The 114,392-nt window shown below is 66.3% G+C and carries 103 protein-coding genes, 2 pseudogenes and 1 riboswitch (2 of these 106 running past the window's edge); of the genes and pseudogenes, 55 read left to right on the top strand and 50 right to left on the bottom strand.

All coding sequences use genetic code 11. From position 1 onward, the window contains the following. The 7 genes from ACPXCG_RS12270 to ACPXCG_RS12240 form a co-directional block, all read right to left on the bottom strand. A protein-coding gene (locus ACPXCG_RS12270) for a tyrosine-type recombinase/integrase (protein ID WP_425792254.1) crosses the window boundary here: on the bottom strand, positions 1-1,369 show its 5' portion. Its footprint begins 11 nt before the window's first position; 1,369 of the gene's 1,380 nt are visible here — the first part of the coding sequence; it begins with the start codon at positions 1,367-1,369; its stop codon lies beyond the left edge, outside the window. 1 nt (position 1,370) lies between these two features. After that, positions 1,371-2,174 carry a recombinase family protein gene (locus ACPXCG_RS12265; RefSeq protein WP_425792253.1) on the bottom strand — a complete coding sequence of 268 codons (804 nt, stop codon included), beginning with the start codon at positions 2,172-2,174 and terminating at the stop codon, positions 1,371-1,373. Between the two features lie 619 nt (positions 2,175-2,793). Next, positions 2,794-5,241: an AAA family ATPase gene (locus ACPXCG_RS12260; RefSeq protein ID WP_425792252.1), complete on the bottom strand. Its 2,448-nt coding sequence runs from the start codon at positions 5,239-5,241 to the stop codon at positions 2,794-2,796. Between the two features lie 130 nt (positions 5,242-5,371). Beyond that, positions 5,372-6,280 (bottom strand): hypothetical protein, encoded by a 909-nt coding sequence (locus ACPXCG_RS12255; protein ID WP_425792251.1) that lies wholly within the window; start codon positions 6,278-6,280, stop codon positions 5,372-5,374. After that, positions 6,277-6,546 (bottom strand): hypothetical protein, encoded by a 270-nt coding sequence (locus ACPXCG_RS12250; protein WP_425792250.1) that lies wholly within the window; start codon positions 6,544-6,546, stop codon positions 6,277-6,279. Before ACPXCG_RS12250 ends, ACPXCG_RS12255 begins: the two co-directional genes overlap by 4 nt. A gap of 722 nt (positions 6,547-7,268) precedes the next feature. Next, on the bottom strand, positions 7,269-8,438 hold the full coding sequence (locus ACPXCG_RS12245) for a hypothetical protein (protein ID WP_425792249.1): 1,170 nt from the start codon (positions 8,436-8,438) through the stop codon (positions 7,269-7,271). A gap of 250 nt (positions 8,439-8,688) precedes the next feature. After that, entirely contained in the window at positions 8,689-8,940 is a 252-nt protein-coding gene (locus tag ACPXCG_RS12240; RefSeq protein ID WP_425792248.1) for a helix-turn-helix domain-containing protein, read from the bottom strand. Between the two features lie 128 nt (positions 8,941-9,068). Here ACPXCG_RS12240 and ACPXCG_RS12235 point away from each other — a divergent pair, with 128 nt between their 5' ends. From ACPXCG_RS12235 to ACPXCG_RS12215, 5 genes and pseudogenes are all read left to right on the top strand, one after another. Next, positions 9,069-9,542, top strand: a complete 474-nt coding sequence (locus tag ACPXCG_RS12235) for a hypothetical protein (RefSeq protein WP_425792247.1) — start codon at positions 9,069-9,071, stop codon at positions 9,540-9,542. Between the two features lie 527 nt (positions 9,543-10,069). Continuing rightward, complete coding sequence (locus ACPXCG_RS12230) at positions 10,070-10,354, top strand: DUF2249 domain-containing protein (protein WP_425792246.1); 285 nt, start codon at positions 10,070-10,072, stop codon at positions 10,352-10,354. Continuing rightward, positions 10,351-10,701: a ferredoxin gene (gene fdxA / locus ACPXCG_RS12225; protein ID WP_425792245.1), complete on the top strand. Its 351-nt coding sequence runs from the start codon at positions 10,351-10,353 to the stop codon at positions 10,699-10,701. The genes ACPXCG_RS12230 and fdxA overlap by 4 nt, the downstream gene beginning before the upstream one ends. Positions 10,702-10,706: 5 nt before the next feature. Beyond that, a pseudogene (locus ACPXCG_RS12220) lies at positions 10,707-10,835 on the top strand (helix-turn-helix domain-containing protein); the annotation flags it as partial. Positions 10,836-10,907: 72 nt separating this feature from the next. Next, complete coding sequence (locus ACPXCG_RS12215) at positions 10,908-11,303, top strand: hypothetical protein (RefSeq protein ID WP_425792853.1); 396 nt, start codon at positions 10,908-10,910, stop codon at positions 11,301-11,303. A 54-nt stretch (positions 11,304-11,357) separates the two neighbouring features. Here ACPXCG_RS12215 and ACPXCG_RS12210 read toward each other — a convergent pair whose 3' ends face one another. Beyond that, positions 11,358-11,807 carry a hypothetical protein gene (locus tag ACPXCG_RS12210; RefSeq protein WP_425792244.1) on the bottom strand — a complete coding sequence of 150 codons (450 nt, stop codon included), beginning with the start codon at positions 11,805-11,807 and terminating at the stop codon, positions 11,358-11,360. Positions 11,808-11,992: 185 nt separating this feature from the next. On the opposite strand from ACPXCG_RS12210, the gene ACPXCG_RS12205 reads away from it, so the two are divergent. Together ACPXCG_RS12205 and ACPXCG_RS12200 are read left to right on the top strand one after the other, a co-directional pair. Further along, positions 11,993-12,517 (top strand): DoxX family protein, encoded by a 525-nt coding sequence (locus ACPXCG_RS12205; RefSeq protein ID WP_425792243.1) that lies wholly within the window; start codon positions 11,993-11,995, stop codon positions 12,515-12,517. 79 nt (positions 12,518-12,596) lie between these two features. Then, positions 12,597-13,766 (top strand): alpha-hydroxy-acid oxidizing protein, encoded by a 1,170-nt coding sequence (locus ACPXCG_RS12200; protein WP_425792242.1) that lies wholly within the window; start codon positions 12,597-12,599, stop codon positions 13,764-13,766. Positions 13,767-13,788: 22 nt separating this feature from the next. Here the strand turns inward: ACPXCG_RS12200 and ACPXCG_RS12195 are convergent, their stop codons facing one another. Then, positions 13,789-14,340, bottom strand: a complete 552-nt coding sequence (locus ACPXCG_RS12195) for a dihydrofolate reductase family protein (RefSeq protein ID WP_425792241.1) — start codon at positions 14,338-14,340, stop codon at positions 13,789-13,791. A gap of 242 nt (positions 14,341-14,582) precedes the next feature. On the opposite strand from ACPXCG_RS12195, the gene ACPXCG_RS12190 reads away from it, so the two are divergent. From ACPXCG_RS12190 to ACPXCG_RS12180, 3 genes are read left to right on the top strand one after another with little or no spacing between them, the layout of a single operon-like run. Beyond that, the gene (locus ACPXCG_RS12190; RefSeq protein WP_425792240.1) at positions 14,583-15,041 is read left to right on the top strand and encodes a hypothetical protein; all 459 of its coding nucleotides are present in this window, start codon (positions 14,583-14,585) and stop codon (positions 15,039-15,041) included. Next, positions 14,956-15,735: a DUF222 domain-containing protein gene (locus tag ACPXCG_RS12185; protein WP_425792239.1), complete on the top strand. Its 780-nt coding sequence runs from the start codon at positions 14,956-14,958 to the stop codon at positions 15,733-15,735. Before ACPXCG_RS12190 ends, ACPXCG_RS12185 begins: the two co-directional genes overlap by 86 nt. Next, on the top strand, positions 15,708-16,166 hold the full coding sequence (locus tag ACPXCG_RS12180) for a hypothetical protein (RefSeq protein WP_425792238.1): 459 nt from the start codon (positions 15,708-15,710) through the stop codon (positions 16,164-16,166). Before ACPXCG_RS12185 ends, ACPXCG_RS12180 begins: the two co-directional genes overlap by 28 nt. Positions 16,167-16,183: 17 nt before the next feature. Here the strand turns inward: ACPXCG_RS12180 and ppk2 are convergent, their stop codons facing one another. Next, complete coding sequence (gene ppk2, locus ACPXCG_RS12175; RefSeq protein WP_425792237.1) at positions 16,184-17,053, bottom strand: polyphosphate kinase 2; 870 nt, start codon at positions 17,051-17,053, stop codon at positions 16,184-16,186. Between the two features lie 331 nt (positions 17,054-17,384). Next, on the bottom strand, positions 17,385-17,630 hold the full coding sequence (locus ACPXCG_RS12170; RefSeq protein WP_425792236.1) for a three-helix bundle dimerization domain-containing protein: 246 nt from the start codon (positions 17,628-17,630) through the stop codon (positions 17,385-17,387). Positions 17,631-17,892: 262 nt separating this feature from the next. Between ACPXCG_RS12170 and ACPXCG_RS12165 the strand changes: the two genes are divergently transcribed. The 6 genes and pseudogenes from ACPXCG_RS12165 (at position 17,893) to ACPXCG_RS12140 (ending at position 24,636) form a co-directional block, all read left to right on the top strand. After that, a complete protein-coding gene (locus ACPXCG_RS12165) occupies positions 17,893-18,411 on the top strand; it encodes a MarR family winged helix-turn-helix transcriptional regulator (protein ID WP_425792235.1) in 519 nt (172 codons plus the stop codon). Next, complete coding sequence (locus ACPXCG_RS12160) at positions 18,411-19,247, top strand: MSCRAMM family protein (RefSeq protein ID WP_425792234.1); 837 nt, start codon at positions 18,411-18,413, stop codon at positions 19,245-19,247. The genes ACPXCG_RS12165 and ACPXCG_RS12160 overlap by 1 nt, the downstream gene beginning before the upstream one ends. Then, positions 19,244-20,065, top strand: a complete 822-nt coding sequence (locus tag ACPXCG_RS12155; protein WP_425792233.1) for a YceI family protein — start codon at positions 19,244-19,246, stop codon at positions 20,063-20,065. The genes ACPXCG_RS12160 and ACPXCG_RS12155 overlap by 4 nt, the downstream gene beginning before the upstream one ends. 14 nt (positions 20,066-20,079) lie before the next feature. After that, positions 20,080-22,728: an MFS transporter gene (locus ACPXCG_RS12150; protein WP_425792232.1), complete on the top strand. Its 2,649-nt coding sequence runs from the start codon at positions 20,080-20,082 to the stop codon at positions 22,726-22,728. 142 nt (positions 22,729-22,870) lie between these two features. Beyond that, positions 22,871-23,011 (top strand): annotated as a pseudogene (locus tag ACPXCG_RS12145) (NAD(P)-dependent alcohol dehydrogenase); the annotation flags it as partial. A gap of 23 nt (positions 23,012-23,034) precedes the next feature. Next, a complete protein-coding gene (locus ACPXCG_RS12140; protein ID WP_425792231.1) occupies positions 23,035-24,636 on the top strand; it encodes an FMN-binding glutamate synthase family protein in 1,602 nt (533 codons plus the stop codon). Between the two features lie 5 nt (positions 24,637-24,641). On the opposite strand, the gene ACPXCG_RS12135 is transcribed toward ACPXCG_RS12140, so the two are convergent. Beyond that, a complete protein-coding gene (locus ACPXCG_RS12135; protein ID WP_425792230.1) occupies positions 24,642-25,112 on the bottom strand; it encodes a nuclear transport factor 2 family protein in 471 nt (156 codons plus the stop codon). A 217-nt stretch (positions 25,113-25,329) separates the two neighbouring features. Between ACPXCG_RS12135 and ACPXCG_RS12130 the strand changes: the two genes are divergently transcribed. From ACPXCG_RS12130 to ACPXCG_RS12095, 8 genes are all read left to right on the top strand, one after another. After that, positions 25,330-26,466 carry a DNA adenine methylase gene (locus ACPXCG_RS12130; RefSeq protein ID WP_425792229.1) on the top strand — a complete coding sequence of 379 codons (1,137 nt, stop codon included), beginning with the start codon at positions 25,330-25,332 and terminating at the stop codon, positions 26,464-26,466. Between the two features lie 27 nt (positions 26,467-26,493). After that, entirely contained in the window at positions 26,494-27,375 is an 882-nt protein-coding gene (locus ACPXCG_RS12125; protein WP_425792808.1) for an LLM class flavin-dependent oxidoreductase, read from the top strand. Between the two features lie 192 nt (positions 27,376-27,567). Continuing rightward, positions 27,568-28,764: an NAD-dependent epimerase/dehydratase family protein gene (locus tag ACPXCG_RS12120; RefSeq protein WP_425792228.1), complete on the top strand. Its 1,197-nt coding sequence runs from the start codon at positions 27,568-27,570 to the stop codon at positions 28,762-28,764. Beyond that, on the top strand, positions 28,761-30,653 hold the full coding sequence (locus ACPXCG_RS12115; RefSeq protein ID WP_425792227.1) for a hypothetical protein: 1,893 nt from the start codon (positions 28,761-28,763) through the stop codon (positions 30,651-30,653). Before ACPXCG_RS12120 ends, ACPXCG_RS12115 begins: the two co-directional genes overlap by 4 nt. Continuing rightward, a complete protein-coding gene (locus ACPXCG_RS12110; RefSeq protein ID WP_425792226.1) occupies positions 30,650-32,515 on the top strand; it encodes a glycosyltransferase in 1,866 nt (621 codons plus the stop codon). Before ACPXCG_RS12115 ends, ACPXCG_RS12110 begins: the two co-directional genes overlap by 4 nt. 103 nt (positions 32,516-32,618) lie before the next feature. Beyond that, positions 32,619-33,620, top strand: a complete 1,002-nt coding sequence (locus tag ACPXCG_RS12105; RefSeq protein WP_425792225.1) for a TIGR00341 family protein — start codon at positions 32,619-32,621, stop codon at positions 33,618-33,620. Between the two features lie 97 nt (positions 33,621-33,717). After that, a complete protein-coding gene (locus tag ACPXCG_RS12100) occupies positions 33,718-35,607 on the top strand; it encodes an alkyl/aryl-sulfatase (RefSeq protein WP_425792224.1) in 1,890 nt (629 codons plus the stop codon). 227 nt (positions 35,608-35,834) lie between these two features. After that, a complete protein-coding gene (locus ACPXCG_RS12095) occupies positions 35,835-36,626 on the top strand; it encodes an SDR family NAD(P)-dependent oxidoreductase (protein WP_425792223.1) in 792 nt (263 codons plus the stop codon). Here ACPXCG_RS12095 and ACPXCG_RS12090 read toward each other — a convergent pair. Beyond that, complete coding sequence (locus tag ACPXCG_RS12090; protein ID WP_425792222.1) at positions 36,611-37,915, bottom strand: PucR family transcriptional regulator; 1,305 nt, start codon at positions 37,913-37,915, stop codon at positions 36,611-36,613. The two genes, ACPXCG_RS12095 and ACPXCG_RS12090, sit on opposite strands and share 16 nt — an antisense overlap. Positions 37,916-38,119: 204 nt before the next feature. Between ACPXCG_RS12090 and ACPXCG_RS12085 the strand changes: the two genes are divergently transcribed. From ACPXCG_RS12085 to ACPXCG_RS12065, 5 genes are all read left to right on the top strand, one after another. After that, positions 38,120-38,890: an SDR family NAD(P)-dependent oxidoreductase gene (locus ACPXCG_RS12085; RefSeq protein WP_425792221.1), complete on the top strand. Its 771-nt coding sequence runs from the start codon at positions 38,120-38,122 to the stop codon at positions 38,888-38,890. A gap of 10 nt (positions 38,891-38,900) precedes the next feature. Next, entirely contained in the window at positions 38,901-40,379 is a 1,479-nt protein-coding gene (locus tag ACPXCG_RS12080) for a class I adenylate-forming enzyme family protein (RefSeq protein WP_425792220.1), read from the top strand. Position 40,380: 1 nt separating this feature from the next. After that, entirely contained in the window at positions 40,381-42,237 is a 1,857-nt protein-coding gene (locus tag ACPXCG_RS12075) for a DUF3556 domain-containing protein (RefSeq protein WP_425792219.1), read from the top strand. Beyond that, entirely contained in the window at positions 42,234-43,661 is a 1,428-nt protein-coding gene (locus tag ACPXCG_RS12070) for a phytoene desaturase family protein (protein ID WP_425792218.1), read from the top strand. The genes ACPXCG_RS12075 and ACPXCG_RS12070 overlap by 4 nt, the downstream gene beginning before the upstream one ends. Before the next feature lie 68 nt (positions 43,662-43,729). Continuing rightward, the gene (locus tag ACPXCG_RS12065) at positions 43,730-45,100 is read left to right on the top strand and encodes a DUF1254 domain-containing protein (protein ID WP_425792217.1); all 1,371 of its coding nucleotides are present in this window, start codon (positions 43,730-43,732) and stop codon (positions 45,098-45,100) included. Between the two features lie 45 nt (positions 45,101-45,145). On the opposite strand, the gene ACPXCG_RS12060 is transcribed toward ACPXCG_RS12065, so the two are convergent. After that, positions 45,146-46,105, bottom strand: a complete 960-nt coding sequence (locus tag ACPXCG_RS12060; protein ID WP_425792216.1) for a hypothetical protein — start codon at positions 46,103-46,105, stop codon at positions 45,146-45,148. 150 nt (positions 46,106-46,255) lie between these two features. After that, positions 46,256-46,909, bottom strand: a complete 654-nt coding sequence (locus ACPXCG_RS12055) for a GAP family protein (RefSeq protein ID WP_425792215.1) — start codon at positions 46,907-46,909, stop codon at positions 46,256-46,258. Positions 46,910-47,062: 153 nt separating this feature from the next. Here ACPXCG_RS12055 and ACPXCG_RS12050 point away from each other — a divergent pair, with 153 nt between their 5' ends. Together ACPXCG_RS12050 and ACPXCG_RS12045 are read left to right on the top strand one after the other, a co-directional pair. Further along, the gene (locus tag ACPXCG_RS12050; RefSeq protein ID WP_425792214.1) at positions 47,063-48,751 is read left to right on the top strand and encodes a SulP family inorganic anion transporter; all 1,689 of its coding nucleotides are present in this window, start codon (positions 47,063-47,065) and stop codon (positions 48,749-48,751) included. 45 nt (positions 48,752-48,796) lie between these two features. Next, positions 48,797-50,206 (top strand): amidohydrolase family protein, encoded by a 1,410-nt coding sequence (locus ACPXCG_RS12045; protein WP_425792213.1) that lies wholly within the window; start codon positions 48,797-48,799, stop codon positions 50,204-50,206. 91 nt (positions 50,207-50,297) lie between these two features. Here the strand turns inward: ACPXCG_RS12045 and ACPXCG_RS12040 are convergent, their stop codons facing one another. Next, positions 50,298-51,395, bottom strand: coding sequence for a carboxylate--amine ligase (locus ACPXCG_RS12040; protein ID WP_425792807.1), 1,098 nt, complete (start codon positions 51,393-51,395; stop codon positions 50,298-50,300). A 234-nt stretch (positions 51,396-51,629) separates the two neighbouring features. On the opposite strand from ACPXCG_RS12040, the gene ACPXCG_RS12035 reads away from it, so the two are divergent. After that, the gene (locus ACPXCG_RS12035; protein ID WP_425792212.1) at positions 51,630-52,703 is read left to right on the top strand and encodes an EamA/RhaT family transporter; all 1,074 of its coding nucleotides are present in this window, start codon (positions 51,630-51,632) and stop codon (positions 52,701-52,703) included. Between the two features lie 12 nt (positions 52,704-52,715). On the opposite strand, the gene ACPXCG_RS12030 is transcribed toward ACPXCG_RS12035, so the two are convergent. After that, positions 52,716-53,600: an SCO6745 family protein gene (locus ACPXCG_RS12030; RefSeq protein WP_425792211.1), complete on the bottom strand. Its 885-nt coding sequence runs from the start codon at positions 53,598-53,600 to the stop codon at positions 52,716-52,718. Between the two features lie 81 nt (positions 53,601-53,681). On the opposite strand from ACPXCG_RS12030, the gene ACPXCG_RS12025 reads away from it, so the two are divergent. Then, positions 53,682-54,134 (top strand): nuclear transport factor 2 family protein, encoded by a 453-nt coding sequence (locus ACPXCG_RS12025; protein ID WP_425792210.1) that lies wholly within the window; start codon positions 53,682-53,684, stop codon positions 54,132-54,134. Next, positions 54,134-54,856 carry a phosphoribosyltransferase gene (locus tag ACPXCG_RS12020; RefSeq protein ID WP_425792209.1) on the top strand — a complete coding sequence of 241 codons (723 nt, stop codon included), beginning with the start codon at positions 54,134-54,136 and terminating at the stop codon, positions 54,854-54,856. The genes ACPXCG_RS12025 and ACPXCG_RS12020 overlap by 1 nt, the downstream gene beginning before the upstream one ends. Here the strand turns inward: ACPXCG_RS12020 and ACPXCG_RS12015 are convergent. From ACPXCG_RS12015 to ACPXCG_RS11990, 6 genes are all read right to left on the bottom strand, one after another. Continuing rightward, a complete protein-coding gene (locus tag ACPXCG_RS12015) occupies positions 54,849-56,240 on the bottom strand; it encodes a wax ester/triacylglycerol synthase domain-containing protein (protein ID WP_425792806.1) in 1,392 nt (463 codons plus the stop codon). The genes ACPXCG_RS12020 and ACPXCG_RS12015 overlap by 8 nt on opposite strands. 41 nt (positions 56,241-56,281) lie before the next feature. Continuing rightward, a complete protein-coding gene (locus ACPXCG_RS12010; RefSeq protein ID WP_425792208.1) occupies positions 56,282-57,766 on the bottom strand; it encodes an HAD-IB family hydrolase in 1,485 nt (494 codons plus the stop codon). Continuing rightward, complete coding sequence (locus tag ACPXCG_RS12005; RefSeq protein ID WP_425792207.1) at positions 57,763-60,012, bottom strand: glycerol-3-phosphate 1-O-acyltransferase; 2,250 nt, start codon at positions 60,010-60,012, stop codon at positions 57,763-57,765. The genes ACPXCG_RS12010 and ACPXCG_RS12005 overlap by 4 nt, the downstream gene beginning before the upstream one ends. A gap of 113 nt (positions 60,013-60,125) precedes the next feature. After that, the gene (locus ACPXCG_RS12000; RefSeq protein WP_425792206.1) at positions 60,126-62,741 is read right to left on the bottom strand and encodes a LuxR C-terminal-related transcriptional regulator; all 2,616 of its coding nucleotides are present in this window, start codon (positions 62,739-62,741) and stop codon (positions 60,126-60,128) included. Positions 62,742-62,790: 49 nt separating this feature from the next. Next, positions 62,791-63,543 (bottom strand): ABC transporter permease, encoded by a 753-nt coding sequence (locus ACPXCG_RS11995; protein WP_425792205.1) that lies wholly within the window; start codon positions 63,541-63,543, stop codon positions 62,791-62,793. Further along, a complete protein-coding gene (locus tag ACPXCG_RS11990; RefSeq protein WP_425792204.1) occupies positions 63,540-64,502 on the bottom strand; it encodes an ABC transporter ATP-binding protein in 963 nt (320 codons plus the stop codon). The genes ACPXCG_RS11995 and ACPXCG_RS11990 overlap by 4 nt, the downstream gene beginning before the upstream one ends. Positions 64,503-64,571: 69 nt before the next feature. Here ACPXCG_RS11990 and ACPXCG_RS11985 point away from each other — a divergent pair, with 69 nt between their 5' ends. Further along, on the top strand, positions 64,572-64,862 hold the full coding sequence (locus tag ACPXCG_RS11985; RefSeq protein ID WP_425792203.1) for a DUF1330 domain-containing protein: 291 nt from the start codon (positions 64,572-64,574) through the stop codon (positions 64,860-64,862). A gap of 154 nt (positions 64,863-65,016) precedes the next feature. Here the strand turns inward: ACPXCG_RS11985 and ACPXCG_RS11980 are convergent, their stop codons facing one another. The 3 genes from ACPXCG_RS11980 to thiO form a co-directional block, all read right to left on the bottom strand. Continuing rightward, complete coding sequence (locus ACPXCG_RS11980; protein ID WP_425792202.1) at positions 65,017-65,799, bottom strand: thiazole synthase; 783 nt, start codon at positions 65,797-65,799, stop codon at positions 65,017-65,019. Next, positions 65,792-65,989 carry a sulfur carrier protein ThiS gene (thiS, locus tag ACPXCG_RS11975; protein ID WP_425792201.1) on the bottom strand — a complete coding sequence of 66 codons (198 nt, stop codon included), beginning with the start codon at positions 65,987-65,989 and terminating at the stop codon, positions 65,792-65,794. Before thiS ends, ACPXCG_RS11980 begins: the two co-directional genes overlap by 8 nt. Then, positions 65,986-67,104, bottom strand: coding sequence for a glycine oxidase ThiO (gene thiO, locus ACPXCG_RS11970; protein ID WP_425792200.1), 1,119 nt, complete (start codon positions 67,102-67,104; stop codon positions 65,986-65,988). The genes thiS and thiO overlap by 4 nt, the downstream gene beginning before the upstream one ends. Then, positions 67,089-67,203, bottom strand: a riboswitch (TPP riboswitch). Its footprint overlaps the gene before it by 16 nt. 19 nt (positions 67,204-67,222) lie before the next feature. On the opposite strand from thiO, the gene thiE reads away from it, so the two are divergent. After that, positions 67,223-67,903, top strand: coding sequence for a thiamine phosphate synthase (gene thiE / locus ACPXCG_RS11965; protein ID WP_425792199.1), 681 nt, complete (start codon positions 67,223-67,225; stop codon positions 67,901-67,903). Here thiE and ACPXCG_RS11960 read toward each other — a convergent pair. Then, positions 67,893-68,165 carry a hypothetical protein gene (locus ACPXCG_RS11960; RefSeq protein ID WP_425792198.1) on the bottom strand — a complete coding sequence of 91 codons (273 nt, stop codon included), beginning with the start codon at positions 68,163-68,165 and terminating at the stop codon, positions 67,893-67,895. The two genes, thiE and ACPXCG_RS11960, sit on opposite strands and share 11 nt — an antisense overlap. Before the next feature lie 242 nt (positions 68,166-68,407). On the opposite strand from ACPXCG_RS11960, the gene ACPXCG_RS11955 reads away from it, so the two are divergent. Next, positions 68,408-68,815, top strand: coding sequence for a hypothetical protein (locus ACPXCG_RS11955; RefSeq protein ID WP_425792197.1), 408 nt, complete (start codon positions 68,408-68,410; stop codon positions 68,813-68,815). On the opposite strand, the gene ACPXCG_RS11950 is transcribed toward ACPXCG_RS11955, so the two are convergent. Beyond that, on the bottom strand, positions 68,790-69,272 hold the full coding sequence (locus tag ACPXCG_RS11950; protein WP_164310488.1) for an NUDIX hydrolase: 483 nt from the start codon (positions 69,270-69,272) through the stop codon (positions 68,790-68,792). The two genes, ACPXCG_RS11955 and ACPXCG_RS11950, sit on opposite strands and share 26 nt — an antisense overlap. Before the next feature lie 347 nt (positions 69,273-69,619). Between ACPXCG_RS11950 and ACPXCG_RS11945 the strand changes: the two genes are divergently transcribed. The 3 genes from ACPXCG_RS11945 (at position 69,620) to ACPXCG_RS11935 (ending at position 74,641) form a co-directional block, all read left to right on the top strand. Further along, positions 69,620-71,065 carry a hypothetical protein gene (locus ACPXCG_RS11945; RefSeq protein ID WP_425792196.1) on the top strand — a complete coding sequence of 482 codons (1,446 nt, stop codon included), beginning with the start codon at positions 69,620-69,622 and terminating at the stop codon, positions 71,063-71,065. A 71-nt stretch (positions 71,066-71,136) separates the two neighbouring features. Beyond that, positions 71,137-72,093, top strand: a complete 957-nt coding sequence (locus tag ACPXCG_RS11940) for a glutamate ABC transporter substrate-binding protein (RefSeq protein ID WP_425792805.1) — start codon at positions 71,137-71,139, stop codon at positions 72,091-72,093. Between the two features lie 19 nt (positions 72,094-72,112). After that, on the top strand, positions 72,113-74,641 hold the full coding sequence (locus ACPXCG_RS11935; RefSeq protein WP_425792195.1) for a tetratricopeptide repeat protein: 2,529 nt from the start codon (positions 72,113-72,115) through the stop codon (positions 74,639-74,641). 20 nt (positions 74,642-74,661) lie between these two features. Here the strand turns inward: ACPXCG_RS11935 and ACPXCG_RS11930 are convergent, their stop codons facing one another. From ACPXCG_RS11930 to fgd, 6 genes are all read right to left on the bottom strand, one after another. Further along, on the bottom strand, positions 74,662-75,873 hold the full coding sequence (locus tag ACPXCG_RS11930; protein ID WP_425792194.1) for an acetate kinase: 1,212 nt from the start codon (positions 75,871-75,873) through the stop codon (positions 74,662-74,664). Continuing rightward, positions 75,870-77,972: a phosphate acetyltransferase gene (gene pta / locus ACPXCG_RS11925; protein ID WP_425792193.1), complete on the bottom strand. Its 2,103-nt coding sequence runs from the start codon at positions 77,970-77,972 to the stop codon at positions 75,870-75,872. Before pta ends, ACPXCG_RS11930 begins: the two co-directional genes overlap by 4 nt. 28 nt (positions 77,973-78,000) lie before the next feature. After that, complete coding sequence (locus ACPXCG_RS11920; RefSeq protein WP_425792192.1) at positions 78,001-79,668, bottom strand: FAD-binding oxidoreductase; 1,668 nt, start codon at positions 79,666-79,668, stop codon at positions 78,001-78,003. 88 nt (positions 79,669-79,756) lie between these two features. Beyond that, positions 79,757-80,320 carry a TetR/AcrR family transcriptional regulator gene (locus ACPXCG_RS11915; RefSeq protein WP_425792191.1) on the bottom strand — a complete coding sequence of 188 codons (564 nt, stop codon included), beginning with the start codon at positions 80,318-80,320 and terminating at the stop codon, positions 79,757-79,759. 51 nt (positions 80,321-80,371) lie between these two features. After that, entirely contained in the window at positions 80,372-81,004 is a 633-nt protein-coding gene (locus ACPXCG_RS11910) for a hypothetical protein (RefSeq protein ID WP_425792190.1), read from the bottom strand. A 171-nt stretch (positions 81,005-81,175) separates the two neighbouring features. Then, positions 81,176-82,189 (bottom strand): glucose-6-phosphate dehydrogenase (coenzyme-F420), encoded by a 1,014-nt coding sequence (gene fgd / locus ACPXCG_RS11905; RefSeq protein WP_425792189.1) that lies wholly within the window; start codon positions 82,187-82,189, stop codon positions 81,176-81,178. Positions 82,190-82,487: 298 nt separating this feature from the next. On the opposite strand from fgd, the gene ACPXCG_RS11900 reads away from it, so the two are divergent. Further along, positions 82,488-84,044, top strand: coding sequence for a DUF222 domain-containing protein (locus ACPXCG_RS11900; protein ID WP_425792188.1), 1,557 nt, complete (start codon positions 82,488-82,490; stop codon positions 84,042-84,044). Between the two features lie 60 nt (positions 84,045-84,104). Next, the gene (locus tag ACPXCG_RS11895) at positions 84,105-86,012 is read left to right on the top strand and encodes an ABC transporter ATP-binding protein (protein WP_425792187.1); all 1,908 of its coding nucleotides are present in this window, start codon (positions 84,105-84,107) and stop codon (positions 86,010-86,012) included. A 4-nt stretch (positions 86,013-86,016) separates the two neighbouring features. Here the strand turns inward: ACPXCG_RS11895 and ACPXCG_RS11890 are convergent, their stop codons facing one another. The 4 genes from ACPXCG_RS11890 to ACPXCG_RS11875 are packed head-to-tail and all read right to left on the bottom strand — an operon-like array spanning position 86,017 to position 88,112. Further along, entirely contained in the window at positions 86,017-86,433 is a 417-nt protein-coding gene (locus tag ACPXCG_RS11890) for a TIGR03668 family PPOX class F420-dependent oxidoreductase (RefSeq protein WP_425792186.1), read from the bottom strand. 7 nt (positions 86,434-86,440) lie between these two features. Then, positions 86,441-86,686 carry a hypothetical protein gene (locus ACPXCG_RS11885; RefSeq protein ID WP_425792185.1) on the bottom strand — a complete coding sequence of 82 codons (246 nt, stop codon included), beginning with the start codon at positions 86,684-86,686 and terminating at the stop codon, positions 86,441-86,443. 57 nt (positions 86,687-86,743) lie between these two features. Beyond that, a complete protein-coding gene (locus ACPXCG_RS11880; RefSeq protein ID WP_425792184.1) occupies positions 86,744-87,193 on the bottom strand; it encodes a YidH family protein in 450 nt (149 codons plus the stop codon). After that, a complete protein-coding gene (locus tag ACPXCG_RS11875) occupies positions 87,138-88,112 on the bottom strand; it encodes an alpha/beta hydrolase (protein ID WP_425792183.1) in 975 nt (324 codons plus the stop codon). The genes ACPXCG_RS11880 and ACPXCG_RS11875 overlap by 56 nt, the downstream gene beginning before the upstream one ends. A 249-nt stretch (positions 88,113-88,361) precedes the next feature. On the opposite strand from ACPXCG_RS11875, the gene ACPXCG_RS11870 reads away from it, so the two are divergent. Then, a complete protein-coding gene (locus tag ACPXCG_RS11870) occupies positions 88,362-92,249 on the top strand; it encodes a Pls/PosA family non-ribosomal peptide synthetase (protein WP_425792182.1) in 3,888 nt (1,295 codons plus the stop codon). Between the two features lie 76 nt (positions 92,250-92,325). Here ACPXCG_RS11870 and ACPXCG_RS11865 read toward each other — a convergent pair whose 3' ends face one another. Further along, positions 92,326-92,751, bottom strand: coding sequence for a DoxX family protein (locus tag ACPXCG_RS11865; RefSeq protein ID WP_425792804.1), 426 nt, complete (start codon positions 92,749-92,751; stop codon positions 92,326-92,328). Positions 92,752-92,992: 241 nt separating this feature from the next. Here ACPXCG_RS11865 and ACPXCG_RS11860 point away from each other — a divergent pair, with 241 nt between their 5' ends. Both ACPXCG_RS11860 and ACPXCG_RS11855 read left to right on the top strand, forming a co-directional pair. Beyond that, the gene (locus ACPXCG_RS11860) at positions 92,993-94,348 is read left to right on the top strand and encodes a M1 family metallopeptidase (RefSeq protein WP_425792181.1); all 1,356 of its coding nucleotides are present in this window, start codon (positions 92,993-92,995) and stop codon (positions 94,346-94,348) included. A gap of 25 nt (positions 94,349-94,373) precedes the next feature. After that, positions 94,374-95,654, top strand: coding sequence for a lipopolysaccharide biosynthesis protein (locus tag ACPXCG_RS11855; protein WP_425792180.1), 1,281 nt, complete (start codon positions 94,374-94,376; stop codon positions 95,652-95,654). Here ACPXCG_RS11855 and ACPXCG_RS11850 read toward each other — a convergent pair. Then, positions 95,597-96,469: a glycosyltransferase family 2 protein gene (locus tag ACPXCG_RS11850; RefSeq protein ID WP_425792179.1), complete on the bottom strand. Its 873-nt coding sequence runs from the start codon at positions 96,467-96,469 to the stop codon at positions 95,597-95,599. The two genes, ACPXCG_RS11855 and ACPXCG_RS11850, sit on opposite strands and share 58 nt — an antisense overlap. Before the next feature lie 51 nt (positions 96,470-96,520). Between ACPXCG_RS11850 and ACPXCG_RS11845 the strand changes: the two genes are divergently transcribed. After that, positions 96,521-97,225, top strand: coding sequence for a glycosyltransferase family 2 protein (locus tag ACPXCG_RS11845; RefSeq protein WP_425792178.1), 705 nt, complete (start codon positions 96,521-96,523; stop codon positions 97,223-97,225). A 19-nt stretch (positions 97,226-97,244) separates the two neighbouring features. Next, positions 97,245-97,586, top strand: a complete 342-nt coding sequence (locus tag ACPXCG_RS11840; protein ID WP_425792177.1) for a DUF2304 domain-containing protein — start codon at positions 97,245-97,247, stop codon at positions 97,584-97,586. 5 nt (positions 97,587-97,591) lie between these two features. Here ACPXCG_RS11840 and ACPXCG_RS11835 read toward each other — a convergent pair whose 3' ends face one another. Beyond that, on the bottom strand, positions 97,592-98,224 hold the full coding sequence (locus ACPXCG_RS11835) for a dTDP-4-dehydrorhamnose 3,5-epimerase family protein (protein ID WP_425792176.1): 633 nt from the start codon (positions 98,222-98,224) through the stop codon (positions 97,592-97,594). After that, positions 98,225-99,100, bottom strand: coding sequence for a glucose-1-phosphate thymidylyltransferase RfbA (gene rfbA, locus ACPXCG_RS11830; RefSeq protein WP_425792175.1), 876 nt, complete (start codon positions 99,098-99,100; stop codon positions 98,225-98,227). Positions 99,101-99,154: 54 nt separating this feature from the next. Here rfbA and rfbB point away from each other — a divergent pair, with 54 nt between their 5' ends. Next, on the top strand, positions 99,155-100,159 hold the full coding sequence (gene rfbB, locus ACPXCG_RS11825) for a dTDP-glucose 4,6-dehydratase (RefSeq protein ID WP_425792174.1): 1,005 nt from the start codon (positions 99,155-99,157) through the stop codon (positions 100,157-100,159). Positions 100,160-100,166: 7 nt separating this feature from the next. On the opposite strand, the gene ACPXCG_RS11820 is transcribed toward rfbB, so the two are convergent. Further along, positions 100,167-101,063 (bottom strand): alpha/beta hydrolase, encoded by an 897-nt coding sequence (locus ACPXCG_RS11820; protein ID WP_425792173.1) that lies wholly within the window; start codon positions 101,061-101,063, stop codon positions 100,167-100,169. A gap of 84 nt (positions 101,064-101,147) precedes the next feature. On the opposite strand from ACPXCG_RS11820, the gene galE reads away from it, so the two are divergent. After that, a complete protein-coding gene (gene galE, locus ACPXCG_RS11815; protein ID WP_425792172.1) occupies positions 101,148-102,167 on the top strand; it encodes a UDP-glucose 4-epimerase GalE in 1,020 nt (339 codons plus the stop codon). On the opposite strand, the gene ACPXCG_RS11810 is transcribed toward galE, so the two are convergent. The 3 genes from ACPXCG_RS11810 to ACPXCG_RS11800 form a co-directional block, all read right to left on the bottom strand. Next, positions 102,152-104,218, bottom strand: a complete 2,067-nt coding sequence (locus ACPXCG_RS11810; protein ID WP_425792171.1) for a DUF6541 family protein — start codon at positions 104,216-104,218, stop codon at positions 102,152-102,154. The two genes, galE and ACPXCG_RS11810, sit on opposite strands and share 16 nt — an antisense overlap. A gap of 72 nt (positions 104,219-104,290) precedes the next feature. Next, positions 104,291-105,538 carry an MFS transporter gene (locus tag ACPXCG_RS11805; RefSeq protein WP_425792170.1) on the bottom strand — a complete coding sequence of 416 codons (1,248 nt, stop codon included), beginning with the start codon at positions 105,536-105,538 and terminating at the stop codon, positions 104,291-104,293. After that, positions 105,535-106,188: a GntR family transcriptional regulator gene (locus ACPXCG_RS11800; RefSeq protein ID WP_425792169.1), complete on the bottom strand. Its 654-nt coding sequence runs from the start codon at positions 106,186-106,188 to the stop codon at positions 105,535-105,537. The genes ACPXCG_RS11805 and ACPXCG_RS11800 overlap by 4 nt, the downstream gene beginning before the upstream one ends. Positions 106,189-106,437: 249 nt before the next feature. Here ACPXCG_RS11800 and ACPXCG_RS11795 point away from each other — a divergent pair, with 249 nt between their 5' ends. Next, on the top strand, positions 106,438-107,667 hold the full coding sequence (locus tag ACPXCG_RS11795) for an NAD(P)-dependent malic enzyme (protein ID WP_425792168.1): 1,230 nt from the start codon (positions 106,438-106,440) through the stop codon (positions 107,665-107,667). Between the two features lie 558 nt (positions 107,668-108,225). Beyond that, positions 108,226-108,699: a hypothetical protein gene (locus ACPXCG_RS11790; protein WP_425792167.1), complete on the top strand. Its 474-nt coding sequence runs from the start codon at positions 108,226-108,228 to the stop codon at positions 108,697-108,699. A 2-nt stretch (positions 108,700-108,701) separates the two neighbouring features. On the opposite strand, the gene ACPXCG_RS11785 is transcribed toward ACPXCG_RS11790, so the two are convergent. After that, on the bottom strand, positions 108,702-109,370 hold the full coding sequence (locus tag ACPXCG_RS11785; RefSeq protein WP_425792166.1) for a VOC family protein: 669 nt from the start codon (positions 109,368-109,370) through the stop codon (positions 108,702-108,704). A gap of 47 nt (positions 109,371-109,417) precedes the next feature. Between ACPXCG_RS11785 and ACPXCG_RS11780 the strand changes: the two genes are divergently transcribed. From ACPXCG_RS11780 to ACPXCG_RS11765, 4 genes are all read left to right on the top strand, one after another. Then, on the top strand, positions 109,418-110,014 hold the full coding sequence (locus ACPXCG_RS11780; protein WP_425792165.1) for a hypothetical protein: 597 nt from the start codon (positions 109,418-109,420) through the stop codon (positions 110,012-110,014). Positions 110,015-110,032: 18 nt separating this feature from the next. Continuing rightward, a complete protein-coding gene (locus tag ACPXCG_RS11775; protein WP_425792164.1) occupies positions 110,033-110,503 on the top strand; it encodes a helix-turn-helix domain-containing protein in 471 nt (156 codons plus the stop codon). Between the two features lie 59 nt (positions 110,504-110,562). Continuing rightward, positions 110,563-110,994 (top strand): VOC family protein, encoded by a 432-nt coding sequence (locus tag ACPXCG_RS11770; protein WP_425792163.1) that lies wholly within the window; start codon positions 110,563-110,565, stop codon positions 110,992-110,994. Between the two features lie 84 nt (positions 110,995-111,078). Then, entirely contained in the window at positions 111,079-111,900 is an 822-nt protein-coding gene (locus tag ACPXCG_RS11765; RefSeq protein WP_425792803.1) for a lipase family alpha/beta hydrolase, read from the top strand. A gap of 22 nt (positions 111,901-111,922) precedes the next feature. Here ACPXCG_RS11765 and ACPXCG_RS11760 read toward each other — a convergent pair whose 3' ends face one another. The 3 genes from ACPXCG_RS11760 to ACPXCG_RS11750 form a co-directional block, all read right to left on the bottom strand. After that, positions 111,923-112,237 carry a hypothetical protein gene (locus ACPXCG_RS11760; protein ID WP_425792162.1) on the bottom strand — a complete coding sequence of 105 codons (315 nt, stop codon included), beginning with the start codon at positions 112,235-112,237 and terminating at the stop codon, positions 111,923-111,925. 439 nt (positions 112,238-112,676) lie between these two features. Further along, entirely contained in the window at positions 112,677-113,354 is a 678-nt protein-coding gene (locus tag ACPXCG_RS11755) for a hypothetical protein (RefSeq protein WP_425792161.1), read from the bottom strand. A 137-nt stretch (positions 113,355-113,491) separates the two neighbouring features. Then, on the bottom strand, positions 113,492-114,392 hold the final stretch of the coding sequence (locus ACPXCG_RS11750; protein ID WP_425792160.1) for a hypothetical protein. Its footprint extends 1,517 nt past the window's final position; only the last 901 of its 2,418 coding nucleotides appear in the window; its start codon lies beyond the right edge, outside the window; its stop codon occupies positions 113,492-113,494.

Genomic DNA, 114,392 nt, shown 5'->3' with positions numbered 1-114,392 from the left:
GCTTCACCACATTCTCCCCTAACGGCGTCCCCATTGAACCGAGCGCGCTCATCGCGTCTGCGTGGTCGTCTTCGAACAGGTGCGCGTAGACGGTAAGCGTCGTGGTGACCTTCGAGTGCCCCATGAACCGTGCGATCTCCAGGGGCTGGATACCCGCTGCGACGCACAGGCTGGCGTAGGTATGCCGCAGGCTGTGGAACTTCAGGTCAGCTGGCAGCGTCGCCTGGCCGGCCAATCGGTTCGCCCGTAGCACCGCAGGCCGGAAGACGGCCTTGTAGAACGTCTGGTGCCGGACCGGCTCAGTCCAGTCGAGCGCCAACCGCGCCTCAGCGTCGCTCACGTCGAGCGCAGCCAAGGCGTCTGCCTGTCGGCCTGCCTTCGCTTTGGCAGCCTCGGGTTCGTCGGCGCGCTTGATGCCGGTAGGCCGCTCCACGACCAGTCGCAATGCCGGGAACAGCGGGGCGGTCGGCTCTACCCGGCGCGGATGCTCAGCAAGGCAATCGCGCAGCAGGTCCACCGTTGCAGGGGTCAGCGGCACGCGGCGACGGCTGCCCTTGGTCTTCGGCGCGACGTAGCTGACGACCCCGTCGACCGCCTGCACCGTCCGCTCCACGCGCAACGTCCCCGGCCTCGGTCGTGCGTTGGGGCTCAACGACTGCGCCGGGAGCTCAACGTCACCAACCTGCAATCCTGCCAACTCCGCAGCCCGCAACCCTGCCCATGCTGCGATGTGGACGTAGATGTTGAACGGCCAAGGCGCCGCGTTGACGAGGGCGGCAACCTGAGTCGCCGTGAGGAACTGGGCCGGTTCATCCACGACGCCTGCCGTGCCGCCAGCGGGGCCGTGCTCGGATGGCAGGCGCACGTAGTCCGCAGGGTTCGCCGTTAGCCGGCCATCCACCACCGCCTGCGCCAGCACCATCCGCACCAGGAAGTACGCGTGGCGGACGGTAGACGGCTTCTTGCCCGCCTCGGTGAGTGCCTGGACCCATTCGGATATGCGCTCGCGCTTGATCGCGTTGAGCGGGTAACCGCCGAACACCGCATCAATCCCCAACTCCCCCATGTCACCTTGCCGGTCCTCTGCTGGGGCGAGTGCGTAGGCGTATCCGCGCCGCGTCGTCGCCTTCAGGTCGTGCCGACTATCGAGCCATGCCGCTGCTGCGGCGCGGAACGTGACCTCACCCGACTTCGGATCGAATGTGGTGCCACGTCGCTGGTTGAACTCGACGGTCGTGGCGTAGGCGTCGGCCTCCTTGCGGGTACGGAAGCCGCCCTTGGTGCGGTGCTTGCCGTCGGGCGTCCGCCACTTCACCTTGTAGATCGGCTTGCCGTCTTTCGTGGACGTGAACTTGCGTACCGATGCCATCTCAGCTCACCATCTCTCGGTCTAGCAGGCGTCGAATTGTCGACGGATACCAGCGGTAACCCCCACCGGGCGTGCCGATTCCGTTCTCATCGAGCCACGCGCAAATCTTGTTCGGCCCCAGGCGTTCCTTCTGGTGCATGTAGATGATCTCTTGGACGATGAGCGGGTCGATGGTGCTTGGCCGGCCAATCCTCTTACCTTCGCGCCTCGCCCGAGCCAGGCCTTCCTTGGTGCGCTGGCTGATGCGTCGGCGTTCCTCCGCAGCGACCGCCACTCGCACGTCAGCGACGAGCCGCTGCCCTGGTTCGCCGCTGTCGGCCCCGTCGCAGTCCATCAGCCGCCACCCGTGCTTCTCTGCACGTTTGAAGAGTTGCGCTGCGTCGAGTTGGTCGCGGGTTGCACGGTCGAGCGCGCGCACCAAAAGCACGTCGGCCATGTCCGCCTCCAGGGCGTTGATCGCGATGGCACGCCCGTGGAGTTGCTCTGCCTTCCCGCCACTCATCACATCGCTTGTGACGGTGAGCAACTGGTGACCGTTCTGCTGGCACCACTGCTGTAGGTACTCCTGCTGTGCCCGCAGCCCGTAACCCTTCACGTGCTGGTTCTGGGTGGAGACCCGCACGTAACCAATCACCCTCTGCGGCACAACCGCTTTGGTCACGGTCGGTACTTGGCCGGCGTCAGCCTCGGGTGTTCGTCCAGGGGCGGCGGCTGCGGGCTGCGTGCGCTCCGCCAAGGCGCGCCGCAGTGCCTCCGCTCGGGCGGTGGATTTACCGCTCGCCCCTCTCGTCATTGCCGTGCTCATCGTGGCTCTCGCTTTCGGTCTTGGTGGGTGGTGCGGAACGCGCAAATGACCGGTTCGTACCATTTCGCACCTCAAAGGCTACGCCAGCGGCATGCCGTGCTTCGCTGGAAGATGTTCAGTGGCAGTTCATTTCATGCTCCGCGTCGCTGCCCGTTCCGCTCGGCAGGCCGTATCGACGGCGCAGAGTGTGCCTGAATGGTGGGTAGCTCCAACGCTCGCCACGTTGAACGGCTCCCCGGCCTCCGAGGAAGGGGACGCACTTTCAAGGCCGCAGAATGGCGCTGGACGTGGGCCCGATGGACGCGGTCTGCCGAGGCGTGCGGTCGGGAGGTTATCGACGACCAGACGGAAACCCTTCTGACTAAAAGGAGAGGTTGCCTTCTCCCAGCGCGGATCGGCGCAGATGCCCCGCCGCGCGATACTCCCCCCCTAGTCCTCTAGGTCTTATAGATACTTCTAGGACTTCTAGGTCCCCTGGGTCTAGCCACCACTAGCCGGTGTGACGATGGTTCTGGAATAGTTGCAAGGCAACGGTTCTGGAGTTCCGTCGGAAGCTAGGGGACCTAGGGGACTAGAAGACCTAGAGGACTAGGTACGAGAGAGGGGCGCACCGAGTCCCCTAGTCCTCGCCGGTCCGCTCTCGGTCGGTCTCGGCACTGTCTCGGTCGGTTCCGGGCGCAACCCGTCCTGACAATGACCAACGCCAATGGGTGATCTTCGTTCCGTCTCGAACCGGTGTCTTGATGACTCCAGCTCGGTCTGCGGCGCGGCTCACCGTTTTTTCGCCGCAGCCCACCTCCCTCGCCACGACCTTCCGCACGTCAGCCGCGTCCAAAGGCCCTTCGGCCAACAGCTCGCGAATCATCGCCTCGGCTTCGTCACGAACCGGAGCTGCGCTGCGCGAGTCTGGCTTTGCGCCATCTGCGCCGACGAGTTGGTCCGCGCTCTCATCCAGCAGACCGGCCCAACGGACGATTGGAGAGTCAGGATCGGTCGGGCTCGAACTGAGCTGATATCCCATCGTCCTCGGTGCGCGAGCGAGGTTTCCCTTCGTCGATGCCAGCGCATGTGTCGCATCGGTGCTTTCGCGATCGTCACCTGGGTCCAGCTTCGCTGCCAGCAGCACCGAACGCGCCAAGGCCGTATAGGCGATTGACCCACCGCCACGATGCTTCGCACTCATCCCGGTCCCCTTGTTGAGATGCCGAACCAGGACAATCGCCGCGTCGGTCTGCTCTGCGACATCCGCCAACGTCATCAACGCCTTGCGGTTCGCAGTATCACTACCGGGCTTCACGGCATCCGACATGAACGCGCTAATCGGGTCGATGACCACGAGCTTCGCATCGGCTTCCTCGATGGCATGGCGCAGCCTGTCTACGTCGTCCGGTATGAGAAATGGTACTGGCCGTCCGTTCTCATCCCGCGGCCTCGCCATGGTGGATACGCGAGCAAGGTTGGCTCCCGCCGCGTTCAGTCGTGGAACGACAGTGTCGGCGAGGTCATCTTCCACACCCACCAGGACTACGGACGCCGGTCCGGTCAGCCCTTTCTCGTTTCGGCTTTCGTCGTCCCCGACAACGACACGCGGCCAGGGGCCGCCGTTGCTCACCATCGCTGCCAGCTTCAGGGTCATCGTGGACTTTCCCACGTCAGGCTCCCCCTCGAAGATTGTCAGCTTGCCTCGCGGTATCCAGGGCCACCACAACCAATCGACTTTCCTGGGTGTGATGCCCGCGAGCGATTGCGTGTACTGGCGGCCATCCGGTTGACTCGGCAGAGCAACGCGGCGAGACTTCGCAGCCAACTTATATGCGCGGGTACCAGGCGTTTCAGGGTTCCATCGTCCGCCGTTGGCGAACGCGGCATCAGCCATCGCCCAGTCGTCCTCTGTCATCGACGCCGCTGGATGATTTGCTGCCACTTTCCGCAACGCGCCTTGCACCATGCGGTCGAACTCGTCACGCGCAGTCGTAGCCCCGCGCACCGGGCCAAGTGCCGCAGCGTACTCGTGCCCAATGTGTCTGAGCGCAGGGGCTACGCCCGATTGACGCTCAGCACCGAGCGCAACGAGCGCATAGATCGCATCACGGCAGGTGTCGTATCTGCTGGCACCATCGCCGATAGCATCCAGAGCCTTATTGACCTGCTCGACCACCTCGTGCGTCATCGCACCTTCCTTGAAGCGATCCCACAACTGGTGGCCTTCGGCCACAGTGGCCTTCGCTAACGCCTCCACGTCGCGACGGAGACCTTCCAGCCACGACACCGGAAGCTCAGGAAGCTCACTCGGAGACGGCAAGTCTCCACACTCCCTGCCCTCAGGGTCAAAAGCGCGGACTATGTTGCCCGAGTGGTGGATTGACGGCGGAGTTACGGCGTAACGGTGATGACGCTGGAGAAGTTCAACACCACCACCCTCAAGGATTCCCGGTCCTGTCCACCCGTCGGGCACTCGGTAGAACAGCTTCCGACTCCCGTCAGTCCTAGCAGTCAGGGACCAGGTCGCAGGCAGCGGCCCCCACACTGCCTCGGCCTTACTGACCGTCTCAGCACCAGGCTTGGCGTCGTAGCAATCCACATCAATCCCAAGGACGCCGAGTGGCATCCGGGTACCCAGGTTCAATCCACCTGGTCGGGTTGCATACTTTTCGGCCCACTTGCGTAGTGTCGCTGCGCTCGTGACGTCGACACCGTCATGCCCAGTAACGCCCGACACCAATAGCGCTTTGCCCTTCTTGTCATCCTCTCCGTCACCGAGCGGCAGTGGATGCCACCCCGTGTCCAGCAATCGCTTTGCGTGCTCAACGAACTCGTCCGGTGAGAGACGTGGGTACCGGGGGTCGCACGCGGGCGCGCCTGAATCCTCGGGCGTAGTCGAGCTGCCTGTCGCGCCGTTCAGCTCGGTCTCGGCGACCTCGGCGGCGCGCGTCGCGGCCTTACGTGCACGTTCGGCACGACCGGCGCGGCGCTCGGCACGGTCGCGCTTGACCGAGTTCGATTTCGTTGCTGCGGTTGGGGTTGCGTCGCTGCCCGAGGCGTCGGGCGTAGCGTCAGGTAGAATCATCGGTAGGAATCTTTCTGTTGTGCAGGGGATTTCACCAACGGGATGCCGCTCCCGGATCAACGTCACTGGTGTCCACAGAGCTACGAACTGGCCTCTGTGGACACCAGTCGACGTTTACGGAGATGGGGAGCTATCGGTATCGCTCAGCGGGGTACCCGCGCAGGGCATCCGCGCCGTCATACCGGTAGTAGTCGGGGCCTGGGCCGATCTCGTTGACGCACTTGTCGCAGGTAGTGATGCAATGCAACGCGCCGCGTGTGCTGACGAGCATGATCGCCCACGGTTTCGGTATCGGACCGTCGCCCGGCTTTGCGATTGCACCGCACCAAACGCAACCATCCGTGTGGCGCGCGATCGCGATGCGCGCTACCCGGTATGCCGTCCACCCGATTGGCACAGGAAACGCGGCCTTGGTCGGTACAAATGGTTCGCCGTCCGGAAGCCGCTCACCCTCGCGATAGTCGCCGAACTCCGGAAGCGAGTCATGGTAAATGACTACCTGGTTGGGACTCTCACAGGCCGCGGGTAGGGTGTTCTCCAGGTAGAAGCGTTCGAGCTTCTCCAGTGCCTCGCGGCGCTGCTCAGTACCTTCGCTTCGGTTGATGAACTCATCCCTCAACTCCTGAGGTCGGTACTTACCGTCCCAACCGAAGTTCGGGTCATCGTCCTGCCTGACGGGCATCGGATGGCGATCAAGCAGATCGCTATGCAACAGGTCAAGATCAAAGTTTGTGGCGTAAACAGTCGGGTCATGGGCCATTGCTCGCGACTCCGCGATCAGATCAGCGATCTTGTCCTGCACCACCTTCGGACGCCGATGCCAGGGCGTGAACCAAACTGGGTGTGTTTCGGGGCCCTGGGGCGACGGGTCCAGTAACTCACTCAGAGCACACGGCGCGTAGTGGTGCGGGGTCGAAAACACTTCCAGAATCTGGTCAACGCCGGGGTCGCCAGACCACCTGTGGGCCTTGATCTCTCCGATATGGTACCGCTCAACAAGCTCTGCTTGGCGCTCTGGCGTCCTGTCGGCGGTACTCATGCTGCGTCACCGCCCGTTCCCTCGCGACGCATACTCTCCAGCCACGAACGTACGTCGTTCTCGCTGTAAAGGTTTCGGTTGGCGACACGGTACGTTGGCAGCAAGCCATCAATGGTCTGCCAACGTACAAAACGTTCAGTGATCGCCGGAATGCCCATAGCGCGGCAGAAGTCCACCACGCCTTGCCGGTTCATTGTCGGTAGCGCTGGATCGGTGCCTACCACTTTCGAGCCGGTTTGGCCGGCGTCCTGCATCAATTCGGTCATGATTCCTCTTAGGGGTCATGCCGTCACACTGGTGCGACAGCGAATCAAGAAGTTGGAGTGCGCTAATTCGCTACGACTACAACGCTCGCCACGACTGCACGGTTACTTCGATTCGCTGACAATTGTTCGCTACGACTACACGTTGCTCACCCGAAGGCGCTGTACGCCGGTCGCCCGGTGCCGTTCTCTACTATACCGCATCCGTTCCGAGTCCGACTATCCGTAGAGCGTGAATATCATTGCAGCACAATATATGTACCCTAAGCGGGTACATTCTTCGCCCATCCCAGGGGAACTGCGGCAGCGCCGATAGATGGAGCTATTTGGTCCGCTTTCGAGGCAGCGGCGTGGTCGGCGGCTTCGACAGCAACTGGGCCTGGGACTCGACGGCCTCGGCCATGGTGTCGCTTGCGATAGTGCCGCGATACGTCCGGCCATCGAGTGTGCGCGGCGGTGTCACCGTCGGCCCGGGGTTGCCGCGCTTTGCGCCGGGTTCCTCACGGTAGGGGCCAGTAGTGTCGCGGCGACCGTTCGACCGGCCCGTCGAGTACTCAGACTCGCCTGCGCGTCGTGGTGCTCGTGCCATTGTTCAGCTCTCGTTAGATCGTTCGTGGGGGCGTATCCCCCGTGAAAGGGTTCGACCCGCCCTGGCCGGTTGCTCGGGGAGGTTGAGCAGTGGCAGCCAGGACGGGCCGAGGCTCGGGGCGCTTGCGTCGCTGGGATCAGATCGCGAACGTCGGCGCTTCGTAGTCGCCGGTCTCCTTCACCTGGATCACCGCCGCCGCACCGCGACGGCGTACGCCAGTGCCGAACGAGCGCTGGAGAAACGAATTCTGGAGCGGGTACTTGTCGGCGCCGGGGATAACTCGCAGACCGTGGTAGGCAGGGTTCGGGTGTTGGCGAATCGCGACCGGGTTGACTTCCGAGTTCGGTCCACCCGTGGCGGCGACCGCGACGTACCCTGCCGGGATCAGATTCGACTTGATGACGAATGCCTCACCGTACGAACCGAACACCGGCAACCCCTTGTAGCTCTCGGGTGCCTGCTGGCCGACGATCACCTCTTCAGTCAGGTATGCCGGAGCTGACTTTGACAGGACAAAGTCGTACTTGGCGATCGGCCCACCAGTACGCGACTCTTCGCCGCGTCGGAAGGTGGCGATGACGTCGGCCTCGTACTCGTTGCACAAGATCACCAGCTGCGAGCCGGCCACCGGCCCGTAGCCCTTGGACGTGATCGCTTTGATCGCGTCTTCGAGGTCGCCGGAGTCGATCGTGGCGGCACCGCTGACGAGGTAGTGCGACGTGGTCTCGGGGAATTCGACCCCCATGTACGGGGGCGGCGCGATCCCGTCATCACCGGTGTAGAGGCCGAAAACCGTTGTGCTGTCTTCATTCGCGTCGGGCGTCGGATTGAACAGCCGATTCAACACCGTCCCGGTCAAGAGCCGGTTGTCCGCCTCCAGTGCCTGGTTCATATTGGCGTTGAGCTGTCGGGAGTCGGCGTCTCGCAAGTAGCGCCACGTCGTCTCAAGCCGCAGGTCGAAGTCCCGGAAGGTGTAGCCAAGGCGCAAGACTTCAGCATCGGCACGCCCCGACCTGGGGATGCCGTACTCCGACGCTTCCTCAAACTTCATCTGCGCCAACGTTTGCGGTACGGCCTCGCCGCGCAGCGTGGTGTAGAAGCTGAGCAGTGATGCGATGGACGTGCGCTCGGCGTTCCAGACCTCCAGAACGCCTGCCCACTCATCCCAGATGGTGTTGAGGTCGATGCCGTCGGCGGTCGAATTGACGAGCACGTCGCCCTGGCTGCTGATGCCGCGACCGATGCGCGGCTCCGCGCCGTAAATCGGCGCCAGGCGAAGCCGCCGCGAATGATGCTGATTGGTCATGATGATCTCCCTTGTTTGGGTGGCATGAAAGAGTTGTGCTCTCACTCCTGGCCACCAGCCAAGGGAGTTCCGGCCTACACGTCGCATTCGCTGACGTGTGCCGCTGTGCGCGCCCTGCGCGACACTGGTTGAGCGGGTAGGAGCCGCATCGTCTCCGACGAGCGGCGCATCCCCTACCCTACCTGATCCGACTCGTTATCCGTTGCGGCATAGGTTCTTTGGACGGACACAACGCGCTATCTAAGTGATGCTAGTCGTCCCCGACCGGAAGCCCATCTAGCAGTTGGCCCGGCGCGATACCGAGACCTGCGGCGAGTCGCACGATGTTCTCCACGCGGGCGCTCCGTTGCCCGCGTTCGATCTGCCCCAGGTACGTCCAGTGCACGCCGATCTGTTCCGCTGCGGCTTCCTGGCTGAGGCCCAGTTCGTTCCGGCGAGCACGAATCCGCGCCCCGAACGCTTCCAGCGTCGGGTTCAGTGGCGGCTTGTACTCGGCAGGCATGGCGAGCCAAGCTCATACGTCTAGTGCGTAACCGTCCAGAGTAGAAGCGTCGTATGCCCAGTTCAGAGTGAATTCAGCAAGCTACTATCTCCGCAACAAGATCAGACAAACCGAACAAGGAGCCACCCGTGCGCAGAACCGTCGCCGCCCTCATCGCATCAATCGCCGTCGCCGCCTTGGCAGGGTGCGGCAGCGACGACACGAGCACACCACCCCGTGCAAGCACCCAGACCATGACAGAGGCCGCGACGACAACCACTAGCGCTGGCGTGACGTGGGAATACCTCCAATCCGAGCACGCAGACTTTCTCAGCATGAGTTGCGAAAACAAGACCGGGCCATCACTCATGGCATGTGCAGGACTCATGAACGTGCGGAGCAAAGCGTTTGCGATTGATGCCGAGCAGCTACCTCCAAGCGATGCTCGGGCAGGCGTGCTGGACTCGGTCAACGAGCTTCAGAGTTACGACGAGAAGCTCGTTACCAACCAGTGCGGAGCACGCCCGGACGCCCTTGACTGTGCGACCGCGCCAGGGCTGATCAACATGACCCACTCGGGCATCGTGACGGTCGTCAACCGCGAAGCTGCCGCCGAGGGATAAGCCCACACCGGTCATTCGGGGCCGCGCAGGGGCCGCGTCTGAGAGCGTTTCGGGACCGTCCGCAGCCGTACCCGAAGCGTTCAAGACCGTACCGAAACCGGCCCAAATATCTGACTTGACCTGCGACGACTCGTTACCTGCCAAGGCGTCTAGCTGCGGCGACGTGAAAGGGTGTTCGAACGCCGAAAATACTTCCCAAGCTGAATACGCGGGTTCGATTCCCGTCATCGGCTCCAGTATCACCGCAGTAGTGCGATGTTGAGCACTCTGCCACTGTCTGCACTTTCGGTATCGAGCAGTCGCCACCGTTTCGTTGGCGAGCTTCCCATCGGGGCCGTCTCCGTTGATCGCGGGTGGCCCTCGGGTGGACGGTTGTTGTTCCCCGGGCGCAGGATGGGCCTCTCAACGCGCGAGTGTCACCGTGCACCGGATCAGTCCATTCCTGACAGGTGGCTACCGATTGCGCCCCACGGACGAACAGGCTAACTTTATTACAAGTCGAGCTTGTTTTTATTGAAAGGTGCACCATGCCGGACATCTCCCTGGATGTACGCGAGATTCCAAAAGCGCAGCGGCACCCGAAGATCTTCTCCATCTTCGATTCACTGGAGGTCGACGAGGCCCTCGTTCTCATCAACGATCACGACCCACGTCATCTGCATGGCGAGTTCGAAGCGAACCTGCCGGGTGCATACGGTTGGGAGTACCTGTCCCGAGAGAAGGGCGACTACCGGATCCGCATCAGCAGGACTGCACGAGCGTCTGCGCGCAAGCTGGCGAACACCGCCGAGCGCACGGCGGTGTTGGAGTGACCTACGTGATCGCACTGCCATGCGTCGACGTGATGGATCGGGCCTGCGTCGAGGAGTGTCCGGTGGACTGCATATACGAGGGTGGCCGGTCGCTGTACATCCATCCCGATGAATGTGTCGATTGCGGCGCATGCGAACCGGTGTGCCCTGTCGAGGCGATCTTCTACGACGACGACGTGCCCGACGAGTGGTTGGCATATGTCACCGACAACGTCGACTTCTTCGAGAAGACCCTCCCCGGACAAAACGGACCACTCGGCTCACCCGGCGGCGCCATGAAGCTGGGCCCGGTCCCAGCCGACGGCCCCCTCGTATCGACATTGCCTGCACAGAAGACCGAGGGTTGACGTCTGTGCGGACCGCCATTCTCGAGATCGTGCGCTCGGCCAGGTCACCGATGACTGTTGCCGAACTGGCAGACGCGACCGGGATACCCCCGACGACCGTCAGATTTCACCTTCGTTCACTCGTCGCTGACGGCCTTGTCGATTCCGAGACCGCTCAGCACCGAGGACCAGGCCGACCCAGACTGCTTTATCGTCCGAAGGCGGCGATGGATCCGTCTGGTCCTCGGAACTATGAGCTCCTCGCCGAGGTCCTGACCGAGGCGCTCGCATCGGTACCGGATGCCGAACGGTGTGCCGAGCAGGCCGGGCGCATCTGGGGCGAGCAATGCGCCCCGCACGGCGTCGACCCGATCGCCGACCTCCTGGTTGTTCTCGGCGATTTCGGGTTCGCCCCGGAGGCAACAGACAGTGGGATTCGGTTGAATCGCTGCCCGTTTCTCGAACTCGCAAGAGACCACCCCGGGGTCACCTGTGCCGTTCACCTGGGAATCATGCAAGGCGTTCTCGCATCACACGCGAGCCCGGTACATCTGGCAGGCCTGGAAGCCTTCGTCGACGCCGACCACTGTTTCGCCACGGTCACCACAGGAGGCCGTCCGTAGCGCAACATCAGGTAGCTGTCGACGAGCTCGCGCCCATTGTTCGCAACATCCTGTTCACGGCTTGGCTCGGGGATCGTAACCCTGGCCCCCGGGGCCTTGCCCGTGGCGCGGCGGCCGGTCATCCTGCTCGTGGGGCTGCGGCTCGCGACGGATTCCGTCCCGCCCGACGTCGGGGTCGAGCTTGTCGGCGCGGGCGAACTCGCTGTCCACCTCTTGCCGGGACTCGGAGGCACGCTCCTGATGGGTGTTCGCATGCTCGCTGAGACGCTTGGCCTCAGCAGCCTTTTGGTCGGCTTCGGCCTTGGCCTTGCGTGCCAGCGCGTCGGACTCCTCGGCGATTGCTTCACGGTGGCGCACCTCCGACACCTGCGCGGTGGCGTTCTGCCGAATGTCCTGCGCCTCGATCCGCCGGTGTTGTCTGCGCTGTCGCAGGAACAACACCAATGCCACGAGCAGGATGGCCACGACGACGATGGCGATGATGACCCAGATTGCAGTATCCACGGTTCCGCTCCTTCGATGGCAAGGGACTTGAGAGTCATACCCAGAACAGAGCGAGATCAATCATTCGCAGCTCGATGACCTTGCAGCCGTTCGTCGGAGCCGCGTAAGCCACCTGAGTGACCTCTCAGCTAAGCGGACTAGAGTTCGCTTTAGCTGGACGCCACAATGCATGGAGGAACGACACGATGTCTACTGATGGTTCATCGCGAGCGAAGGCGCTCGATCTGGGACTGCTGACGCTGCGCACCGCGGTGGGAGCGACGTTGTTCGCCCATGGCGCGCAGAAACTCACCGGCTGGTTCGGCGGGCCGGGCATCGAGGCGACCGCATCCGGCATGGATCAGATGGGCTTCAAGCCGGCCAAGCTGTCCGCGGTCACCGCCGGGGTCAGCGAAGCTGCCGGCGGTCTGGTCGCGTTGGGCGCGGGTACCCGGGTCGCCTCGGCGGCCGGAGCCGCAGCCATGATCGCGGCCGCCGACGTGCACCGGCCGAACGGCTTCTTCGCGCAGAACGGCGGGTTGGAGTACCCGGCGATCCTGGGCATCGCATCGGCAACGCTGGCCCTGACCGGCCCGGGCCGCTACTCCCTGGACAGCAAGATGGGACATCGCCTCGAGCGTGACCGGGTAGGGGTGGCCGCACTCGCCGCCGCGACCGCGGGCGCAGCAGCTGTGCTGTACCGCCGGAAAAAGGTGACAGCCGCCGCCTGACCTTGTAACCGGCAAGTCGTCCGGTAGCGATGTCGTACATTCGTCACGGATGGCGCATCGACACAAGGGAGACACTGACATGACACCGGACTACGGGGCTTTCCAACTGGAGATCTACCTGGCCGGTACGCAAGGAGTGCTACCCCGCTACCCGGTGGACTCCGAGTCGCTCGAGCGCAAGGCGCAGGAGGTGCTGCCGTCCTGGATCTGGTCGTACGTGGCAGGTGGCTGCGGGAACGAGCGGACCCAGCGCGCGAACGTCGACGCGTTCGAGAAATGGGGCATCGTGCCCCGGATGGGCGTCGGGGCGACCGAACGCGACCTGTCAGTCGAATTGTTCGGGGCCACACTGCCGTCGCCGGTCTTCATGGCGCCGATCGGGGTGATCGGGATCTGTGCCCAGGACTTCCATGGCGATCTCGCCGTCGCGCGAGCCGCCGAGCGCACCGGGGTTCCGGCCGTGCAGTCCACGCTGTCCATGGACCCGATCGAGGAGACCGGCGCGATCCACCAGGAGACGCCGGGATTCTTCCAGCTCTACATGCCCAAGGATCGTGACCTCGCACTGAGTTTCATCCAACGTGCGGAACAGGCCGGATACAAAGGAATCGCCGTCACCCTGGACACCTGGACACCAGGCTGGCGCCCGCGGGATCTCAACACCTCCAACTTTCCGCAACTCCGCGGCATGTGTATCTCCAACTACCTCACCGACCCCAACTTCCTCGGCAAGCTCGCCAAGAGTCCGGACGAGGACCTGCCATCGGCTGTCCTGCAGTGGGCCGTGAACTTCGGCCAGCCGGTCAGCTGGGACGATCTGGCCTGGATCCGTGAGGTCACCGATCTGCCTGTCATACCGAAGGGGATCTGCCATCCCGACGACGTCCGCCGCGCCATCGACGTCGGCGCCGACGCCATCTACTGCTCGAATCACGGTGGGCGCCAAGCCAATGGTGGACTTTCGGCACTGCAGCACCTCCCCGATGTGGTGGCCGCGGCAGGTGACACACCCGTCTTGTTCGATTCGGGGGTGCGCAACGGCAGCGACGTCGTCCTCGCCCTCGCACTCGGTGCCACCGCGGTCGGCATCGGCCGCTCCTATGCCTACGCGCTGGCCGTCGGCGGCGAGGACGGACTGGTCCATCACCTCCGGTCGATCCTGGCCGAGGCCGACCTGCTGATGGCGATCAACGGCTATCCGTCGATTGCCGACCTCCAGGCCGACGGGGCTCTTCAGCGCGCGATGTAGCGGGCGGCCGTGAAAGCCGCGGTCACCCGGCCGCGTACCTGAGCATCGCGACACCGTTGCCGAACGACTTCGCGTCGACAAGCGCCAAGGTCGGTACCTCGTATCCGTCCGGGAACAGCCGCCGGCCGCGCCCCTGCACGCTGGGATACACGAACAGCCGATATTCATCGACGAACCCTGCACCGATCAGCGCGTGGGTCAGCGTGATGCTGCCGGTCACGACGATGTCCTTGCCGTCCTGCTCCTTCAACGCAGCGACGCCCTCGGCCATCGAATCGCCGGGGATGATCGTCGAGTTCGCCCAGTCGGGATCGGTCATCGTCGACGTCACCACGTACTTTTTCACCGTGTTCAGATAGTCGGTGACGCCGGTCTGGTCGTCGTCCTGGTGCGGCCAGTAGCTGCGGAAGTCCTCGAAAGTCTGTCTGCCGACCAACAACGCATCGGCTTCGGCGTCCTGACGGTGCGACTCCTCGATCAGATCCGGGGTCGTGTCGCTCGGATCGAACCAGGATTCCAACATCTCGATCGACCCGTCCAGCGTGACGTTCTGCGTGACCACCAACGTGCGCATGGGTCCTCCTCGTCGAATGACACAGTGTTCCAGATGGGTAGACCAGGTGGCCCGCCACAGTTCATCGCCTGACACCGGGGTGCACGCCCGCGGACGAGGCTCACGAACGATTCTTGTCAGACCGGTTTCGTAGAGTAGTCATCAGCAGGATCAGTTGTTGATGAACCCGAGGTCGGCCCCCACCGGAGTGGCTGATGTTCGAAGAGATATGTGGGAACGGTCCTGTGTTCCCTGGTTTCTTCGTGCGAAAGGTGTTCTCGGTGTCGGGTTCGGCGTGGTCACTGTCGTCGTGGTGGGGTGTCCCCTCGCCGTGGCCCGATGTGGCACCAATGTTCACCGGTGGGGTGCCTGCTGAGGAGATCCACGACGCGGACACCAACGACCTGGTTGGCTCCTTCGTCTCCCTGCAGCGCGGTCAGTCTTTTCTGGCGTGGCAGAAGTACCAGACCGCAGCCGAACTGCATGCCCGCATCGTCGGCACCACCCCGGACCCGCATGCGCTGTTCCTCAAGGACAGCTTCGCCGACTGTGCCGCGCGGATCGCGATGGCGTTGAGCATCTCTCAGCAAGCCGCGGGAAAAGGTCATCAATCAAGCTCTCGCCCTACGGGATCGGTTGCCGCAGATCGCCGAACGACTCCGGGACGGGCGGATCTCGGCCGAATTGGTCGCCACGGTCATCTCCCGCACCGATCTGGTTGAGGGTCATGAGTACGCCGTGGCGGTCGACGCAGAGATCGCCGCCGCGCTGGATCTGCACGACGGTGCGTGGTCCCGCGAACGCGTGCAGGACATGGTCGATCGGATAGTGTTCCGCCACGACCCGGACGGGGTACGTGAGCATCGCAAACGTGCGCTCGATGCCCGCGGGGTGTGGGTACACGACGGCAAGGACGGTACCTCGAAGTTCACCGCGACGATGGCGGCAGAGAACGCGCGGATCGCGATGGCCGCGGTCAAGGCACTCGCGGCGACCGCCTGTGAATTCGATGGACGTACGAAACTGCAGCGTGCCTCGGACGCGGCATTCGCGTTGATGACCGGGACTGCGTTCGAATGCCAGTGCAGCCACCCCGAGTGCACGGCACAGATCCCCGAACCGGCAGCGATGCCGCAGGTCGACAGCAAGGTGATCATCCACGTCATCGCCGACGAATCCACCGTCGCCGGTACCGCCGACAATGCCGGGTTCCTCGCCGGGCACGGCGTCATCTCCGACGACCACGTCCGCGATCTGGTCGCGCGTCCCGATGCGGTGGTCCTACCTCTCGTACTCCTGGTACGCAGCCGAACCCGGACGGCACCATCACGCTGCCGGCGCATCTGCCATCGGGTCCGTACCGGCCGTCGTCAGCACTGGATCTGTTCGTGCGGATTCGTGACGGCTACAGCGTGATCCCCGGCTCCTCGGTGTCGTCATTCGACGCCGACCTCGACCACGTCGTCGAATACGACCACCGCCATCCGATGCGTGGCGGTCAGACGGCCCCGGACAATCTGAACGCCAAAGACCGCTTCGGGCACCTGCTCAAGACGTTCGGCGATTGGGTCGACGATCAGTACCGCGACTACACCGGCCGCCTGCGCATCGAGTTCACCACGCCCGAAGGTCTGATCATCCCGGGCGATCCCGAACATCTCGACGTCCTGTTCCCCGGGCTGCGACGGATCCGATTCGCCGCGCCCGCTCAGGCACCGCCGCGCACCGCAGAAAGTGCGCCGATACCACCTACTCGTTCGCAGAGTCGGGTGTCAGCCAAACACGCCCGCAGACAGCAGGAACGCGAACGCAACCGCAAACGCCGAATCAAGGAGGCTGACGACTAGAAGCCGAGACCCCTTGCTCAGTACCGCACCGGAACCTCGGTCACGGCCAGATGAGGACTCGTGTACCCGCTGCGGACCCGTTCGGGGAGTTCGATATCCGGCGCAGCGAGAGGCGTGTACGGCACCTGGTCGAGCAAGTGGCCGATGATGTTGAGGCGTCCACGCTTCTTGTCGTCGGTGTTCGCGACATACCATGGCGCCCAACCGGTGTCGCTGTAGCGGAACATGTCGTCGCGAGCTCTCGAGTATTCGTCCCAGTGCGTATACGACTTCACGTCCATCGGCGACAGTTTCCAGTACTTGCGCGGATCGTCGATCCGGCTCTGCAGACGAAGGGTCTGTTCCTCTTCGCTCACTTCGAGCCAATACTTGATCAGCAGAACCCCGGACCTGACCACGGCACGCTCGAACTCGGGGACGTCGGCGAGGAACTGCGTGGACTGTTCCTCCGTGCAGAAACCCATCACCCGCTCCACGCCGGCACGGTTGTACCAACTGCGGTCGAAGATCACCACCTCGCCCGCCGCCGGGAGATGCGGCACGTACCGCTGCAGGAACATCTGGGACTTCTCACGCTCGGTGGGGGTCGGCAACGCCACGACTCGGAACACCCGGGGGCTGACGCGCTCGGTGATCGCCTTGATGACGCCACCCTTGCCCGCGGTGTCCCGCCCCTCGAAGATCACGCAGACCTTGGCGCCGGTCGCGCGCACCCACTCCTGCATGGCGACGAGTTCGGCGTGGAGCGGCTTCACCAACTCCCGGAACTCCTTGTTCTTCATCGGAGACGCTGGTGCCGAATCTGATTCGAGAACCCCGGTGCGCTCTGGTGCCGACGCGGCGTCGCGGATCGCATTCTTCTTGGCGTGTGACTTCTTCTTACCCACGAACTGTCCTCCTCGTTTCGCAGAATCCTACGCGGGTGCACACTCGGAATATGGAGTCGCAACATGTGTTCGTCACCGGCGAGCGCTCGGGACGATGAGCGGCCGAAACCATCCGTGCCTTACGATCCCCCGGTGACCGTTGGTGCAGAGGATCCGTCTCACGCCCAGGCCCGGTCCTTGATCGCAGATCTCGAACGAGTGACCGACAGGATCGTCGCCGAGCTGGAATCGACCTCGATACATCCGTCGAGCGCCAACCGTAGGCGCAGTGAACTCTACGAGGCGCGCGCCCTCATCCGGCTCCTGGAGACGCAATACGGCCTGTCGACGATCACTGCTCGCCGAGATGCGGCGGAACCTTCGCCGGATCTGCCATGACGGCCGATCCGCCCAGTTCCTGATTGGCCCGCCGCTCGACCAGCAACGGCACGAAATCACGAACACGCTTACCGTCGAAATGCCGGTATGCCGCCTCGACGGCGCCGGCCACATCGTCCGACGGGTGGGCCGCGTAGGCCTCCGTCAATCGAGTCCGGACCTCGTTGATCTGTCTGCGTTCGTCATCGTCCCCGGCCATCGCCCCACGCTACGACCGGGTCTGGGCAGCGGCCCGTCGCCCGCCGCGATTGTCACCCACTGTTCACGTCTCCCCGCCCCCTGCGACCGGTCCCAATACCCCAAAATTGTCCGAATTGAGCTGATTTGCCCGTCTTTTCGGCGTAGATGTAGCCCAACTCACACCGTCTCGATGCGTGCTCACGCGGAGAACTACTTTAGTCTGGCTAAGTAATTTTCATTTAGCTTTACGAAGCAAGTTGTCCGCGGAGGGAAGTCTGTCTATGGGCGAGGGCGCAGTGGTCGGCCTGTCGTCTGCCGCAACCCTGAGCGACGCCGCCACCATCCATCGTGACCTCATCCGGATAGGGCGTGCGATCCGCGCCAGGTCCGGCGGCGGAGAACTTTCCGCAGGTCAGATGTCTGCATTGTGGACAATTGCCCAGAACGCGCCGATCCGGGCGACCGAACTGGCCGAACGGGAGGGCGTCGCCGCACCGACGATGTCCCGGGTGGTGGCCTCGCTCGAACGACACGGGATGGTCATGCGCACCACCGATCCGCGCGACGGACGGGTCAGTCTCCTGGCCCCGTCGGCCGAGGGGATGGACCACATCCAGGGCGCGTCGTCGCGGAACTCCGAGCTCTTCGAGATGGCCCTCGGCCAGCTCGCCGACGAGGACCGCGTGGCCGTTGAGCGGTCGATGCGCATTCTCGCCAACACCATGTGCGGCCTGGCCGCACCGACCGCAGACAGCCCAGATACCGCGGACAGCGCAACAGTAGAAGGAGGGGGATCCTGATGCAGCCCAACGTCAATGGCCACCGGGATGAGGACGGGATCGAGCCGTCACACACCATCGCCGGCGGAGCGATCCGCGGCGAGATCCGACGCGGAGACGGCGCCACCATCGCCGACGCGACGATCACCGTGATCGACCCGAACGGACGCCAGGCCGCCCGCACGGTGGGAGACGCCGACGGCACGTTCGGGATTGCGGTCCCGGGAGGCGGTCACTACGTCCTCGTCGTCTCGGCAGGCGGCCACGAACCATCCGCGGTGACCGTCACGGTCGGATCGACTCCGATCGATGTCGAGGTGGTGCTCACCTCGATGGCAGCGCTCTCCGGGAGTGTCACAACCTCCGCGACCGGCGAGGCCGTGGCCCAGGCGACGGTGGCCGTCGCCGATCATTCCGGGCATGTCACCGCGACCGCCGTGACGGGCGTCGACGGACAGTGGAGTGTCGCCGGCCTCGCAAACGGGACCTACACCGTCATCGTCACGGCTGCCGGATGCGATCCCGTCGCGGAGACCGTGATGATCAACGGAACAGCTTCTCCCGCTGTCGATGTGGTACTCCGCACGGCGGCGGAACTCGGCGGGACGATCACCGACGGCACCGGAGCCGACGGCGCACCGGTGGCACACAGCCAGGTCGCCCTGCTCAACGACTCGGGTGAGATGGCTGCGAGCGCATTGACCGACGACGACGGTCGGTATCTGTTCGCGAACCTCACACCCGGCGACTACACCGTGATCGCGAACGGGTACTCCCCCGTCGCGGCAACCATCGACATCGAGGCCGGGCGGTTCGTCTCCCACGAGTTCGTCCTGGGAGCAAGGGGGCAGGCATGAGCGCAACAATCACGGCACGCGTCGCGACGTCGAGCGGACGTCCGCTCGACGGTGCGGTCATGACCGTCATGTCGCAGGCCGGCGAGCAACGTGCGATCGCCCGCGCAAACACCGAGGGAGCCGTCGTCGCCGGCGACCTGGACACCGGAACCTACACCGTGGTGATCACCGCCGAGGGCTACCAGCCGACGGCGCGGGTGGCGGTGGTGACCGGATCGAGTCCGGTGAGTCTCGGCGAGATCGCCGCGGCACGGGCCGGGGGCGCGCCCACCCCGCAGCCCGGCCGCTGGGATATCGATCCCGGCCACTCGGTCATCGAGATCAGCGTGCGGCACTTCGGGATCGCCAGCATCAAGGGCCGGTTCACCGATTTCACCGGTCAGATCGAGGTCGGCGAGGACATCGAGCAGTCGTCCGTGCTGGCCGAGATCAAGACTGCCAGCATCGACACCGAGAACGAGACCCGCGACAACCACCTGCGATCAGACGCCTTCTTCGACGCCGAGCAGTATCCGGTCGCCGAGTTCCGTGCCGTCCAGGTACGTCCGGCCACCGACGAGACGTGGACGCTGGCGGGATCGCTGACACTGCGCGGCAGCGCGGTACCGGTCACCCTCGAGCTCTCCTGCCTCGGCGAGGTCGAGGACCCGTGGGGTGGTCATCGAGCCGCCTTCCGCGCCACCGGAACGCTGGAGCGCACCGACTTCGGGATCAGCTTCGACGACAAGCTGCTCAGCGGGGTTGCGCAGATCGGCAGTACGGCGAAGGTCGTCCTCGACGTCCAGGCCGTCCGCAGCAGCACACATATTTCTGATTGATCCGAAAGGCACACATGTCGAATCACACAGTGGCGGAGAGGGGCGGGGCCGCGCCGGCGGCGTCCACTCGCCCCTCGCGCCAGAGATCCCTCGAGGAGCTCGGTCCGAACTACAAGTGGATCGCGCTCTCCAACACCACCCTGGGCATGCTGATCGCGACGATCAACAGCTCGATCGTCCTGATCGCCCTGCCCGACATCTTCAAGGGCATTCATCTCAATCCCCTCGAACCCCAGAACACCAGCTACCTGCTGTGGATGATGATGGGCTTCCTGGTGGTCACGGCCGTGCTGGTGGTGAGCTTCGGACGCCTCGGCGACATGTTCGGTCGCGCCCGCATGTACAACATGGGCTTCGCGATCTTCACGATCTCGTCGATCTTCCTGGCCATCACCTGGTTCGACGGCAGTGAGGCCGCCATCTGGCTGATCTTCTGGCGCATCATCCAGGGCGTCGGCGGCGCCTTCCTGATGGCGAACTCGTCGGCGATCCTCACCGACGCCTTCCCCGCCAACCAGCGGGGCCTCGCCATGGGCATCAACGGTGTCGCCGCGATCGCCGGCTCGTTCCTGGGCCTGCTGATCGGTGGTGTCCTCGCCCCGATCCAGTGGCACTTCATCTTCCTGGTGTCGGTGCCGTTCGGCGTGATCGGCACGATCTGGGCGTACCTGAAGCTGCACGACACCGGTGAACGCCGCAAGGCCAAGATGGACTGGTGGGGCAACATCACCTTCGCAGTCGGCCTCATCTCCATCCTGATCGCGATCACTTACGGCATCCAGCCCTACGGCTCGTCGAACATGGGCTGGGGCAACCCCTGGGTCCTCACCGGCCTCATCGGCGGTGTGATCGTGCTGGCCGTCTTCGTGTTCATCGAGACCAAGGTCGACAGCCCGCTGTTCGAACTGTCACTGTTCAAGAACCGTTCGTTCGCGTTCGGCAACATCGCCAACCTGATGGCGTCGATCGGCCGTGGTGGTCTGCAGTTCATCCTGATCATCTGGCTGCAGGGCATCTGGCTCCCGCAGCACGGCTTCGACTACTCGCGTACACCGCTGTGGGCCGGCATCTACATGGTGCCGATGACTATCGGCTTCCTGCTCAGTGCACCGGTCTCCGGGTACCTCTCGGACCGCGTCGGCACCAAGTGGTTCACCACCATCGGCATGCTGATCACCGCGGGCACCTTCGCGGCACTCATCGCGATCCCGGTCGACTTCACCTACTGGGTGTTCGCCGTGATCATGTTGATCAACGGCATCGGCATGGGTTTGTTCGCATCACCGAACCGCGCCGAGGTGATGAACAGTCTCCCGGTCACCTCGCGTGGCTCCGGCGCAGGCATGATGACGACCTTCCAGAACGCCGCCATGGTGCTCTCGATCGGCCTGTTCTTCTCGCTGATGATCGCCGGTCTCAGTACGCATCTGCCGGATGCGATGTTCGGCGGTCTGACGCAGGGCGGTATGCCGCAGGCCCCGGCCAGCGGCATCGCACACCTGCCGACGGTCGGCATCCTGTTCGCGGCGTTCCTCGGCTACAACCCGATCCGCGAGATCGGTGGCCAGGCGCTGCAGGGCCTGCCGCAGGCGAGTGCCGACCACCTGACGGGTCTGGACTTCTTCCCGCACCTGATCAGCGATCCGTTCTCCGACGGACTGACCGCGGCCTTCACCTTCGCGCTGATCTGCTGCGTGCTGGGTGCCATCGCGTCGCTGTTCACCGGTGGGTCGAAGTCGCCGGTGGAATCGCCGGAGACCGTGGGCGCCGAGCTGGCGGCCGTCGCGGCCGATGCCTCCGTGGCCGCTCCTTCGGAACTGATCGACGAGCCGCGCAGCACCGGGCCACGACATCTGTTGACCTCGGCCGGCAGTGCACAGTCCGAGGTCGAACGGCCGAGGATCGCGGGCCGGATCACCGCCTCCGACGGAATACCGCTGGGCAACTCCGCCGTGACCGTGACCGACATCCGCGGCCACCAGGCCGGGGCGACCGCGGTGCACGACGACGGGTCGTATGCGGTGCACGATCTGGCAGACGGCACCTACACCGTCATCGCGACGGCACCGGGACGCTCGCCCAAGGCGCTCACCGTGTCCGTGGTCGGCGACCTGGTGTTCCGCCGCGACTTCGCCCTCACCGGTGGGTCGGTGCTCCAGGGTTCGGTGCGTGACGAACAGCGTCCGCTGCCGGCCAATCTGATCGTCACCGATCAGTCGGGTGCGGTGGTCACCCAGGCACACGCCGATTCCGATGGACGCTTCGCCATCCACGGGTTGTCGGAGGGCGACACCGTCGCCGTCACCGCATCGGTTCCCGGCTACCAGCCGACCAGCCAGCTGGTCACCGTCGATGCGACGTCGCGTGCCGACATCGAGATCGTCCTGGTCGCGACCGGTGGGGTGCAGGGTTCGGTGCGAGCCGTGGACGGATCGCCGTTGGCAGGTGCCACCGTCTCGGCGATCGGCCCCGAGCAGACCATCGTCGCCTCGGTGATCACCGACGCGGACGGCCGGTATCGGATCGAGGGTCTGACCGATGCGCAGTTCACGATCGTGGCCAACATGTACGAGCCCGCCGCCGTGCAGGTGAATGTGGCCACCGGCCAACGGAACACGGCCGACATCGCCCTGGGTTCCGGCAACCAGACCAGTGTTTCCTAGCGCGGTGTCACGGCACATGTTCTAGAAAACCCAGCGTCACAACGCGTTCGGCCCGTGTGGTCCCATGAGGGATCACACGGGCCGTTCTCGTCGGCGAGGAGTAGAACAGAAGTAGCCACGAGAAACTCGACGAGGAGGAACCGTGAAGGCGATCCAGATGGTCAAGCCGGGCAGCGAGCCGGAACTGCGCGAAGTGGACAAACCGTCGCCCGGCCCCGGTGAGGTGCTGCTGAAGGTGACCGCCGCGGGTGCGTGTCACTCCGACGACTTCGCGCTCAACCTCCGCGGACGCGCCGTCGTCGTACCGTGATCCGTGTCGCGAGCGTCGTCTCGCTGGTGGTGGTCGCCCTCGCGGCCATCGCCATCGCATCGCTGGGCCCTTGGGGCTGGTGGATCCTGGCAGTCGCCCTGACCGCGATCGCCGGTGTCGGTGTCTACGACCTCATCCAGCGTCGCCACTCCGTGCTGCGGAACTATCCGGTGGTCGGCCACCTGCGGTTCCTGCTGGAGTCGCTGCGACCGGAACTGCAGCAGTACTTCATCGAGCGCAACTTCGACGGCAGGCCCTACGATCGCGACATCCGGTCGCTGATCTACGAACGTGCCAAAGGGACCGCGGCCGAACTGTCCTACGGGACCGAGCGCGACATCGACGCCGATGGTTACGAATATCTGGTCCACTCGGTCGCACCGATCGAACGGCCGTCGGAGCCGTTCCGAGTGCGAGTGGGCGGCCCCGACTGCCGACGCCCCTACGACATGTCACTGCTCAACGTGTCGTCGATGAGCTTCGGTGCGCTGTCCGGAAATGCGCTGCAAGCGTTGAACAACGGCGCCCGCAAAGGCGGATTCGCCCACGACACCGGCGAGGGCGGGCTCACGCCCTACCACCTGGGCGGGGCCGACGTGATCTGGGAGATCGGCTCAGGCTATTTCGGAACGCGAACCGAGGACGGGAATTTCGATCCGGACCAATTCGCCGACAAGGCCGCCGACGATCACGTCAAGGCGATCTCGTTGAAGCTGAGCCAAGGAGCCAAACCCGGTGTCGGCGGGGTACTTCCCGCAGCCAAGGTCAGCGCGGAGATCGCCCGCTATCGCGGCGTGCCGGCCGGCGAGAAGTGCGTCAGCCCGGCGAGCCATGCCGAATTCACCACCCCGCGTGAGCTCATCGCCTTCGTCGCACGACTTCGCGAACTCAGTGACGGCAAACCGGTCGGGGTGAAGCTCTGCATCGGATCGAGGGTGGATGTGCTCGCCATCTGCAAGGCGATGCTCGCCGAGCAGATCACCCCGGACTTCATCGTCGTCGACGGCGCCGAAGGCGGAACCGCCGCAGCGCCACTGGAATACGAGGACCATGTCGGCCTACCGCTCACCGACGGATTGATGACGATGCACAACGCGCTCGTGGGCACCGGTCTACGAGACCGAATCCGGGTCGGCGCGAGCGGCAAGGTCGCGTCCGGCAACGACATCGTCAAACGCTTGATCCAGGGCGCCGACTACACCAATGCCGCACGAGCGATGATGATGGCCGTCGGTTGCATCCAGTCGCAGCGGTGTCATACCAACCACTGCCCCGTGGGTGTGGCCACCCAGGATCCCCGACGGGCCCGCGCGCTCGACGTGGATGACAAGAGCGAGCGCGCCTATCGCTACCACCAGGCCACCGTCGACGAGGCCATGCGACTGATGGCCTCGATGGGCGTCACGGATCCCTCCCAGCTGTCACCCCACCTGCTTCGCAAACGGGTGTCAGCCACCTGCCAACGCTCCTACGCGGAGATCTACGAGTGGCTCCGGCCGGGCCAACTCCTCCACGAGGCCCCGCAGACCTGGGTCGACGACTGGACTCGCGCCGACCCGGATTCGTTCGCGCCCGACGGGACACGCGTTCGGGGGTGACCGCGCTAGCGAGACGGCTTCATGTCCCCGAAGTATCCCGTCCGCCACACCACCCGGTTCTGTAGCTGGGTGATGCGCCAGCCGTCCGGCAGCCGGGTCAGGCTCGCCGTCACCACGCCACCGGCGGTGAACGCTCTGTCGTTCAAGTCGGCGCCCTCGGGCCGGTCCTTCCACAGGTGGATCGCGACGAGATTGAACCGGAGATCGGCGATGTCGCCGGTCACCTGCACATCGTGGCCGGTCAGCAGATGCTGACTGCTCTCGAAACGCGCGAAATTGCGCGCGTGGCTGGCCGCGATGTCGTGCGGGCCGATCGTCTCCGAACCGTCCGGACGAACGATCGTGGCGTCGTCATGAAAGATCTCGTGGAACCGCCACTCGTCGAAATCCTGTTCGTCGAGCAGGCGGAAGTAGCTGGTCACCAGTCGCACGACTCGCTGGGAATCGAGCCAGTATTCGAGGTCGGAAGGCTGCACGTCCCCATTGTGCGACAACGCCCGGCCGGCGCAAGGTCTACGCCCACCTCGAAGTAACGCGCACTCGCCACGAGCCCGCGCACGTCGCGACGTGCGCGTCATCTCGGGCTCTGCGCGTTCACCTTCGGTAATCCCGTCCACACCGAGGCCATCAGGTGCGACGATGTCGGAACCGACCGACTCGATCCCCCCTGAATCGATCCGAGGTGGCAACGCGGTGAGCCTTGATCACGCGTCATTCGCTCCGCCGGCTGCGATCGTGGAGGACCCGCGCTACCTCTCCGATCAACTCCTCACCTACATCGGCAACAAACGGTCGCTGCTGCCCGTGATCGATGCGGCCGCCGAGCAGGTGCAGACACGGCTGGGCCGCCGACTGGTGGTGCTCGACGCGTTCTCGGGGAGCGGCGCCGTGTCGCGATTGTTCAAGGCGCGCGCCAGCCGGGTGATCGCCAACGACCTCGAATCGTATGCGCGGGTGATGAGCGAGTGCTATCTCTCCGACCGGGCCGACGTGGATCCCGACGAGATCGGATCGCTGGTGGAGACCATCAACACCCAAGTCGACCAGGGACTCTCGTTCGACGGATTCATCGAGGAGCTCTACGCCCCCGACGACGACGAGCACATCCGCCCCGGCGAACGGGTGTTCTACACCCGCGACAACGCGCGACGCCTCGATGCCTACGCCACGTTGATCCACCAACTCGACGACCGGGTAAAGCCATTTCTGCTGGCACCGTTGCTGTCTCTCGCATCGGTCCACGCCAACACCTCCGGCGTGTTCAAGGGATTCCACAAGGACCGGCGCACCGGCATCGGCAGTTTCGGCGGGTCGGGTCGAGACGCCTTGGTGCGCATCCTCCGGACCATCCGCCTGTCGCCGCCGGTCCTCAGCAGGCACCGCGCCCAGACCCAGGTCCTCCAGATGGACGCCAATGCCCTGCCCGGTCACGTCGGCCCGGTGGACGTCGCCTACCTCGATCCGCCCTACAACCAGCACCCGTACGGTTCGAACTACTTCATGCTCAATCTCCTCGTCAACTACCTGCGACCGACCGAGATCAGCCCGATCTCCGGCATCCCCGTCGACTGGAACCGCTCGCGTTACAACGTGCGGAAGGATTCGGCCACGCTGCTGCGAGACCTGGTGACCTCCCTCGACGCCCGGTTCCTGATCGTGTCCTTCAACGACGAGGGCTACATCGCCCCGTCCGAGATGGGCGACCTGCTCGCCTCGGTCGGGTCGGTGACCGAGTTCCGGTCCCGGTACAACACCTTCCGCGGCAGCCGGAATCTCCGGGCCCGTGCCGTCCACGTCACCGAGCACCTGTTCGTGGTCGAGAAGGGGTGATGCGAGAATCCACCCGTGCACATCGGAATGACCATGCCGGTGATGGAACCGGACCTCGACACCGACCTCCTGAAGGCCTGGGCGACCGCGATCGACGACGGCCCCTACTCCTCGCTGTGCTGGGGCGAACGCATCGCGTTCGACAACCCGGACTGTCTCACCCTGCTCGGCGCGCTGTCGGCCTGGACCGACCGAGTACGACTGGTCACCACCGTCGTGGTGCCCCAACTGCACGATCCGGTGATGCTGGCCAAGGCGCTGGCCACCGGCGACATGCTGTGTGGTGGTCGGCTGACGGTCGGCCTCGGTATCGGTGGACGCCATGAGGACTACCACGCGGTCGGTGCCGACACCTCCGCCCAGACGATGCGGGGGATGGCCGAGCGTGTCGACATCATGCGCCGGGTCTGGGCCGGCGAGAAGATCACCGAATCGGTGTTGCCGGTCGGGCCGCGCCCCCGTCAGACCGGTGGGCCCGAACTCCACGTCGGCACCACCGGACCGAAGACCATCCGCAGCGCCTCGGCGTGGGCCTCGGGCGTCGCGGGTGTCACGCTGGACCTGGACCTGGTCCGGCAGCAGGAACTCTTCGACGTCGCGCGTACGGCGTGGGCCGATGCGGGCAAGCCTGCGCCCCACCTCGCCACATCGTTCTGGTTCGCGCTCGGAACGGGCGACGGCCCGCGCGAACAGGTGCATCGTCACCTGCGCCACTACATGAACTGGATCCCGGCCGATTTCGTCGACGCGATCGCCCCCACCACCGGCTGGGCCGGCACCGAAGACGAGCTGGCCGCGGTGCTCCGCCGCTTCGCCGAGATCGGCACCGACGAGGTCCAGCTCATCCCGACCAGTTCGGATCCCGATCAGCTGCGTCGCGCAACCGAGGTCGCGGCCGAGTTCTCCTGAGCGGGGGCGCGTACGGAACGTACGTTGCAGCGATGTTGCACCGCCTCGACCTCGCCGAACACCAGGAAATCCACGCCCGAACAATTTAGCCTGGGTAAACGTGGCCGTTGTTCGATCGATGTCCGACTCCTCACCACCAGTACCGGCACGCGTAGCGGACATTCGAACGGTGACCGGTGCAGAGGGGCGTACATGCGGATTCTGGTCCTGGGCGGCGACGGCTTTTGTGGATGGCCGAGTGCCCTGCACTTGTCGGCCGTCGGCCACGACGTGACCATCGTCGACAGTTTCGTCAGGCGCAGGATCGACGACGAACTCGGCGTCACGTCCCTGACCCCCATCCACACCTTGGCCGAGCGGGTGGATGCATGGCATGAGGTGTCCGGGCGAGAGATCGGCGTGGCCGAGATCGACGTCGCGCACGACTACGCCGCGCTGGTCGAGCTGTTGGCCAGTTCGCGGCCCGAGGCCGTCGTCCACTTCGCCGAGCAGCGCGCCGCCCCGTATTCGATGAAATCGCCTGAGCACAAGCGTTACACCGTCGACAACAACCTGAACGGCACGCACAATCTGCTCGCCGCGATTGTCGAGACGGGCTTGGACATCCACGTCGTCCATCTCGGCACGATGGGGGTCTATGGCTACGAGACGGTGCCGGTGGACCTGCCCGAGGGGTACCTCACGGTCACCTATCCGGATCGAAACGGCGAGACACATACGCGCGACATCCTCTACCCGACCCAGCCCGGAAGCGTCTATCACCTCACGAAGTCGCTGGACCAGTTGCTGTTCCAGTTCTACGCCCGCAACGACGGCATTCGGATCACCGACCTGCATCAGGGCATCGTCTGGGGCACACAGACCGACGAGACCGAACGGGACCCACGACTCATCAACCGTTTCGACTACGACGGCGACTTCGGGACGGTGCTGAACAGGTTCCTGGTGGAGGCGTCGATCGGATATCCGCTGACCGTGCACGGGTCCGGGGGCCAGACAAGGGCGTTCATCAACATCCGCGACTCCATCCGGTGTATCCGGCTGGCCGTGGAATCGGGTTCGGAAGTGACCGAACAGGTCCGGGTGATGAACCAGATGACCGAGACCCACCAGGTCGCCGATCTCGCCCATCTCGTCGCGAATCTCACGGGTGGCGAGGTGGCCGAGGTGTCGAATCCGCGTGCGGAGGCCGACGAGAACCTGCTCGCCGTCCGCAACGAACGACTGCTCGGACTCGGACTGGATCCGATCCGCCTGGACTCGGAATTGCTGCGAGCTGAGATCGAGATCGCCCGGAAGTACGCTGAACGCGTTGACCGGCAACACATACCGTGTACGTCGTACTGGACCGAGACTCGCCGCACGGCGGCGGAGGAGCACGATAAGTGACCGACGAGAAGCCAGAATCGGGTGCCGAAGAAGAGGATACGAAGAAGAAGGAGTACTTCACCGGCGAACGGGGGCGAACTGTGCCACGCGCGGCCTTGTTGGTCCTTGCCGTCGCTCTGGTGGTCCTCCTGGTGTTCGTGTTCATGCAGCCCAAGTGGTTCACCCGCGACGCCGACGACAGGAGTCTCGACGTTCCCGCCGACCGCCACTTCACCAAGACCCTGGAAGGCGCCGGCTACCACGACGGCGCCTGGCTCACCGACGACTCACCATCCACGAGCTACCTCGTCACCTTCCCTGCGGACTCATCACGCGACGAGACGCGCCTGCACCTGTCGGGCACCTCCCAGGTATCCGAGGACAGTGTGGTGTTCATGACGGTGAAGATGGACGGGCAGCAGGTCTACAAGAGCGAACTGCCCCGCGGCGAACACGACGTCGACACCTATGTCGACGTCCCCGACCAGATCGCCGACGACGGACGCGTCCGCGTCCAGGTGATGCTCACCGGAAGCCTCAGCAATCAGACGTGTGTCGCCGACCATTCGACGGGCATGCAGGTCCACCTGGATCCGGGGTCCGTCGTCGAAGCCGCCCTCACCGAACGGGTGCACACGGTCCGCGACGCGGTGGTCTCCTGGAATCGTGACGTCACGATCGTCATCGCCGACCAGAGCGATGAATGGCGCACCACGGCAGCACAGTTGGGGATCGCACTGACTCGTGCCGGTCATCGGGTCACCTATGTGGACAGCGCGCCCGACTCGGATGTGCAGAACTCCGTCGTCGTCGGGCCGGCGCAGAAACTCGGCGAACTGGGCTGGTCGGCCTCCCAACCGTCCGACGACAGCATCGCGATGGGGACGGTGAACAACACACCCGTCGTCGGCATCGTCAAACCGCAGGGCGATCTCACCTCGAGCTTCCTGACCAGCACATCCGTGACCACCGCCGACTCGGATCAGAATGACCCGCAAACACTTCCGGTGGTCGCGGCGAGCGGAAACGAGGTCGGGCTGGAGACGCTCGGCGCGGACACATCGGTGACCCAGGTCGGCGACAATCACAAGTGGCGAGCGGCGTACTCACTCGCCGACCTGCCGGATGGCCGCCTGCCACAGGCGGTCCGAGTCGGCCTGCAACTGCCCGCATCGCCGGACGACCTCACCTGGATTCTCAACACCGAGCTCAACGGACAGCTCATCGACAGCCGTCGGCTGCCCAGGACCCCCACAACGCAGCCGACCATCCCGTTGCCACCGTCCGCGCAGCTGATGGACAACAGCCTGACGTTGACCGTCCAGCGTGACCGGAACATCGGCGGATGCGATGTGCGGGTGACCAACTATCCGATCCAACTCGAGTCGAGCTCCGCTCTCGTGCTCGGCAACGATCCGGGTGCGGGCTTCACCTCGCTCCCCCGGACCCTCACGCCCGGTTTCGCGGTCTACTGGCCGGATGCGGCCAAGTCGAGTGCCGTCGACGAACTGAACGCCGTGATACCGGCACTCACGAAGTTCGTGCCCGCCGGAACGCAACCCGCCTTCGAGTGGAACGCCCAGCCGGCGCCCGGCAAGCCGTTCGTCCTGGTCGGGCAGAGCCCGGAGGTGAACACGCTGGTCCGCAACCAGGACGGGCGCATCGTCGCCGGCCCGGGCTCGTCCGCCCTGGACATCTCGTCGTTCGACAACGGGATGATTCTGCAGACCGCCACCAGCACGAGCCGGGCAGGCGGACTCGCGATCAACTACGCCGGTACACCCGGCCGGATGCGACTCCCCGAGTTCGGCCGCGAACCCGCACAGGTCGTGACCTCGCAGGCGAGCTTCGCGATCGGCCCCGACGGCAAGGTCATCGACGGTCCGGCAGATTCGGGAGCACCGGGATGACCACCTCGGTTCCGAATCCGCATGCCGAGGAGGCGATGACCGATCACTTCCGATCGGTCGACAGTGCACCGGCAGATTATGCCGTGGACCGTCCGGCCAGCGGTGTGAACGGCTTCCTCGTCACGTTCATCGCCTTGACCATCCTCGTCATGTGCGCACGGACACTCATGATCCACACCGGGTATTACGATGCCCCTCGCGATCTCGCACTCTTCACCGAGGGACGCGGAGAGGTCGTCTTCCCGTTGCGGATGTTCATCGTGCTGTTCTTCCTGACCTACGCGCTGTTCGCCTATTCCAACATCTGGCGCCGGGCGTTCCTCGTAGGGGCGCTGCTGGGAAAATTCCTCCTGTTCTGTATTGCCGTCGATACCATCTTCGGCGTGCTACGCGATGCGGGAATCGTGTCGATCTCGGTGTTCGGCGGTCAGATGATCTCGGGTCTCGCCGCACTCGCGATCTTTCCGCACACCATTTTGCGCCAGGCCCAACTCCCCACCCAGGGACCGATGTCCCGTGAACCACGTTTGCCACCGAAGGCGTTCTTCGCCTGGTTCCTCTCCCTCGCTCTGGCCATGGTCGGCGCAGCCATCGCGATCCACGTTCTCTTCAACATCGTCGACACCCTCAAGAACTGGGCCATCCTCGGTGGCATCGGTGCCGGTGTCTTCCTCATGCAGCAGATCCTGGCGGTCGCCACGGCCCTGCTCGGAATCCGCGCCATCAAGAAGTCACGCAGTCACGACTTTGCCCCTGCCACCGCAATTCTCGTGCCGGCGCACAACGAGGCCCACAGCATCGGGGCCACGATCGAATCGGTGGATCGGGCAGCGGAGACCTACCCCGGCAAGATCCACCTCTACGTGATCAACAACGCATCCTCGGATGCGACCCGCGAGGTCGCCGAGGAGACAATCGGCGCCTGCGAGTTCATCACCGGCGAGGTCATCGATTGCCCGACGCCGGGTAAGGCCATCGCATTGAACATGGGTGTGGATCTGATCCGGGAAGAGTTCATCGTCCGCATCGACGCCGACACGGTGATCGGCCCGGGATGCCTGGAAACCGCGATGCGCCATTTCGCCAATCCGGATGTCGGTTGTGTCGGTGGAATCCCGATGCCACTCGAGGAGAAGACCTGGATCGACAAGTCGCGCCTTGTCGAGGTGTACATGCGGCACGGGTTCTTCCAGGTCTCCCTCGACGGCTACCAAGGTGTCATGGGGATTCCCGGGATGTTCGCCGTGTATCGCCGCGAACAGTTGATCGAGGTCGGCGGCATGGTGCAGGGCATGAACGGCGAAGACACCGACATCTGCATGCGGCTGACTGCCGCCGGCTATCACAGCATCGCCGACCCGAAGGCCGTGTACTACAGCGAAACCCCCGCCTCCTACGCACATCTGTGGGAACAGCGAACCCGCTGGTTCCGCAGTATTTATCACCTCACCGCGCGTAACCGCGCCATGCTCTTCGACGGTCACACCATGGTCGGGACATTCGTGTTGCCGTTCAATCTGGTAAACGCCGCCCGACGTGCGATGCTCGCACCGTTGCTCATCTTCGCGTCGATCGCCTTCATCGGCTTCCACGCGACGTTCACATCCATGCGGTGGCAGCCAGTGGTGGCCACCCTGCTCGGGATGTCGATGGTCATGACGGTGGCGGTCTGTGCGATCTGGCGTCCTGCCTCGATCAGACACATCCCCCTGTACCTCGGGTTTCGCGTGTTGCGCAGCTACTTCACGCTGGCGTCGGCATTGAGCCTGATCTACCCGCCGATGCAACCACGTATGCCGCGCATGTGTTCACGACGACGGTCGCGTCGGAAAGCCACCGCGCACCTCACCCCATCGGAGTGACGGTGTCTCGATCGCCACGGTGCTAGATTTCGAGGAAACTCGACAAGGGACACGTCATGGCGCATCGGCCTGAGCGTTTCCGTGGGAGAAAAGGTCTCATGCGATGCTGGCTCTCATCCCCGACTCGCAACGGCGCACCCTCGACGAACTCGTCGAGAAACTCGATCTCTCGACAGGTGACCGCACATCGAAACGGTCGGCGTTCTGGATCATGCTCACGTTGTCGGGGATCATCGCCGTATCCGGCGTGGTTGCCGACAGCACCGCCACCGTGATCGGCGCGATGATCGTCGCGCCGCTGTCGACGCCGATCCTCGGGATCGGCCTGGGTATCGTCACCGCCCGCGGGAAACTCATCCTGGCCAGTGTCGGGTATGTCCTCGCCGGCGTCGTCCTGGTGACGGCGCTGGGTGTGATCCTGTCCCAGCTGTTGCCGAATCCCACGAACGTACTTGCCAATTCGCAAGTCCTCGGCCGCACGTCCCCCACTCTGGTCGATCTGCTCGCGGCCCTGGCAACCGGTCTGGTCGGCGCGATCGCCATCACCCGGCGCGACGTCGGCGACGTACTCCCCGGTGTCGCCATTGCCATCTCGCTGGTGCCCCCGCTCGGCGTAGTCGGAGTCTGTCTGGGATCGGGCGCTCCCTCGCTTGCGCTCGGGGCATTTGTCCTGTTTGCCTCCAACGTGATCGCGATGATCATCACCAGCGTCGTCGTGTTGACGATCGGTTCCTACGGCCGGGAGGCCGCCGAGCAGTTGGCCGCCGAGACCGAGTCGGCACCGCCTCGCAGACACCGCCGGGCGTATGTGGTGCTCGCGGTCGCGCTCATCGTGGTGGCCATCCCGATGGTCCTCAACTCGTTGTCGTCGCTGTGGTCGCGTCAGATCGCGACCGCGGCCGATTCCTGGCTGCAGGATGCCGGGATGGGTTCGGCCGAGGTGACCGGGGTGTCGTGGACCGGCGGTACCGTGACGGTGAGCGTGCTGGGGCCGCAGCAACTGCCACCGGTCGATGATCTCCAACAGACTGTCGACGACCTCGTACCGTGGGACCCTGAGGTGGTGGTCGTGCACACCGTCGGCGGTAGACAAGCCGCGGAGTGAACTGATGTGGCAATCGGTCGGCATGCTCGACGTGGATGCATTGTTCTGAATCAGCGGTTCTCGACATCGTTTGCACCCCGGTGACATACTCGAGAATATGTCGATACCGAAACCAGCCACGCCAGTAATCGTCCAACACCAGCAGGCAGTTCGCGACGCACTACCCTTTGAGGACACTCAGGACTTCGACGACGCCACACGTGGGCTGATCGCCAAACGCCTCCCCAACGCGATCACCGCCGAGGACGGCACAGTGGTGTGGGACAACGATACCTATGACTTCCTCACCGGGGATGCCCCTGACACCGTTAATCCCAGCCTCTGGCGGCAGTCGAAACTCGTGGCCGAGCAAGGCCTGTACGAGGTCGTCGAAGGGATCTATCAGGTTCGAGGTTTCGACCTGGCGAATGTGACCTTCATCGAAGGTGACACCGGCGTCCTGGTGCTGGACCCGCTCGTCACCGAAGAGACCGCAGCCGCAGCGTTGGCGCTGTACCGCGAGAACCGCGGCGACAGGCCCGTCACCGGCGTTCTGTACACCCACCCGCACGTGGACCACTTCGGCGGCGTCAAGGGCGTCACCACCCAGGAGGACGTCGACGCCGGTCGGGTGCCGATCATCGCACCCGAGGGTTTCACCGAGCACGCGGCATCGGAGAACGTCTACGCCGGCACCGCGATGGCTCGCCGCTCCGCATACATGTTCGGCGCCGCACTCGCCCGAGGGCCGCAGGGCGCGGTCGGTGCGGGTCTCGGACAGACGGTCTCGACCGGCAACATCACCCTCATCGCCCCCACCCTCGACATCACCACGACCGGGCAAGAAGAGACGATCGACGGCGTCCGAATGATCTTCCAGATGGCGCCGGAAACCGAGGCACCTGCGGAGTTCCTCGTGTACTTCCCGGAACACAAGGCCCTTTGTGCAGCCGAAGATGCCACGCACACTCTGCACAACCTCTTGACACTGCGGGGTGCCCTGGTGCGCAACCCACACGCCTGGACGCACTACCTCACCGAGGCAATCGACCTGTTCGGCAATGATCTCGAAGTCGTCTTCGCCTCCCATCATTGGCCCACCTGGGGACGGGAGCGCTGCTTGCGGTACATCTCCGAGCAGCGCGACCTCTACGCCTACCTGCACGATCAGACCTTGCGCCTGATCAACAAGGGCTACACCGGGATCGAGATCGCCGAGCACCTACCTCTCCCGCCCGCACTCGAGAACGCTTGGCACACACGCGGCTATTACGGCTCGGTCAGCCACGACATCAAGGCGATCTATCAGCGGTACATGGGCTGGTTCGACGGCAACCCCGCCCACTTGTGGCAGCACCCGCCTACCGAGCAAGGCAAGCGCTATGTCGAGTTCATGGGTGGTGCGGACGAAGTGCTGGAGAAGGCACGCAAGTCGTTCGACTCAGGGGACTTCCGTTGGGTTGCAGAGGTTGTGAGTCACGTCGTGTTCGCCGAGCCCGACAACAAGGCGGCACGTGACCTGCTCGCGGACACGCTCGAACAGTTGGGATACGGCGCAGAGAACGGCATCTGGCGAAACTTCTTCCTCTCCGGCGCGACCGAATTGCGCGAAGGCCAGTTCGGCACGCCGACCGTGTCGGCATCGGCGGACGTTATCTCGCAGCTGACGCCGCAGATGCTCTTCGACGCGATCGCGATCCAGATCAACGGTCCGGAGGCGTGGGACGAGAAGCTCTCGATTGACGTCGTCCTCACCGACATCGATGAACGCTATCGTTTGTGGCTGCAGAACGGGGCCCTGAGCTACAGCGCCGCGACGCAATCCGGCGACGCCGATGTCACGCTGACCACCACCACGAGTGGCCTGCCTGCGATCGCCACGGGGGCGCTCACACAGGATGCCCTCGCGAAGGCAGGGATCGAATTGAGCGGCGACGCATCGATACTCGGTCGTCTCGCAGCTGCGCTCGATCCGGGTGACAAGGACTTCGCTATCGTTACCCCCTGACTTTCGGCAGATACGGTGCCACGTGCGTCGGCCTACACGGAGGTGGGTGGCACCGTGGTCACCGTGGTCACCGTGGTCACCGTGGTCACCGTGCAGAGTGTGCATTGCGATTCGGCGCGGCACGTGATTGGTGTTGGAAACAGTCATGACCGCAAGACAACTGTCGCCCACAACTTTGTGTCCCGGACACGAGTGTCGTGTGTCACGTGCGCCCTACCGTTCCGGGCATGACCACTACAGCAGTTGTCACCGGCGCCGGTCGCGGCATCGGTCTCGCCTTTGCCCGACGTCTCGCCGATGCGGGACACCGAGTTGTCTTGACCGATGTCGACGGCGCAGCGGCTGAGCGCGCCGCGGCCGAGATCGGTCGCGGTGCAGTCGGATTCCAACAGGACGTCCGAGACATCGCTTCCCACCGGAAGATCGCCGAGGAGGCTGCCGCACTGGGCCGCCTGGCCGTCTGGGTGAACAACGCCGGCGTGCTGTTCGCCGGCGACGCCTGGACCCATCCGGACGAGGAGATCGCCACCATTCTCGAGGTGAATGTGCGTGGCGCGATGGCAGGTTCTGCGGCCGCGGTCGCGCAGATGGGTCCAGCGGGCGGCGCCGTGCTCAACGTCGCGTCCATCTCGGCGCTCACGCCGGTACCCGGTCTGTCGCTGTACGCCGCCACCAAAGCAGCCGTGCTCTCCTACACGACCTCACTACAGGGGGACCTCGACCATGCTGGACTGCCGATCCGAGCTCGCGCGGTGTGCCCCGATGTGGTCGGCACCCAGATGGTGACTTCGCGCGCCAAGGATCCCGGTGCGGCGATGCTGTTCTCGGGACCGAAACCGTTGGACGAGGACACCGTCGCACGCGCGGGTATGGCTCTGATCGACAGTCGCCAGGTGTTCCGGGTGGTGCCGCGATGGCGCGGTGCGCTTGTCCGCGGGATCGACGCCGCACCCAGCCTCGGGCTGCCGCTGCTTCGAGTCATGCGCAAGCTGGGCGACCGCCGTCAGGCCCGTGCCTGACGAACCGTCCGGGGCAGAACCCCCGTGCCGAGCCACTGACAGGCCGTCAGTGCCAGCTCCAGATTGAGTCGGTCATCGTCGAGCGGCCGTCCCCGTGCGTCGAGGGCTTTGTCGACCCGATACTTCACGGTGTTCTTGTGCAGATGCGTCACCTCCGCGGCGGCCACATAGCTGCTCTTTGCCTGGAGGAAGGTGAGGAGGGTGTCGCGGAGCTGCGCGGTGTTCTCGTCGTCGTCTGCCAGACCACCGAGCGCGGACGCGACGAGACTCCGCGTGGACTCGAGATCCCGCGCCAGGATCGAGCAGATCTGCACGCCGGGTACGTCGAAGGTGACGACCCGGATGTCACCCGCGATCGCGGCAACGGCGTGGGCCCGGAGCGCCTCCTGATGGGTGGTCCGGAAGCCGGTCGCGGCGGCATGCGTCCGACCGAGTGCGACGCGGATGCTCGGACCGGTGGCCTCCACCAGGCGCCGGATGGCATCGAGATCGAACCGGTGACCATCCAGCGTGCGTCCCAAGGGAATCCAGCACCACGCCAGACTCCGGTCCTGCGGTAGGAACAACGCTTGCCCCGACGCGTCGACGGATTCCCCGATGGCGCCGACGAGTGACTCGAGCCGTCGCAGCTCGCTCGGCACACCGTCGTCTTCCGCAGTCCAGATCACCATCGCCAGGTGATGCTGGCGCAGCAGATATCCCAGGGCGGACTCCGCCGCCGCGAGGTCGTAGTCCCGCCCGGACAGCACCCTGGTCAGCATCGCGCTGCGGACCGTGTTGCGGTTGGCGAGCCACCGTTCGCGTTCGGACTCATACTCCGCGACGACCTGCTCGGCCACCCGATCCACGTACGCGAACGACATCGTCTGCAAGATTTGCGCCGCGGCGAACGCAACCTCGCGGTCGGGCTCGTTGCGGGCGACCTCGGCGACCACCCAGTCGAGCACTGCGTTCTGCCCCACGCGGTAGGCGCGCAGCAGTGCATTCGCCGAGATCGCACGCTGCGCGAGACGGTGCGCATACTCGGTGGCCGCGGACGGCGGGCGCACCTCGTCGATCGGGATGTCGTGTTGCGCCACGTGGAGGAAGGTCTCGACGTTGCTCTCCGAACTCGCTCGCAGCAACTCCAAGATCACGTCGTCGCCGCGGAGCTCCGGGATGGCGTCGGCGATCTCCGCATGCAGGGCGCTGCCCAGTCGAGGCAGCTCGGACCCCATCGCCCGCGCGACCTCTGCCACCCGGGCCGCAGCCTTGTGCCGGACTTGTTCTGGACTGAGCTCTCCACTCATCACAACGTCCTTCCGGAGCTCGTGCTGTTCTCGGGGACCAACCATCTTTTCGGACACTTGGTCGATGACCTCCCATCCGACCCCCTGATGTGAACTCTGCCACAACACACGGGTCGAACTTTGTATCGAGAGAACAATCTTCCTGCCCACTGCTGTACCTAGGCTCATCCGCAGTCCTCAACCCGATACTGCGAAGGAAGTCCGATGTCCCACAACCTCCAGGGCAAGACCGCGATCGTGACCGGGGCCGCGCGCGGCATCGGCTTCGAGATCGCCCGCCAGCTCTCCGACGCCGGCTCCAACGTCGTCGTCTCCGACATCGACGAGGCCGCGGCCAAGGACGCTGCCGGTCGGCTGGCGAATGCCACCGCGATCGGCTGTGACGTGCGGGACGAAGATCAGGTCCGGGCACTTGTCGACGGCGCGGTCTCGACCTACGGCGGCCTGCACGTGATGATCCCGAACGCCGGGATCGCCGCGGTGTCCCCCATCGTCGAGATGGATCTGGCCGCGTGGCGCTCGGTGACGTCGGTGAACCTCGACGGCGTCTTCCTCGCCATCCGCTACGCCGCGCCGGCGATCATCGCGAGCGGCGGCGGCAGCATCGTCACGATGGGCTCGGTGACCGCCCTGGCCGGCACGCCCCTCATCTCGTCCTATGCCGCGACCAAAGCCGCCGTCGTCAACCTCACCAAGACCGCGGCAATCGAACTGCGTGCCCACGGTGTGCGGGTCAACGCGGTACTGCCGGGCTTCGCGGCCACCCACCTGGTCACCGATCAGGTAGACGCGTTCGAGGATGCGCTCGGGCTGCCCGCCGGCGGATTCGGCGCGATCATCGAGCAGAAGCAGGGCCGGTTCGGCACGGTCGAGGAGATCGCCAGGTCGGTCCTGTTCCTCGCCGGCGACGACTCGACGTTCTGCTCCGGCTCGGGCCTCGTCCTCGACGGCGGCCTCGACGCCGGACTCTTCTGAGGCGACCCCGATGGAACTCACCTACCTCCCCTGGAACCAGCCGATCGCCCGCGCCGACCGCCCGTGTGTGCGGGACGAGCGGATCGAACTGAGCTACGCGGAGTTCGCCACTCGCGTCGACGGTGCCGCCGAGCAGTTCGCCGATCACGGCGTCGGCCCCCGGTCGGTGGTCGCCGTGATGCTGCCGAACCGCGTCGAGCTCCTCGTCTGCCTTGCCGCGGCGTGGCGGCTCGGCGCGGCGGCAACCCCCATCAACCCGGTGTTCACCGCGTCGGAGGCCGGGTATCAGATCACCGATTCCGACGCGACGCTGGTCGTGACCGCGACTCCGGACACCACTACCGCCGGCCGCCGCAGCCTGGTCGTCGACGACTTGCGGCCCGCACCGCACGGGCACGCGCTACCCGAACCGGCCACCTCCGGGAACGACCTCGCGCTGCTGATCTACACCAGCGGATCGACCGGCCGCCCCAAGGGCGTCGAGCTCAACCACAGCAACATAGCCGCGATGGCGAACTCCATGGTCGAGGCACTCTCACTCACCGACGACGCGCACTGTCTGCTGGTGCTGCCGCTGTTCCACGTCAACGCCATCTGCGTCAGCTACCTGTCGACGATGATCGCCGGTGGGCAGCTCTCGATGCTCGGCCGGTTCCATCCAGTCGACTTCCTCGGCGCCGTCGAACGTCTGCGCCCGACGTACTTCTCGGCCGTGCCGACGATCTACTCCCACCTGGTGTCGCTGCCGACCGGCGTCTCCGCGGACACCGGGTCGGTGCGCTTCGCGATCTGCGGCGCCGCACCGGCATCCGAAGAACTCCTGCGGGCCACCGAGGAACGCTTCGGCTTCCCGATCATCGAGGGCTACGGACTCACCGAGGGCACCTGCGCATCGACCGCGAATCCGATCGACGGTCCACGCAAGATCGGCACGGTCGGCGTCGCACTGCCCGGACAGGCCGTGGCCATCATGGACGGCGCGGGCAACCTCCTGCCGGCCGGCGAACGCGGTGAGGTGGTCATCAAGGGAGACAACGTGATGCAGGGCTACTTGAACCGGGCCGAGGAGACCGCGGAGGCGCTCGGCGACGGGTGGCTACACACCGGCGACGTCGGCGTCCTCGACGAGGACGGCTATCTCCGACTGGTGGACCGCATCAAGGACATGATCATCCGGGGCGGCGAGAACGTTTATCCCAAGGAGATCGAGACGGTCCTGTACAGCCACCCGGCCGTGCTCGAGGCCGCCGTCGTGGGTGCCCCGCACCCGGTATACGGCGAGGTCCCCGTCGCCTACGTCGCGCTCTACCCCGAGCGTGACGCCGCCGAAGACGAGCTTCGCGATCTGTGCGCACAGCACCTGACCAAGATCAAGATCCCGGTCTCGATCACCATCACGGGCACGCTGCCCAAGAATCCGGTCAGCAAGATCGACAAGCCCGCACTGCGCGCCCTGCTTGCCGCCGACCACGCACAGCAAGGAGTCTGAGATGGGTTTCATCTCCCCGTCGCCGCAGCCGGTTCCTCCGGCGGAGTTCCTCACACTCCCACTGCGCGAACGTATCCGCATCCTCAGCACCAACTGGGCCGACGACGGTTTCGGCACCCCCAAGGCACTGTCGCTGGTCTACGTCATCAAGATGCTCGGCCTGTATTTCGCTGTCGGACTGGCGATCACGGCGTGGACTACGCAATACGTCCACTTCACCGATCCGGGCTCCTGGTTCGACAACATCGTTGTCTATCAGAAGCTCGCGATCTGGCTGATGGTGCTGGAGGTGCTGGGGCTGGCCGGCGCGTTCGGGCCGCTGTGCGGACACTTCGCCCCGATGCTCGGCAACGTCCGATACTGGATCCGCCCCGACACCATCCGGATGGCCCCGTGGGGCCGCCATGTACCCGGCACCGGAGGTGACACCCGTACCGTCTTCGACGTCGTACTGTTCCTGGCCGTGCTCGCCAGCCTGGTCTACCCGCTGGTGATCAGCGCCGAGCCAGTGCAGTTCCTGCCCGCGGGCACCGGGCCGCAGGAGTTGGTGCCGCCCACCGCCTTCATCCCGATCCTGATCACGATGCCGTTGATGGGCTTGCGCGACAAGGTGATCTTCCTCGCCGGCCGCTCCGAACAATATCTTCCGATCATGCTCTTCTCCGCCGTCTTCGGCGGGATCGTGATGAGCTCCGGAGCCGACGCCGCCGACTTCGTGAACCTGGTGGTGGTCTTCAAGATCATCATCTGCGTCGTGTGGATCGGTGCCGGGGTGTCGAAGTTCGGTGAACACTTCATCAATGTGGTGCCTCCGATGGTGTCCAACAGCCCCGGACAGTTCCGCGCCGTCAAGCGGTTGTTCTACCGCAACACGCCCGACGACATCCGGCCCGGCAAGGTCGCCTGGTTCATGGCCCACATCGCCGGCACCACAGTCGAGCTCGCGATCCCGCTCATCCTGCTCCTCACCACCAACAACACGATCGCGCTGCTCGGCGCCATCCTGATCCTGGCCTTCCACATCTACATCACCTCTACGTTCCCCCTCGCGGTGCCGTTGGAATGGAACGTCTACTTCGGCTACATCGCCATCGTGCTGTGGGTCGGGTTCGACACCTCGGTCTACAACATCTGGAACTTCTCTCAGCCGTGGCTGCTGATCCCGGTGTTCGCACTGCTCTGCTTCGGGCCGGTGCTGGGCAACCTGCGCCCCGATCTGGTCTCCTTCCTCCCGTCGATGCGGCAGTACGCAGGAAACTGGGCATCCGCGGTCTGGGCGATGAAGCCGGGTGTCGAGGAGCGACTCAACGAACTTCCGTTGGTGGAGAACCAGATCGACCAGCTGCAACGGATGATGCTCACCCCCTATGAACGCGACGACGCGGACATGACCCTGCAGAAGACGCTCGCGTGGCGGTCCATGCACAGTCAAGGTCGAGGCCTGTTCTCGGTCCTGCACGAGCATCTCGACGACATCGAGTCCCGCACCGTGCGCGAGGGAGAGTTCGTGTGCAACACCATCCTCGGCTGGAACTTCGGCGACGGGCACATGCATGACGAGCGCCTGATCGCCGCCGTGCAGAAGCGTCTCGGCCTCGCCCCCGGTGACCTCGTCGTCGCGTACTGCGAATCACAGGCCACCCCGTGGAGCAACCCGCCACAGCAATACCGGGTGATCGACGCCGCCCTCGGTGTCGTCGAGCGCGGCTCCTGGAACGTCAGTGACTGCGTCAAGGAACAGCCATGGCTGCCCAATGGCCCGGTGCCGCTGGCGGTGTCATGGACTGCGGACGGCTTTCGACGCCGGGAGACGCTCACCGGCGGTAGGCACCACACCGGCGAAGGTTCGATGGCATGACGACCGCGGTGGTGGTGGGCAGCGGACCCAACGGGCTCGCTGCCGCCATCCGGCTGGCACAGGCCGGCCTCGACGTCACCGTGTTCGAGGCCCAGGACCGGCCCGGCGGCGGCACCCGCAGCGGTGAGCTGACCGTGCCGGGACTGATCCACGACGAATGTGCCGCCTTCCACCCGACCGGGGTGGCGTCGCCGTTCTTCGCTTCGCTGGGACTCGAGCGCCACGGCCTGCGCTGGCTGTGGCCGGAGATCGATCTCGCACATCCGCTCGATGACGGGCGGGCCGGGCTCGCGGGGCGCGACCGGAGTCACACCGCGCGGTCGCTCGGTGCGGACGGGCGTGCGTGGCATCGCCTCTTCGCAAGCGCCACCGGCAATTTCGACGAGCTCATCGCGGAGGTCTTCCAGCCCCTGGCACACGTGCCGCGGCACCCGGTGGTGATGGGCCGGTTCGGTGTGCACGCCCTGGCGCCGGCCACCTGGACCGCTCGACGGTTTCGCGACGACCCGGCACGCGCGCTCTTCATGGGCGTCGCCGCCCATGCTTTCGGCCGCCTCGACACCCCGCTCAGCAGCTCGGTCGGGATGATGCTCACCGCGGCCGCCCATGCCGTCGGCTGGCCGGTCGCCGAGGGCGGGACCGAGAGCATCACCCATGCGCTGGTCGCCGAACTCGCGTCGCTGGGCGGCAAGGTCGTCACCGGCACGGCGGTCACGTCCCTGGACCAGCTCCGGGATCTGACCGGTGGCCGGCCCGACGTCGTCATGCTCGACACGGCCCCCGCCGGGGCCTTACGCATTCTCGGGGACACGCTGCCCGACCACGTCCGACGAGCGCTCGGCAGATACCAATATGGTCCGGCCGCATTCAAGGTCGACTTCGCCATCGAGGGCGACATCCCCTGGCGCAACGACGACTGCGCGCACGCGGGCACCGTCCATCTCGGAGGCACGGCGGAGGAGATCTCGCGGGTGGAAAAGGACACCGCGCGCGGCACGATGGCAGAGCGCCCGTTCGTTCTGCTCGGCCAGCAATACCTCATCGACCCGACACGCTCACACGGTTCGATCAATCCGATCTACGCCTACGCGCATGTGCCGCCCGCCTACTCCGGTGACGCGACCGAGGCGGTGATCGGACAGATCGAACGCTTCGCACCCGGCTTCCGTGATCGGATCGTGGCAACCTCCACGCGTGACCCCGCAGCGCTGGAGGCACACAACGCCAACTATGTCGGCGGTGACATCAGTGCGGGTGCGAACACCGCGCGACAGATCGCCTTCCGCCCCCGGGTTGCGACCAACCCGTACGCACTCGGTGTGCCAGGCGTCCACCTCTGCTCATCGGCAACGCCACCAGGCGCGGGGGTGCACGGCATGGGCGGCCTGCACGCTGCGCAAGCAGCACTTCGAGGACTTCACTGACCCGCCGGCCACCAATCAGTCCTATGGTGGGGCACACCACCGTCAAACAACGAAGGAGAGGACGAATCATGCCGAACGAGGTTGCCGGACCCACTGCTGGTTCTCGGATGCCGAGTGAGTTCATCAAGGCGGTGGGTCGATTCGCGTACATCTGGGGCTGGCCGATGGTGTCGATGATCAACCGCCGCACCGGACTGACGTCGGTGCCGGAGCCCGGGCTACGCGGCGGCGTACTGCCGAACGCGCCGTTGGGTGGGGTCTGCATGATGACCGACTACATCTCCCCCACTCAGCGATTCGTCGCCTGCACCAACCAGGATGTGTTGTACGGCTTCGGTTTCGGCAGCCTTGATGAGCAGCCGGCCGTTTTCCAGATCCCCGATTTCGGCGATCGATTCTGGGTCGCCGCCGCGTGGGATCATCGCACGGATTCCTTTGCGCAACTGGGCAAACAGTACGGCACAAAACCCGGCTTCTACGCTGTTGTCGGACCGAACTGGAAAGGCACACTGCCCGACGGGATCACCGGCAGCTTCCGCTCCCCGACCGCACTGGCGGCCTTCTGTCCTCGCGTGTTCATCGAGGACACGCCGGAAGACCGCGCCGCGGTCGCAGGACTGATCAAGCAGGTCAACATCTATCCGCTCGATCGGTTCGACGGGACGATGCAGAGCTATGACTGGGCGTCGGTGCCGAGCTTCCCCGTACCGGAAGCCGCGGGCAGCGCAGAGATCAGGTGGGTGGAACCGGATGCCTTCTTCGATCAGCTGCCCGAAGTGCTCGACACAGTTCCGCCGCTCCCCGGCGAGGAGGCGATGTATCAGCAGTTCCGCGCACTGCTGGCCGCTGCCGAGAACTCGCCCGAGGTGAAGCAGGCGCTCCTGGAGGCCGCGCGTGAGACCGAGAGCGAGGTCATCACCCCCTTGTTGCGGTGGGAGTTCAACGGGCCGGCCGCGGGCAAGAAGTGGTATTCGCCGAAGAACAATTCGGCATTCGGCACCGACTACCTCACCCGCACGGCTCTGGCGCGCTCGAACATGTTCGAGAACGCACCGCATGAGACCAAGTACATCTTCACCGATACCGATATCGACGGTACTCAGCTCGACGGAACGCACTCGTACACGGTCACATTCGGCGGTGGCGAGTTGCCGCCGGTCAACGGGTTCTTCTCGCTCACCCTCTACAACAAGCACCATTTCTACTACGAGAACGACCTCGGCCGGTACTCGCTGGGCACCAAGAACCCGGACCTCGAGTACGGCGACGACGGATCTCTCACGATCTACGTCAGCACCAACCCACCATCGGATGCTCCGAAGACCAATTGGCTGCCCGCGCCTCCCGACGACTTCTCCCTCTACATCCGTGCGTACTGGCCCGAGCAAGAGATTCTCGACGGCACCTGGAACCCGCCGACCATCGAGCGAGTCGGCTGAGCTCGCCTGCCGTCCGGGTCCGCGTCGACGCCGACCGGCCCTTCGTCAACTGGCGAACGGTCCGTTGGTGGGGAGCACGGGGCCGGTCGGCAGGCCCGTTTCGGTCGGGATCCCGGTCGGAAAGCCGGTTTCGGTCGGTGGGGTCGGCGTCGCGGAGATCTTGTTCAGGAACTCGACCGCGACGTCGTACTGGGGTTCTCCGCAGTTCGGGCATTCGGCGCCGCCGCCGGGGATGTTGAGCCAGTATCCGGTGGCACCGGCGGTCTTGGCGGCGTTGTAGACCTCGATCATGTCGTCGGCGGTCACCTGCCGGCCGTTGGGGTTGGTGCTGACTCCTGCCAATACCGGAGCACCACTGGGATTGGCAGCGTAGGCGGCCTGTACGGCTTCCTTGACGAACGAGGTCGCATACTCGGTCGCCTCCGTGCGCTGCGCCTGGATCTCGAAACCGTCGGCGATCGCAGCACCCGGGGTGACCAACCGGTCGATGAACGCCTGATAGAGCGCATCCCCCGACAACCCGGGTTCGAGCACATTCATCAGATCGATGGCGGGCGCGAAGATCACGCCCTTGCCGTAGCGATGGGCCACATCCTCGGCACGACGCAGCGCGCCGATCGGATCGCGCTGGTCACGTGGCGGTGTCAACGACGACGCCTCCAGATCCAGCAGAACCCAGTGCATCGAATCCGGAATCTCACCGGCCCTCAGTGCACGCGCCAGGTCGGCCGTGCTGCGGAAGTTGAAGGTCGGGGTTCCGTTCGGCAGATAGCTGTTGGTGTAGACATGCTGGACCAACAGCAGCGTTGACGGATCGTTCAGATCGTCGAGCTCCGATTGGGGCAGCCCGGCGTCCACCAGACCGGGTACCGACCCGGAGACCATGATCCAGCGGGGAGCAGGCACCGACTGCGCCGACGGGGCGGCATCCGCGCGCGCCAAAGCGGCGGTCACGGCAGCGGCCACCACGAGCACGGCCACGATCAGACGTCGCTTCGCTACCACCTCATACCCCTAACAATGTCCGGCGAAATGTGCCTTTGCGACAGTGAAGGCGTGCTTTGGTGACGTTACCGGGGTTGCGCGTCGCCGACGGGCGATATGGTCATCCCGGTTGTGCGACATGTCCCGCAGTCCATCAGGATCCGGAAATGATTACCCCAGCCCCGAGATCCCCTTACCGATCAGCACGACCCCGATCACCAGGATCAGCGTCGCCATGACGGTCTTGTTGTTCTCCTGCAGCCAGGCCTTGAGCCGGTCCAACGGATCCCGCAAACGCTCGGCCGCCACCTGATACGCGAGAACGGGAATCACCACCGTCGTCGCGGCCAGTAGCGAGAACACCACCACCGCCACGATGTTCGAGCCGGTGGACAGGGCTGCGCCACCGATCGTCACACCCGCGGCAATACACATCATCAGGTTCTTCGGATTGATCGCGGAGAGGGCGAATCCGAGACCCAGCGCGGTGAACGGTTTCATCTCGTCGATGGCCGCCATCCACTTGGGCGTCGAGTGTTCGGCGCCGCGCGCCCGCCACTCGCGGATTCCCTCGGCGAGCAGCAGCACCCCCAGCGCGAGCTTGATCCAGGCACCGGTCTTCGAATCGGAGTCTCCGGCCGCACCACCGACGAACACGAAAATCGTGGTGGCGATGACGATCCCGGCCAACCATCCGATCGCGAACCCGATGCTCGTCGTCCGGGCGTGCTTGCCGAGCAGCATCAGGATCGCGCCGATGATGGGGATCGGTGAGATGGCCACCCCGACCGCCAGTGGCAGCAGATCACCCAATACCGATCCCACAGAACCTCCTCGGTCGTGCACGGCGACAGTCGTCTCGGTGACCGTATCCCAGAACTGCGGCCAACGTGCTCGCCTACTCGAACGTCGTGAAGTTCTGGGGAAATCGCGGTCGTTGGGTGCGTGGACGTGCGTTCGGACGCCTAGGCTGATCGAGTGTCTGTCGTGAACCGGTTCCGACGTCCCACCATCCGAATCTCGCGCCCGCGTCCTGCAGACGCGATCTCCGGGCTCGTGACCGCGTTGTTCTCTATCCCCGAGGGGATGGCCTACGCCAGCATCGGTGGCTTCAACCCGGTCAGTGGCCTCTACTCGGGGATGGTCTCGACCCTGGTCGGTTCCGTCTTCTCTCGCACCGTGCTCATGGTGACGACGCTGACCAGTGCGATCGCACTCTCCGCGCAGAGCGTGCTCTCGCAGGCAGGCCTCGACCCCCACGACATCGGGAACATCGCGATGCTGACGGTGGCCGTCGGTGCGGTGATGCTTCTGTTCGGCCTGCTCCGCATCGGCGCGATCATGGACTTCGTCTCGGGTGCGGTGATGACCGGCTTCACTGTGGGTATCGCCGTTCAGATCGTCGCAGGCGTGATAAAGGATGTCACCGGCTACAAACCCGATGCCCACAACACGGTGATGAAGTTCGTCGATGCCTTCGCGCACATCTCCCAATGGTCGTCACACGCGGTGCTCGTCGCACTCGCCACGGTCGCCGTCTGGGCGGTGTTCCGCTTCATCAAACCGCTCGAGTCCTATTCCACCCTGATCGCCTTGGTGGTGGTCACCGCCGTCACCGCCGTCATCGGGACCGATGTCGAGACCGTCGGTGACATCGCCGAGGTGCCGAACAGCCTCCCGCCGTTCACCGTCCCAGATCTCTCGGCGTTCCCGGATCTGCTGCTCGGCGCTTTCGCCATCGCCCTGGTGGCGCTGGCGCAGGCGGCCGGAATCTCGGCGGCCGTCCCCAACCCCGACAAATCGCGGCCGAGTGCCTCCGGTGACTTCTCCGCGCAGGGCGCGGCCAACCTGATCGGCGGTTTCTTCGGGTCGCTGCCCACCGGCGGCTCGCTGTCGCGCACCGGCGTCGCGGTGTCGGCGGGCGCCCAGACGCGGTGGGCGGGGATGTTCGCCGGCATCTGGCTGATCCTGCTCGTCCTGATCGCCGGCTCTGCCGCGCAGATCATCCCGATGGCGGTCATCGGCGGACTTCTGTTCGTCATCGGCTTCGAACTCATCCAGGGCCGGTGGTCCGACATCGTGCTGGTGTTCCGCACCGCCAGGTTGAGCGCCGTCGCCTTGATCGTCACGTTCATCGCCACCACCCAGATCCCCCTGCAGGACGCCATCCTCGTGGGCGCGGCGATCTCGCTGATCCTCTACTGCGTACAGGCTGCGCGCGCAGCGCGGTTGGTTGCTCTCGTCCCCGACGAGGGCGGCTGGCGGGTGGTCGACACACCGCAGACCCTGCCGGCCGAGGGCATCACCGTCCTGGACTATTCGGGTGTCGCGCTGTTCGCCGAGGTCCCGCGCATCGCCGAGACCTGGCCGACCATCGGCGACGACAACGGCCGCAGCGCGCTGATCCTCAGCGTGCGCACTCTGCCCGACGTCCCGTCGTCGACGTTGCAGAAACTGTTGCGCGCCCACGCCGACGAACTACGGGCCAAAGGCGGCAGATTCATGCTCGCGGGCGTGCGGCCGCCGCTGATGAAGGGCATCGAGAGCGCAGGTCTCGTCGATGCCATCGGCCGCGACAACATCTTCGAGGCCACCGACCGAGTGTTCGAATCCGTCGACGCCGCCTATGCGGAGGCCAAGCGGTGGGTCGATGCCGCACCGGAGTGACACTCTCATCCGGCCGACAGCCTCGGGCTGTGCTTTCGTGTTCGGGTGACCACGACCCATCTCGGCCAGATCTTCCACGTGGCCGGCCGTCCGGCGGTGACCGAGGCACCTGACGCCCTCGCCTGGATCCCAGACGGCGCACTGGTCCTGGACGGCGCCGGCACCATCGTCTACTGCGGCCCGCGCGACGGCCGGCCTGCCGCGCGCACCCCGGGGTCCGCCGAGCGCATTCACGACCACGGCGACGGGTACCTCATCCCCGGATTCGTCGACGCCCACATCCACTTCCCGCAGACCTACTCGGTGGATGCCTACGGCGGCGGACAGTTACTGGAGTGGCTGGAGACGTGCATCTTCCCGGCCGAGGCCCGCCTGGCCGATCCCGGTTTCGCCCAGCAGATCGCACGGGATTTCACCGCCCGCCGGATCGCGGTCGGGACCACCGCGGCCATGGTGTTCGGTTCGGCGTTTCCGCATGCCCAGGACGCGCTGTTCGACGAGACTCGGCGAGCCGGTCTCCGCCTGGTCAGTGGCCGTGGCATCCAGACCACGGGCGGCCCGTCGGCGAGTCCGCTGCTCACCACCGAGCAGCAGGCGATCGACCTCACGGCCGACGAGATCAACCGCTGGCACGCAGCCGATTCCGGCGACGTCTCCTCGGCACTGCTTCACGTGGCGATCGTGCCGAGATTCTCACTGTCGGTCAGCGCGGACACCCTGGCCGGGCTCGGCGAGCTCTACAGCGAGGTGCGCGAGCGTGGGGTCTACGTGCACACCCATCTCAACGAGAACAATCGCCCCGGCGACGGCGAGATCGACCTGGTGAAGCGCAGTTACGGGGTCGACTCCTACCTCGACACCTACGACGGCCGGTTTCTGCCCGGCAGTCGGGTCGGCGGGAAAGGCCTGCTCGGCCGTCGGACCGTGCTGGCGCACGCCGTGCACTGCACCGACGACGAGCTCACGCGGATGGCCGAGACCGGGACGTCGATCGCACACTGCCCGGTGTCCCAGCTGTTCCTCGGTTCGGGCACCATGCCGTGGAAACGGACCGTCGCCGCCGGGATCACGATCGCTGCCGGGACCGACGTCGGCGCCGGAGACGAATGGTTGATCTCGCGGGTGCTGTCCGACGCCTTCAAGGTTCATCTCAGCGAGCCGGGTGCGGAGAGTGTGGCGATGCACCCGGCCGAGATGTTGTTCACCGCAACGCTGGCCGGTGCACGAGCCCTCGACATGGAGAACCGCTTCGGGAACTTCGACGTCGGCAAGGAGGCGGATTTCCTGGTCATCCGACCCGAGCGGTGGACGCCTCTGGAATCGATGCTGCGCCAGGGCATCCGGGCCGACGACGAGGTCACCGCCCGCGATCAGACCCTGTTCGCGCTCTTGATGGGATTACGAGAACCCGCGATCGCGGAAGTCTACGTGCGCGGGCACCGAGTCCGCACCTGAGCGGTGCTGTCGGCGGGATTCCGGTTGCTCTCGGCGGGATTTCGGTTGCCGTCGGCGGGATTCCGGTTGCTGTCGGCGAGATGATGGGGTCTCACTCCGAGATCCGCAGACCGTCCCACTCGTGGTCGTGCATGAATCCCTCGGCGAGCCCGACCTTGTACTTGTAGCAACTGCGCAGGATGCCGAGGTAGGCGAACGGCAGGAGGAGCGCGGGCCGCTGGTCACCCGGGTGACTGATCACGTCGCTCGACGACCGGAAGGCGCGGAGGAATTCGCGCATGCTGCGCCCCCGGCGCGAGTCCTTTCGCCACCCGTAGAGCAGCATGCCCAAACCGATCATCTTGTCGACATCGGTTCCGGGAGTGATGATCTCATCATTGGTCCCGAAGAATGCACGGTCGACGCCGTCCTCCGGACCGAACATCATGATGCCGCTCGTCGCCCGCGGGTTGCACTCGATGCAGAACAGCCCGCGTTCCGGATCCTCGATGAAATCGAACCCGACCTGACCGGTGAAGTTCATGTCCCGCACGAACTTCGAGATCCATTCGAAGATCCCGTCATGCTGCACCGACTTGAAGTTCAGGCACGAACTCCCGCCGATCGCGTAATCCACCGGATAGGTGGCATGGGCATTGATCTGGCCGTCACGGCAGATCGAGTAGGTGCAGTAGTTCGTCCCGGAGAGCCATTCCTGCGCCAGCCACGGGTTGATCGGATCGAACTCGACCCAGTCCATCGGGTCGCCCGGAGTGACCTTGTGGACCTTCTGCGACCCCCGCGAGTAACACTCCTTGAGGGCGAACGGTGCGTCGAAATCGAGGGCCGCGATGTCGTCGGGACTGCGAACCTGCGCATATTTCAGCGCCGGAATCCCACGGGCGACGAGGAGCTCCTGGAATTCGAATTTGTTGTGGAGGCTGTTCTCGGTCTCGAAATCGGACAGGAACAATTCGCATTCGGGCGGGAAGATGTCGACCATCATCGAGAGGATGTCGGTCTCCTCGTGGATCGGGATGACCATGTCGACCTTTTCGTCGACGACGATCTGCGCGAGCGCGTGGCAATACGCCCGCGGCTCGAACTTGGGCGCCGGGACCCGATGAAAGGCGTCGGCCCCATGGGAGAACCTGCTCACGCCCACCGGGATGCTGTCGACGATGGTCACCCGATGCCCGGCTGCGGACATCAGGCGGGTCAGCTCGAGGGTCAGGAACGACCTCCCGAAGGTGATCAGTACATGCTTTTGTCCGGAAGTCCCCACAGTGCCCACCGGGTCGAGTCTAGGAGAGGGCCGATAGGGTGATCCATCGGCCCGCAGGTGACCTGCCGAAAAAGGAATAGTCGGTCGCCCGAAAGCGTTGCAGAATGCTGTTACGCCGGGTTGACCCGAACAGACAGGCGAGAGAGGCGGGGTTTTCTGATGTTCGTGATCGGCATCATCGCCGCTTGCCTCGCCGCCGTCGCCTACGGGATGTCCACGGTACTACGCGCGCTGGGTGCGCGTCGGGTGGCGACGGCGGCCCGCGACGAGGGCACCGAGGAGAACCAGACCAACGCGGCCGGCGGCCCCTCGCTGCAGTCCACCATGTCGACCTTCGTGGATCCTTCCTTCATTCTCGGCACGATGATGGTGGTGATCGGATTCGCCGGCGGCGCGCTGGCCGCGCGCTTCCTCCCGCTGTTCCTCTCGCAGACCATCGTGTCGGCAAATCTTGTGATCACCGCCCTGCTCGGCACCATCATGCTCAACATCGCGCTGCACACCCGCGACTGGATCGCCATCTGGCTGGTCGTGCTGTCGCTGTGCCTGCTCGGCATGTCCGCCGAGCACCACACCGGCGGCGGCGAGAGCGCCGTCTTCCATTGGGAACTGTTCGTCGCGACCCTGGGACTCTGCGCGATCGCCCTGTTCGGCGTGTACCGGCTGGGCAAGCACGCAGCCATCGTCGGAGGCGCCACCGCGGGGCTGCTGTTCGGCATGATCGCGATCGCGGTCCGCGTCCTCGACGGCGTCGCGCCGTTCCATCTCGTCACCCTGCTCACCGACCCGGCCGCCTGGACCATCGCGGTAGCCGGTGCCGTCGGCTTCTTCGTCCAGACGGTCGCTCTGCAGGTGGGCGCGGTGAACGGGGTGACGGCAGTGCTGGTCGTCGGCGAGACGGCCGGTCCCAGCCTCGTCGGCGTGCTGTTCCTCAACGACACGGCCAAGCCCGGACTCGGGTGGCTGGCCATCGTCGGCTTCATCGGCGCCGTCATCGGAGCGGTACTCGTCGCCTGGTACGGCTCCGGCGACCCAGATCACTTCGGCGAGGCGCCACCGCTGAAGGGCGGATGGCGGCGTGGCCGCGTCGACTCGTCCGGTGCCGACACCGGGGAGATCGACACCGGGTTCTACGGGTCGGATCTGTTCGGATGGTCGTCGTCATCGCGGTCGATCCGCCGCAGCCGCTCCTCCGACGACTCCGAGGGGCCGTCGGAGGACGCGCAGCGCTGAGCCGTTCCAGCGTCAGTCCTTCTTGCGGGTCCCCGGCAACACTCCCGCGTCGATCACGGCCTTCACGTACGGCCGCGTGCGTTCCAGGAGTTCATCGACCCCGGGCTTCGCCCAGGCCTGGGCCGTGATGGCATCGGTCTCGGCCTCGATCGCGCGATAGACGTCCAGGCCGGCATCGGTCAGTCGCTCGCCCGATTCCGCCCGGGTCGCCATTCCACGGCCGATCAGCCGGTCCACCGAGGCATCCCAGTCATCGTCCGACCACCCGCGAGTCAGCTGGATGAGCTTGCGGCCGAGAGTCCGCCGACGGACCGTCGGGTCCGGCAGCTCGGCCTCGTGGAAGATCACCGCGTCCAGGGCATCGAGGTCGTGGTTGACCAGCACCGCGACGTGGTTGTCGCCGCGCCATTCCCGGAGAACGGCGATGGCGTGCCACAGCGCGACATGCGGCTCGTCGGGCGGGGTGGCCGAGGCCCAGGCCGACGCCAGCGGACGACCCCCGAAGGGCAGATCGTCGGCCAGTTCCCGATAGCGGTGTGTCAGCTCGACGATCTCGGCGTCGCCGACCCGCTCGCCCAGGATCGCGCGCAGCTGCTCATCCAGCATCTGCACGCGCCGCGCCGCGACCTTCTCCAGCCCGACCGCCCGGGCGGCATCCCAACTCGTGGCGATGAGGTCGGACGCGAAGTTGTAGAACGACGACGTCACGATCGACGCGTGGCACTCCCCCATCGGGGCGCCGCGAGCACCGACGTAGAAGCCATGGCCGTCGAGGCCGGTGTCCTCCTGCGCCGCGCGCAGGCCGTGGTTGAAGTAGGCGAGCACGTGAAACGGCTCGATGCTCTCGTAGGCCTTGCGGGCGGTCTGGTGGGCGGTGTCATCGGCGATCGAGGTCATCGGTCCACACTTGCGGCCACCGGTTGCCGCTGTCAACTGATTCAGTAGGTCTTGGGCGGCAAGTCGGGTAGATGTTGAACCATGGACGATCTCGACGCGATCAAGCAGCTCAAATACCGCTACCTCCGTGCACTGGACACCAAGGACTGGGAGGTGTTCGAAAGAACCCTCACAGCCGATGTCACCGGCGACTACGGCAGCAGCCTCAAGTTCACCACCCGCGACGAACTGGTCGGCTTCATGCGCAACTCGGTCGGCCCCGGGGTGATCACCGAGCACCGCGTCGCACATCCCGAGATCGACGTGGAGGGCGACACGGCCACCGGACGCTGGTACCTGCAGGACCGGGTCATCGTCCCGGATTTCAAGTTCATGCTCATCGGTGCCGCGTTCTACGAGGACCGCTACCGCCGCACCGACGAGGGCTGGCGGATCTGCGGGACCGGCTACGACCGCACCTACGAGGCCAAGATGAGCCTCGACGACGTGCCGAGCTTCGCTCTCGACGTCGGCCCCGCGATCCGGATCGACTGATGTCGCGGCGCGCAGAGGTCTTCGCCGATCGGCAGGCAGCCGGCCGGGCTCTGGTCGAGCAACTTCGTAGCGCGCCGATTCCGACGCTGTCGATCCCCTCCGTGTCGATCCCCTCCGTGCCGATCCCCTCCGATTCGAGTGCGGGCTCCACGCCCGACCACCTCGTCGTGCTGGGTCTGGCGCGCGGCGGTGTGCCGGTGGCCCGGGTGGTGGCCGATGCCCTCGGTGCCTCACTCGACGCGCTCGTGGTCCGCAAACTCGGGGCACCCGGTCAGCCCGAGTTCGCGATGGGCGCCCTGGCGGCCGGGCAGGTCGTGGTCAACGACGATGTACCCCGCCGGCTCGGTGTCTCACCCGAACAGTTCCAGGAGGTGGTCGACCGCGAGGAGGCCATCCGCACCGACCGTGAGCATCGCTACCGGGGAGGTGCCGAACCAGTAGCCGTCGAGGGTCGCACGGTGATCCTCGTCGATGACGGGATGGCGACCGGATCGACGATGGCGGTGGCGCTGCGTGCCGTGGGTGCAGCAGGCGCCGCCGCCGTCGTCATCGCCGTGCCGACGGCACCCGACGACGCGATCCGGCGCTTCACCGCCGACCCGGCCGTCGACGCCGTGGTCTGTGTGAGCTCACCGGAGCCCTTCCACGCCGTCGGGTTGTCGTATCGCGACTTCCAGCAGGTCGGCGACGATGAGGTCACGCGCTGCCTCCGGCTCAGATGACGCGCCGCATCAAGCCTGCTGCACCCGAGCCTGTTTCGGCGCCAAGGGCCAGAACCTCGTCGAATCCGGCGACGAGGCAGTCGGCGAAGAGTTCCGGATCGGTGATCGAGGCGGCATCGTGGTTCAGCCCCAGGCAGGCGGTGCCGTTGTGGGTGATCATGGTGGCCATCACCGCGCACCCGGGCAGCGGCCCGAACGGGAACATGCGTTCCACCTTCGCCCCGGCAACGTAGGTGTCCCAGGGGATTCCCGGCACGTTGCTGGCCTGCAGGTCGTTTTGCGTTGTCGCACCACTGAACTGAGCGAGAACCTGGCCCGGCAGCCAGGCCAGCACCGAGCCGAGGGTGTTGAAGATGTCCACGGCGGGTTCGGTCCGCGCGGCACGAACCTGTTCGCGGATGGTGAGCACCCGCTCGAACGGATCGGCGATGCCGACGGGACCGGCCATGCGTCCGACCGCGATCCGGTTCCCGCCGGCCGGATCCTCGGGTCGGCGTACGGAGATCGGGATGGCCACCGGGATCGCGTCGACCGGCTGCCCGAGTTTCTCGTGATAGAACCGGAAACCGCCGATCAGCCCGGCGAGATAGACGTCGTTGACCGAGGCCCGGGCGGTGACGCCGGCAGCCTTCAGGTCGGCGAACGGGACCTCGAAGGCACTGAATCTCCACGAGATACTCCGCGCAGCGAGCAGCGGTGAGCCCGGCGGAGACACCAGGCCGGCCACCCGCGGCACCGATCGTCCGTACCGCAGGACGTCGCTCAGCGCCTTCCTCGGTCGGGTCAGCGCACGCAACCCACGCACAGCGCTGTCGACCCGATGCGGGAGTCGTTCTACCTCCTCGCCGAGCTGGCGCCCGACCACGTCGAGCGCCGAGATGTTCACCGGCTCGGGGCTGGGCGGCTGCGGCTTGCCGGGGATCGGATCGCGCGACGTCGAATGCAGCTGCGCCAGACCGAGAATCGCCCCCAGACCGTCGGTGAGAGCATGATGGGCCTTGAGGAAGTACGCTGACCGACCGTCGGGAAGACCTTCGATCAGAGTGCCCTCCCACGGCGGGCGGGCCGGGTCGAGTGCGGTCATCGCGAGTTGCTCACAGGCCGAGAGGAGTTCGCGCATCGAGCCGTCGCCGGCGAGGCGGATCCGTCGGAGGTGGTAGTGCAGGTCGAAGTCGGGATCCACCGCCCAACTCGGGGTGCCGGTGCCGAACGGGGAGTCGACGACGCGCTGCCGGAAACGCGGTGCCATCCGACTGCCCCACTCATGTGCGGCGAGCAACCGATCCCAATCCGGCACGCAATCATAGATTTCCAGCATGCTGATGGTGCCGCGCAGCCGACGATCGGTGTCACCTCGCCACATCAGGGCATCGACCGGGCTCATGTGCGGCTCGTTGGCCCAGTCCAGTGGCTGGTCGGTGCTGCTCACTCCCACACCCCCGTCGCTCGGGTCATCCGGCCGTCCTCAAACGATTCGACCGGCCAGTCGGCCAGTGCGCTGACGAACATCTGCCGGACCTCGTCGGCATGCTTCCCGGCGTCCTCCGGCCGCCACTGCGACGTGTCGACCGGCGGCAACACCTTGACCTCCACCGTGCCGGGTTTGATCAATTGCGAACCACGCCACATCAATTCACCGGTGTTGCGGAGCACCACGGGCACCACCGGTACGCCTGCCTGCATCGCGATGTGAAACGGCCCCTTCTTGAACGGCCCGATCCGCGGTGTCGACGACCGGGTGCCCTCCGGCGCGACCACCAGCGACACACCCTCGTCGCGGAGCTTGCGGACCGCGGGCTGCATCTGCTCGATCGCCTTGCCCGCATCGGCCCGGTCGATGAAGACCAGGCCTGCCGCGTCCAGGATCTGCCCTAGCACCGGCACCCGCTTGACCTCCTTCTTGGCGACGCCGGTCGCGTCGCGGCGGACCAGATGGATGATCACGGGCAGGTCGAGTTTGGACTGATGGTTGAACACGAACACGCATGGGCGGTTCGACGTCAGGTACTCGGCGCCGTCGAGAACGCGCACGCCGACGCCCGCGATGCGCAGCCCGAGATCGTTCCCGGCCGGGATGGCCGACTCCACGAGCACGCTCGGATCCCGGCGAACGAGTCCACCGGCGGCCCCGAGCACCGCCGACCCGATGAAGGAGCCGTAGAACGCGCCGGTCCGCGCCGCCATCGCCAGCCGGTTGTAGCTCGGGTTGCGCAGATCGAGGATCGGCCAGCCCCGCGCCTGGGCCTCCGCGCGCAGGCCATACCGGGGTGAGACCGCCGCCGGATGTCCGACCGACTCCAGGTAGGGGATGTCCTCGTTTCCGTCGCTGTAGGCGAACGACGCGTCGAGGTCCATCTCGTGTTCGCGCGCCAGCGCCCGCACCGCGGCGGCCTTGCCCGGACCCCACAGCGGTCGCCCGAGAATCTCACCGGTGACGATCCCGTCGATCACCTCGACGTCGGTCGCGAGTGCGTGGTCGGCCTCGATCTCGCGGGCGATGGGCTCGATCTGGAATCGCGTGGCCGACGACGCGATGACGATCCGATGGCCCATCTCGCGATGCGCCCGCAGCAGCTGCCACATCTGCGGACGCAGATGCGACGCGGTCTCGTGTCTGAACAGATCGTCGCCGAACGCGACCATCTCGGCATAGGTCTTGCCGGCGAAGGTCGGTCTGGTCGCCTCCAGCACTTCGGCGTAATCCTGCTCGGACTTCACCCCACGCAGCGCGATCAGCAGGAAGCTGCCGAGTTCGCCGAGACCGAACTCGAGACTCTTCACCCGGGCCCGCGTGATCGCGCTCGCGGAGAAGCCCTCGATGAGGGTGCCGTCGTAGTCGAAGAACGCCCCGACCTTCTTCCCGGTGGGCGCCGACCGGATCTCGCGCAGTCGGTCCGCGACCGTACTCATGCGAGCAATCCCGCCTGCTCGGCCTCGATCCAGGCGATTCGCCGCAACCGTTCGCGCATCGAGCGCACCTCGTCGAGCCACTTCTGCCGAGCGGTCGCGAGATCGGTGTCACCGCGACCGACGCCGTCGTCCGGAACGAGTCCCCGGTTCTCGGCCAGCTGATAGGCCGCGTCGTAGAGCTCCGTCGAGACCGAGTCCTTGCTGCGCACGATGCCCTGCAACGACAGTTGCCTGCCCAGGCCGAGGCAGTCGGCGAGCACCTGATCCTTTCCGAGCGAGCCGTCGCCCAGGCAGACGAGCCGTTCGGCCACCACCAGCTGGGCGTCGAAGAACGGCTGCAGGGTGCGGCGTGCGAACAGCGTGCCGGCATGGTCGTGCAGCACCCGATCGGTCCATTCGGGGCTCGGCGACACCTCGCGCCACCCAGGGGCGAGCAGATCGAGCTCGACGCCGAGCCGGTGCAGGAAGACGTCCTTGGTCGGGAAGAAGAACTCGAACTTCAGCAGATCCCGGATCCGCAATGCCTCCTGCTGGGCGGCCGGCAGCAACCCACCCTCGCCGACCACCAGCTCGCCGTCGGCGGTGGCCAGCAATCCCAGTTCGACGATCGCACGATCGACGAAATGGTGCAGCGCCCCGTTCCGGTAGTAGGCCGCGACGGCGTGGTTGTCGGGGGCGATCGACCAGACCGTGTCGGTGCCGCCGTCATAGGTGGTCAACACGCCCGCGTCGGTGAGCTCCCGCAAGGTGCGCCGCAATCCGACACCGCGGCACAACGCGGGATCGGGTCCGGGCAGCTCCCGTCGATCGATGTAGTCGAGCAGCGGCGCGAGGATCGCCTCGATCTCCGCCGCGGTGTACGCGCGATCGCGCGCACCGAGGATCGCGAAGCCGGCGAGCGATGTCGCCGAGATCGGTGTGGCGGCATTGATCTCGTCCATCACCTTGAACGCGACCTTGTCCAGTCTGGCCCGCCCCTCGCCGGCCTCGCGCAGCGCCTGCCGCAGCGAGAACGGTTCTCCGAAGCGAACGCGCGCCTCCCCGAGGTAGCTTCGCTGGGCCTTCGCGTACTTCAGCAGCCAGGTGATGCCCTCCGGCTTCTTGGTGCCGCCCGCGGATTCGGCCGCCATCGCGCCGATCTCGTGCAGCTGGTCGTAGACAATCGAGGTCGGCACCACCATCACGTCGGAATCCTCGAGTTGCTCGACCGCGTCGACGACGTAGGCGAGCAGACCGAGCATCGGCTTGCGCAGCTTGCCGGTCCGGCTGCGGCCCCCTTCGATGTACCACTCGAGGTTGAACCGTTTCTCCACGATGAACGACAGATAGGACCGCATCGCGAACTTGTAGACGGGATCGCCGCCGAATTTGCGGCGGATGAAGATCATCCCGGCCCGGCGGGCGATGGGCCCGACGGGCCAGAACGACAGATTGTTGCCCCCCAGAACGAGATTCGGCGGGAAGTCGTGACCACGCAGGACCTCGGCGAGCACCAGCGGATCGACGTAGGAGCGGTGCGACGGCAGGAACACCAGGCCGTGTGACCTGTTGAGGGTGCGCAGGCGGTTCAGCGTGTCGAGGTCGACCGACACGGTCCAGGTCCGTTCGTGCAGGTTGCTGAAGACCGAGGAGAAGACGTCGTCCATCAGACGGCTCTGGGTGGCGACGAAGTTCGACATCTTGTCGGTCGCCTCCTGCACCACCACCGCGGCCGGGCGACCGAGTTCGGCGGCGAGCTTGGCCGCCTTGGCCTGGAACCGCGCCGACGAGCTGATCTGTTCGGCGACCAGCCTCGGCACCTTGTACCGGTCACCGACGATCTGACGCTCGGCACGCTCCGCCGACAGCGACGCCTGCACGGACACGAATGCGGTGAACGGTTCCCCTTCGGCGAACTCGTTGGCGTAGCGCTCACGCAGGTCGGCCACCGTGGCCGGTTCCCCCTGCACCACGCGCAGCCGATCGGGTCGCCGATTCCTGATCGCCTTCTGCCGTATCGCCATGGGTCGTCGGGGATTGGACAGGACCAGCACGTCCGCCAACGAGACCCGACGCTCCCCCTGCCGCACCGCGGGCAGCCAGACAGCACGTGCGGGGATCAACTCGGTGTCGGGTTCCAGATCGTCGGCGGCCACCTCACGCAGTGCCCGCACCGGGGCGTCGGGATGGGTGGTCGCGGCCCACTCCCGCACCGCCTGCAGCTCACATTCCGTGCGCACCTCCGCGAGCACCAACGAGTCGCCCACGACACACCACCTCTCACGCCTCCCGACCCCGACGATCCGGACCGGTTGCGCTCATTGTGGCCCCAGATCGACCCACCCATGACTGGTTCGACCAGACAGGGTCCAGACCGTGCTCAGGCAGTACCCGCATTCGCCTTGAGCAGCAGGGTGGCGATCTCGGAACGGTCGGCGACGTCGAGTTTCGTGCAGGCCCGATAGATGTGGCCCTCGACCGTCCGCACTGACACCGTCAGGCGTCCGGCGATCTCCTTGTTGGACAGTCCCGCGGCCACCAGATTGGCGATCTCGCGCTCACGGGTGGTCAACGGAAGCGGCTGCGCCGCCTCGACCAGCGCCGGCGTCCGCAGACCGCCACATTCCGCGGCGAGGCGATTGGCGACCGCCGCCGCGGCGACGGTCGCCGCCCGGTGGCCCGCAGCCTCGTGCAGGACACTCGCCTGGGCGGCCGCGTCGGCCGCCGACAGCCGGACTCCGAGCTGTTCGAGTTCGGTTGCGCAGAGATCGAGTTCGACGGCGTCGCCGGCTGCCAGTGCCTCTGCGTGTCGCGCGTAGAGCTCCGCGAGCGGCCCGTCGATCCGGCCGGCCAGCTCCCGCAGGCGTTGCGCACCCGAGGAATCGCCGAAACGGGCCGCCGAGTGGAGCGCTTCGGCCTCGATCGCGTATTGCCCGGACTCCCGCGCTTCGCCGGCCGCCTCGCCCGCCGTCTTCGCCGCCACCGACACCGTGCCCGCGGCCGCCTCCTGCCACGACTTCGCGATCGCGAGCATCGGTCCGAACACCGCGATGTGCCTGCCGAATCGGTCCTGCGCCTTACGCAATGCGCGTTCGGCCCGCTCGGTACGCCCGGCCGCGCTGAGCGCCTGGACCAGATAGAACTGCGCCGGATAGTTCCAGGATTCGGCGGCCCGGCCGCTGTCGAGCGTCGCCAGGGTCTGGTCCATACGCCGGATCACCGCCGAGCTGTCGCCGCGCGCCAGTTCGACCACCGACACCAGGATGCCCGCCATCCCCCAGCCCAGATATTGGCCGACATTCGAGAACGCGACGTACCGCTGCGCCCGGACGTCCGCCTCGTCGAGCCGGCCCGTGAGCGTCAGAGCCAGGATCTCACCCAAACCGGTTGGGAACCTGAGCAATCCGTCGGTTGTGGTCTCCGCGATACGCGCCCGGGCGGCGAGTTCGGCGACCTCGTCGCCGCGACCCGACAGCGCTCGCGACAGGCCCCCGCCGAAGACCGCCCACTCCACCGCCCACGGAGATGGGTTCGGCGAACCGAGGACTTCGTCGGACAATGCGATCGCATCGTCGACTCGATTTCCGAACGCCGCACGCGCAGCGGCGTATCCCTTGACCACCAGCGACAGGTTGGGGTCGGTCACCTTCTCGCGCAACATGTCCAGCACCGGATCGGCACGCTCGGCATCACCGAGCGCCCAGAAGAGATTGCCGAATCGCATTCCGCCCCAGAGCACCAGCTCCAACTCGCTGAGCTCCTCGGGGCGAAACACGGCCAGCACGTTTTCCGCCTCTTCCGCGTATCCCTGCCACATCAGCGCCCGTGCCAACGGTTCGGCCGCCCCGACGCCTCCCTTCCCCTCGGCGGCAGCGGCGCGTGCGAACCGCTCACCGAGCGGGGCGTTGGCGAATCCGAGGGCGTCGCGCGCGGCCGCGCTCATCAGGTCCGCATCGACGCCGACGTCACTCTCCAAGGCGAGGTCGGCGAGACGGATGCGTTCCGTGGGCGTCTCCGCACCCCTCGCGCGGAGGGCCTTGACCAGACGCCCACGCAATCGTCGTGACGATGCCAGCCCGAGCCGGTGCCGAATGACCTCGCCGAACAATGGATGGTTGTAGCGAACCTGCAGGCTGCGGCCATCACGGGAGATGCGGACCAGGCCGGCGATCTCAGCCTCCTCGACCGCCTCTTCGCCTGCCAGCTCGGAGAGGATCTCGATGTCGAGCGGTTCGCAGAGGGCGAGGTACTTCAGCACATTCAGCACCGCGTCATCGAGCTGTTCGATGCGGCTCTCCAACAGCGACGCCAGTTCCGAGGTGATCGCGGCCCGTCCCCGCAGCTGCCACACACCGTTCACCTGACGAAGTGTGTCGGCCTGTCGCGCGCCTTCCACGAGATGCCGGAGGAACAGCGCGTTACCACCCGACGCCTCCCACATCAGGTCGGCCGAGAGTCCCTCCAGTTGTCCGCCCAACACCGACTCGATGAGCTCCACGCTCTGCTGTTTGGTGAACGGCGACAACGTGATCCGTGTGAGGTGATTGTCTTTCCACAGCGAGGTCACCGCATCCGGCACCGACTCGCCACTGCGGACCGTCGCGACGATGTGCACCGCGCGATCGATGGCCAGCTGATGCAGCAGCGTCGCGGACAACTCGTCGAGGAGGTGGGCGTCGTCCACGCCGATCACGACGTTCCCGTCGGCGAGCAGCGATTCGCGCGCCGCAGCCAGATAGGTCACCGGATCGCTGGTCGTGGCCGGTCCCACCAGGTGTGCGAACACCCCGAGCGGGATGCTCCTGGCCGACTCGGTACCCGCGACCCACCGCACGCCGCCGTCGAGCGCAGCCGTGACGTGACGCGCCAGGGTCGTCTTGCCGACCCCCGAATCGCCGGTGAGCACGACACCGCACGCAGCCGTCTCACCGCGCAGCGCGGATTCGATGATGCGGAACTCTTTCTCGCGCTCGACCAGAGGCCAGTTCGAGGACATGTGGGGATTTTAGTCTCATTGCCCGGTCGACAACACCGCGATTCGACCCCTATGCGTCACGGCGCTCGGTCATCACGATCCCGATCACGAAGATGATGACCGCGAAGACGGCGAAGTAGATCAGCGATCCGTAGACGTTCCAGTGGTATTGGGTGTCACCGGCTCCCTCGTTCAGGAAGCGGGAACCGTTGGCGAACGGCAGGAACGGCGCGATGTGCTCGCCCACCTTGGGGAGGATGGACAGGATCGACTCGAGGGCAAGATTCCAGATCAGCACGATCACGATCGCGCCGGCCGTGTGCCGGACGATGGCGCCCACACCGAGTCCGATCAGCACATAGAGCGCGGCGATCACGGGGGTGCCCCAGATCTGGCGCACCACGCCGGGGTCGCCGAGCTCGATGCCGCTCGACGAACCGGCGAGACCGCGCACCAAGAAGATGCCCACCACCGCGAGCACCAGCGTGACCGCCACGGCGAGCGCACCGAACACACCGGCCTTGGCGAGCAGGACGGTGGATCGTTTCGGGATCGCCTGGAAGGTGGTCCGGATGGTGCCGAAACGGTATTCACTGGTCACCGCGAGCACGGCCATGATCATCAGCACCAGCACGCCGAAGGCGTTCAGTCCGATCAGCGCGGTCCATGCGGACTCGCCCGGCGACGGTCCAAGCGGCGCCGTCGAGGTCGCCCCGGTGAGCGCGGCGACGGCGATCGCGAGCACGACGACCACGGCGATGCACCAGTACGGCGACCGCGTGGACGTCAGCTTGATGCGTTCGGCGTTCATGGCGGCGATCATCGCGGACCTCCCTGGATTCGAGGGTCGTTGCCGGGCTGGGCGGGAGGGCCGCCGCCCTGGTACTGGACCGCGCCCGCGGTCATCGACATGAAGACCTCTTCCAGGGATGCACTCGTACCGGTCAGTTCGTGCAACGCGATCCCGGCCTGCCCCGCGAGATCTCCCACCTGATCGGTGGTGACTTCGGCGACGGACAGCGCCGGGCGGCCGTCGGATGCGGTGAGGGGCACGACGTTCAGACCTGCCTCGGCGAGCACCCGGTGCAGGTCTGGTAGTCGAGGGCTGCGGACCCGCACGCTGCTCGAGGCCCGGCTGGTGAATTCACCGACCGAGCAGTCGGCGATCAGCCGTCCCTGGCCGATCACCACGAGATGGTCGGCGGTCAGCGACATCTCGGTGAGCAGGTGGCTCGACACCAGGACGGTGCGGCCCTGCCCGGCCAGATGCCGCATGAAGTTGCGAATCCAGACGATGCCCTCCGGATCCAATCCGTTGACCGGCTCGTCGAACAGCAGCGTGTGCGGGTCGCCGAGCAGGGCACCGGCGAGACCGAGCCGTTGCTTCATGCCGAGCGAGAATCCGCCAGAGCGTTTGGTGGCCACCGACGTGAGACCGACCATCTCGATCACCTCGTCGACCCGGCGCGCTGGGATGCTGCTGGAGGCCGCCATCCACCGCAGATGCGACCTGGCGCTGCGATTGGGATGCACCCACCCGGCGTCGAGCAGCGCGCCGACCTGCCGCAGCGGATGGTCGAGCTCGCGATACGGGCGACCATTGATGGTCGCGGTCCCCGACGTCGGTCGATCCAATCCGAGCATCATGCGCATCGTCGTGGATTTTCCTGCCCCGTTCGGGCCCAGGAACCCGGTCACCACCCCGGGCCGGACGTGGAAGGACAGATCGTCGACGGCGCGCGTCCGCCCGAAGTCCTTGGTCAGCTTCTCGACTGTCAGCACACCTCGACCATAGACATCTCCGCGCGGACCGCGCGTACTCCACACCGCCTGTCGTCATAGGGTGTACGCATGCCGGCGACGTTCACAGTGCTGCTCTGGCCAGTCACCGGCCAGGAGTCGGAATTGCACGCCTACGAGGACGATGTCCTGCGATTGGTCGACGAGCACCGGGGCCGGGTACTCACACGCGTACGCAACGTCGACGACGATGCCGGCCATCCGCTGGAAACCCAGATCATCGAGTTCGCCGACGAGGCGGCCTTCGGCTCCTACATGCAGGATTCACGCCGGCAGGCAATGGCCCGGCGTCGCGACAGGTGCGTCGCGCGGACGCAGATGTGGCGGGTCGAATCCGCCTGACTCCCCGTCCATCGGGTGCAGTTTCTCGCCGATCGTTCGCAGCTTCTCGCCGACCGTGCGCCGCATGGTGGTCAGTCGCACGCTCGACACGATTCTGTGCACGATGGACGCAGATCTGTGCACGCTCGGCGCGGAATCGGGCCCGGTCGACGGGCTACGCACGCGCCGGCGACGACGCCTGCGCCCAGAACCGCTTGGGCATCCGGCCCGCGCCGGCGGCGTACCGTCCGGCGATCACGGCATGTCGCATCGCGGTCGCCATCCGCTCCGGGTCGTCGGCGCGGGTGACCGCGGACGCGAGGAGCACCGCGTCACAACCGAGCTCCATCGCCAGTGCGGCGTCGCTGGCGGTGCCGATGCCTGCGTCGAGTACCACCGGGACCTGCGCCGCCTCGACGATCATCTCGATGTTGTGTGGATTCGCGATCCCCAGGCCGGTTCCGATCGGCGAGCCCAGCGGCATGACGGCGGCCACCCCGAGGTCCTGCAGCCGCGCGGCGAGGACCGGGTCGTCGTTGGTGTAGGCCAGCACGGCGAACCCGTCGTCGACGAGAGCTCTTGCCGCATCGATTAATTCGACCGCATCGGGCAGCAGGGTGCGCTCGTCGGCGACCACTTCGAGCTTCACCCAATGCGTTTCGACGGCCTCACGCGCGAGTTGCGCGGTCAGCACCGCCTCGGCAGTGGTGTGGCAGCCGGCCGTGTTGGGCAGGATCGCGATGTCCAGACGGCGGAGCAGCTCGACCATCCCGGTCCGGGACTCGGGACTCACCCGCCGCAGCGCCACGGTGGTCAACTCGGTCCCCGACGCCACCAATGCGCGTTCCAGCACAGCGAGATTGGTGGCACCGCCGGTGCCCATGATCAAGCGCGATGTCAACTCACGGTCGGCGATCCGCAACGGGGTGTCGGCCACGGCCGCGATCCGGCTATCCACCCTGCACCGCCGTCACGATCTCCACGCTCGCGTCGTCGTGCAGGGTCCGGTCCCAGCGGCCACGAGGAACCACCTCACCGTCGATCGCGACCGCGATCCCGCGCTCGGGGAGCCCCAGTTTCGCGACCAGATCCCCGACCGATGCGTCGGGCGCGAGATCGGTCGCCTCGCCGTTGACGACAATCGTCATGATGGCTCAGCTCCTTTCGTGGTGCTGCTGAGTCCGCCTGCAGCGACCCAGCGATCCGTCAGCAGTTCGAGAACCTTGTCGGCGGTGTAGGGCGCCAACAGGATTCCGTTGCGCCCGTGCCCGGTCGCCACGACGACCCGGTCGTCGACGCGCCGGATGATCGGCAGTCCGTCGGCGGTGCACGGCCGCAGGCCCGCGGCCGCCTCGGCGAGTTCATAGGTCCGCAATCCCGGCATCAAGTCGACGGCGTCGGCGAGCAGATCGGTCACGCCGCCCACCTCGGGCTTCGCCTCGCTCTCGTCCAGCGGCTCGTATTGGGTTGCGCCGACGACGATCCCGTCGTCGCGGGGGACCAGATAGACCTGCCGTCCATGCATCCGGGCGCGGATCACCCGGGCGGGCTGGGCCACCGACCATCGCGTTCCGCGCAGCCGCAGGATCTCACCCTTTGCCGCGTGGAGTGCCACGTCGGGGACCAGCGAGCGTGTGCCCAGGCCGGCGGCGACCAGGATCTGGTCGGCGTCGACATCGGCGAGATCGGCCACCCGCTCGTCGACGAACTGCGCTCCCGCATCGATGAGGGCGTCGCGAAGGCGGCCCAGCAGCCTGCGGTTGTCCACCGCACCCTCCCCCACCGCCAGGTATCCGCCGTGCAGACGTGAGCTCAGTCCCGGTTCGCGTCGACGGATCTCGGCGAGATCGACCCGCCGGAGATCATCGTGCGCCCGCGGCGCGCGGGACCAGACGAACTCGGCGAGGTTCGACAGATACTCGGCATCTGCCGACGACGCCGCGACAAACAACGACTCGGTGGCGGCCATCACCGTCGGATCGCGTAAACGGGCCACCAGATCCGGCCAGCGTCGCACCGACGCCGACGACAGCGCCAGGAGATCGTCCTCGCCGGGGTGACCCTCGCCGAGGGAACCCAGCATGCCGGCGGCCACCCAGGCCGCGCGATCGGCGGTGCCCGCGTCGTGGACCCTGACCCGGTGGCCGGCGTCGACCGCGGCGAGCGCGCACGTCAGTCCGATGACACCGCCGCCGACGACGGCAAGTGTCGGTGCAGATCGGTCGATGCTCGGTGCAGATCGGTCGATGCTCAAGGGGGACATCCTTCCTTCGCCGGCATTACCCGGATCAGGTCAAACGGTCAGCGGAGGTTCGGCCCGCACTCTCAGCCCGTCGTACCCCGGGCTCCCGTGTCGTGACGCCTAGCCTACCGTTGCCTCCGTGACACCGACTCGAGGCCCGAGATCCGCCCGCCTGTCATCGGCCCGGGTGTATCTGTGCACCGACGCCCGGCGCGAACGTGGCGATCTGATCGAGTTCGTCTCCGCAGCGCTCGCCGGTGGTGTCGACATCGTCCAGTTGCGCGACAAGGGATCGCCCGGTGAGGCGCGGTTCGGCACGCTCGAGGCCCGCGAGGAACTCGAGATCCTCGCCCGGCTCCGCGACCTGACGCGCCGGCACGACGCGCTGCTCGGGGTCAACGACCGTGCCGATCTGGCCGTCCTCGCCGAGGCCGACGTGCTGCACGTGGGTCAGGGCGACCTGCCCGCCGGCCGCGCCCGGCAGATCACCGGCCCCGACGTCGCCATCGGGCTGTCCACCCACGACGAGGTACAGATGCGGGCCGCGGCCGTCGACGACGCGGTCGACTATTTCTGCGTCGGGCCGTGCTGGCCGACTCCGACCAAACCGGGCCGGGCCGCACCAGGACTCGATCTCGTACACGCCACGGCGTCCGTCGATCCGCCCAAGCCGTGGTTCGCGATCGGTGGCATCGACGCCGTTCGACTGTCCGAGGTCCGGGCCGCCGGTGCCGGTCGCGTCGTCGTCGTCCGGGCGATCACCGCCGCCGACGACGCGCAGGACGCCGCGCACGAGCTGCGGACCGCGCTCACTCGCTGACGAACGACACCGCCTCGTCCAGGTCTGCCCGGGTGGTCCGGAAGGTGTTGACCGGGGCGTCGGTGTCCACGTGGGCGAGAAGCGCCTCCCGCAGTCGTGCGGTGCCGTCACCCTGGGTGATCACCGTGTGCCACGGCTGGGTGTCGCACCAGGAAGGGGTGTGCTGCGCCAGTCGCAAGACCCGACGCTGGCGGAGTGGACCGAAAGCCGGTTGCCGCGCCCCGGCGGGCGGGTCTATCGTGGTCGGCATCATGTTGTGCATGAAGAGCATTCTCGTAACCCGCCGCAGCGGGGTCTGATCGACCGACCCCCCGCTGCGGGGTCGTTGCGCTCTCTGCTCGTCGGTCACCTTTCCTTCGACCGAAACGTAGACACGAGATGCACAGCCTTCATCTTTCTCAGCAACCCTGTCCGTGTGACGCACCCGCCCCGTTCGCACCCGACCCCTTCGTTCGCCGATTCGGATGCGCCCTGCCCCGAGGCATGCGTGAGGAGGCAGCCGACATGACGTGGCAAGGATTCACCGACGAATACGCACCCACCGGCGCCATCCGGCTCGGCTCGTTCAGCATCGAGACCGGACGAGAGGACATGGTCACCTGCCGCGCAACCATCGCTTTTGCCGACCGGATCATGACGCTGCACGCCAGCGCGGCCGGACCGATCGGTGCGATGACGTCCATGCTCCATGACATCGGAGCGCCGATACAGATCCTCAGCCTCCACCAGCGCGAGGTCGGCGGCACGGTGACGACATTCCTGCTCTGCGAGGCCGACGACCGGCAGTGCTGGGCCTACGGCGACGGCGCCACCGGCGACGAGGCCAACGTCAACGCCCTGATCGCCGGGGCCAACCGGCTGCGGGACCCGATCATCTCTGGGGATATCAGCTCTGGGGGTCGAGAGCGCTGATGCGCTCTCGCAGTCCCGGCCACGCGTTGCCGAACGCCGGGTGCAGAGGCAGTTCCGCCACGTCGTTCTCGGGAACCCAGCGCAGTTCCGCGGACTCGAAATTGGCCACGGTGCGCACCGGCTCGTCGATATCCGCGATGACCGTGGTGTACGTCCAGCCGCTCGGCGCCTGATGGGTGACGAGCGCCGCGACCACGTGCAGGTCGTCACCGCCGACACCGGCCTCCTCATGCGCCTCACGGACCGCCGTGTCGATCGCGCTCTCGTGCGAATCGCGCGCGCCGCCGGGAAGCCCCCACGTCCCGCCCTGATGTGACCACACCGCGCGATGCTGCAACAGGATCGCCGTGGAACCGTCGGGCAGTGGTGCCCGCAACAGCAATCCGGCTGCCCCGTGACGCCCCCAGTAGCGCGAACCGTCCGGATCGATCACCCATCCGTCGCCGTCTCCGCGCACCCTGCCTCCTGCCGTCGGTTTCCCGTCCGGTGACCCAGACCCTCTCCACGGTATGTGAGTTGCGCGACACAGGCCAGGGAAAGTCATCGCGGATCTGCATCCCACCGACCCGGGGACACGGCCGCTCAAGTCGAGCCGGTCAGGGCGACGAGGACTAGGCTTGAGACCGGTGAGGAACACCGATCCCGACCGGGAGGGAATCGTCGCCGATACCGAAAAACCGGTACCTGAAACGTGTGCGCTGCCCGGTGCGACACACAAGGTGGAGACCGTGAGCCCAACGCCGGCATGCCCGGCACTACCGGAAAGCGACGCCGGAAACATGGAGAATTCGGAAGGACCGTGAGGTGACCGGCGACGTCTCGCACATGCGGACCGCGCTCACCCGCGCGGGCCGGACCATCCGGCCCACTTCTTCCGCCCCACCGATCCGGCAGGTACTCGCAGACCGACGGGATCTGGTCGCCGCCGCGCGTCAGCGCGCGCAGTCGCCGTTGACCACCCTGCGTCACTATGCGGTCACCAGCCCGGGCAAGCTCGTCCTGATCCTGGTGATCCTGGCCCTCGCCTGTCTGACCGCCGGCTTGTACGCATCCAACACCCTGGAGAAGCGCACCCAGACGCTGCAGGAGATGATCGACCGGACCGAGCCGCTCGCGGAGGCCTCGCAGGTCCTCTACAGCTCGCTGTCGATCGCCGACGCCGCGGCGAACTCGGCGTTCATCTCGGGCGGACTGGAATCCCCGGAACTCCGCACGCGCTACTCCGACGCGCTGGCCACGGCGTCGTCGTCGCTGATCACGGCGGCCGGCACCACCCACGACCTCGCCGAATCCGAGAACGCCACCGCACAGCGGGAGTCGAACGCCGATCTGCGGACCCTGGCCATCAACATCCCGGCATACAGCGGACTCATCGAGACCGCGCGCACCAACAACCGGCTCGGCAACCCGGTGGGCTCCTCATACCTGGGTCAGGCCTCGACGATGATGCAGGACAAGATCCTGCCCGCCGCCCAACGACTCTACGAACGTCGCTCCCGATCGATCGCCGATCCGCAGAGCACCCTCACCGTCCCGCCGTGGGGCGTGTACGCCGCGCTCATCGTGCTCATCGTCGGGCTCGTCGCGACCAGCCGATACCTCCGAAGACGTACCCGTCGCCGCTTCAACATCGGCGTGCTCGCCGCCCTCATCGCGGTGATCGTGGGCACGGTCTGGCTGCTGGCGTCGGGTCTCATGTCGGTCGCGGCGACCAACAACGCGCGCATCGACGGCGCCGATCCCCTCCGCGACCTCACGTCGGCGCGCATCATGACGCAGCAGGCCAGGTCCGCGGAGACACTGTCGCTGGTGCGACGCGGCGATCAGGACGATCTGGACCGGACATTCACGGACGCGACCACGAATATCGGCCGCACCCTCGACCAATTGGGCAAGGATCGCGACGACTCGAGCGCGGTGTCGGCGGGACAGCTCTACAACGCCAACTACGTCCTGGCCCGCTGGAAGGAACTCGACGCGCAGGTCCGGTCGCAGATGAGCTCGGGCAATTTCGCGCGCGCCCGCACGATGACCGTGGGTGATGGCCCCAATTCGACAGCGAAGGCCTACGGCGATCTGGATCGGGCGCTGGTCGACACGATCACCACCACCCGCCTTTCCTTCCGCGACGACATCAACACCGCGCAGCGGGTACTCGGATACACGGGTACCGGCATCCTGCTGCTGACCCTGTTCGCCGGGGTGGCCGTGATCGTCGGCCTCATCCCGCGTATCCGGGAGTACCGATGAGGTACCCGGGCACACGCGCGAGGCGACCCGACGACGGGATGGGCAGGTCCCGCGTGGGTTGGGTGCGCGCGATGGTCGTCCTGCTGTTCGTCTGCGTCGCCGCCACGGGCTGCGTGCGGTTCCCGGCCCCTCCGTCGCCGCCACCGGTCGCATTCGGTGTGCAGCCCACCCCGCCGGGCGCGGAGACCGATGCCGCCCGCGAGCCGGCACCGACCTCCGAGACCTGCGACGCGACGGCCAGCCTGCGGCCCGGTCCGATGCCGGTGCCCGCGCAGATGCCCCAGCACACCACCATGGCCGATATCCTCGGTCGCGGACGCCTGATCGTCGGACTCGACATCGGGAGCAACCTGTTCAGTTTCCGCGATCCCCTCACCGGCGACATCCAAGGCTTCGATGTCGACATCGCCCGCGCGATAGCCCAGGCGATCTTCGACGACCCGAACACGATCGAGTACCGCGTGCTGAGCTCCGCAGAACGCACCCAGGCCCTCGTCGACCACAGCGTCGACGTCGTGGTGAAGACCATGAGCATCACCTGTGACCGCGTTCAGGACGTCGCGTTCTCCAGTCCGTACTACATTGCCTCCCAGCGCATCCTCTCCACCCGGACCTCCGGTATCAACGGCCCGGCAGATCTGGCGGGCAAACGGGTCTGCTCCGCGCGCGGGGCCACCTCGATCGGCCGCATCCAGGCAATTCAGCCACGTGCCAGAATGGTCACCACCACGACCTGGGCGGACTGCCTGGTGATGATGCAGCAGGGCCAGGTGGACGCGGCCACCACCGACGACGCGATCCTCGCCGGTCTCGCCGAACAGGACCCGTGGGTGCAGCTGGTCGGCCCGAGCCTCGGCGAGGAGTACTACGGCGTCGGCATCCCCAAGGGCCAGGACGACATGGTGCGCTTTGTCAACGGTGTGTTGAACGAACTGCGCATCAGCGGCCGTTGGCAACAGATGTACGATCACTGGCTGTCCATCCTGGGTCCGGGCAACGGACCGCCACAACCCGTGTACCGCGACTGACCCGACGAGTGACTGCGAGATGAGCGAGCACCAGAAGCGCACCGACACAGCAACTCCCGCCGACGAGGCGGGAGAGGTCGACCTGGGCACGCAAGCGGTCAGCCGCGACGAGTTGATCGACGAGGACTTCGACGAACTCGACGTCGGGACCCAGGCCGCCAACCTCGCCGACCTCGACGTCAGAACCCAGGCTGCGGCGCCGGACTCGGGCAACACCCCGACCGACCGGGTCTCCGGGCGGTCGAGACCGACCATCCCCAACGAGGGAATCGCGGCGTTCGGTTCGTCCCGGCGGCTCATCCCCCGTAATCGGTCGATGGTGCACGACCGCCGGCTCGGCAGCGGTCTCGTCGAACTGCCCAAGATCACCGACATCGAGCCCGAGGATGCGGTGCTGGCCAATCCGGTCATCGCCGAACGCAAACGAACCTGCTGGCGGTGCGGAAAGCCGGTAGGGCGCAGCGCCGGCCGGGGAAAGGGCGATCTCACCGGAGAGTGCCCGCATTGCGGTTCACGCTATTCCTTCGTGCCCGGGCTGGCCCGCGGAACCCTGGTCGCCGACCAGTACGAGATCACCGGCGCGATCGCCCACGGTGGACTCGGCTGGATCTACCTCGCCATCGACCGCAACGTCTCGGACCGGCCGGTGGTCCTCAAGGGCCTGCTGAACTCGTCGGATTCCGAGGCGCAGGCGGTGGCCGTCGCCGAGCGGCAGTTCCTGGCATCGGTCAACCACCCCGGCATCGTCAAGATCTACAACTTCGTCGAGCACGTGAACGAGTACGGGGATCGCTTCGGCTACATCGTGATGGAGTACATCGGCGGTCAGACGCTGAAGCAGATGACGACCGACGAGGGCAGTTCCACGACAAGCGGCCCGACCAGCAGAGGAAGCGGCGACAGCACCCCCACCGGTTCACGCGGGAAAGACGACACCCACCTGCTTCCCGTCGAGACAGCCATGGCCTACATGCTGGAAGTGCTTCCCGCCGTGGGATATCTACACTCGGTCGGACTGGTCTACAACGACGTCAAACCGGAGAACATCATGGTCGGGAGCGACGAGGTCAAGCTCATCGACCTCGGTGCCGTCTCCCCGATCAACGATTACGGCCACCTGTACGGGACGCCAGGGTTCCAGGCACCCGAGATCGTCAAGACCGGACCGCAGATCGCGACCGACATCTACAGCATCGGCCGCACCCTCGCCGCCCTCACGGTGGACCTACCCAAGGCGGACGGCCGCCACCTCGACGGCCTACCGTCACCGGACGAGAACTCGGTACTGGCTGACAACCCGTCGTATTACCTTCTGCTGCAACGGGCCACCGCCTCCGATCCGGCCGAGCGCTTCGCCTCGACGGACGAGATGACCACGCAGGTCCTCAACGTCCTCCGCGAAATCGTCGCGGCGCACACCGGTGTCCCACGCCCGTCGCTCTCGACGGTGTTCACGCCGCAGCGATCCACGTTCGGCACCGACCTGATGCTGGCACCCGTCGACGGTTTCTTCGATCCCGATCAGGCCGCGTTCTACGACCCCGTCGACATCGCCCGAGCCCTGCCCCTGCCCCTGGTCAATCCGCTCGATCCCGCTGCCGCACTGCTGACCTCGGCAGCGCTGTCCGATCCGCGGCAGACTCTCGACTCGATCCATGCGGCACGCGCCGACGGCTTCGCCTCGCTGCTCGGCAGGCCGACCGACAATCCGCATCCGTCGCTGGAGATCGACCTCGCCGAGGCGCGCGCGCATCTCGAGCTCGACGACGTCGACACCGCACTGGAACTGCTCAGTGATGTCTCCGCACACCACGGGGATTCATGGCGCATGCAGTGGTACATGGCCATCTGCGCGCTGATGAACGACGAGCCCGAGCTGGCCTATGAGCGGTTCAGCGATGTCCTGCAGGCGATGCCGGGCGAGGTGGCACCCAAGCTCGCGGTCGCGGGGACGGCCGAGCTCATCGGCCGGTGGTTCTCCGACGAGAACTCGTCGTCGGACGAGCAGGGCAGGCGCATCACCGAATTGTTCGACATCGCCGCGCACCACTACCACGATCTGTGGCTCACCGATCACGCGATCGTCACCGCCGCATTCGGTCTCGCGCGTCTGACGGTCGCCGCCGGCAAGGTGGACGAGGCGATCGAGCCCCTGGACGAGGTGCCACCGACGAGCCGGCATTTCAACACCGCCCGCGCGACGGCGGTCCTCGCGCTGGTCCACGGCAGACCGATGAGCACCATCACCCGCGAACACATCGTCGAGGCGGCGCGACGGGTGGGGGTGATGCCCGAGAGCGAACCCCGTAAGCAGCGCCTGTTGCTCATCGTCCTCGGCACGGCACTCGGCTGGGTCCACGAGAACCCGGACATGGACCCGGACCTCCAGCCGACCGTGCTGCTCGGGTACCCGTTCACCGAACCCGGTTTACGGGCAGGTACCGAGCGCTGTCTGCGCGGGTTGGCCCGGCAGACGCGCATCAACCGGGACCACCGGTTCATGCTGATCGATCTGGCCAACTACGTACGGCCCGACACACTGTTCTGACCGTCCGAGGCATCGTCGCCCTAGAGCTCGGCGACGATCTCCGCCGACTGCCGCGCGATCGCCAGCTCCTCGTTGGTGGGGACGACGAGCACATCGACCTCGCCGGCATCGGCCGAGATACGCCGGGCCTGCTTGGTACGCAAGGCGTTTCGCTCATCGTCGATGACGATTCCGTAGTTCTCCAGATTCGCGAGCGCATCGGCACGAACCATCGCCGCATTCTCCCCGACCCCGGCCGTGAACGTGATCGCGTCCACCCTCCCGAGCTCGATCATGTACGCGCCGAGGTAGCGTCGGAGCCGGTGGATGTAGACGTCGTAGGCCTTACGCGCCCCGGCATCACCGGCCGTCATCTTCTCGGTGATGGCGCGGAAATCGTTCTCGCCGCAGAGCCCCTTGAGTCCCGACTGCTTGTTCAGCAGCGTGTCGATCTGGTCCACACCGAGTTTCGCCACCCGGTTCAGATGCATCACGATGCCGGGATCGATGTCACCACTGCGAGTGCCCATCACGAGCCCCTCCAACGGGGTCATACCCATCGACGTGTCGACCGGCCGGCCACCTGCGATGGCCGAAGCCGAGGCGCCGTTGCCGAGGTGCAGCACGATCTGGTTGACCTCGTCGACCGGACGGCCGAGGAACTCCGCGACCTGACCGGAGACGTACTCGTGGCTCGTGCCGTGAAAACCGTAGCGGCGGATGGCGTGCATGCTCGCGACGCCGCGATCGATCGCGTATGTGGCCGCCGCGTCGGGCAGTGAGTGGAAGAACGCGGTGTCGAACACGGCCACCGACGGAACCTCGGGGAGCAACGCCCGCACCGCCTCGATACCGATCAGGTTCGCCGGATTGTGCAGCGGCGCAAGGGTAGAGATCCGACCGATCTCGGAGATCACCTCGGTGGTGATCAGGGTCGGCTGATGGAAGATCCGTCCGCCGTGGACGACGCGATGACCGACTGCTCGCAGGCCGACGGTGGCGAGATCCGTTCCGCGATCGGCGAAGAACTGCATCGCCGACTCGACCGCCGCCCGATGGTCGGGCAGCGCCCGCACCTCGGTCACCGAGTCGCCGCCCTGTTCGTGGGTGATCGACGAATCGTGCTCGCCGATCCGCTCCGCGATGCCGTCCGCCAGCACCTCTTCGGTATCCGGATGGAGCAATTGGTATTTGAGCGACGACGAACCTGCGTTCAGGACCAGCACCGCGCCTTCTGCGGACTGCGGACTCATCGTGCCTCCCCGGGCGTCGGGGCCTGCTGCGCCTGGATGGCGGTGATCGCGACCGTGTTCACGATGTCGGAGACCAGGGCACCCCGCGACAGATCGTTGATCGGTTTGTTGAGGCCCTGCAGGACCGGCCCGATCGCTATCGCGTTCGCGCTGCGCTGCACGGCCTTATAGGTGTTGTTGCCGGTGTTGAGATCGGGAAAGATCAGCACCGTCGCCTTTCCGGCCACCGCCGAATCGGGCATCTTGGTGGCGGCGACAGTCGGCTCGACGGCCGCATCGTATTGAATGGGCCCTTCCACCAAGATCTCCGGCGACCGTTCGCGTATCAGATCGGTGGCGATTCGCACCTTGTCGACGTCGGCGCCGGAACCGGACTGCCCCGTCGAATAGGACAGCATCGCGACCCGGGCGTCGATGCCGAACTGCTCGGCGGTCTGCGCGGACGAGATCGCGATGTCGGCCAACTGTTCGGCGGTGGGATCGGGGACCACGGCACAGTCGCCGTAGGCCAGCACGCGGTCGGCGAGACACATGAAGAACACGCTCGACACCGTCGAGACCCCGGGGCTGGTCTTGATGATCTCGAAGGACGGGCGGATGGTGTGCGCGGTGGTGTGCACCGCACCCGAGACCATCCCGTCGGCGAGTCCGGTGTGCACCATCATCGTGCCGAAATACGAGACGTCGCGCATGGTCTCGACGGCGCGCTCGAGGTCCATCCCCTTGTGCTTGCGCAGCTCGGTGTAGAGCGCGGCGAACTCGTCGAGCCGATCGGAGGTCGCCGGGTCGATCACGTCCACCTCGTCGATGTCGAGTGCGAGTTCCTGTGCGCGCGTGCGCACCACGTCCTCGTCGCCCAACAGGGTGAGCCGCGCGACCCCGCGCCTCAGCAGTCGGCTCGCCGCGCGCAGGATGCGGTCCTCCTCGCCCTCAGGCAGCACGATGTGCTTGCGCTCCGAGCGGGCCTGCGCCACCAGGCTGTACTCGAACATCTGAGGGGTCACCACGGACGGGGCACGGACGTCGAGGACCTTCATCACCGCCTCCGGGGAGAGGTGTTCCTCCATCAGCGCGAGCGCGGCCTCGATCTTGCGTGCCGACCCGACGGCGATCCGACCGCGGGTGTGGGCGGCGGTCCGAGCCGTCTCGTAGGTGCCCTGCTCACACGAGATGATCGGCAGGGTCGGCTTCAGTCCGCTCACCAGTGCCTGGATCATCGGATGCGGGCGCAGTCCGCCGTTGAGGATGATCCCGGAGAGTCGGGGAAAGCCCTGCGCGGTATTGGCATTGACCAACGCGAGCAGCACGTCGGAGCGATCGGCCGGGGTGATGACCACCGTCCCGTCGGTCAGACGCTCCAAGATGTGCTCGACCGTCATGCCGCCGACCATCACCTTGAGCGCTTCCCTGTCGAGGAGTTCCTCGTCGCCGCTGTACACCTCGGCGCCGAGCGCATCCTTCAACTCGGCCATGGTCGGCGCGAACAGGACCGGCGCCTCCGGTAGACACCAGGTCGGCGTGCCCGTCTTCTCCACCTCCTTGCCGATCACCACCATCAGCTCTGGTTCACACCTGTTGACGACGATGGCGGCGGTGGTGGCGTGCACGGCCGATATCTCGGTGACGAGCAGATCTGCGAGCCCGTGGAGTTCGGTGGCGCTCCGACCGGTTGCCTTGATGGCCAGGATGATCGGCGCGGACAGATTGGCCGCGATGCGCGCGTTGTAACTCAGTTCGGAGGGGTTGCCGACGTCGGTGTAGTCCGACCCGATCACCAGGACCGTGTCACAGCGGGCCTCGACGGCGTGGAAGCGCGCGACGATCTCACCGATGGCGCCCTCCGGATCCGCGTGGACCTGTTCGTAGGTGACGCCGATGCAGTCCTCGTACGGCAGATCTACCGAGGCATGGTCGATCAGGAGGTCGAGGATGTAATCGCGTTCGCCGGCGGCAGCGCGCGAGATGGGGCGGAACACCCCGACGCGCCCGCCGGTCGCCGACAGCAGGGCCAGCAGGCCGAGCGCGATCGTGGACTTGCCCGTGTCGCCCTCTGCGGACGCGATGTAGATGCTGTTCGACGTGCCGGTGTCTGCACCCATGTACGCCAGCCTATCGGCAGCCGGTGATTCAGAGCAGGATGCCGGGATTGCAGACACCCGCCGGATCGAGCGTCTCCTTGACCGCACGCAGCGACTCGAGCGCGAGCTCCCCGATCTCGGCGTGGTAGGCATCACGATGATCGCGACCGACCGCGTGGTGGTGGGTGATGCTCGCGCCGGTCGCCCGGATCGCATCGTTGGCGGCGACCTTCGCGGCCGACCACTGGGCGATCGGGTCCTTGGCCTGCGGGCAGACCACCGTGAAGTAGAGCGATGCCCCGGCCGGATAGACATGGCTGATGTGGCACATCACCAACGGCGGTGTACCCGCGCCGGTGAGCGTGTCGGTGAGTGCCGCGGTGACGGCGGCCTTGAGGTCGGCCAGACGCGACCAGTATGTGACGGTCTCGAGGGTCTCCACCAGGACGCCGGCGTCGAGGAGCGGATCGCGCAGGTAGGGCGCCCGGAAACGGCCGGTGCGCCACGCCTCCCCGGGGCCGGTGCCCAGGCTGACGCCGCCGGTGCTCTCGAGAACCCGCGCCGCCGTCGCGCGCCGGCTCTCCGCCTCCTCTCGATGCCCCTCGTATCCGACCACCACGAGGCAGCCACCCTGCGCCGTCGCACCGGCACCGGCATCAGCGGCCGCATCTGCGGCGCCGGCGCCATCCGGGTCGGCGAGGTTGATCGCGGTCTCCGTCTCGTCTGACAGCCGCAGCACGGTGGGCATCGGCCCGTCCTGTGCGAGCGCACGCAGGGCGGCGGCGCCCGATTCGAAGTCGTCGAACCGCCACCCCTCGAACACCCGGTGCGCGGGGGCCGGACGGACGCGCACGGTGACCTCCGTGATGATGCCGAACGCGCCCTCGGAGCCGAGGACGAGTTGGCGCAGATCCGGCCCGGCCGCCGATTTCGGGGCCGTGCCGACCTCGATGGTCCCGCGCGGTGTGGCCAAGGTCAGTCCCTCGACGATCTCGTCGAATCGGCCGTATCCGGCCGAGGATTGACCGGCCGACCGGGTCGCGGCGTAGCCGCCGATGCCGGCACCGGCGTATGACTGTGGAAAGTGACCGAGTGTGTATCCCTTGGCGCGCAACAACTCCTCCGCACGGACCCCGCGGAGACCCGCCTGCAGCGTCGCGGTGCGAGAGATCTCGTCGATCTCGACCAGTCCGTCGAGCCGGGTGAGGTCCACACTGATGACGCCCGCGAACCCGGCACGATCCGGTGCGAGACCACCGACGACCGATGTGCCGCCGGTGAACGGCACCACGGCGACGCGATGGACCGCGCAGATCTCGAGGACGCGGAGCACGTCGTGGTGTGATCCCGGGGTGACGACGAGATCGGGTGCATCACCGGCGTCGCCCCCGCGCAGCGCCAGGATGTCGGGAGTCGAGTAGCCACGGGTGTGGTCGATACGTTGCCGGTGATCGGCCGTCACGTTCACCTCACCCAGTGCGTCGACGAGGGCCGACCGCGCGGCGCCCGGGATCGCCGGGTCGTCGAGCACCACGTCGTCGGGGTCCACACCCCGTCGCTCGTTTCCCCGCTGCTCGCTGCCGTCCGCGCCGACCAGCGCTGCCGCGGCCGCCGGCAGTTCGCCGGGCGTTTCGGGGTCGCCCCAGCGTGGCCTGCGTAGATGCACGACCGGCAGGGCGGTCTCATCGGTTCTCGGTGAATCGGCGTGGATCTTCATGACGGCCGGCCTCCTCGGGAGCGTTACACATTCACCCTAACTGTCACGGGCGTGGCGGCAGGCACGGCCCGGCCGGGCGCCGCCCGACTCACCTGACGATGGCACGCACGACGATGGCACGCACGACGAGGTCGGCGATCTCCTCATCGGACAGGGCGCTGTCGGGGATGAGCATCAACGAGTAGATGGTCCGCACGAGGAACTCGGCCGCCCCCGCAGGGTGCGGGTACAGCTGATCGCCGATCTCCGGTTGCAGGTCGGGGAGGGTTTCCCCCACGATCTGGTGGATCAGGGTCGGCCCACCCGCGTCCTTCGTCGCCACCAGTGCGCGCACGATCTCCTCGGGCTCGTTGCGCAGGACATATTGCAGCGCTTCGTGTTCGCGGATGTAGGGCAGCACGTTGAGGATCTGCGACCGCACCTTGCCTGCGGCGTCGGGCTCGGCGTCGGCCCACTCACGCAACTTGATGCGGAGGGTGGCCACCTCACGCTCGACGATCGCCGCGATGAGGGCGTCCTTGCCGCCGAACATCCGGTAGGCGGTCGCCCTGGCCACGCCGGCCTGCCGGGCCACCGACGTCAGGCTCAGCGCCTTGGCACCGAAGCGCGACACCACTGCCACCCCGACATCCACCATCCGGTCACGATCCATGGATGTCAACGGTATCCGACGTACGACGCAGGTAGGCCGCGCGCGCTGCGATCAGCCGACCGGTGGAGTCGTGGTCGTCGTCGTGGCGGTGGGCGTGGCGGTCGTCGTGGTGGCGGTCGGCGTGTGCGTCGGTGGTTGGAGGGGACGCGCCCGGGTGACGGTCGGCGTCCGCTTCGACGTCGCCGTGGGCGTCACGGTCGATCGGGGACGCACCGACGGTCGGGTTCTGGTCGAAGTGGACCGCTTCGGCGTCGCGCGATCGGGCGAGGAGAAGGTCGCGGTGAAGACGGCGCGACGTGCGACCTCCTTACCTACGGGCACCGCGCTCTGACAATCCACAACGTAGGTCTGTCCGCCCGGCAGCGCCGATGTCGCGCTCAGCACACCTCGCTGTCCCGGCCCCAGGGTGGTGGTGGCCGTGGGTGGCTGCGGGCCCACGCGGCCCAGCGTGCAGATCACCGGCACCGGCCGAATCCCGTTGTTGCGCAACTCGACACGCACTGTGTGGTCGGAAACGCGGGCGCCGCAGTCGGGAGCGGGTCCGGAGCCCTGGAACTGTCCGCACGACGATCGGGTGACAGATGGAGCGGCCGATGTCGGCGACGGATCCGCGACGAGCATGGTGACGCCGCTACCCGCGGCGACGAGCCCGCCTGCAGCGATGAGCACGACAAGTTTTCGCATACGTTCGCTCCTCGACGACGTGGATCAACCCTAGCCCGTTCGGGCAGGTGTCGGCACCTCGTCGTCGGAGATCCGCGGGCGCGATCTGGATGCGCCGCCATCATCGGGTCGCGGGCAGCCAGGCGGCCGACCGCGTCGTGAGTCTGCTGCGGTCGGCCGTCTGACGCCGGATCAGACCGACAGCTTGCGCAGCCGGGGCGCGAGGTCCTTCTCGAAATTCTCCAGGAATCGGCGCTGATCATGGCCGGGCGCGTGGAACACCAGGTGGTTCAGTCCACAGTCGGTGTAGAACTTCACCTTCTCCACGGCCTCGTCGGGATCGGACGCGACGATCCACCGTTTGGCCACCTGCTCGATGGGCAGCTCGTCGGCCAGCCGTTCCATCTCGGTCGACGAGTTCACGCTGTGCTTCTGCTCGGCGGTCAGCGACAGCGGCGCCCAGAACCGGGTGTTCTCCAGCGCCAGTTCGGGATCCGGATCGTAGGAGATCTTGATCTCGATCATCCGGTCGATGGCGTCGAAGTCGCGCTCGGCCTTCTCCGCACCCTCCTTGACCGCGGGGATCAGCTTCTCCTGATAGAGGTCGGCACCCTTGCCCGAGGTACAGATGAAGCCGTCTCCGGCGCGCCCGGCGTACCGTGCCACCACCGGACCACCCGCGGCGACATAGACCGGGATCGGCTTCTCGGGCACGTCGTACATGTAGGCGCCCTGCGTCTTGTAGTACTCGCCGTCGAAGTTGATCTCCTCGCCGGTCCACAGCTCGCGCATGAGCTTGATCGACTCACGCAGCCGGGCGAAGCGCTCCTTGAACTCGGGCCATTCACCCTGGAAGCCGGTCGCGTACTCGTTGAGGGCCTCACCCGTGCCGACGCCCAGCATGATGCGTCCGGGGTACAGGCAGCCCATCGACGCGAAAGCCTGCGCAATCACCGCCGGGTTGTAGCGGAACGTCGGGGTCATCACCGACGTCCCGATCTGCACCCGCTTGGTCCGCTCCCCCACCGCGGCCATCCAGGCCAGCGAGAACGGTGCGTGCCCGCCGTTGTGTCGCCACGGCTGGAAATGGTCGCTGACCGCGACCGAGTCCATGCCGTGCTCCTCGGCGGCCACCGCGATCTCCACCAGCTCACGCGGATCGAACTGCTCCGCCGACGCCTTGAAACCGAGCTTGAGTTCTGCCACGTTTACCTCGCTCCTGACGGCCGCGGCTTGTCGAGCGCGCGGACTCCTCACCGATCGATCACTCTGTTCCAACGTACTCAGGGTGGTGGGGTCGTGCTGTCACCGGTCGGCGAAATCGGGCGATCAAATCTGTCGGTGGGGTGACATAGAGTTCTTGTCAACGGGATCGACGAGTTGATGTGAGTACCGGAGCAAGCCGCTGCAGGGCCCAGAAGGGCTCGGCGGCTTGGTCTTTCAGAGAATGTGAATGCCGAATGTCGGTCCCGACGGTATTCGGTCGTTCTCTGAGAGGTGTCTGGTGTCGGGTCCGGCGTGGCGGTTGTCGTCGTGGTGGGGTGAGGCCTCGCCGTGGCCGGATCTGCCTGCGCTGTTCACCGGGCGGGTCGAGGTCGAGGAGATCGGTGAGGCCGACTTCAATGATCTGATCGGCAGCCTTGTCTCGGCCCAGCGCGGGCGGTCGTTTTTGGCGTGGCGTGATTATCGGGTGGTCGCCGAGCTGCACTCGCGGTTGGTGGGCACCGAATCCGATCCGCACGACCTCCTGTTGGTGGACGGGTTCGCCGATTGTGCGGCGCGGATCGCGATCAGCTTCGGTATCGGGCAGGGCAAGGCCGAACAGATGGTCCGTGAGGCGCTTGCGTTGCGGAATCGGTTGCCGCGGGTGGCCGAGCGGTTGCGTGACGGCCGGATCTCGGCGGAGCGGGTCACATCGATCATCGCGCGCACCGACCTGGTCGACGGTCATGACTGTGCCGCCGAAGTGGATGCCGACATCGCTGCCCGCCTCGATCTGCACGAGGGTGCGTGGTCGGCGGAGCGGTTGCGCGACATGGTGGACCGGATCGTCTACCGACACGATCCTGACGCCGTACGCGAACGCCGGCAGAAAGCCTTGGACGCGCGGGGCGTATCCACCAAGCCGTTGCCCGATGGGATGGCGAAGTTCTCGGCGACGATGTCGGCGGAGAACGCACGCCTGTCGGACGGGTCGGTGAAAGCGCTGGCCGCGTGCGCGTGTGAGCACGATCAGCGCACTACGCAGCAACGACGCTCGGATGCCACGTTCGCGCTGTTGACGGGCACTGCGTTCGAGTGTGAGTGCGGACGTGAGGACTGCACCGCGCAGATTCCGGAGCCGGGCACCGTGCCGCCGGACAGCAAAGTCATCATCCACGTGGTCGTCGACGAATCCACCCTGAACGGGGACGCCGACAACGCCGGATTCATCGCCGGACACGGGGTGATCTCTGACGAGCACGCCCGCGACCTCGCGGGCCGGCCCGACGCCGTGATCAAGCCGCTGGTGCCGAAAGGGACGCCGCAGAATCCGGACGGCTCGTTCACCCTGCCGGCACATCTGCCGTCGGATCCGTACCGGCCGACCGCCGCCTTGGACACGTTCGTGCGCGTGCGCGACGGCTCCAGCGTGGTTCCCGGATCGGAGGTTTCTGCGTTCGATGCCGACCTCGACCATGTTGAGGAGTTCGACCACGACGATCCGTCGCACGGTGGACAAACCCTGCCCGACAACCTCAATGCAAAACACCGTTTCGGGCATCTGCTCAAGACCTTCGGTGACTGGGTCGACGACCAATACCGCGACCGACACGGCGTGCTCACGACCGAGTTCATCACCCCCGAAGGACTCGTCCTCCCCGGCGATCCGGAGAACCTGGAAATCCTGTTCCCCGGACTACGACGCATCCGGTTCAAAATCCCGCCCGGCGACGACGGCCAACCCGCCGAGCCGGGCAACGAGGAGGCTCCTACCCGCGCGATGACCCGGGTGGCGGCCAAACATGCCCGCAGACGTCAGGAGCGCGAACGCAACCGGCGACGACGCGAGCGCGACTGATGCTGCAGATCAGACCTCCGATTGGACTTCAAGTGAACTTGAGGTTCTACCGTGGTCGTCATGAGCATGGAATCGGTGGGCTGGGACACGATGTACAAATCGATGAACGCGCCGGAGGCACGGAACCTACGGGGCGAGCGAGGCACCACGTTGCGGCGTATCGCGCAGTTCGCGAGGCCGCATCGGCGGCGGATCGGCGTGTTCCTCGGGCTGTCGGTGCTGACCGCACTGTTGACGGTCGTGACACCGCTGCTGGCCGGACGGGTGGTGAACCTCATCACCGGCGGCGGAAGCGGTGGTGCGATCGCCGGCCTGGCGTTGCTCATCGCGCTCATCGCCGTCGTCGAGGCGGCGGCGGGCATCGGGACGCGCTGGTTCTCCGCCAACATCGGCGAGGGACTGATCCTCGATCTGCGTCGCTCGGTGTTCGACCACGTGCAGAAGATGCCGGTCGCGTTCTTCACCCGCACCCGGACCGGCGCCCTGGTGAGCCGTCTCAACAACGACGTCATCGGGGCGCAGCGGGCGTTCAGCGACACGCTGTCCGGCGTGGTGTCCAATGCGGTGACCCTGGTCCTGACGGTGGGCGTGATGATCGCGATCAGCTGGCAGGTGACGCTGCTCGCCTTGGTGCTGCTACCGGTGTTCGTGATCCCGGCGCGCCGGATGGGCAAGCGGATGGCGTCCCTCTCCCGCGAAGCCGCCGAGTACAACGCGCGGATGTCGACGCAGATGACCGAACGGTTCTCGGCACCGGGCGCGACCCTGGTCAAGCTCTTCGGTCGCCCCGACATCGAGTCGACCGAGTTCGCCGATCGCGCAGATCGCGTGCGCGACATCGGGGTCCGCCGCGCGATGCTGCAGGCCTACTTCATGACGGCGCTCACGCTGGTCTCGGCCCTGGCACTGGCGCTCGTCTACGGGCTCGGCGGATGGCTCGCCGTCGGGGGCCATCTGTCCGCCGGCGCGGTGGTCTCGCTGGCCCTCCTGCTCACCCGGATGTACGCGCCGCTGACCGCGCTGGCCAATGCACGCGTCGAGATCATGAGTGCCCTGGTCAGCTTCGAGCGTGTCTTCGAGGTGCTCGACCTCGAACCGCTGATCGCCGACAAACCCGACGCCCGACCCGTCCCGCACGGCCCGGTCTCCGTGCACTTCGACGACGTGTCCTTCGCCTACCCGTCGGCCGACAAGGTGTCGCTGGCATCTCTGGAAGAGGTTGCGCAACTAGACAACCGAGGCGGATCGACGGTCCTGCACAACATCGACCTCGACGTCCCGGCCGGGACGATGACCGCGCTCGTCGGCAGTTCGGGCGCGGGCAAGTCGACCATCGCGAACCTGGCGACGCGACTCTACGACGTCGACGCAGGCGCCATCCACCTCAACGGCGTCGATCTCCGCGATCTCCAGAGCGCGTCGGTGCATCGGACCGTCGGCCTGGTGACCCAGGACGGACATCTGTTCCACGACACGGTCCGCGCCAACCTTGCGCTGGCCGATCCGACCGCATCCGAGGAACGGATCTGGGACGCGCTCGGGCGAGCACGCCTCGACGACCTGATCGCGTCCCTGCCCGATGGCCTCGACACCGTCGTCGGGGAGCGGGGATACCGGCTCTCCGGCGGCGAACGCCAGCGTCTGACCATCGCGCGCCTCCTGTTGGCGCAGCCATCGGTGGTGATCCTCGACGAGGCGACCGCGCACCTCGACTCGACATCGGAAGCGGCTGTGCAGGAAGCACTCTCCGAGGCGCTGGCCGGACGGACGTCCCTCGTCATCGCGCACCGGCTGTCGACCATCCGCGCGGCCGACGAGATCGCCGTCCTGGAGCACGGCCGGATCGTCGAGCGGGGCGACCACGCGACCCTGCTGGCCCGCAACGGGCGCTATGCCGAGCTATACCGCACGCAGTTCGCCGTGGAGGAGCCCCGATTGAATGTCTGTGACGAGGAATTGACGGCCTGACATTTCAGGGACGGGCGGCCCACTCCTGCCACACCAGGTCGCGCACCACGATGACAGGGCCGTCCGGCCGTTCCACGCGATATTGCGGATACTTCTCGGCGAGCAGGTCGATCGCGCAGGCGCCCACCGTCGTGTCGGCATCGACCACGTCGGCGCGGCCGTCGACGCGGACCCACCACAGCGCGGTCCAGTCGTCGGCGTAGTGGTCCACGAGCAGCGAGACCGAAGGGTTGGCGGTGATGTTCGCGAGCCGGCGCAGACGGCGGGTCCGTTTCGGCTTGTGGTCGACGCACGAGTAGAGGATGTCGTCGTCGGGAGCGAGCGTGAAGACGATGGGTACGAGATGCGGAACAGCTGCCTCGCCCACCGTGGCCAGCCGGGCGACCCTGGCCGCCTCGAACCGTTCCCGAGCGGAGGTCATCGGACGTTCAGTCGTCCGGATCGGTGGCGTTCGGCCGAGGGGGTGGTGTCAGCTTGCGGCGTCGGAACTGCAAGAAGATCAAACCGATGTTGACCACCACGATCGCGATCCCGATCACCACCCACAGCCACCGACCTTCACGCCACCAGTTCACGGTCAGCAGCGCCACGCAGACCATGAGGATCACCGAGCCGACGATGGTCATCCCACGGGAGAAGCCCAGGGCTCCTCGTTGGAAGTCGTTGTTGATCATCCCAGAACTCTCATCCCAGCTCTCTCATGGCAGCTCTCTCATGGCAGCTCTCTCACGTCAGGTCTGAATCAGGATCACCGCGGCGATCGCCACGGCAATCACCACTATCGCAACGACGAGGAACACCACATGCGACGGCCCCGGCATCTCGCCCCCGTCGCGGAGGACGGCCATCGTGCGGCGCCATCGCCACGCACCGAGCAGGGCGATCGAGCATCCCAGGCCCACCATCACGAGTCCGAGCACAGCCTCCACCACCGGATGCGCGATGTCGTCGGAGACGTAGACGACGGCGACCCCGGCGGCCATGAAACCGAGAGACGTGCGTACCCAGGCCAGCACCGTTCGTTCGGCAGCCAGCGTGAAGCGGGCGTCGATCGCTCCCGGCGTGGCCGACGGTTCGGCCGACCGTTGTGCAGACGATTGGGTGGACGGTTGGGCGGACTCGGACTCAGCCGGCCCGTCGGTCCTTTCGGTGGTCAGCTTCCTTGGCCTCTCGGATTGCATGGGCAACGAATGCGGAGATCACCCCGATCGCGTGCACCGTCTCCGGATGACGTGTGGTGAGCACCGGAAACGCGTGCACCTGCCAAGAATAGCTGTGGCCGACGGCATCGACACCCGCGTCGTCGAGCTTCTCGATCAACTCGATCACATCTGCCTCGAGCATCTCGCCTTCTGCCGTGATGATCGCGGTCGGTGGGAAATCGGAGTCGACGATCGCCGGGATTCGGCGAATACCGGAGAACGGGATCGGTCCACGGCCGAACAGCTGCGCGAGCTGCACCATTTTACTCTGCGGGATGTATGCATCGGAGCGGCTCGAACGATCGGGATTGGTCCCCACGTCCAGGTCGAGCAGGGGCGAGACGCCGACGAAGGCCGTCGGTCGCGGTAGCCCCTCGCGCGCGGCGGTCTCGACGACCTTGCCGGCCAGAAAACCACCCGCGGAGTCACCGGCGACGATCACACGTCGGTATCCGCGCTCGCCGATGAGTTCGCGATAGGCCTCCACCGCATCCGACACCGACGTCCCCACGCCGACCGACGGCAGTTGGCGGTACTCGAGGGAGAAGACGGGGAGTTCGCAGGCGCTCGACAGTCGGCTCGCGATCGACCGGTGGGTACCGAGTCCGCACACCAGGAAGGCGCCGCCGTGCAGGTAGAGGATCGCCGTCTCGGAGTCGCGGCCTGACGGCCCGGACGGCATGATGAGCTCGACCGGCCGATCCGCGAGTCTCATCTGCTCGCGGACCACACCTCGAGGCTTCGGACCGACCGCGATCGCACGATCGATCAGGAACAGTCCCGCCATCCCCGCCCTGTTGAGCGGCCACAGCGACAACGTGGGTCGCAGCAGAGTCCGCGCGCCGAACCAGAGCGGATACGACAGGAGGCTGGGTTTGCGGTGGTGAACTATCGGCATGCTCGTGCCTCCTCATCCAGTGACAGTGAACATGCTGAGGCAGATGCTCGACACACCGGAACTCGGGACGTGCTGAGATACATCAGTCCGAAAGTTACACCGGTAAACTCCGGTGTCGCCTGCAATCCGTCGGGTTTCGCGTGCAACCTCACCGTGCGGAGACACCGGGATGCAAACCACTGACTGTTCACTCAGATCTCAGCCAATGGTCGTCTTGGTCGAGTAAATTTTCCGCTTCGTGTCGAAACAATGGTGCTAACAGTGGTCATACCCCCCCAGTTCCTTCTGTCTTCGCAGGCCAGCGCACCGCGCACGCTTTGTGACGTACTGGATCGGACTGCCCAGACGTATCCGGAGGCACCCGCCATCGACGACGGCGAGCTGTCCCTCACGTACTCGCAGCTCCTCGCCCTCGTCCGGCGCGGCGCCGAGCGCCTCACCGCATCAGGTGTCCGACGTGGCGGGCGTGTCGGAATCCGCATGGCTTCGGGTACCCGGGATCTCTACATCTCAATCCTGTCCACCCTCTACGCGGGTGCGGCCTACGTGCCCGTCGATGCCGACGATCCGGACGAACGTGCGGACCTGGTGTTCGGCGAGGCCCGCGTCGACGCGATCCTCGGCGCGTCGGGAATCCAGGCCCTCGAGGCGCCGGCGGACGCCCGAATCGAGCCGTCGTCACACGAGTCGCGACCCACGGTGGACGACGATGCGTGGGTCATCTTCACCTCGGGCTCCACCGGAACACCCAAGGGTGTCGCAGTGAGCCATCGCAATGCCGCGGCGTTCGTGGATGCCGAGGCGCGCATGTTCCTGGTCGACGAGCCATTGGGTCCCGGTGACCGCGTGCTGGCCGGCCTGTCCGTCGCATTCGACGCGTCGTGCGAGGAGATGTGGCTGGCGTGGCGCAACGGTGCATGCCTCGTCCCGGCGCCCCGGTCACTGGTGCGCAGCGGCATGGACCTCGGGCCGTGGCTCGTACAGCGCGACATCAACGTGGTATCGACGGTTCCGACGCTCGCGTCGCTGTGGCCTCCGGTGGCGCTGGAAGCGGTGCGGTTGTTGATCTTCGGCGGTGAGGCATGCCCACCCGAACTGGCCGAACGGCTCGCCGTCGAGGGCCGCGAGGTGTGGAACACCTACGGGCCCACCGAGGCGACCGTCGTCGCATGTGCCGCCCCCCTCGACGGTGTCGGTCCGGTGCGCATCGGGTTACCGCTCCCCGGCTGGGATCTCGCAGTGGTCGACACCGACGGCCAACCGGTCACCGAGGGCGCGGTCGGCGAACTCGTCATCGGTGGGGTGGGCCTCGCGCGCTACCTCGACCCCGCCAAGGACGCCGAGAAGTACGCTCCCATGCCGTCTCTGGGCTGGGACCGTGCCTACCGCAGCGGCGACCTCGTCCGTCTCGATCCGGCCGGCCTCCTGTTCATGGGACGCGCCGACGATCAGGTCAAGGTCGGTGGCCGTCGAATCGAGCTGGGCGAGATCGACAATGCGCTGCAACAACTCCCGGGGGTCAGCGGTGCCGCCGCGGCGGTCCGGAAGTCGGCGGCGGGCAACAGCCTCCTGGTCGGCTACCTGGTATCCACGCATCCGGACTTCGACGTCGCCGCGGCACATGCCGCGCTGGCCGGACAACTGCCCGCTCCGATGGTCCCGCGGCTCGCGCTGGTCGCCGAGCTGCCGACCCGCACGTCGGGCAAGGTCGACCGAAACGCACTCCCGTGGCCGCTGCCCGGCACCGAGTCGACCGACGACGCGGAGGAACTCAGCGAGACCGAGGAGTGGGTCGCGAGATGCTGGACCGACGTTCTCGGCGTGGTGGTGAACAACCCGCAGGCCGACTTCTTCACCGAGGGCGGCGGATCGCTCGCGGCCGCGCAGCTGGTCACCGCGCTGCGGACCCGCTACCCCGACATCACCGTCGCCGACCTCTACGACCATCCCCGCCTCGGGTCGCTCGCCGAGATGCTCGACGGGCGCAAACCGTCGACCGTCGTCACGCCCCGTGAGGTCACGCCGACCCCGCCGCGGACCGGCCTCGCGCAGATCGCACTGTCGGTGCCGCTGACCACCCTGACCGGCCTGCAGTGGGCGACCTGGCTCGGCGTGGTGAACAACATCGCCGTCGAGGTGGTCGACCGCACCGACCGCTACGTCCCGTGGCTGGTGCACGTGAACTGGTGGGCGCTGCTGGTCGCATTCCTGCTGTTCATCACCCCTCCCGGACGCATGGTGATCGCCGCGACGGGCGCTCGGCTACTCCTCGCCGGGGTCACCCCGGGTAGCTACCCGCGCGGTGGCGGCACCCATCTCCGGCTGTGGGTCGCCGAACGGCTGCTGGAGGCGAGTGGCGCATCGAATCTGTCGGGGGCGCCCTGGATGATCTATCTGGCCCGGGCGCTCGGAGCGAAGATCGGACGCGGCGTCGACATGCACACCATCCCGCCGGTGACCGGTTTCCTCACCATCGGTGAGGGCGCGTCGGTGGAACCGGAGGTCGACCTCACCGGGTGGTGGATCGACGGTGACGTCGTGCACATCGGGGAGATCGTGATCAAGCGTGGCGCATCGGTCGGCGCACGGTCGACGCTGTTACCCGGCGCGGTGGTCGGCCGCGACGCCGAGGTCGCGCCCGGGTCGGCGGTCCGCGGCCGGGTGAAGGCGGGTCAGCACTGGGCGGGCTCGCCCGCGGCAAAAGTCCGCAAGGCCGAACACCCATGGCCGGATCACCGGCCGCCGCGCGGGAGCGCGTGGGTCTCGATCTACGGGGTGTCGTCGTTGCTGCTGGCCGCGATCCCGCTGATCGCACTGGCGGCCGGACTCGCGGTGATGGGTTCGTGGGCCATCCACGCCGACCGGCTGCGCGGCGTCGGACTGCGCTGCCTGATCCTGCTGCCGGCCGCGACCGTGACCAGCCTGCTGGTGTTCGCGGTGATCACCGCCGTGCTCGTCCGGCTGCTGTCGATCGGCCTGACGAAGGGCTATCACCCGGTCCGCTCGCGCGTCGGCTGGCAGGTGTGGATGACCGAGCGCCTCCTCGATGCCGCACGCACCTATCTGTTCCCGCTCTACGCGAGCTTGTTGACGCCGTGGTGGTTCCGGCTCCTCGGCGTCAAGGTCGGTGTGGGCACCGAGATCTCCACTGCACTGGTCCTGCCGAAGTTCACCACCATCGGCGACGGCGCGTTCCTCGCCGACGACACCATGGTGGCGTCCTATGAACTCGGCGGCGGCTGGATGCACATCGACGAGGCGAAGATCGGGAAGAGGTCGTTCCTGGGCAACTCGGGGATGACCGGTCCCGGCCGCAAGGTACCGAAGAACAGTCTCGTCGCGGTGCTCTCGGCCACCCCGGACCGCGCGAAGTCGGGGTCGAGTTGGCTGGGCAGTCCGCCGGTCCGCCTGCGGCGCACGGCGGCCGCCAGCGACACGTCGCGCACGTTCGATCCGTCGACTCGACTCAAGGTCGCGCGTGCCGTGGTCGAGACGTTGCGGATCATCCCGGTGATGGTGTCGTTCGGCCTCGGCCTGTTCATGCTGCTCGGCCTGCAATACATCGCCCAGCACACCCACTACTGGGTGGCCGCCCTCGTGAGCGGGTTGCTGCTGCTGGTGGCCGGCGCGGCCGCATGCTGCATCGCGGCAGCGGCGAAATGGCTGGTCGTCGGCCGTATCCGGGTGTCCGAGCACCCACTCTGGAGCTCCTTCGTCTGGCGCAACGAACTCTCCGACGCCTTCGTCGAGACGGTCGCGGCACCCTGGTTCGCCAACGCCGCCACCGGAACCCCGATCCTCAACCTGTGGCTCCGCATGCTGGGCGCGCGGATCGGCAAGGGCGTCTGGTGTGAGACGTACTGGCTGCCCGAGGCCGACCTCGTGACGCTCGGCGACGGCGCGACCGTGCAACGCGGCTGCGTGGTGCAGACGCATCTCTTCCACGATCGGGTGATGGCCATCGACCGGGTCACGCTCGACGCGGGCTCGACGCTCGGCCCGCACTGCGTGGCGTTGCCTGCGGCCGGGCTCGGCGAGAGCGCGACCGTCGGCCCCGCCTCGCTGGTGATGCGCGGCGATGTGGTCCCGGCACACACCCGCTGGCAGGGTAATCCGATCGCGCCGTGGAGCGGCTAGGGATCTCGATACGGCGCCTCGCTGCGCTCGGTGCCTACTCGATCAACGGGCCAGCCGTATCGAGCTACGGAAAAGATCAGTCGACCACCGCGGCCCGGCGACGACGCCGGAACACATAGTGATCGGCCGCCGCGCTACCCGATTGGGCGAACCCGACCGCGAGGAGGCCGGCGATCAGCGCGAGCGGCAACTCGTAACCACCGTCGGTGCTCCAGAAGCCATGGTCCCAGTGCGCGTACGCGATCGCGCCGATCATGTCCGCGATCAGCAGGATCGACACCAAGGGCAGCAACAGACCCAGGATGAGCAGGATGCCGCCGACGAATTCGACCCAGGTCGCGTACTGCGCTGCGAGGTTGGGAGCCGGGACGCCCATCCCGTCGAAACCCTTCTCCACATTGCTGATTCCGTTGGTGTGGAGCTTCTGCCAGCCGTGCATGATGAAGATGTAGCCGAGAATCAGCCGTGCCAAGAAGAACGTCACACTGCGTACGCCGAACATGATCTCCCTTTCGTCCCGACCCAGGTAACCGGACTTCAGTCCGGTTGTGGATCCCCACCGTCTCACGATCGCCACCGCCGCGTGCACCTCGGGTGCGGCAGGTAACCTAAGTGTCCGCGACGGCTCACCGCCGCCGTGGGACATACGCGCCGCAACTCGCACATCGTGCGGCGCATCCGTCCACCGGATCATCTCAGGTGAACGTGTGCCCGGGGTGCGTATCGATCAGGCAGGAGCGTCAGTGCCGGGTAAGTCGAGCAAGGGTCCGCGACAACCCCTCCTCGGCGCTCCACTCGATGCACTCGACCCATACCTGCCCGACAACGGCAACCTCGGTTATCGGATCTCGCGGTACGACCTCGAACTCGAGTACAAGGTGTCGCCGAACCGCCTGGCCGGCACGGCGACACTCACCGCGACGTCATTCATCCACCTGCGCAGGTTCACCCTCGACCTCGCGTCGTCGATGTCGGTGGCACGCGTGACGATCGACGGCAAGCGCGCCCGCCACAGCCACCGGAACCGGAAGCTGACGATCACTCCCGATACCCCGATCCCACCGGGCGGGGCATTGACCATCGTGATCCGCTATTCCGGATCACCGCGACCCATCCGCGGACCGTGGGGCGAGGTCGGCTGGGAGGAGCTCACCGACGGCGCGCTGTGCGCCAACCAGCCCAACGGGGCGGGGTCGTGGTTTCCCTGCGACGACCATCCCAACGCCAAGGCACCGTACCGATTCTCGATCACCACCGACAGCCCCTACTACGCTCTCGCCAACGGCGTCCTCGAGTCCAAGCGGACGCGCGCCGCGCAGACCACCTGGGTCTATCAGCAGGTGGAACCGATGGCGACGTATCTGGCATCCGTCCAGATCGGGATGTACAAGAAGAAGACACTGGCCACCAAGCCCGTTCCGGTCGAGGCGGTTCTGCCGCATCGGCTGATGCGAAATCTCGACATCGACTTCGGCCGTCAGACCGAGATGGTCGAGGCGTTCGTCGAGATGTTCGGGCCCTACCCGTTTCCCGTCTACACCGTCGTGATCACCGACGACGAGCTCGACATCCCCATCGAGGCCCAGAGCTTCTCGATCTTCGGCGCCAACCACTGCGACGGCAGCCGCCACGCCGAGCGGCTGGTCGCGCACGAGCTGGCCCATCAGTGGTTCGGGAATTCGGTGACGCTGTCGCGGTGGCGCGACATCTGGCTGCACGAGGGATTCGCCTGTTACGCCGAGTGGCTCTGGAGTCAACGGTCCGGCGGCCGGAGTGCCGCCGAGTGGGCGCGGATCTACTACGACAAGCTCGCCGCGCACCCGGTCCGGGCAACGCTCACCGACCCCGGCCCGCGCCACATGTTCGACGACTGGGTCTACAAACGCGGCGCATTGACCCTGCACGCACTGCGCCTGAGCATCGGCGACGGCAATTTCTTCGCGCTCCTGCGCCGCTGGACCGACAAGTACCGGTACGGGTCGGCGACCACCGAGGACTTCATCGCGCTGGCCGCCAACTACTCGACGATGTCGCTCGGACCGCTCTGGGACGAGTGGCTGTTCACCGCCACGCTGCCGGCCTTCCCCGGGCCGTCCTGAAACGGGTCACCTCGGTGGATCACCCATGCCCGACGACGTAGAACAGCAGGCGGTGCGCGGCACCATCGGCCGTGTCACCGTCGCCACGCTCATCGCCGCGGCCTCCGGCTATCTGGTGCTGCTGCTCGCCGCACGTGACCTCGGCGCCGCGGGCTACGCCGTCTTCGCGGTGTTCTGGGCGGCCTACGGCATGGTCACCGGCACGCAGAACGGCCAGCTGCAGGAGACGACCCGTACCGTGCGGGCCGCCCTCGATTCCCGCCACGACCACACGGCCGACGACAACTCGCCCCGCGCCCGCCCCGGGCTGATCAACGCGGCGATCGGGCTCGTCCTGGCGGCCGCCGTCGCCGCGACGTCACCGCTGTGGAGCGGCCACGTCTTCACCGAGGAGCGGTGGCTGTCGGTGCTGCTGCTGTCCGTCGGGGTCGCATCGTTCGCGGTCTATGCACATCTCGCGGGTGCACTTTCGGGGGCACTCGCCTGGGGGCCGTTCGCCGTACTGCTCTCCGTCGATGCGCTCATCCGACTGGTCGGCGCGGTCGTCGCGGTGGCCCTCGACGGCGACGTGACGGCGTTTCTGGTGATCACGGTGATCGGATCGGTGTCGTGGATGGCCGTGCTGCTCACCTCGACGGCGGCCCGGAGTGCGCTCGGTCTGCGCAGCGACGTCGCGCCCGCGCGTTTCACCACCAACACGCTCACCGCGATGGCCGCCGCCGCCGCGAGCGCCGTGCTGGTGATGGGTTTCCCGGTACTGATCAACGCCACCGCCCGCGACGATGCGGACACCGCGACCGTGGGTGCGGTGGTCCTGGCCGTGACGCTCACCAGGGCGCCGCTCCTGGTGCCGCTGAACAGCTTTCAGGGCGTGCTCATCACCCGGTTCGTCGACGGCCGACGACACCTGATGGCCGCACTGCGTGCGCCTGCCGCGGTGGTCGCGGCGATCGGCCTGGTGGGCGCGGCGGCCGCGTGGCTACTCGGTCCGTGGTTGCTGACCAGCGTGTTCGGTGCGGATTTCCAGCTGTCGGGCGCCACGCTGGCCGCGTTCACACTCGGTGCGACCGCGCTCGCTCTCCTGACGGTGAGCGGCGCGGCGGCCATCGCGGTCGGCTCCCACCGCTGGTACGCGGCCGGGTGGTGGGTCGCCACGCTGGCGTCGATCGGACTGCTGCTACTACCGCTCGGCGTCGAGGGCCGGGTCGCCATCGCCCTGATCGGCGGACCGGTGATCGGGATGCTGGTTCACGGTGTCGCGTTCGCCCGGCGCCGCGTGCCCGCGGCCGCGAGCACGCGAGACTGAAAGTGGTTCAGCCGCGACGTCGCATGAAGACGTGCGGCGCGTGCGGCGCGATGCCATCCGAGCTCGGCGCAGCGTCGCGCCTCGGCGGCGAAGAAGGCGTTCTCCTCGGCGAACCGACGCCCGTCGACCGCCTGTAAGGAACTGACCGACGCGTCGTGGCGCCGGTAGCGGAACACCACCGTCGAGTCGTGGACCAGCGAGCCACCGGTCGCGGCCAGATCGACCAGCAGCGCGAGGTCGAGGACGACCTCCAGACCGGGACGGAACCCGACGTCGCGCACCGGCGCGGTGCGCCACAGCAAAGAAGGGAAATAGGTCCAGTTGCCGTGATAAAGGCTGGTGGCCATGGCCTCGCCGCTGCGGACCGTCGCCGCCCCGCCCGCCGCGGCCTTGGGCGTGAGGAACCCCTTGATCCGGTCGCCCAGCGGGCGCACCACGTCGCCGCGGTCGTCGATGACCTCGACCCCGGGGGCCACCACCGCGGCATCGGGATGGTCGCGGGCGAGTGCGCGAACGGTGCCGAGGTAGTCGGGCAGCATCACGTCGTCGCACCCCATCACCACGAAGTGGTCGGCATCGACCAGTTCCACGCAACGACGAAAGTTGCCGTTCACCCCGAGATTGGTCTCGTTGCGCAGGTAGTGGACCCGTGCATCCGCCAGTGACGTCAGCCATTCACGCGGTTCGGGATCTGGGTAACAGTCGTCGATCACCACCAGACGGAGGTCGCCGTCGCGCTGGTCGAGGACGCTGGTGACGGCCTGCCGGAACTGCCCGACGTCGCCGTAGAAGGGCATCATCACGTCGATCGGCACGCGACCAGACTAGTGCCGGGATATGGCCGCACCTCGGCTAGGGTTACCGGCATGGCCTCGGGTTCCACCAGCAACGATGACGTGTGGCTGGTGATACCCGTCTACAACGAGGCCGAGGTGATCCGGAAGGTCGTATCGGACGCCGCGCAGGTCTTCCCCAACATCGTCTGCGTCGACGACGGGAGCACAGACGACTCCGCCGCCGAGATCACCGCGGCCGGCGCGCGCCTGGTGCAGCATCCGGTCAACCTCGGCCAGGGCGCGGCGATCCAGACGGGCGTCGAGTACGCGCGGGTACAGCCGGGTGCGCGCTTCTTCGTCACCTTCGACGCCGACGGGCAGCACCGGGTCGACGACGTGGTCGCGATGATCGAGCGGCTCCGCACCGAACCGGTGGACATCGTGGTGGGTACCCGGTTCGCCGAGGGGCGCAGCGAATCGGTACCGCCGCTGCGCCGAATGGCACTGCGCACCATCGTGTTCCTCAGCCCGCGCACCCGCCGACTCGGACTCACCGACGCCCACAACGGATTACGCGCGTTCAACAAGACCGTCGCCGACCAGCTCGACCTGATGATGGGCGGGATGAGTCACGCATCCGAGTTCGTCGCCCTCATCGATCACTACAAGTGGCGGGTGACCGAACAGCCGGTCACCATCCTCTACACCGAGTACTCGCGCGCGAAGGGGCAGTCCCTGATCAACGGCGTGAACATCGTGGCCGACGGCCTGCTGCACGGCCGCATGCGGCGCTGAGAACGTTGGGAGACAACCGATGATCATCATCCAGATACTCTTGGTGGCCGCCGCCCTCGGGCTGGTGTGGTACTTCATCACCAACCGCGGCAATGCCCGCGCCTCGGCGGGCGTGAAACTCCTCTTCGTGGCGTTCGTGGTGTTCGGGATCTACGCGATGCTGCGCCCCAACGACATCACCGCCGTGGCCGAATGGGTCGGCGTCGGTCGTGGTACCGACCTGGTGTTGTACTGCCTCGTGATCGCCTTCGCCTTCACGACGGTGGCAACCTATCTCCGATTCCGCGAGTTGGAGATCCGCTATGCACGGCTCGCCCGGGCGATCGCGTTGCAGAACGCGGAGAAACAGAACGACGCCTGAGGCGTCTACCCGAGTGGCGGGTCGGTCGCCAACGATCGCAGATAGGCTGTCACGTCGGCGTATTCCGGTAACAGCCCGCTCTCACGGGCGGCCGAGAGGCCCGGTGCGGCCGTGTCCTTCTCGGAGAGTTCGTAGTCGAGCGGCGTGCCGTCGCGGGCAGCCGTCGGCCACTCGATGCCGAGTTCCGGATCGAGCGGGTTGATGCCGTGCTCGGCGCCCGGGTTGTATCCGGTCGAGCAGAGGTAGGTGACGGTGGAACCGTCGGCGAGGGAACAGAAAGCGTGGCCAAGCCCCTCGGACAGGTACACCGCGCGACGGTCCACGTCGTCGAGCAGCACGGTGTCGTAGGTGCCGAAGGTCGGTGACCCGACCCGGATGTCGACGATGACGTCGAGGATGGCCCCGGAGGCGCAGGTGACATATTTGGCCTGCCCGGGCGGGACGTCGGCGAAGTGGACGCCACGCAGCACACCCGCCGCCGACACCGAGAGGTTCACCTGTGCGAGGTCGAGCCGGTGGCCGATGACCTCCTCGAGCAGATCGCCCTTGAACACCTCCGCGAACAGCCCCCGAGCGTCGCCGTGCTGGACAGGCGTGAGTTCCCATGCACCGTCGATGGACAGTGGCCGCACCTTCATTCAGAATCCCTTTCCACGGTCCAGCAGTTCGAGCAGGTAATTGCCGTAACCCGACTTGCGGAGCTCCTCCGCACGCGCACGCAGATCCTCGTCGTCGATGAATCCCCGGCGCCAGGCGATCTCCTCGGGCACGGCGATCTTGAGGCCCTGCCGCTGCTCGACGGTGCGGACGAAGTTGCCCGCGTCCAAGAGCGAGTCGAACGTGCCGGTGTCCAGCCATGCGGTCCCGCGTGGCAGCACCTTCACCGCGAGCTTGCCGCGGTCGAGGTAGTGCGCATTGATGTCGGTGATCTCGTATTCACCACGGGCACTGGGTTTCAGGTTGCGCGCGATCTCGACGACGTCGTTGTCGTAGAAGTACAGTCCGGGCACCGCATAGTTGGAGCGGGGATGGTCGGGTTTCTCCTGCAGGGCGACGGCTCGGCCGCCGTCGTCGAAGTCGACGACGCCGTATGCGCTCGGGTCGGCCACCCAATAGGCGAAAATCGCTCCACCGTCGACGTTCTCGAACCCCTGCAGCTGACTGCCGAGACCTGGTCCGTAAAAGATGTTGTCGCCCAGCACGAGTGCCACCGAGTCGTCGCCGATGTGATCGGCGCCGAGGATGAAGGCCTGAGCGAGTCCGTCGGGCGACGGCTGGGTGACGTAACTGATGGAGATGCCGAACTGCTCACCATTGCCGAGCAACCCGTGGAACGCGTCGCTGTCCTGCGGGGTGGTGATGATGAGGATGTCGCGGATACCGGCCAGCATGAGCGTCGAGAGCGGGTAGTAGATCATCGGCTTGTCGTAGACGGGCACGAGCTGCTTGCTGACGCCCTGCGTGATCGGGTGCAGACGGGTCCCGGTACCCCCGGCGAGAATGATTCCGCGCATGCCCCTCAGACTAGGCGACGGTAGGCTGATCGGCGTCAGCGAAAGGGGTAGTCCATGCGGGTTCTGGTCACCGGGGGTGCCGGTTTCATCGGCGCCAATTTCGTGCTGCGGACCCTCGAGCAGCGCCCCGACGTCGAGATCACGGTGCTCGACAAACTGACCTACGCCGCCAACCCGGCCACCCTGGCGTCGGTCACCGACCGCATCGACCTCGTCCAAGGTGACATCGCCGACGCCGACCTCGTCGACGGCCTGGTGGCGGCCACCGATCTGGTGGTGCATTTCGCCGCCGAATCCCACAACGACAACTCACTCGCCGATCCGTCGGCGTTCGTGCAGACCAACCTGGTCGGCACCTACAGCCTGCTCGAGGCGGTCCGCCGCCACGGCGTGCGATACCACCACATCAGCACCGACGAGGTCTACGGCGATCTCGACCTCGACGATCCGGCCCGTTTCACGGAGGCCACCGCCTACAACCCGTCGAGTCCCTACAGCTCCACCAAGGCCGGCAGCGATCTGCTGGTGCGGGCGTGGGTCCGGTCGTTCGGGCTGGCCGCGACGATCTCCAACTGCTCGAACAACTACGGCCCGTATCAGCACATCGAGAAGTTCATCCCCCGCCAGATCACCAACGTGCTCTCGGGCGTGCGGCCCAAGCTCTACGGCGACGGCCTCAACGTGCGCGACTGGATTCACGTCGACGACCACAACGACGCCGTCTGGACCATCATCGACAAAGGCGAGATCGGTGAGACCTACCTGATCGGCGCCGACGGCGAGGTGAACAACCGCACCGTGGTGGAGACCGTCCTGGAATTGCTCGGACAACCCACCGACGCGTTCGACTTCGTCACCGACCGACCCGGCCACGACCGCCGCTACGCCATCGACTCCACCCGCCTACGCACCGAACTCGGCTGGCGCCCACAGTATGTGGACTTCCGATCCGGACTCGCCGCAACCGTCGCCTGGTATCGCGAACACGCCGACTGGTGGCAACCGGACAAGCGAGCCGTCGAACAGGGTTACGCCGCGACCGAGAAGGTCATCGGCTAGACACGTCCTAGGCGTCCAGCGGCACCACCCGGTCGAGGAAGTCGACCTGATCGGCGACGACCTCCTCGAAAGCGTCCCCGACGTAGATGTCGAAATGCCCTTCCGGGTAACGGATCAACCGCGTGGTCGGACCGCGATGGGCGAAACGCACCGTCGGCCGGGGCGGCGCGACGGTGTCGTCGTCGCACACGCAGACCAGGACCGGGCAGGTGATCTTCTCCAGCGCACGACCTGGATTGTGCAGCGGGATGGCAAGACCCACGCGGGCCGCGACCTCGTTGCGGAACGGATGGCCGTCCGGGACCAGCGAAAGGTACCCGGGGATCACATCCGGCGCCGTCATCAATGCCGCCTGCCCGGCCTCCCCGGCCAGCCCGACCGTCACGGGCGCGCGACGGAGCACCGAGCCCGCCAGATCCGCGATGCCGCGGGCGGTCACCTTCAACGCCGAGACCGGATCGAGAGCCAGCGTCGACGCGATACCGCTGGTGAACGGGCATTGCGCGATGACCGCGGCCACGTCGCCGTCCCGGGCGCCGGCCGCCATCGCATGGCCACCGCCGAACGACGTGCCCCACAGAACCACGCGCCGGCAGTCGACATCGGGGATCGACCGCGCATGGGCGATCGCCGCCGCCCAGTCGGCCAGCTGCCGGCGGATCGAGAGCAACTGTCGGGGCTCACCGTCGCTGTCGCCGAAATGCCGGTAGTCGAACACCAGGCAGGCGTAGCCGGCGTCGGTGAACCGTTCGGCGAAGGCATCGAGTCGCATCTCCTTGACCGCGCCGAGTCCGTGCGCCATCACGATGATCGGTGCAGGCGACGCCGCGTCGGGCAGGTACAACCATCCCCGGCAGAGATCCCCCGCGCCGCCCGACCTGAATTCCACGTCTTGCCGCGACACACGCCGACGGTATCCCGAGACGATGAGGGCGACAACACAGCATCCCCGGAGCGAACGCCCAGGCCGATTGCATACCGTGGACCCATGCGCGTACTCGTCAGCGGCGGCGCCGGCTACATCGGCTCGCACACGGTCATCCGTCTCCTCGAGGCCGGCCACGATGTGGTCGTCGTCGACGACTTCAGCAACGCCAAGCCGACCGTCATCGGCAGACTGGAGGCCCTCACCGGCACATCGGTCCCGGTCCATTCCTTCGACCTGACCGACGTCGACAAGACCGAGCACCTGTTCGCCCACGAGACGATCGACGCGGTCATCCATTTCGCCGGTTTCAAGGCGGTCGGCGAGTCGGTGGCCAAGCCGCTCGACTACTACCAGAACAACCTGGACAGCACGTTCTCGCTGCTACGCGCCATGCGACGACACGATGTGCGGACGCTGGTGTTCTCGTCGTCGGCCACCGTGTACGGCGCCGAACCCCAACTCCCGATGACCGAGGACCTGCCGACGTCGGCGACCAACCCGTACGGCTGGACCAAGGTGATGATCGAGCAGGTACTCACCGACGTCGCCGCGAGCGACGACCGCTGGCGGATCGCCGCGCTGCGCTACTTCAACCCGGTGGGCGCACACGTCAGCGGCGACATCGGTGAGGACCCGAGCGGCATCCCGAACAATCTGATGCCCTTCGTCGCGCAGGTCGCCGTGGGACGTCGGGAGAAGCTGTCGGTGTTCGGCGACGACTACGACACCCCCGACGGCACGGGCGTCCGTGACTACATCCACGTCGAAGATCTCGCCGCCGGGCATGTCGCCGCACTTGATCGCATCAGCACGGGCACCAGCCCGATGTCGATCTGGAACCTCGGTACCGGGCAGGGTGTTTCGGTCCTCGACGTGATCAAGGCCTTCGAGCGCGCGAGCGGCAGGCCGATCCCCTACGAGATCGCACCCCGGCGTGCCGGCGACATCGCCGCGTCCTATGCCGACCCGTCGCGGGCAAACACCGAGCTGGGCTGGTACGCCACCAAGACCATCGACGACATGTGCGCCGACACCTGGCGCTGGCAGTCGAAGAACCCGAACGGTTACCCGGACGCCTGATCGGCGCCCGCGAACACCGAGTCGTTCACGCGATAGATCGTCACGTTGCCCCGGCGGAAGACCGGCGTCAGCCCCGGCGCGCCGTGCTCACGCAACGACAGGAACGGGTCGCCCTGCACACCGTGTTCCGGGTCGGGCACGCCGTTCTGGAACGGCCAGTAGCTGGGCGGACTGTCGATCAGGTAGTGCACGTTCATGTCCCGCACGATCTGATCGACGTGTGGATCGGCACCGATCTGGGAGACACCCCAGTACAGGTCGCGTTGCCGCTGGGAGAAGTCGTTGGCCCGATAGAACGGGAACATGGGCGTGACACCGGTGACCGGGTAGATCCAGCCGGTGCCCTGGTCCAGATTGTTCATGACCAGCGTGTCGCGGACGCCGGGTTGCCGTTCGAGCCAGTGATACGCGACGAGGTCGTCGGGCCCGACGAACTTGCCGTCCCGCTGCTTCGAGGCGATCTGTGCGTCCGACGGATATCGCCAGACCCCGGCGCCGGCGATGACCAGCAACAACACCGCCACCGCGGTCGGCGCCACCCAACGTGCGGATCGTGATCGCGCCTGCGTCGGCTCGGGCGAGACCAGCCGCGACACCAGCTGCGCCGCGCCGAGCGCCATCGCGCCCAATGCGATCCCGGCCACTGCCGCCGACAGCATCGCGACGACGAAGGTCAACCGGTGCGGCGAGTTGTAGAAGTAGCCGCCGATGGCGCCGAGCGGATAGGTCAGCGGGCCGAGGGCGACCACCGAGTTGGCGGTCACCAGAACGAAGACCAGCCACGCGGCGAGTCCGGCCCAGCACCGCATCCACACCAGCACGCCCAGTCCGATCAGCGTGAGGACGATCAGACCCCAGATCGGGTAGTGATCCTGCAGTGGGATGGTGCCGTTGAACGCCGCCTGCCCGAGCGCGTTGAACACGCTGACGGATTCCTCGCGGAAGTCGAAGAAGGGCAATTCGTTGGTGTCGGACACCTTGATCGTCCCGGCCACCACCGGCGCGATGCCCACCAACGTGACCAGTGCGGTCAGCACCAGGGTCGTCAGGTCGGCGAGCCGCCCGTACGCGGGTCGCCACAGTCCCTCACAGAGCCACCACAGCGCGACGATGACGACGGCCAGGATGAGGCCGGACGGATGGGTCGCGGTGACTCCGGCGAGGGCAAGGGCGGCCGGCAGCACCCGCCGCCGATCACGCACCGCACTGATGATCAGGATGGCGGCGATCGGCGCGATCGACACACCCACCGCATTCGGCACGGACGTCAGCTGGATCTCGACGTAGGGCAGCGACGGGAACAGCGCCGACACCGCGGCCGCCGTGCCCGCGAGCACCGCCGATCGGTTCGTGTCGAAGCGATGGCGGGCCAGCCAGTACGCCAGGGAAGCGACCCCGAAGGGCACCGTGATGGCCAGCACCGCAGGCGAATACGTGTTGTAGAGCTCGACCGGGTCGGCACCGGTCAGCGGGAAGAGCACGGCACCGAGGGCATGCCATGTGTTCGGGTAGTAGTTGAAACCGTGGGTGTCATAGTTCATCAACTCACCCATGCGCAGCGCCGAACCGACTCCGGTCTCGTGAATCCACCGCAGCGAACTCGCATGCCACAGGGAGTCCCACACCTGCGAGACATTGCCCAGCCCGGCGAACGCGGTCTTGACGAGCGGCCGGATGCAGGTGATCGCGATGATCGCCCCGCCGATCACGGCACCGCCGACCAGTGGCAGCGTCGCCCGACGGGTCAGCGGTGGGTCGTCGTCGGACGGGTCATCCGGTACCAGACCACGTAGTCGCCGGGTGCCCAGCAGCGCCGCGTACGCCCAGCCGACGAGGAGGGTGACCACCAGTGCCACCAGGGCCGTCACCGCGTTCCATTCGAACCCGATGGCCGAGTAGAGGACGGTGAAGAGGCTGACGATGGCAAAGGTGATCGGCGGGCCGGCCGCGATCGCCACCGGCCACGGCAACGTCATCCGACGTCCGACCAGCGCGCCGGGCACCACCAGCACCAGGGCCGTCACGACGGTGACCCACGCGCCCAGCAACATCGCCCGCAACCTCCCGTGCCTGAAGAATCACGATGAGGTTACCGGTCGGCATCTGAACCGGCTCCGGGCGGATCAGGTCGTCGCGATGTCACGTGCGCGATCGGCGCGGTGACCGAGCCCGACGATCACCAGGCAGACCACCGCCGCCGCCACCCCGACGCCGAACATCATCGGGTAGGTGATCGAGGCGAAGGTCTGCGATGTCCACGCGAGCACGGCGGGCACCGCGAAGCCGAGATAGGTCACGCCGTAGAACACCGCCGTGAGGCCTGCGAGGTTGTCCGGACCGGCGATCCGCTGGACCTCCAGCAGCCCGGAGATCATCGCCATGCCGTACCCGCACCCGAGCACGGCGGCGGCCAGCAGGGAGAGCCAGATCGTCAGCATCGCCGCGGCGGCCGCGGCCAGTGCCATGCCGGCAGCGAGCACGATCAGCGCGAGAACCACGCCACGTACCCCGAGCGGGTCGTCGATGCGGCGGCCGACGGACTGGATGCCAAAACCTGCCGCGAGTCCCAGTACGCAGCACAGCGCGGCAAAGGCGATCGGCGCACCGGAGGTGTGGGCCGTCATCAATGCGGGGATCACCGCATATGCCGACGCGCACGCGCCGAACACCCACGGCGCGACGGGCAGCACCACGAACAGGAACCGGCGGTGCGCGATCCCGGAGATCTTCAGGTCGTCGAGCAGCGGGCCCGGGTGTTCCTGACGGGGGCGGGTCTCAGGGCTGCCCGACAACCACAGCAGGGCCCCGACGGCGACCGCGATGTTGACCGCGTACGGCGTGACCGTCGGCCACGGTCCCCACTGGGCCAGCACACCGGCGAGCCCCGCGCCCACACCGAATCCCGCCGTGAGACTCATGGCCGCCCGGCGTGCGCCTGCCGGCGCACCCGATCCGTCGCGGGCACTGATCTCGGCTATCCAACTGCCGCCGACCGCCATCGACAGACCCAGCGCCACACCGCTGGCCACCCGCCCGACACTCAGCAGCGCGAACGAATGCGGACCGAGCGCCAGCAACACCGAGCCCAGCGCGGCAAAGATCGGTGCAGGCAGCATCAACGGCCGTCGCCCTAATCGGTCCGACAACGGGCCACCGATCACCAGGGCCGGCACGATCCCGAGCACATAGGTGAACAGCAGGCTGTCCACCGCGACGTCGGACAGGCCCCCGTTCTGGCGGTACATCACCAGCAGCGGCGTGAACTCGTTGCCACCCCAGGCGGCGGCGAACACCGAGGCGGAGACGGGCATCCAGCGACCGCTTGCGATCGCAGTAGCGGTCACCGAGCGGTCGATCGCGCCGATGCTCATGATCGGTCTCCCGGCCTGATGTCGTGGACGCCGGCGAGATGCGCGCGCAGGGCCGTCCCGAAGACATCTGCGTCACCCGCCTCGATGGCTGCCAGCAGTTCACCGTGGTCGGACAGGATCCGGGCAGCGACGGCCGTGTCCCGGTGCACGCTCGCGGTGGTCATCCGACGGTGCCGTTCCCCGAGACTGACGAAGAAGTCGGCGAGCAAGGGATTGTCGCCGGCCGTCACGATGAGCTGGTGGAACTCGGCGTCGAGCCGGGAGAACTCGGCGATGTCGGCCGGATCCGCCGCGCGGTGGGCGATGAGATTCTCCGCGAGCCGTCCGGCGAGCGCACCGCGGACGGCGTGATCCCCCACGACCGACCGCACCGCGTGCCCCTCGAGAAGGGTTCGCGCCTCCACCACGTCGCGCGCCTCACGGTCCCCGATGGGCACCACGAGCGCGCCCCGTTTGGGGTAGAGACGCATCCATCCCTCGGCCTCCAGACGGAGGAAGGCCTCCCGGACCGGAGTGCGGCTGACGGCGCATCGAGAGGCCACATCGCCCTCGCTGATGAGCTCACCGCCGACTATCTCGTTTGTGAGAATTTTACCCTTGACCTCGCGATATACCCGCTCAGCAGCCGATTCGGGGTTGGTGCTCAACATAGACACAAGTTGTATCTTATAGAACCGAGCGATCATTCGGGGGGCACCTTGATCCGGTCGTCGACACGGTGGGACACTGAGCGGGTTCCGCGCCCAGTTGTTGCGTTATCCGGACGCGGCGGTCGCGACATCTGATGGGGTACACCCCACCCGATGTGGTTGCGACCGACGAGGTTTTTCGGGCGCCCCGCCGATGTGGCGCCACCGTCTACCCGCCTCATCGACGACGTGGGTTACGCAGGAGGAACAGTGGCCAGCACGGCAGACAACGTCCCGACCGACCGGCAAACCGGAGCGCCATACAACGAGCCGTCGATCGATGATGTGCCCATCACCGACGAAGAGATCTTCATGGCGCACGTCGGCGGCAAACTCTCGGTGGAGTTGCGATCCCCGATCGACACCCAGCGGGATCTGTCGATCGCCTACACGCCAGGCGTGGCACAGGTGTCGCGGGCCATCGACAACGAGGCCCATCTGGTGAACAAGTACACCTGGACCGAGCGGCTCGTCGCGGTGGTCAGCGACGGCACCGCGGTGCTCGGCCTCGGGGACATCGGCCCGCGCGCATCGCTGCCGGTGATGGAGGGCAAATCCGCGCTCTTTCGTACCTTCGCGGGCCTGAACTCGATCCCGATCGTGCTGGACACCAAAGACCCGGACGAGATCGTCGAGACCTTGATCCGCCTGCGTCCGAGCTTCGGCGCGGTCAACCTCGAGGACATCTCCGCGCCGCGCTGCTTCGAGATCGAACGACGCGTCATCGAGGCCCTCGACTGCCCGGTCATGCACGACGACCAGCACGGCACCGCCATCGTGGTACTCGCCGCCCTCAAAGGTGCGATGGCCCAGCAGAACCGCGATCTGCGCGACCTCAAAGTGGTCATCTCCGGCGCCGGCGCCGCGGGCGTGGCGTGTGCGAACATCCTCGACCATGCGGGGGTCACCGATGTCGTGGTGCTCGATTCCAAGGGCATCGTCAGCTTCCACCGTGACGACCTGAACGAGATCAAGCAGGAACTCGCCGAGCGCACCAACCCGCGCAGCCTCGGCGGCGGACCGGCGGAGGCCTTGGCGGGCGCCGATGTCTTCCTCGGCGTCTCGGCGGGCAAGATCGACGAATCGCTGATCGCCTCGATGGCCGACAACGCAATCGTGTTCGCGCTGTCCAACCCGGACCCGGAGATCCATCCCACCGTGGCCGCGAAGCATGCCGCGATCGTCGCGACCGGTCGCAGCGACTTCCCGAATCAGATCAACAACGTGCTCGCCTTCCCGGGCGTGTTCGCGGGAGCTCTCGACGCCGGCGCACGACGCATCACCGAACGCATGAAAATTGCTGCAGCGGAGGCGATCTTCTCGGTCGCCGCGGACGACATCCGCCCGGACCGGATTGTTCCGAGCCCGCTCGATCAGCGGGTCGCGCCGGCCGTCGCGGCCGCGGTCGCCGAGGCCGCGAAGGCCGAGGGCGTCGCCTGATCGAGTGCCCGACCAACCGGTGACGACAATCGTCCCCGTGGACTGCACCCGAGGGGTATTCCCCTCCGACGCCGTTCACGGGGACGATTGTCGTCACACTGGATCCACTCGACGCTCTCGTGCGTCGGAAAGTGTGTGGAACTCGAATCGCGTGTGTACAGCCGAGAAGAACTCAACACGCTGGGAATCACCGACAGCGAGCTTCGTCGTGAAATCCGCAGCGGCCGACTGACGCGACCGAGCCGTGGGTGGTACGCGACCGCCGACACCGATCCCGAGGCGGTCGAGGCGGCCCGCCGAGGCGGTTGCATCAGCTGTGTGTCCGCACTTCGCCGGCACGGGATCTGGATCCCGCCTGGATATCACGCCCTCCATGTACGGGGCTCGAAGCATCGTGGTTCCCAACGCTCCGACTTCTGCCGTACGCCCGGGCGCCCTCTCCCGGTGACGACGGCGCTGGACCAGACAGAGATCGCGCTCGCGTGCGCCGCGCAATGCATGAGCGAGGAGGACTGGATCATCACCGCGGACTCGGTTCTCGCCACCCTCAAGATCAGCGTGGACGAGCTCACGGCTCGGTTGCCCCAAACGACACGGAAAATCGCCAAGATGCTGGCCAAATGCGATCCGATGTCGCAATCGGGTACCGAGACCGCTGTTCGCCTGCGCCTACGTGCGCGAGGATTTCATGTCGAGGTTCAACCGCCCGTCGATGATGTCGGCCACGTCGATCTGAAGGTCGGACGGCTGATCATCGAATGCGACAGCAAGCAGCATCACACCAGTTTGGCGAACTATCGCAAAGACCGACGCCGGGACCGAAAAGCCCTGTCCCACGCACTGATGACGCTACGCGTTACCTACGATGACGTCCTCTACGGGTGGGACGAGACCCTTGACGACATCTGTTCGATCACCAATGCCGACCGCCATCGTCCGCCGAGAAAAGGGCGACAAACGTCCCCCTCCGCAGAGGCCGGGGGGAATACCCCTCGGACCTCGATGTCGGGGACGATCACCACACCCGGGTGAGGTCAGTCGCGGTTCCGCCACGTGCAGAGGCAGACCTCATTGCCCTCCGGATCGGCGAGCACCCACCATTCGGGGGCGAACTCATCGGTGACTAGCGACCCGCCCGCGTCGACGGCGGCCACGATGCGGTCCTCGACGACGTCGTGCGGGACCCAGAGGTCGACGTGGATGCGGTTGCGTTGCGGCCGCGGCTCGTCCATCTGCTGGAACCAGACGCCCGGCAGAATGCCCGCCGGGTCGGCGAGATCTACCGACGTCTCCTCGGGTTCGTCCCGGTATCCCAGGACCGCCTTCCAGAAGGGCTTGATCTTGGGGATGTCGAGGGCATCGATGCCCAGTTCGAATCGGGCGGGCGGCGCCGGCAGCGACTCGAGGTCGAGGTCGGCGGCGATCGCGGAAATCGTGTTCGCGAGTGCGACGTCGGCCTCCGTGAGTGCGTTGGCACTGTGTGTCGTCAGGGCGAGATGAACTGAGCCGTAGCGTAACTCGATGTCCGGATGATGTTGCACCGCCTCGGCGGCGTCGATGATCTTCGCGACGAACTCGCCACCCTTGACCATGCCGCCGGTCTGGTACGCGGCATAGACGGTGTCGGCGAGCACCCGCCACGGGTCGGAGATCGCCTCGGTTGCGGCCGCGGCACTGACTGGGGTTCCACTGGATCCGGTCATGTCTTCGACACTACGACCGGTTCGCGATCCTGGGTACCCTCGTGGCTGTGCTCCTTCCCGCCACGACGGCGCAAGGCGTCGCAGACGGCTCCATCGACCTGGCCTTTCGTCGATGGAAGGTCCCGCGTGTCACGGTCGGTTCGACGTTCGTCAGCTCGGCCGGGGTCGTCGAGATCGTGTCGGTGACACAGATCCGGGTGGACGACATCTCCGACGACGACGCCCGCCGCGCCGGATTCGATTCGCCGGCGAAGGCCATCCGCAAGCTGCGAACGAATGATGACCCGATCTTCCGCGTCGGCCTGCGGTGGGCCGGGCCCGACCCGCGCATCGCATTGCGCGAGGACGACGCCCTTTCCGACGACGACATCGACGATCTGCTGACCCGACTGGGCCGGCTCGATGCGCGGTCGTCGCACGGACCGTGGACGCGCGCGACGCTGGACGTGATCGCCCGACGACCCGCCGTCGTCTCGACCGAACTGGCCGCCGAATTGGGCAGGGAACGAAAGGATTTCAAACTCGACGTCCGAAAGCTGAAGAAGCTGGGCCTGACCCATAGCCTCGACGTCGGATACCAGTTGTCGCCGCGAGGCCGGGCGCTGCTGAACCAGCTCGACACAAATCGGGTGCGCAAGGGCTAGTCGGCGCATAATCGACACATGCCCAGCCCGCCTCCGGCTCGCCATCTGCTGCGGGCCAAGGACCTCGTCGACGCACGGTTCGCCGAGCCGCTGACCGTCGACGAGATGGCGTCGGCGGCCGGCCTGTCGCGGGCACACTTCACGCGCGCATTCGCCGCGACATTCGGGGAATCCCCGCACGCGTACCTCCAGACCCGTCGGCTCGAGCGCGCGGCTGCCATGCTGCGCAACACCGACCGATCGGTGGCCGACATCTGCATGTCGGTCGGGTTGTCGAGCGTCGGGTCGTTCACGACGAGTTTCACGAAGGCGTTCGGCAAGCCGCCCGCTGCGTATCGGTCGTCGTTCCCGCCCGCGAAGGCGTATGTCCCGGTCCCCACGTGCGTGATGCGTATCTACGGCCGTCCGGGGCCGACGACGCGCACGGCGAAGACAGTGCCCCCGAAGACAGCACACGGGAAGAAGACTCCGGACGTCGCCGGCTCCTAACGTGAGGATCACCGAACACCCTCAGATCCACGATAACTCGACAAGGAACGGTGATCATCATGATTCGTGTTGCCAGTGCACAACTTTGGGTGCACGACCAAGACCAGGCCCTCGATTTCTGGACACGCAGGGTCGGCATGGAGATCCGTCAGGACGTCAGCTTCGACGAGATGGGCGACTTCCGGTGGCTCACCGTCGGACCGCCCGGACAGGACGACGTCTCCATCGTGCTGATGGCCATTCCCGGCCCGCCGATGATCGACGCAGGCACACAGGAGGAGATCGCCGCGCTCACCGCCAAGGGATTCGCCGGCACCGTCTTCCTCACCACCGAGGACTGCCAGGCCTCCTACGAGGAACTCGCCGCGCGGGGCGTCGAGTTCACCGAGACGCCGGAGCAGCGACCGTATGGGATCGACGCGGGTTTCCGCGATCCGTCGGGCAACAGTGTCCGGCTCACCCAACTCGCACCGGATCTGGCCACCGCCTGATCTGCCGCACCGACAGGGGCCGCCGGGGGGGGGGAGAATGGCCACATGCGCACGCTCAAGCGGCTCGGACTGTCCGGTGGCCTCATGGTCATCGCAACGGCGGTCACCACAGTATTCGGAGGAATCGCGGCGGCCGCACCGTTCCCGGTGACCAACGATGTCAATCAGGCCATCGCCACCGGTTTCAGCACACCGGCCACCACCTCCCCGGCCCGCTCCAACCGTTTCGATTGTCGTGACCGGTCGGGCCGCGACCCGGTGATCCTGCTGCACGGTACGGCACTGAATCAGGACGCCAACCTGGCGTATCTCGCGCCCACCCTCGCGAATGCCGGATACTGCGTGTTCAGCATGACGTACGGCCTGACGAGCTGGAGCGGCAACGTCGGCGGGCTGGGAGACAAGAACCGGTCCGCCCGGCAGGTCGCCGCGCTCGTCGATCGTGTCCTGGCGGCGACGCACTCCCGGCGGGTCGACTTCGTCGGGCACTCCCAGGGTGGTGCGATCGCGCAACTGGTGAGTCAGCTACCGGGACGCGCCGCCCAGATCGACACCATCGTCGGCCTCTCGGCGCCGAACCGAGGCTTCTCCCGGACCAGCAACATCACCGACCGCCTGCCCGCCGCGCCACGCCAACCCGGCCAGAACGACTGGGGACCTCGCCACCCGAACATCCGCTACCTCAACCTGGCGACCATTCACGACGAGATCGTCACGCCGTGGCAGAACTCGCTGATGTCCCCGGGACCGAACGTCACCAACACCCGGGTCCAGGACGTGTGCCCGGAATCCGAGATCGGGCATCTCGGGATGGCCTACTCGCCCACTGTTGCGGCGCTGGTCCGCAACGGACTCGATCCGGCACACCACGTGGCGGTTCCGTGCGGGGACGACTATCCGGGGTGATCCGCCGACGGGCCGCGGTGCATCAGGGCTGTCCGATGCGAGTCCACCCCGGGGACTGCTCCAGGGTTGGTTGGAAGGCAGGGTCGGGGAAACCGTTGGGATACATGCGTTGCAGCGGCTTGCTCGGATCAATGACACCCGGGTAGTTCTCCTGCGCCCATCGACCACAGTCTGTGTCCGACTTCCACGGTGCATCGAAGCCGCGCTCCACGAGGCCCCAGCCGTAGAACACGTCCCAGTTCGGCGCGCGCGACGAACCGATGTCGACCTTCGCCGGCCACTTCGAAGGCTCGTCATTACGCCGGACAACCACATACCACGAGGCCGCGGGCTGCATGTATGTGCGCTTGTCCTCGCCCGGCTTGTCGCTCGAGGTACTCGACGCGCCACCTTTGCCGACGCGGTCCTTCAGATATAGCCCCCCACGGTCGTCACAGATCGATGCGCGAAACTCGTTGCCCGAGAAGGAAACCGATCCGAATGCGTGGCAGCACTGGCATCCGCCCCGCGACCGTCCCGTGGCGCGTCACCACAACCGCCGACAAGCGCAATCATGGCGATACCGAGAATCAATATTCGGATCATTCTTCACCCAAGAGGTTCCGCTTGTAGGCGTTGTAGTCGATGGCGTCATTGTCATTTCCTGCATAACCCTGATAGGTCGAGTCGTAGTCCCCCAAATCCAGCCCACGCGAACGCAACTGTTCCGCAACATATGTTCCGAGCTGATTCGTCCCAATCGTTCCGGGGGTGATCCGGAGGGAGTTCGCCACGCGTCACGGCTGTCCGACGCGAGTCCACCCGGGCGACTGCTCGAGGGTCGGCTGGAAGGTCGGGTCGGGGAATCCGTTGGGATACATGCGTTTGGCGGGTGATCCTGGATCCGTGACGCCCGGATAATTCTGCTGTGCCCATTTGTCGCAAGCTGTCCCGGGTTGCCACGGCGCGTCGAATCCCCGGTCGACAAGTTTCCAGCCCTCGAAAGCGTTCCAATTGGGCGCCCGGGACGAGCCCTCGTCAACCTTCCGTGGCCACTTGGCAGGGTCGCCAGCCTTACGCATAACCAGGTACCAGGTCATTGCGCTCTCCATGTAGCGGTGACCACCAGGTCCGTACAGATACGACGATGGGTCAGGCACAACATTCGGCGTACGGGCCCGCGACTGTAAATACATTCCAGCGCGATCGTCGCATACGACGGCCCGCACCTCGTCGCCCCTCACGGCCACCGACCTGAGGAGCAGCCGACGTGTACCGCTCCAAGGGTGATCACGGTCCGGGTCGGTCTCGGACACACGGGTGCCACTTGCGGCAATGAGGTCAGCGAACCCCGGGAAGGCGTCCGCCGTGCGACTCCACTCCGCGATGAACAGCGACTCGAAGAAGGCCCGAACCACCGTGGAGTTTCTATCGGTCAGGTTGACCTCTGGCTCCGCCTGCCACAGGGTCGTCATCGAGCCGAGGCTCGACGGAAACCTATAGCCGGACACGGGATCGACTGCCACTGACGCCGACGATGGTCGTCGTTCGTCCTGCCCGCCACACGCAGCCAACATGACAGCGAGAATCACGAGAAACAGCGACTTACACTTCATTCCTCACCCAGCAGATCCTTCTTGTACGCGTTGTAGTCCAGTGCGTCGTTATCGTTCCCTGCGTTCGCGCGATACGTCCCGTCGTAGTCTGTCAGGTCGTACCCGCCGGCCCTGAGTTGCTCAGCCAAGTAGGTCCTCAACTGGTCATTCGCGACGGACGGACCGGCCCCATGGTCAAAATTGTTCTGATCAAGCACCGAAGCGAGCGGCTTGAGATTTCCATCCGGACCAAACAAGACCTCATTCATGATTGGGTCCGTGCCCGGACTCGGATGCGTCGCCGCCCACGTCGCCCAATGCTGTTCCAGCAGTGTGTCGTCAACAGACACATGCGTCGGGATATTGCCCGAATCCCCGGCCTCATGCTGAGGCAGACTCGCCCAGTCGATACCGATACCGGCACCCAGCGAAAGCGCACCTCCGACCACCGGAACGGCACCAAGCCCTGTGGTGACAATGTCTTTCGTATTGGACTTCAGGTTGTTCACCACGTCGTCATCGATGTCGTTTCCGGGATGGGCATCATGCCAGTCGTCCAACTGGTCGGCCATCACACCGTCCCGCAACAGACTCTGCAACCACCCGTTACGCGCCGCGAGATCGCCCGCGAACCCGCGCCCTTCGGACAGCGCGAGCGGAACGTGCTCGGCGTTGTGCGCCTGCTGAATTCCGATGTCCCGGATGAGATCGGCCTGGGCATCGTCGCCCGATGAGATGACCCCGAAAAGCCGCCGCACTTGATCCTGCATGTCCCGGTCGTTGGCAATTTCCGGGCTGTCGCCCCCGAGGTGCAGGAGATGTCTGGTTGCCTCGTCGCTGAAACCGTAGTTGGCGGGGTTGCCACCACCAAGGACGTTCAAGTAGGGGCGGGTGGCCTCTTCAAGAGACTTGGCCAAT

This window comes from Gordonia sp. DT218, from assembly GCF_049847105.1.
GTDB lineage: Bacteria > Actinomycetota > Actinomycetes > Mycobacteriales > Mycobacteriaceae > Gordonia.
This window is presented reverse-complemented; position numbering and strand designations above follow the sequence as displayed.

What these genes read in the sequence shown, in the direction of transcription:
- ACPXCG_RS12265 (WP_425792253.1), bottom strand. Translation starts at nt 2,174, where the DNA reads ATGAGCACGGCAATGACGAGAGGGGCGAGCGGTAAATCCACCGCCCGA.
- ACPXCG_RS12260 (WP_425792252.1), bottom strand. Translation starts at nt 5,241, where the DNA reads ATGATTCTACCTGACGCTACGCCCGACGCCTCGGGCAGCGACGCAACC.
- ACPXCG_RS12255 (WP_425792251.1), bottom strand. Translation starts at nt 6,280, where the DNA reads ATGAGTACCGCCGACAGGACGCCAGAGCGCCAAGCAGAGCTTGTTGAG.
- ACPXCG_RS12250 (WP_425792250.1), bottom strand. Translation starts at nt 6,546, where the DNA reads ATGACCGAATTGATGCAGGACGCCGGCCAAACCGGCTCGAAAGTGGTA.
- ACPXCG_RS12245 (WP_425792249.1), bottom strand. Translation starts at nt 8,438, where the DNA reads ATGACCAATCAGCATCATTCGCGGCGGCTTCGCCTGGCGCCGATTTAC.
- ACPXCG_RS12240 (WP_425792248.1), bottom strand. Translation starts at nt 8,940, where the DNA reads ATGCCTGCCGAGTACAAGCCGCCACTGAACCCGACGCTGGAAGCGTTC.
- ACPXCG_RS12230 (WP_425792246.1), top strand. Translation starts at nt 10,070, where the DNA reads ATGCCGGACATCTCCCTGGATGTACGCGAGATTCCAAAAGCGCAGCGG.
- ACPXCG_RS12215 (WP_425792853.1), top strand. Translation starts at nt 10,908, where the DNA reads ATGGATCCGTCTGGTCCTCGGAACTATGAGCTCCTCGCCGAGGTCCTG.
- ACPXCG_RS12205 (WP_425792243.1), top strand. Translation starts at nt 11,993, where the DNA reads ATGTCTACTGATGGTTCATCGCGAGCGAAGGCGCTCGATCTGGGACTG.
- ACPXCG_RS12200 (WP_425792242.1), top strand. Translation starts at nt 12,597, where the DNA reads ATGACACCGGACTACGGGGCTTTCCAACTGGAGATCTACCTGGCCGGT.
- ACPXCG_RS12195 (WP_425792241.1), bottom strand. Translation starts at nt 14,340, where the DNA reads ATGCGCACGTTGGTGGTCACGCAGAACGTCACGCTGGACGGGTCGATC.
- ACPXCG_RS12170 (WP_425792236.1), bottom strand. Translation starts at nt 17,630, where the DNA reads ATGGCCGGGGACGATGACGAACGCAGACAGATCAACGAGGTCCGGACT.
- ACPXCG_RS12165 (WP_425792235.1), top strand. Translation starts at nt 17,893, where the DNA reads ATGGGCGAGGGCGCAGTGGTCGGCCTGTCGTCTGCCGCAACCCTGAGC.
- ACPXCG_RS12160 (WP_425792234.1), top strand. Translation starts at nt 18,411, where the DNA reads ATGCAGCCCAACGTCAATGGCCACCGGGATGAGGACGGGATCGAGCCG.
- ACPXCG_RS12155 (WP_425792233.1), top strand. Translation starts at nt 19,244, where the DNA reads ATGAGCGCAACAATCACGGCACGCGTCGCGACGTCGAGCGGACGTCCG.
- ACPXCG_RS12150 (WP_425792232.1), top strand. Translation starts at nt 20,080, where the DNA reads ATGTCGAATCACACAGTGGCGGAGAGGGGCGGGGCCGCGCCGGCGGCG.
- ACPXCG_RS12125 (WP_425792808.1), top strand. Translation starts at nt 26,494, where the DNA reads ATGACCATGCCGGTGATGGAACCGGACCTCGACACCGACCTCCTGAAG.
- ACPXCG_RS12120 (WP_425792228.1), top strand. Translation starts at nt 27,568, where the DNA reads ATGCGGATTCTGGTCCTGGGCGGCGACGGCTTTTGTGGATGGCCGAGT.
- ACPXCG_RS12110 (WP_425792226.1), top strand. Translation starts at nt 30,650, where the DNA reads ATGACCACCTCGGTTCCGAATCCGCATGCCGAGGAGGCGATGACCGAT.
- ACPXCG_RS12105 (WP_425792225.1), top strand. Translation starts at nt 32,619, where the DNA reads ATGCTGGCTCTCATCCCCGACTCGCAACGGCGCACCCTCGACGAACTC.
- ACPXCG_RS12100 (WP_425792224.1), top strand. Translation starts at nt 33,718, where the DNA reads ATGTCGATACCGAAACCAGCCACGCCAGTAATCGTCCAACACCAGCAG.
- ACPXCG_RS12095 (WP_425792223.1), top strand. Translation starts at nt 35,835, where the DNA reads ATGACCACTACAGCAGTTGTCACCGGCGCCGGTCGCGGCATCGGTCTC.
- ACPXCG_RS12090 (WP_425792222.1), bottom strand. Translation starts at nt 37,915, where the DNA reads ATGAGTGGAGAGCTCAGTCCAGAACAAGTCCGGCACAAGGCTGCGGCC.
- ACPXCG_RS12085 (WP_425792221.1), top strand. Translation starts at nt 38,120, where the DNA reads ATGTCCCACAACCTCCAGGGCAAGACCGCGATCGTGACCGGGGCCGCG.
- ACPXCG_RS12080 (WP_425792220.1), top strand. Translation starts at nt 38,901, where the DNA reads ATGGAACTCACCTACCTCCCCTGGAACCAGCCGATCGCCCGCGCCGAC.
- ACPXCG_RS12075 (WP_425792219.1), top strand. Translation starts at nt 40,381, where the DNA reads ATGGGTTTCATCTCCCCGTCGCCGCAGCCGGTTCCTCCGGCGGAGTTC.
- ACPXCG_RS12070 (WP_425792218.1), top strand. Translation starts at nt 42,234, where the DNA reads ATGACGACCGCGGTGGTGGTGGGCAGCGGACCCAACGGGCTCGCTGCC.
- ACPXCG_RS12065 (WP_425792217.1), top strand. Translation starts at nt 43,730, where the DNA reads ATGCCGAACGAGGTTGCCGGACCCACTGCTGGTTCTCGGATGCCGAGT.
- ACPXCG_RS12040 (WP_425792807.1), bottom strand. Translation starts at nt 51,395, where the DNA reads ATGTCCGCAGCCGGGCATCGGGTGACCATCGTCGACAGCATCCCGGTG.
- ACPXCG_RS12035 (WP_425792212.1), top strand. Translation starts at nt 51,630, where the DNA reads ATGTTCGTGATCGGCATCATCGCCGCTTGCCTCGCCGCCGTCGCCTAC.
- ACPXCG_RS12030 (WP_425792211.1), bottom strand. Translation starts at nt 53,600, where the DNA reads ATGACCTCGATCGCCGATGACACCGCCCACCAGACCGCCCGCAAGGCC.
- ACPXCG_RS12025 (WP_425792210.1), top strand. Translation starts at nt 53,682, where the DNA reads ATGGACGATCTCGACGCGATCAAGCAGCTCAAATACCGCTACCTCCGT.
- ACPXCG_RS12020 (WP_425792209.1), top strand. Translation starts at nt 54,134, where the DNA reads ATGTCGCGGCGCGCAGAGGTCTTCGCCGATCGGCAGGCAGCCGGCCGG.
- ACPXCG_RS12015 (WP_425792806.1), bottom strand. Translation starts at nt 56,240, where the DNA reads ATGAGCCCGGTCGATGCCCTGATGTGGCGAGGTGACACCGATCGTCGG.
- ACPXCG_RS12010 (WP_425792208.1), bottom strand. Translation starts at nt 57,766, where the DNA reads ATGAGTACGGTCGCGGACCGACTGCGCGAGATCCGGTCGGCGCCCACC.
- ACPXCG_RS12000 (WP_425792206.1), bottom strand. Translation starts at nt 62,741, where the DNA reads ATGTCCTCGAACTGGCCTCTGGTCGAGCGCGAGAAAGAGTTCCGCATC.
- ACPXCG_RS11995 (WP_425792205.1), bottom strand. Translation starts at nt 63,543, where the DNA reads ATGATCGCCGCCATGAACGCCGAACGCATCAAGCTGACGTCCACGCGG.
- ACPXCG_RS11985 (WP_425792203.1), top strand. Translation starts at nt 64,572, where the DNA reads ATGCCGGCGACGTTCACAGTGCTGCTCTGGCCAGTCACCGGCCAGGAG.
- thiS (WP_425792201.1), bottom strand. Translation starts at nt 65,989, where the DNA reads ATGACGATTGTCGTCAACGGCGAGGCGACCGATCTCGCGCCCGACGCA.
- thiO (WP_425792200.1), bottom strand. Translation starts at nt 67,104, where the DNA reads ATGTCCCCCTTGAGCATCGACCGATCTGCACCGAGCATCGACCGATCT.
- ACPXCG_RS11960 (WP_425792198.1), bottom strand. Translation starts at nt 68,165, where the DNA reads ATGCACAACATGATGCCGACCACGATAGACCCGCCCGCCGGGGCGCGG.
- ACPXCG_RS11955 (WP_425792197.1), top strand. Translation starts at nt 68,408, where the DNA reads ATGACGTGGCAAGGATTCACCGACGAATACGCACCCACCGGCGCCATC.
- ACPXCG_RS11940 (WP_425792805.1), top strand. Translation starts at nt 71,137, where the DNA reads ATGGTCGTCCTGCTGTTCGTCTGCGTCGCCGCCACGGGCTGCGTGCGG.
- ACPXCG_RS11935 (WP_425792195.1), top strand. Translation starts at nt 72,113, where the DNA reads ATGAGCGAGCACCAGAAGCGCACCGACACAGCAACTCCCGCCGACGAG.
- ACPXCG_RS11930 (WP_425792194.1), bottom strand. Translation starts at nt 75,873, where the DNA reads ATGAGTCCGCAGTCCGCAGAAGGCGCGGTGCTGGTCCTGAACGCAGGT.
- pta (WP_425792193.1), bottom strand. Translation starts at nt 77,972, where the DNA reads ATGGGTGCAGACACCGGCACGTCGAACAGCATCTACATCGCGTCCGCA.
- ACPXCG_RS11920 (WP_425792192.1), bottom strand. Translation starts at nt 79,668, where the DNA reads ATGAAGATCCACGCCGATTCACCGAGAACCGATGAGACCGCCCTGCCG.
- ACPXCG_RS11915 (WP_425792191.1), bottom strand. Translation starts at nt 80,320, where the DNA reads ATGGATCGTGACCGGATGGTGGATGTCGGGGTGGCAGTGGTGTCGCGC.
- ACPXCG_RS11910 (WP_425792190.1), bottom strand. Translation starts at nt 81,004, where the DNA reads ATGCGAAAACTTGTCGTGCTCATCGCTGCAGGCGGGCTCGTCGCCGCG.
- ACPXCG_RS11895 (WP_425792187.1), top strand. Translation starts at nt 84,105, where the DNA reads ATGAGCATGGAATCGGTGGGCTGGGACACGATGTACAAATCGATGAAC.
- ACPXCG_RS11890 (WP_425792186.1), bottom strand. Translation starts at nt 86,433, where the DNA reads ATGACCTCCGCTCGGGAACGGTTCGAGGCGGCCAGGGTCGCCCGGCTG.
- ACPXCG_RS11885 (WP_425792185.1), bottom strand. Translation starts at nt 86,686, where the DNA reads ATGATCAACAACGACTTCCAACGAGGAGCCCTGGGCTTCTCCCGTGGG.
- ACPXCG_RS11880 (WP_425792184.1), bottom strand. Translation starts at nt 87,193, where the DNA reads ATGCAATCCGAGAGGCCAAGGAAGCTGACCACCGAAAGGACCGACGGG.
- ACPXCG_RS11875 (WP_425792183.1), bottom strand. Translation starts at nt 88,112, where the DNA reads ATGCCGATAGTTCACCACCGCAAACCCAGCCTCCTGTCGTATCCGCTC.
- ACPXCG_RS11870 (WP_425792182.1), top strand. Translation starts at nt 88,362, where the DNA reads ATGGTGCTAACAGTGGTCATACCCCCCCAGTTCCTTCTGTCTTCGCAG.
- ACPXCG_RS11865 (WP_425792804.1), bottom strand. Translation starts at nt 92,751, where the DNA reads ATGTTCGGCGTACGCAGTGTGACGTTCTTCTTGGCACGGCTGATTCTC.
- ACPXCG_RS11855 (WP_425792180.1), top strand. Translation starts at nt 94,374, where the DNA reads ATGCCCGACGACGTAGAACAGCAGGCGGTGCGCGGCACCATCGGCCGT.
- ACPXCG_RS11845 (WP_425792178.1), top strand. Translation starts at nt 96,521, where the DNA reads ATGGCCTCGGGTTCCACCAGCAACGATGACGTGTGGCTGGTGATACCC.
- ACPXCG_RS11840 (WP_425792177.1), top strand. Translation starts at nt 97,245, where the DNA reads ATGATCATCATCCAGATACTCTTGGTGGCCGCCGCCCTCGGGCTGGTG.
- ACPXCG_RS11835 (WP_425792176.1), bottom strand. Translation starts at nt 98,224, where the DNA reads ATGAAGGTGCGGCCACTGTCCATCGACGGTGCATGGGAACTCACGCCT.
- rfbA (WP_425792175.1), bottom strand. Translation starts at nt 99,100, where the DNA reads ATGCGCGGAATCATTCTCGCCGGGGGTACCGGGACCCGTCTGCACCCG.
- rfbB (WP_425792174.1), top strand. Translation starts at nt 99,155, where the DNA reads ATGCGGGTTCTGGTCACCGGGGGTGCCGGTTTCATCGGCGCCAATTTC.
- galE (WP_425792172.1), top strand. Translation starts at nt 101,148, where the DNA reads ATGCGCGTACTCGTCAGCGGCGGCGCCGGCTACATCGGCTCGCACACG.
- ACPXCG_RS11810 (WP_425792171.1), bottom strand. Translation starts at nt 104,218, where the DNA reads ATGTTGCTGGGCGCGTGGGTCACCGTCGTGACGGCCCTGGTGCTGGTG.
- ACPXCG_RS11805 (WP_425792170.1), bottom strand. Translation starts at nt 105,538, where the DNA reads ATGAGCATCGGCGCGATCGACCGCTCGGTGACCGCTACTGCGATCGCA.
- ACPXCG_RS11800 (WP_425792169.1), bottom strand. Translation starts at nt 106,188, where the DNA reads ATGTTGAGCACCAACCCCGAATCGGCTGCTGAGCGGGTATATCGCGAG.
- ACPXCG_RS11785 (WP_425792166.1), bottom strand. Translation starts at nt 109,370, where the DNA reads ATGACCGGATCCAGTGGAACCCCAGTCAGTGCCGCGGCCGCAACCGAG.
- ACPXCG_RS11775 (WP_425792164.1), top strand. Translation starts at nt 110,033, where the DNA reads ATGCCCAGCCCGCCTCCGGCTCGCCATCTGCTGCGGGCCAAGGACCTC.
- ACPXCG_RS11770 (WP_425792163.1), top strand. Translation starts at nt 110,563, where the DNA reads ATGATTCGTGTTGCCAGTGCACAACTTTGGGTGCACGACCAAGACCAG.
- ACPXCG_RS11765 (WP_425792803.1), top strand. Translation starts at nt 111,079, where the DNA reads ATGGTCATCGCAACGGCGGTCACCACAGTATTCGGAGGAATCGCGGCG.
- ACPXCG_RS11760 (WP_425792162.1), bottom strand. Translation starts at nt 112,237, where the DNA reads ATGCAGCCCGCGGCCTCGTGGTATGTGGTTGTCCGGCGTAATGACGAG.
- ACPXCG_RS11755 (WP_425792161.1), bottom strand. Translation starts at nt 113,354, where the DNA reads ATGACGACCCTGTGGCAGGCGGAGCCAGAGGTCAACCTGACCGATAGA.